118 protein-coding genes and 1 pseudogene (1 of these 119 cut by a window edge) are annotated in these 111,753 nt (G+C 71.6%); 49 read left to right on the top strand and 70 right to left on the bottom strand.

Annotated elements, in window-relative coordinates:
* A complete protein-coding gene (locus REH65_RS28480; RefSeq protein ID WP_281453469.1) occupies positions 1-873 on the top strand; it encodes a MurR/RpiR family transcriptional regulator in 873 nt (290 codons plus the stop codon).
* Here the strand turns inward: REH65_RS28480 and REH65_RS28475 are convergent, their stop codons facing one another.
* Both REH65_RS28475 and REH65_RS28470 read right to left on the bottom strand, forming a co-directional pair.
* The gene (locus tag REH65_RS28475) at positions 874-1,521 is read right to left on the bottom strand and encodes a maleylpyruvate isomerase N-terminal domain-containing protein (RefSeq protein WP_406689844.1); all 648 of its coding nucleotides are present in this window, start codon (positions 1,519-1,521) and stop codon (positions 874-876) included. It lies immediately after the preceding gene.
* Between the two features lie 25 nt (positions 1,522-1,546).
* The gene (locus REH65_RS28470) at positions 1,547-2,104 is read right to left on the bottom strand and encodes a TetR/AcrR family transcriptional regulator C-terminal domain-containing protein (RefSeq protein WP_281453471.1); all 558 of its coding nucleotides are present in this window, start codon (positions 2,102-2,104) and stop codon (positions 1,547-1,549) included.
* A 91-nt stretch (positions 2,105-2,195) separates the two neighbouring features.
* On the opposite strand from REH65_RS28470, the gene bioB reads away from it, so the two are divergent.
* The 4 genes from bioB to bioD are packed head-to-tail and all read left to right on the top strand — an operon-like array spanning position 2,196 to position 6,293.
* Positions 2,196-3,254, top strand: coding sequence for a biotin synthase BioB (gene bioB / locus REH65_RS28465; protein ID WP_406689843.1), 1,059 nt, complete (start codon positions 2,196-2,198; stop codon positions 3,252-3,254).
* Complete coding sequence (locus tag REH65_RS28460) at positions 3,254-4,513, top strand: adenosylmethionine--8-amino-7-oxononanoate transaminase (protein WP_406689842.1); 1,260 nt, start codon at positions 3,254-3,256, stop codon at positions 4,511-4,513. The genes bioB and REH65_RS28460 overlap by 1 nt, the downstream gene beginning before the upstream one ends.
* Positions 4,510-5,640, top strand: a complete 1,131-nt coding sequence (locus REH65_RS28455) for an 8-amino-7-oxononanoate synthase (protein WP_406689841.1) — start codon at positions 4,510-4,512, stop codon at positions 5,638-5,640. The genes REH65_RS28460 and REH65_RS28455 overlap by 4 nt, the downstream gene beginning before the upstream one ends.
* On the top strand, positions 5,637-6,293 hold the full coding sequence (bioD, locus tag REH65_RS28450) for a dethiobiotin synthase (protein ID WP_406689840.1): 657 nt from the start codon (positions 5,637-5,639) through the stop codon (positions 6,291-6,293). The genes REH65_RS28455 and bioD overlap by 4 nt, the downstream gene beginning before the upstream one ends.
* Positions 6,294-6,355: 62 nt before the next feature.
* Here bioD and REH65_RS28445 read toward each other — a convergent pair whose 3' ends face one another.
* Positions 6,356-7,003, bottom strand: coding sequence for a response regulator transcription factor (locus REH65_RS28445; protein ID WP_281453476.1), 648 nt, complete (start codon positions 7,001-7,003; stop codon positions 6,356-6,358).
* A gap of 16 nt (positions 7,004-7,019) precedes the next feature.
* Positions 7,020-8,195, bottom strand: a complete 1,176-nt coding sequence (locus REH65_RS28440) for a sensor histidine kinase (RefSeq protein WP_406689839.1) — start codon at positions 8,193-8,195, stop codon at positions 7,020-7,022.
* Positions 8,196-8,309: 114 nt separating this feature from the next.
* Between REH65_RS28440 and REH65_RS28435 the strand changes: the two genes are divergently transcribed.
* Positions 8,310-9,734 (top strand): cytochrome P450, encoded by a 1,425-nt coding sequence (locus tag REH65_RS28435; RefSeq protein WP_406689838.1) that lies wholly within the window; start codon positions 8,310-8,312, stop codon positions 9,732-9,734.
* A 94-nt stretch (positions 9,735-9,828) separates the two neighbouring features.
* Positions 9,829-9,996 (top strand): hypothetical protein, encoded by a 168-nt coding sequence (locus REH65_RS28430; protein ID WP_406689837.1) that lies wholly within the window; start codon positions 9,829-9,831, stop codon positions 9,994-9,996.
* An 85-nt stretch (positions 9,997-10,081) separates the two neighbouring features.
* Here REH65_RS28430 and REH65_RS28425 read toward each other — a convergent pair whose 3' ends face one another.
* The 6 genes from REH65_RS28425 to REH65_RS28400 all read right to left on the bottom strand — a co-directional run bounded on the left by REH65_RS28425 (position 10,082) and on the right by REH65_RS28400 (position 14,961).
* A complete protein-coding gene (locus REH65_RS28425) occupies positions 10,082-10,504 on the bottom strand; it encodes an acyl-CoA thioesterase (RefSeq protein ID WP_406689836.1) in 423 nt (140 codons plus the stop codon).
* 142 nt (positions 10,505-10,646) lie between these two features.
* On the bottom strand, positions 10,647-11,423 hold the full coding sequence (locus REH65_RS28420) for a putative hydro-lyase (protein WP_406689835.1): 777 nt from the start codon (positions 11,421-11,423) through the stop codon (positions 10,647-10,649).
* An 18-nt stretch (positions 11,424-11,441) separates the two neighbouring features.
* On the bottom strand, positions 11,442-12,293 hold the full coding sequence (locus tag REH65_RS28415; protein WP_406689834.1) for a biotin-dependent carboxyltransferase family protein: 852 nt from the start codon (positions 12,291-12,293) through the stop codon (positions 11,442-11,444).
* The gene (gene pxpB / locus REH65_RS28410) at positions 12,290-12,901 is read right to left on the bottom strand and encodes a 5-oxoprolinase subunit PxpB (RefSeq protein ID WP_281453483.1); all 612 of its coding nucleotides are present in this window, start codon (positions 12,899-12,901) and stop codon (positions 12,290-12,292) included. Before pxpB ends, REH65_RS28415 begins: the two co-directional genes overlap by 4 nt.
* Positions 12,901-13,677: a LamB/YcsF family protein gene (locus REH65_RS28405; protein ID WP_406693259.1), complete on the bottom strand. Its 777-nt coding sequence runs from the start codon at positions 13,675-13,677 to the stop codon at positions 12,901-12,903. The genes pxpB and REH65_RS28405 overlap by 1 nt, the downstream gene beginning before the upstream one ends.
* 63 nt (positions 13,678-13,740) lie before the next feature.
* Positions 13,741-14,961 carry an NRAMP family divalent metal transporter gene (locus REH65_RS28400; protein WP_406689833.1) on the bottom strand — a complete coding sequence of 407 codons (1,221 nt, stop codon included), beginning with the start codon at positions 14,959-14,961 and terminating at the stop codon, positions 13,741-13,743.
* 127 nt (positions 14,962-15,088) lie between these two features.
* Between REH65_RS28400 and REH65_RS28395 the strand changes: the two genes are divergently transcribed.
* Positions 15,089-15,781 (top strand): GntR family transcriptional regulator, encoded by a 693-nt coding sequence (locus tag REH65_RS28395; RefSeq protein ID WP_406689832.1) that lies wholly within the window; start codon positions 15,089-15,091, stop codon positions 15,779-15,781.
* A gap of 24 nt (positions 15,782-15,805) precedes the next feature.
* Here the strand turns inward: REH65_RS28395 and REH65_RS28390 are convergent, their stop codons facing one another.
* A complete protein-coding gene (locus REH65_RS28390; RefSeq protein WP_281453486.1) occupies positions 15,806-16,126 on the bottom strand; it encodes a branched-chain amino acid transporter permease in 321 nt (106 codons plus the stop codon).
* Positions 16,119-16,838 carry an AzlC family ABC transporter permease gene (locus REH65_RS28385; protein WP_406689831.1) on the bottom strand — a complete coding sequence of 240 codons (720 nt, stop codon included), beginning with the start codon at positions 16,836-16,838 and terminating at the stop codon, positions 16,119-16,121. Before REH65_RS28385 ends, REH65_RS28390 begins: the two co-directional genes overlap by 8 nt.
* 81 nt (positions 16,839-16,919) lie before the next feature.
* Here REH65_RS28385 and REH65_RS28380 point away from each other — a divergent pair, with 81 nt between their 5' ends.
* On the top strand, positions 16,920-17,360 hold the full coding sequence (locus REH65_RS28380; protein ID WP_281453488.1) for an Lrp/AsnC family transcriptional regulator: 441 nt from the start codon (positions 16,920-16,922) through the stop codon (positions 17,358-17,360).
* Positions 17,361-17,417: 57 nt separating this feature from the next.
* Here the strand turns inward: REH65_RS28380 and REH65_RS28375 are convergent, their stop codons facing one another.
* The 4 genes from REH65_RS28375 to REH65_RS28360 form a co-directional block, all read right to left on the bottom strand.
* The gene (locus tag REH65_RS28375) at positions 17,418-17,753 is read right to left on the bottom strand and encodes a hypothetical protein (protein ID WP_281453489.1); all 336 of its coding nucleotides are present in this window, start codon (positions 17,751-17,753) and stop codon (positions 17,418-17,420) included.
* Positions 17,754-17,853: 100 nt separating this feature from the next.
* A complete protein-coding gene (locus REH65_RS28370; protein WP_281453490.1) occupies positions 17,854-18,033 on the bottom strand; it encodes a CsbD family protein in 180 nt (59 codons plus the stop codon).
* 85 nt (positions 18,034-18,118) lie between these two features.
* Positions 18,119-18,322 carry a CDGSH iron-sulfur domain-containing protein gene (locus tag REH65_RS28365; protein WP_281453491.1) on the bottom strand — a complete coding sequence of 68 codons (204 nt, stop codon included), beginning with the start codon at positions 18,320-18,322 and terminating at the stop codon, positions 18,119-18,121.
* The gene (locus tag REH65_RS28360) at positions 18,303-18,956 is read right to left on the bottom strand and encodes a HemK2/MTQ2 family protein methyltransferase (protein ID WP_406689830.1); all 654 of its coding nucleotides are present in this window, start codon (positions 18,954-18,956) and stop codon (positions 18,303-18,305) included. The genes REH65_RS28365 and REH65_RS28360 overlap by 20 nt, the downstream gene beginning before the upstream one ends.
* Positions 18,957-19,076: 120 nt before the next feature.
* On the opposite strand from REH65_RS28360, the gene REH65_RS28355 reads away from it, so the two are divergent.
* Genes REH65_RS28355 through gndA form a run of 3 tightly spaced genes read left to right on the top strand, consistent with a single transcriptional unit; the run spans position 19,077 to position 22,700 of the window.
* Positions 19,077-20,213: a glutamate--cysteine ligase gene (locus REH65_RS28355; protein WP_406689829.1), complete on the top strand. Its 1,137-nt coding sequence runs from the start codon at positions 19,077-19,079 to the stop codon at positions 20,211-20,213.
* Positions 20,210-21,211: an iron-containing redox enzyme family protein gene (locus tag REH65_RS28350; protein ID WP_406689828.1), complete on the top strand. Its 1,002-nt coding sequence runs from the start codon at positions 20,210-20,212 to the stop codon at positions 21,209-21,211. Before REH65_RS28355 ends, REH65_RS28350 begins: the two co-directional genes overlap by 4 nt.
* A gap of 49 nt (positions 21,212-21,260) precedes the next feature.
* On the top strand, positions 21,261-22,700 hold the full coding sequence (gene gndA / locus REH65_RS28345) for an NADP-dependent phosphogluconate dehydrogenase (RefSeq protein WP_406689827.1): 1,440 nt from the start codon (positions 21,261-21,263) through the stop codon (positions 22,698-22,700).
* Here the strand turns inward: gndA and REH65_RS28340 are convergent, their stop codons facing one another.
* From REH65_RS28340 to REH65_RS28310, 7 genes are all read right to left on the bottom strand, one after another.
* Positions 22,701-23,888 carry an MFS transporter gene (locus tag REH65_RS28340; protein ID WP_406689826.1) on the bottom strand — a complete coding sequence of 396 codons (1,188 nt, stop codon included), beginning with the start codon at positions 23,886-23,888 and terminating at the stop codon, positions 22,701-22,703.
* Positions 23,889-24,080: 192 nt separating this feature from the next.
* Complete coding sequence (locus tag REH65_RS28335) at positions 24,081-24,455, bottom strand: hypothetical protein (protein ID WP_406689825.1); 375 nt, start codon at positions 24,453-24,455, stop codon at positions 24,081-24,083.
* 255 nt (positions 24,456-24,710) lie between these two features.
* A complete protein-coding gene (locus REH65_RS28330) occupies positions 24,711-25,019 on the bottom strand; it encodes a hypothetical protein (RefSeq protein ID WP_406689824.1) in 309 nt (102 codons plus the stop codon).
* A gap of 240 nt (positions 25,020-25,259) precedes the next feature.
* Positions 25,260-26,075: an MBL fold metallo-hydrolase gene (locus tag REH65_RS28325; protein WP_406689823.1), complete on the bottom strand. Its 816-nt coding sequence runs from the start codon at positions 26,073-26,075 to the stop codon at positions 25,260-25,262.
* An 18-nt stretch (positions 26,076-26,093) separates the two neighbouring features.
* On the bottom strand, positions 26,094-26,393 hold the full coding sequence (locus tag REH65_RS28320) for a MoaD/ThiS family protein (RefSeq protein WP_281453500.1): 300 nt from the start codon (positions 26,391-26,393) through the stop codon (positions 26,094-26,096).
* The gene (locus tag REH65_RS28315; protein ID WP_406689822.1) at positions 26,390-27,505 is read right to left on the bottom strand and encodes a WD40/YVTN/BNR-like repeat-containing protein; all 1,116 of its coding nucleotides are present in this window, start codon (positions 27,503-27,505) and stop codon (positions 26,390-26,392) included. Before REH65_RS28315 ends, REH65_RS28320 begins: the two co-directional genes overlap by 4 nt.
* A gap of 37 nt (positions 27,506-27,542) precedes the next feature.
* Positions 27,543-28,337, bottom strand: a complete 795-nt coding sequence (locus tag REH65_RS28310; RefSeq protein ID WP_406689821.1) for a helix-turn-helix transcriptional regulator — start codon at positions 28,335-28,337, stop codon at positions 27,543-27,545.
* 141 nt (positions 28,338-28,478) lie between these two features.
* On the opposite strand from REH65_RS28310, the gene REH65_RS28305 reads away from it, so the two are divergent.
* The 4 genes from REH65_RS28305 (at position 28,479) to REH65_RS28290 (ending at position 32,277) form a co-directional block, all read left to right on the top strand.
* Positions 28,479-29,633, top strand: coding sequence for a hypothetical protein (locus tag REH65_RS28305; RefSeq protein ID WP_406689820.1), 1,155 nt, complete (start codon positions 28,479-28,481; stop codon positions 29,631-29,633).
* Positions 29,634-29,737: 104 nt separating this feature from the next.
* Positions 29,738-31,039 (top strand): MFS transporter, encoded by a 1,302-nt coding sequence (locus REH65_RS28300; RefSeq protein WP_406689819.1) that lies wholly within the window; start codon positions 29,738-29,740, stop codon positions 31,037-31,039.
* Positions 31,036-31,584 carry a nuclear transport factor 2 family protein gene (locus REH65_RS28295; protein ID WP_406689818.1) on the top strand — a complete coding sequence of 183 codons (549 nt, stop codon included), beginning with the start codon at positions 31,036-31,038 and terminating at the stop codon, positions 31,582-31,584. Before REH65_RS28300 ends, REH65_RS28295 begins: the two co-directional genes overlap by 4 nt.
* Before the next feature lie 162 nt (positions 31,585-31,746).
* Positions 31,747-32,277, top strand: a complete 531-nt coding sequence (locus REH65_RS28290) for a response regulator transcription factor (protein WP_406689817.1) — start codon at positions 31,747-31,749, stop codon at positions 32,275-32,277.
* Between the two features lie 383 nt (positions 32,278-32,660).
* On the opposite strand, the gene REH65_RS28285 is transcribed toward REH65_RS28290, so the two are convergent.
* From REH65_RS28285 to REH65_RS28275, 3 genes are all read right to left on the bottom strand, one after another.
* The gene (locus tag REH65_RS28285; RefSeq protein WP_406689816.1) at positions 32,661-32,930 is read right to left on the bottom strand and encodes a hypothetical protein; all 270 of its coding nucleotides are present in this window, start codon (positions 32,928-32,930) and stop codon (positions 32,661-32,663) included.
* Positions 32,923-33,420, bottom strand: coding sequence for a flavin reductase (locus REH65_RS28280; RefSeq protein ID WP_281453507.1), 498 nt, complete (start codon positions 33,418-33,420; stop codon positions 32,923-32,925). Before REH65_RS28280 ends, REH65_RS28285 begins: the two co-directional genes overlap by 8 nt.
* A gap of 92 nt (positions 33,421-33,512) precedes the next feature.
* A complete protein-coding gene (locus REH65_RS28275; protein WP_406689815.1) occupies positions 33,513-35,003 on the bottom strand; it encodes an ATP-binding protein in 1,491 nt (496 codons plus the stop codon).
* 133 nt (positions 35,004-35,136) lie between these two features.
* Here REH65_RS28275 and REH65_RS28270 point away from each other — a divergent pair, with 133 nt between their 5' ends.
* From REH65_RS28270 to REH65_RS28245, 6 genes are all read left to right on the top strand, one after another.
* On the top strand, positions 35,137-36,270 hold the full coding sequence (locus tag REH65_RS28270; RefSeq protein WP_406689814.1) for an acyl-CoA dehydrogenase family protein: 1,134 nt from the start codon (positions 35,137-35,139) through the stop codon (positions 36,268-36,270).
* A 20-nt stretch (positions 36,271-36,290) separates the two neighbouring features.
* The gene (locus REH65_RS28265; RefSeq protein ID WP_406689813.1) at positions 36,291-36,656 is read left to right on the top strand and encodes a hypothetical protein; all 366 of its coding nucleotides are present in this window, start codon (positions 36,291-36,293) and stop codon (positions 36,654-36,656) included.
* A 9-nt stretch (positions 36,657-36,665) separates the two neighbouring features.
* Complete coding sequence (locus REH65_RS28260; RefSeq protein WP_406689812.1) at positions 36,666-37,952, top strand: Rieske 2Fe-2S domain-containing protein; 1,287 nt, start codon at positions 36,666-36,668, stop codon at positions 37,950-37,952.
* Positions 37,945-38,436 (top strand): aromatic-ring-hydroxylating dioxygenase subunit beta, encoded by a 492-nt coding sequence (locus REH65_RS28255; protein WP_406689811.1) that lies wholly within the window; start codon positions 37,945-37,947, stop codon positions 38,434-38,436. The genes REH65_RS28260 and REH65_RS28255 overlap by 8 nt, the downstream gene beginning before the upstream one ends.
* Complete coding sequence (locus tag REH65_RS28250; RefSeq protein WP_406693258.1) at positions 38,424-39,161, top strand: SDR family NAD(P)-dependent oxidoreductase; 738 nt, start codon at positions 38,424-38,426, stop codon at positions 39,159-39,161. Before REH65_RS28255 ends, REH65_RS28250 begins: the two co-directional genes overlap by 13 nt.
* Before the next feature lie 61 nt (positions 39,162-39,222).
* Positions 39,223-39,690, top strand: coding sequence for an SRPBCC family protein (locus tag REH65_RS28245; RefSeq protein ID WP_281453513.1), 468 nt, complete (start codon positions 39,223-39,225; stop codon positions 39,688-39,690).
* Between the two features lie 82 nt (positions 39,691-39,772).
* Here the strand turns inward: REH65_RS28245 and REH65_RS28240 are convergent, their stop codons facing one another.
* The 4 genes from REH65_RS28240 to REH65_RS28225 are packed head-to-tail and all read right to left on the bottom strand — an operon-like array spanning position 39,773 to position 43,802.
* Positions 39,773-40,480 (bottom strand): spermidine synthase, encoded by a 708-nt coding sequence (locus tag REH65_RS28240; protein WP_406689810.1) that lies wholly within the window; start codon positions 40,478-40,480, stop codon positions 39,773-39,775.
* 56 nt (positions 40,481-40,536) lie between these two features.
* The gene (locus REH65_RS28235) at positions 40,537-42,903 is read right to left on the bottom strand and encodes a tetratricopeptide repeat protein (protein WP_281453515.1); all 2,367 of its coding nucleotides are present in this window, start codon (positions 42,901-42,903) and stop codon (positions 40,537-40,539) included.
* Positions 42,904-42,928: 25 nt separating this feature from the next.
* On the bottom strand, positions 42,929-43,540 hold the full coding sequence (locus REH65_RS28230) for a DUF6879 family protein (protein WP_281453516.1): 612 nt from the start codon (positions 43,538-43,540) through the stop codon (positions 42,929-42,931).
* A complete protein-coding gene (locus REH65_RS28225; protein ID WP_406693257.1) occupies positions 43,533-43,802 on the bottom strand; it encodes a hypothetical protein in 270 nt (89 codons plus the stop codon). The genes REH65_RS28230 and REH65_RS28225 overlap by 8 nt, the downstream gene beginning before the upstream one ends.
* A 568-nt stretch (positions 43,803-44,370) precedes the next feature.
* Between REH65_RS28225 and REH65_RS28220 the strand changes: the two genes are divergently transcribed.
* The 7 genes from REH65_RS28220 to REH65_RS28190 all read left to right on the top strand — a co-directional run bounded on the left by REH65_RS28220 (position 44,371) and on the right by REH65_RS28190 (position 51,229).
* Positions 44,371-45,801: an amino acid permease gene (locus REH65_RS28220; protein ID WP_406689809.1), complete on the top strand. Its 1,431-nt coding sequence runs from the start codon at positions 44,371-44,373 to the stop codon at positions 45,799-45,801.
* A 133-nt stretch (positions 45,802-45,934) separates the two neighbouring features.
* Positions 45,935-46,261: a hypothetical protein gene (locus REH65_RS28215; RefSeq protein WP_406689808.1), complete on the top strand. Its 327-nt coding sequence runs from the start codon at positions 45,935-45,937 to the stop codon at positions 46,259-46,261.
* A gap of 11 nt (positions 46,262-46,272) precedes the next feature.
* Positions 46,273-47,472 (top strand): DUF4185 domain-containing protein, encoded by a 1,200-nt coding sequence (locus REH65_RS28210; RefSeq protein ID WP_406689807.1) that lies wholly within the window; start codon positions 46,273-46,275, stop codon positions 47,470-47,472.
* Between the two features lie 53 nt (positions 47,473-47,525).
* Positions 47,526-48,038, top strand: a complete 513-nt coding sequence (locus tag REH65_RS28205) for a hotdog fold domain-containing protein (protein WP_406689806.1) — start codon at positions 47,526-47,528, stop codon at positions 48,036-48,038.
* 74 nt (positions 48,039-48,112) lie between these two features.
* Positions 48,113-48,241, top strand: a complete 129-nt coding sequence (locus REH65_RS28200; protein WP_406689805.1) for a hypothetical protein — start codon at positions 48,113-48,115, stop codon at positions 48,239-48,241.
* Between the two features lie 19 nt (positions 48,242-48,260).
* Complete coding sequence (locus REH65_RS28195; RefSeq protein ID WP_406689804.1) at positions 48,261-48,473, top strand: hypothetical protein; 213 nt, start codon at positions 48,261-48,263, stop codon at positions 48,471-48,473.
* Positions 48,470-51,229, top strand: coding sequence for a hypothetical protein (locus REH65_RS28190; RefSeq protein WP_406689803.1), 2,760 nt, complete (start codon positions 48,470-48,472; stop codon positions 51,227-51,229). Before REH65_RS28195 ends, REH65_RS28190 begins: the two co-directional genes overlap by 4 nt.
* Positions 51,230-51,289: 60 nt before the next feature.
* Here REH65_RS28190 and katG read toward each other — a convergent pair whose 3' ends face one another.
* The gene (gene katG, locus REH65_RS28185) at positions 51,290-53,500 is read right to left on the bottom strand and encodes a catalase/peroxidase HPI (protein ID WP_406689802.1); all 2,211 of its coding nucleotides are present in this window, start codon (positions 53,498-53,500) and stop codon (positions 51,290-51,292) included.
* 17 nt (positions 53,501-53,517) lie between these two features.
* On the bottom strand, positions 53,518-53,958 hold the full coding sequence (locus REH65_RS28180; protein ID WP_281453525.1) for a Fur family transcriptional regulator: 441 nt from the start codon (positions 53,956-53,958) through the stop codon (positions 53,518-53,520).
* A 144-nt stretch (positions 53,959-54,102) separates the two neighbouring features.
* On the opposite strand from REH65_RS28180, the gene REH65_RS28175 reads away from it, so the two are divergent.
* Positions 54,103-54,747 carry a DUF6461 domain-containing protein gene (locus REH65_RS28175; protein ID WP_406689801.1) on the top strand — a complete coding sequence of 215 codons (645 nt, stop codon included), beginning with the start codon at positions 54,103-54,105 and terminating at the stop codon, positions 54,745-54,747.
* A gap of 133 nt (positions 54,748-54,880) precedes the next feature.
* Here the strand turns inward: REH65_RS28175 and REH65_RS28170 are convergent, their stop codons facing one another.
* The 18 genes and pseudogenes from REH65_RS28170 to REH65_RS28085 all read right to left on the bottom strand — a co-directional run bounded on the left by REH65_RS28170 (position 54,881) and on the right by REH65_RS28085 (position 75,632).
* Complete coding sequence (locus REH65_RS28170; protein ID WP_406689800.1) at positions 54,881-55,825, bottom strand: ABC transporter substrate-binding protein; 945 nt, start codon at positions 55,823-55,825, stop codon at positions 54,881-54,883.
* Positions 55,826-55,871: 46 nt separating this feature from the next.
* On the bottom strand, positions 55,872-57,323 hold the full coding sequence (locus tag REH65_RS28165) for a cytochrome P450 (RefSeq protein ID WP_281453528.1): 1,452 nt from the start codon (positions 57,321-57,323) through the stop codon (positions 55,872-55,874).
* Positions 57,324-57,754: 431 nt separating this feature from the next.
* Positions 57,755-58,285, bottom strand: a complete 531-nt coding sequence (locus REH65_RS28160) for a hypothetical protein (protein WP_406689799.1) — start codon at positions 58,283-58,285, stop codon at positions 57,755-57,757.
* Positions 58,282-58,782: a hypothetical protein gene (locus REH65_RS28155; protein WP_406689798.1), complete on the bottom strand. Its 501-nt coding sequence runs from the start codon at positions 58,780-58,782 to the stop codon at positions 58,282-58,284. The genes REH65_RS28160 and REH65_RS28155 overlap by 4 nt, the downstream gene beginning before the upstream one ends.
* On the bottom strand, positions 58,758-60,053 hold the full coding sequence (locus REH65_RS28150; protein ID WP_406689797.1) for an MCE family protein: 1,296 nt from the start codon (positions 60,051-60,053) through the stop codon (positions 58,758-58,760). The genes REH65_RS28155 and REH65_RS28150 overlap by 25 nt, the downstream gene beginning before the upstream one ends.
* Positions 60,053-61,210, bottom strand: coding sequence for an MCE family protein (locus REH65_RS28145; RefSeq protein ID WP_406689796.1), 1,158 nt, complete (start codon positions 61,208-61,210; stop codon positions 60,053-60,055). Before REH65_RS28145 ends, REH65_RS28150 begins: the two co-directional genes overlap by 1 nt.
* On the bottom strand, positions 61,210-62,325 hold the full coding sequence (locus REH65_RS28140; RefSeq protein WP_406689795.1) for an MCE family protein: 1,116 nt from the start codon (positions 62,323-62,325) through the stop codon (positions 61,210-61,212). Before REH65_RS28140 ends, REH65_RS28145 begins: the two co-directional genes overlap by 1 nt.
* Positions 62,322-63,302 carry an MCE family protein gene (locus tag REH65_RS28135; protein ID WP_406689794.1) on the bottom strand — a complete coding sequence of 327 codons (981 nt, stop codon included), beginning with the start codon at positions 63,300-63,302 and terminating at the stop codon, positions 62,322-62,324. The genes REH65_RS28140 and REH65_RS28135 overlap by 4 nt, the downstream gene beginning before the upstream one ends.
* A 1-nt stretch (position 63,303) precedes the next feature.
* Positions 63,304-64,326, bottom strand: coding sequence for an MCE family protein (locus REH65_RS28130; protein ID WP_406689793.1), 1,023 nt, complete (start codon positions 64,324-64,326; stop codon positions 63,304-63,306).
* Entirely contained in the window at positions 64,323-65,498 is a 1,176-nt protein-coding gene (locus REH65_RS28125) for an MCE family protein (RefSeq protein WP_406689792.1), read from the bottom strand. The genes REH65_RS28130 and REH65_RS28125 overlap by 4 nt, the downstream gene beginning before the upstream one ends.
* Positions 65,499-65,503: 5 nt before the next feature.
* Positions 65,504-66,287: pseudogene (locus tag REH65_RS28120) on the bottom strand (ABC transporter permease).
* Positions 66,288-66,346: 59 nt separating this feature from the next.
* A complete protein-coding gene (locus REH65_RS28115; RefSeq protein WP_281453537.1) occupies positions 66,347-67,111 on the bottom strand; it encodes an ABC transporter permease in 765 nt (254 codons plus the stop codon).
* A gap of 237 nt (positions 67,112-67,348) precedes the next feature.
* Positions 67,349-69,937: a LuxR C-terminal-related transcriptional regulator gene (locus tag REH65_RS28110; protein ID WP_406689791.1), complete on the bottom strand. Its 2,589-nt coding sequence runs from the start codon at positions 69,935-69,937 to the stop codon at positions 67,349-67,351.
* Between the two features lie 156 nt (positions 69,938-70,093).
* Positions 70,094-70,429, bottom strand: coding sequence for a plasmid stabilization protein (locus REH65_RS28105; protein WP_406689790.1), 336 nt, complete (start codon positions 70,427-70,429; stop codon positions 70,094-70,096).
* Between the two features lie 181 nt (positions 70,430-70,610).
* Positions 70,611-70,841: a formate dehydrogenase subunit delta gene (locus REH65_RS28100; protein ID WP_406689789.1), complete on the bottom strand. Its 231-nt coding sequence runs from the start codon at positions 70,839-70,841 to the stop codon at positions 70,611-70,613.
* The gene (fdhF, locus tag REH65_RS28095; RefSeq protein WP_406689788.1) at positions 70,838-73,645 is read right to left on the bottom strand and encodes a formate dehydrogenase subunit alpha; all 2,808 of its coding nucleotides are present in this window, start codon (positions 73,643-73,645) and stop codon (positions 70,838-70,840) included. The genes REH65_RS28100 and fdhF overlap by 4 nt, the downstream gene beginning before the upstream one ends.
* Positions 73,646-73,647: 2 nt before the next feature.
* The gene (locus REH65_RS28090) at positions 73,648-75,177 is read right to left on the bottom strand and encodes a formate dehydrogenase beta subunit (RefSeq protein WP_406689787.1); all 1,530 of its coding nucleotides are present in this window, start codon (positions 75,175-75,177) and stop codon (positions 73,648-73,650) included.
* Positions 75,174-75,632, bottom strand: a complete 459-nt coding sequence (locus REH65_RS28085; RefSeq protein WP_406689786.1) for an NAD(P)H-dependent oxidoreductase subunit E — start codon at positions 75,630-75,632, stop codon at positions 75,174-75,176. The genes REH65_RS28090 and REH65_RS28085 overlap by 4 nt, the downstream gene beginning before the upstream one ends.
* A 690-nt stretch (positions 75,633-76,322) precedes the next feature.
* Here REH65_RS28085 and REH65_RS28080 point away from each other — a divergent pair.
* Positions 76,323-76,652, top strand: a complete 330-nt coding sequence (locus REH65_RS28080) for a bifunctional 3-phenylpropionate/cinnamic acid dioxygenase ferredoxin subunit (protein ID WP_406689785.1) — start codon at positions 76,323-76,325, stop codon at positions 76,650-76,652.
* A gap of 152 nt (positions 76,653-76,804) precedes the next feature.
* Here the strand turns inward: REH65_RS28080 and pqqE are convergent, their stop codons facing one another.
* The 6 genes from pqqE to REH65_RS28050 form a co-directional block, all read right to left on the bottom strand.
* Positions 76,805-77,899, bottom strand: coding sequence for a pyrroloquinoline quinone biosynthesis protein PqqE (gene pqqE / locus REH65_RS28075; protein WP_406689784.1), 1,095 nt, complete (start codon positions 77,897-77,899; stop codon positions 76,805-76,807).
* A complete protein-coding gene (gene pqqD, locus REH65_RS28070; RefSeq protein ID WP_281453546.1) occupies positions 77,896-78,162 on the bottom strand; it encodes a pyrroloquinoline quinone biosynthesis peptide chaperone PqqD in 267 nt (88 codons plus the stop codon). Before pqqD ends, pqqE begins: the two co-directional genes overlap by 4 nt.
* Positions 78,162-78,857: a pyrroloquinoline-quinone synthase PqqC gene (gene pqqC / locus REH65_RS28065; RefSeq protein WP_281453547.1), complete on the bottom strand. Its 696-nt coding sequence runs from the start codon at positions 78,855-78,857 to the stop codon at positions 78,162-78,164. Before pqqC ends, pqqD begins: the two co-directional genes overlap by 1 nt.
* Complete coding sequence (pqqB, locus tag REH65_RS28060; protein ID WP_406689783.1) at positions 78,854-79,747, bottom strand: pyrroloquinoline quinone biosynthesis protein PqqB; 894 nt, start codon at positions 79,745-79,747, stop codon at positions 78,854-78,856. Before pqqB ends, pqqC begins: the two co-directional genes overlap by 4 nt.
* Positions 79,748-79,756: 9 nt before the next feature.
* Positions 79,757-79,831, bottom strand: coding sequence for a pyrroloquinoline quinone precursor peptide PqqA (gene pqqA / locus REH65_RS28055; RefSeq protein WP_406693256.1), 75 nt, complete (start codon positions 79,829-79,831; stop codon positions 79,757-79,759).
* 178 nt (positions 79,832-80,009) lie between these two features.
* The gene (locus REH65_RS28050) at positions 80,010-81,431 is read right to left on the bottom strand and encodes a LytTR family transcriptional regulator DNA-binding domain-containing protein (protein ID WP_406689782.1); all 1,422 of its coding nucleotides are present in this window, start codon (positions 81,429-81,431) and stop codon (positions 80,010-80,012) included.
* A gap of 289 nt (positions 81,432-81,720) precedes the next feature.
* On the opposite strand from REH65_RS28050, the gene REH65_RS28045 reads away from it, so the two are divergent.
* On the top strand, positions 81,721-82,632 hold the full coding sequence (locus REH65_RS28045; protein WP_406689781.1) for a LysR family transcriptional regulator: 912 nt from the start codon (positions 81,721-81,723) through the stop codon (positions 82,630-82,632).
* 401 nt (positions 82,633-83,033) lie between these two features.
* Here the strand turns inward: REH65_RS28045 and REH65_RS28040 are convergent, their stop codons facing one another.
* Together REH65_RS28040 and REH65_RS28035 are read right to left on the bottom strand one after the other, a co-directional pair.
* Positions 83,034-83,831: a PmoA family protein gene (locus REH65_RS28040; RefSeq protein ID WP_406689780.1), complete on the bottom strand. Its 798-nt coding sequence runs from the start codon at positions 83,829-83,831 to the stop codon at positions 83,034-83,036.
* A complete protein-coding gene (locus tag REH65_RS28035; protein WP_406689779.1) occupies positions 83,819-84,904 on the bottom strand; it encodes a Gfo/Idh/MocA family protein in 1,086 nt (361 codons plus the stop codon). The genes REH65_RS28040 and REH65_RS28035 overlap by 13 nt, the downstream gene beginning before the upstream one ends.
* Positions 84,905-85,067: 163 nt before the next feature.
* Between REH65_RS28035 and REH65_RS28030 the strand changes: the two genes are divergently transcribed.
* The 6 genes from REH65_RS28030 to REH65_RS28005 all read left to right on the top strand — a co-directional run bounded on the left by REH65_RS28030 (position 85,068) and on the right by REH65_RS28005 (position 91,770).
* Positions 85,068-86,444, top strand: a complete 1,377-nt coding sequence (locus tag REH65_RS28030; protein WP_406689778.1) for an MFS transporter — start codon at positions 85,068-85,070, stop codon at positions 86,442-86,444.
* A 53-nt stretch (positions 86,445-86,497) separates the two neighbouring features.
* On the top strand, positions 86,498-87,505 hold the full coding sequence (locus REH65_RS28025) for a LacI family DNA-binding transcriptional regulator (RefSeq protein WP_406689777.1): 1,008 nt from the start codon (positions 86,498-86,500) through the stop codon (positions 87,503-87,505).
* 71 nt (positions 87,506-87,576) lie between these two features.
* Entirely contained in the window at positions 87,577-88,725 is a 1,149-nt protein-coding gene (locus REH65_RS28020) for a Gfo/Idh/MocA family protein (RefSeq protein ID WP_406689776.1), read from the top strand.
* Entirely contained in the window at positions 88,722-89,876 is a 1,155-nt protein-coding gene (locus REH65_RS28015; RefSeq protein WP_406689775.1) for a dihydrodipicolinate synthase family protein, read from the top strand. Before REH65_RS28020 ends, REH65_RS28015 begins: the two co-directional genes overlap by 4 nt.
* A 5-nt stretch (positions 89,877-89,881) precedes the next feature.
* A complete protein-coding gene (locus REH65_RS28010) occupies positions 89,882-90,721 on the top strand; it encodes a sugar phosphate isomerase/epimerase family protein (RefSeq protein WP_406693255.1) in 840 nt (279 codons plus the stop codon).
* A 257-nt stretch (positions 90,722-90,978) separates the two neighbouring features.
* Positions 90,979-91,770, top strand: a complete 792-nt coding sequence (locus REH65_RS28005) for an SDR family oxidoreductase (RefSeq protein WP_281453558.1) — start codon at positions 90,979-90,981, stop codon at positions 91,768-91,770.
* 7 nt (positions 91,771-91,777) lie between these two features.
* On the opposite strand, the gene REH65_RS28000 is transcribed toward REH65_RS28005, so the two are convergent.
* The gene (locus REH65_RS28000) at positions 91,778-92,731 is read right to left on the bottom strand and encodes a thermonuclease family protein (protein WP_406689774.1); all 954 of its coding nucleotides are present in this window, start codon (positions 92,729-92,731) and stop codon (positions 91,778-91,780) included.
* Between the two features lie 214 nt (positions 92,732-92,945).
* Between REH65_RS28000 and REH65_RS27995 the strand changes: the two genes are divergently transcribed.
* Entirely contained in the window at positions 92,946-93,935 is a 990-nt protein-coding gene (locus REH65_RS27995; protein ID WP_406689773.1) for a LacI family DNA-binding transcriptional regulator, read from the top strand.
* 61 nt (positions 93,936-93,996) lie between these two features.
* Here REH65_RS27995 and REH65_RS27990 read toward each other — a convergent pair whose 3' ends face one another.
* From REH65_RS27990 to REH65_RS27965, 6 genes are all read right to left on the bottom strand, one after another.
* The gene (locus REH65_RS27990; RefSeq protein ID WP_406689772.1) at positions 93,997-94,638 is read right to left on the bottom strand and encodes a VC0807 family protein; all 642 of its coding nucleotides are present in this window, start codon (positions 94,636-94,638) and stop codon (positions 93,997-93,999) included.
* Positions 94,635-95,240 carry a TetR/AcrR family transcriptional regulator gene (locus REH65_RS27985; protein ID WP_406689771.1) on the bottom strand — a complete coding sequence of 202 codons (606 nt, stop codon included), beginning with the start codon at positions 95,238-95,240 and terminating at the stop codon, positions 94,635-94,637. Before REH65_RS27985 ends, REH65_RS27990 begins: the two co-directional genes overlap by 4 nt.
* A gap of 79 nt (positions 95,241-95,319) precedes the next feature.
* Entirely contained in the window at positions 95,320-96,045 is a 726-nt protein-coding gene (locus REH65_RS27980; RefSeq protein WP_406689770.1) for an HpcH/HpaI aldolase family protein, read from the bottom strand.
* On the bottom strand, positions 96,042-96,800 hold the full coding sequence (locus REH65_RS27975; protein WP_406689769.1) for an SDR family NAD(P)-dependent oxidoreductase: 759 nt from the start codon (positions 96,798-96,800) through the stop codon (positions 96,042-96,044). The genes REH65_RS27980 and REH65_RS27975 overlap by 4 nt, the downstream gene beginning before the upstream one ends.
* Positions 96,797-97,465: an alpha/beta fold hydrolase gene (locus REH65_RS27970; protein ID WP_406689768.1), complete on the bottom strand. Its 669-nt coding sequence runs from the start codon at positions 97,463-97,465 to the stop codon at positions 96,797-96,799. Before REH65_RS27970 ends, REH65_RS27975 begins: the two co-directional genes overlap by 4 nt.
* Entirely contained in the window at positions 97,462-98,598 is a 1,137-nt protein-coding gene (locus REH65_RS27965) for a cupin domain-containing protein (protein WP_406689767.1), read from the bottom strand. The genes REH65_RS27970 and REH65_RS27965 overlap by 4 nt, the downstream gene beginning before the upstream one ends.
* 101 nt (positions 98,599-98,699) lie before the next feature.
* Here REH65_RS27965 and REH65_RS27960 point away from each other — a divergent pair, with 101 nt between their 5' ends.
* The gene (locus tag REH65_RS27960; RefSeq protein WP_281453567.1) at positions 98,700-99,614 is read left to right on the top strand and encodes a LysR family transcriptional regulator; all 915 of its coding nucleotides are present in this window, start codon (positions 98,700-98,702) and stop codon (positions 99,612-99,614) included.
* Positions 99,615-99,619: 5 nt separating this feature from the next.
* On the opposite strand, the gene REH65_RS27955 is transcribed toward REH65_RS27960, so the two are convergent.
* Positions 99,620-100,903 carry an MFS transporter gene (locus REH65_RS27955; protein WP_406689766.1) on the bottom strand — a complete coding sequence of 428 codons (1,284 nt, stop codon included), beginning with the start codon at positions 100,901-100,903 and terminating at the stop codon, positions 99,620-99,622.
* 325 nt (positions 100,904-101,228) lie between these two features.
* On the opposite strand from REH65_RS27955, the gene hisD reads away from it, so the two are divergent.
* From hisD to REH65_RS27925, 6 genes are all read left to right on the top strand, one after another.
* Complete coding sequence (gene hisD / locus REH65_RS27950; RefSeq protein ID WP_406689765.1) at positions 101,229-102,557, top strand: histidinol dehydrogenase; 1,329 nt, start codon at positions 101,229-101,231, stop codon at positions 102,555-102,557.
* Positions 102,554-103,714, top strand: a complete 1,161-nt coding sequence (locus tag REH65_RS27945) for an ester cyclase (protein WP_406689764.1) — start codon at positions 102,554-102,556, stop codon at positions 103,712-103,714. The genes hisD and REH65_RS27945 overlap by 4 nt, the downstream gene beginning before the upstream one ends.
* 171 nt (positions 103,715-103,885) lie before the next feature.
* The gene (locus tag REH65_RS27940; RefSeq protein WP_406689763.1) at positions 103,886-104,281 is read left to right on the top strand and encodes a hypothetical protein; all 396 of its coding nucleotides are present in this window, start codon (positions 103,886-103,888) and stop codon (positions 104,279-104,281) included.
* 52 nt (positions 104,282-104,333) lie between these two features.
* Complete coding sequence (locus REH65_RS27935) at positions 104,334-105,722, top strand: glutamate decarboxylase (protein WP_406689762.1); 1,389 nt, start codon at positions 104,334-104,336, stop codon at positions 105,720-105,722.
* A 119-nt stretch (positions 105,723-105,841) separates the two neighbouring features.
* Positions 105,842-106,390 (top strand): sigma-70 family RNA polymerase sigma factor, encoded by a 549-nt coding sequence (locus REH65_RS27930; RefSeq protein ID WP_406689761.1) that lies wholly within the window; start codon positions 105,842-105,844, stop codon positions 106,388-106,390.
* 362 nt (positions 106,391-106,752) lie between these two features.
* Positions 106,753-107,439 (top strand): zf-HC2 domain-containing protein, encoded by a 687-nt coding sequence (locus REH65_RS27925; protein ID WP_406689760.1) that lies wholly within the window; start codon positions 106,753-106,755, stop codon positions 107,437-107,439.
* 67 nt (positions 107,440-107,506) lie between these two features.
* Here REH65_RS27925 and REH65_RS27920 read toward each other — a convergent pair whose 3' ends face one another.
* From REH65_RS27920 to REH65_RS27910, 3 genes are read right to left on the bottom strand one after another with little or no spacing between them, the layout of a single operon-like run.
* The gene (locus REH65_RS27920) at positions 107,507-108,349 is read right to left on the bottom strand and encodes an SAM-dependent methyltransferase (protein ID WP_406689759.1); all 843 of its coding nucleotides are present in this window, start codon (positions 108,347-108,349) and stop codon (positions 107,507-107,509) included.
* 14 nt (positions 108,350-108,363) lie between these two features.
* Positions 108,364-109,272: a helix-turn-helix transcriptional regulator gene (locus REH65_RS27915; protein WP_281453575.1), complete on the bottom strand. Its 909-nt coding sequence runs from the start codon at positions 109,270-109,272 to the stop codon at positions 108,364-108,366.
* Positions 109,273-109,323: 51 nt separating this feature from the next.
* Entirely contained in the window at positions 109,324-109,575 is a 252-nt protein-coding gene (locus REH65_RS27910; protein WP_281453576.1) for a DUF397 domain-containing protein, read from the bottom strand.
* Between the two features lie 284 nt (positions 109,576-109,859).
* On the opposite strand from REH65_RS27910, the gene REH65_RS27905 reads away from it, so the two are divergent.
* Positions 109,860-110,585, top strand: a complete 726-nt coding sequence (locus REH65_RS27905; RefSeq protein ID WP_406689758.1) for a GGDEF domain-containing protein — start codon at positions 109,860-109,862, stop codon at positions 110,583-110,585.
* On the opposite strand, the gene REH65_RS27900 is transcribed toward REH65_RS27905, so the two are convergent.
* Positions 110,576-110,797 carry a zinc finger protein gene (locus REH65_RS27900; RefSeq protein ID WP_281453578.1) on the bottom strand — a complete coding sequence of 74 codons (222 nt, stop codon included), beginning with the start codon at positions 110,795-110,797 and terminating at the stop codon, positions 110,576-110,578. The genes REH65_RS27905 and REH65_RS27900 overlap by 10 nt on opposite strands.
* Before the next feature lie 447 nt (positions 110,798-111,244).
* On the opposite strand from REH65_RS27900, the gene REH65_RS27895 reads away from it, so the two are divergent.
* Both REH65_RS27895 and REH65_RS27890 read left to right on the top strand, forming a co-directional pair.
* The gene (locus REH65_RS27895; protein ID WP_406689757.1) at positions 111,245-111,499 is read left to right on the top strand and encodes a DUF397 domain-containing protein; all 255 of its coding nucleotides are present in this window, start codon (positions 111,245-111,247) and stop codon (positions 111,497-111,499) included.
* Between the two features lie 168 nt (positions 111,500-111,667).
* Positions 111,668-111,753: the start of a helix-turn-helix transcriptional regulator gene (locus tag REH65_RS27890; protein ID WP_281453580.1), read on the top strand. It continues 775 nt past the right edge of the window; only the first 86 of its 861 coding nucleotides appear in the window; its start codon is at positions 111,668-111,670; the stop codon falls past the right edge of the window.

Here is a 111,753-nt window from a genome sequence, read left to right as displayed (position 1 = left end):
GTGACCGACGGCGAGCCCGACGGGTTCGAGGCGTGGCTGCGCGGGCGCGTGCCCGAGCGCGGGTTGCGCAGCAAGGGCTCGTCCGTGCTGCAGGTCCTGCTCACCCAGCCGCGACGGGTCTCGTACAGCTCCGCCGCCGAGGCCGCCGAGCTGGCCGGCGTCAACGTCGCCACGGTCAGCCGGACCGCGCAGGCGCTGGGCTTCACCGGCTGGTCCGACCTGCAGCAGGAGTTGCGGGCCCGCTACCTGTCCTCGCTGAGCGCACCGGACGTGGCCGCCGCGCAGCGGACCGAGGGCGAGCTAGGCGGGGCGTCGCTGCGCCGTGACCTGGAATCGCTGGCGGTGCTCAACCGCCGCCTCGACGAGCAGCTGCTGCGCACCGTCGCCGAGGCGATCGCGCAGGCGCGGCGCACCCTGATCGTGGCCAACGGCAGCTACGTCTCGGTCGGGACGGCGCTCGGGCACAACGTCCAGCTGGCGGGCTACGCCGCGACCGTCGTGCACGACGACGCCGAGCTGGCCAACGCGGTGTCGCGGATCGAACCGGGCGACGTGGTGATCGCGATCAGCTTCTGGCGGCTCTACCAGAGCACGGTGACCGCGGCCGAGGAGGCGCACGACCGGGGCGCGCGGGTCTTCGCGCTCACCGACGCGGCCAGCCCCGCCCTGGCCGCGGCGGCCGAGCAGGTGGTGCTGATCCCGGCCGAGGGCGTGGCGTTCTTCCCCTCGCTGGCACCGGGTTTGGCGGTGGCGCAGGCGATCGCGGCGCAGCTGTCCACGGTGGACCCGGACCGCACCCGCCGCTCCATCGAGGCCGCCGAGGCGCAGTGGTCGCGATTCCACCTGCTGCACCGCACGCCGCGGCGCGACTGATCACCCGAGCACGAGGGGCACACCGCCCGGCAGTCCGTCCAGTTCGGACTCGGACGGTGCGCGCCTGCCGGTGCCCACCAGCAGGGCGTCGGCGTCCGAGAACTCCGCGGGGAACGGGTTTCCGACGATCCGGTCGAGCATGTCCCGGGACGCGGCGAGGGTCTCGGCGGGCGGGCCCGGGACGTGCGGCAGGTGCGCGACCAGGTCGAGGTGGTGCAGCGTCCACTCCAGCACGTAGGCGTCGAGGTAGTCGGCGACGGTGAGGACCTCGCCCTTGGTGCTGATGCGACCCCGCGGGTCGGCGAGCCGCGCGGCCCGGCCCGCGGCCGAGCCGACGTCGTCGAGGTGGAACTTCAGCAGCCGCGGTTCGTGGTAGGCGGCGGCGAGCCGGACCGTCAGCGCGTCGAGCGGGTCATCACCGCCGGGCTGGGCGGGCGCTAGATCCCAGTAGGTGACGGCGTTGCGGGTCGGCTCGGAGTCCGCCGGGGTGGCCAGCGCGATCAGGACGTCCTGCGCGTCGATGATCAGGTGGCACACCAGGTCTCGCACCAGCCAGCCGCGGCACCCGGACGCCCGCAGCAGGTCGTCGTCGGCGAGGTCCGCGACGACCGCCCGCAGCGACGTCCAAGCCGTGGTGAACAGCTCCATCCCGCCACGGTAACCACTCCGGCTCTCAGGTGGCCGACACCCGGGCCCGCAACCCGTCGAGGAGCAGCTGCAGCCCCTGCTCGAAATCCGCCGCACCGCCCGGGTTCCGGTCGATCGCGCCGGCGCTGGCGGCCTGCATCGCGGTCTGCTCCTCGACGGTGTGGCCGAAGACCAGGTGCAGGATCGCGCGGGTGCCGATGTCGACCAGCTCGCCCGGCAGGCCGCCGTCGGCGAGCGCGGAGCGCAGCGCGGCGGCCGGCTCCCGAGCGCCGAGCCCGAAGGTGTGGGCGGTGACGACGACCTCGGCTCCGTCCCGGTAGGCGAGCATCGCGTCGCGCAGCTCGGCGCAGATCTCGATCACCCGCCGGTCCCAGCGCTCGGCGCTGCGCGGTCTGCTGCCCCGCTGCAGGATCTCGTCGGCCACGGCCGCGAGCAGCGATTGCTTGTTGGGGACGTGGTGGTAGAGCGCGCTGGGCTGGACGCCGAGCTCGGAGGCGAGCCGGCGCATGGTCAGCGATTCCAGCCCGTACTCGTCGAGCACCGCGACGGCTCGTTCCACGACGTCGCTGCGGTGGTAGCGCACTCGGAGACCTCCCGTTGACCGATCGACGCCCCCAGTCTAGCCTGAACGCCGTTCAGGTGAACACTGTTCAGGTCGACTTCGGGAGACACCCATGAGCTCCACCTTCGATCAGCTCGCCGACGCGGTCCTGGCCGGGCGACCGGTCTCGACCGAGGACGCGCTGACCGTGCTGCGCGCCGACGACTCCGAGCTGATGTCCGTCGTGGCGGCGGCGAGCAGGCTGCGCAGGGCGCACTTCGGCAACACCGTGAAGGTCAACTACCTGGTGAACCTGAAGTCCGGGTTGTGCCCGGAGAACTGCAACTACTGCTCCCAGGCGCTGGGCTCCAACGCGCCGATCCTGAAGTACTCGTGGCTGTCGAAGGACGAGACGCTGCAGCAGGCCGGCGCCGGGCTCAAGGGCGGCGCGAGCCGGGTGTGCCTGGTCTCCTCCGGGCGCGGACCGTCCCACCGCGACATCGACAAGGTCACCGAGATGGTCGGCGCGCTCAAGTCCGAGCACCCCGACGTCGAGGTGTGCGCGTGCCTCGGACTGCTCTCCGACGGACAGGCCGAGCGGCTCAAGGACGCCGGGGTGGACGCCTACAACCACAACATCAACACGGCCGAGAGCCACCACGACTCGATCGTCCAGACCCACACCTACGCCGACCGCGTCGACACCGTGGGCAAGGCCAGGACCGCGGGCCTGTCGCCCTGCTCGGGGCTCATCGCGGGACTCGGCGAGACCGACGAGCAGCTGGTCGAGGCGCTCTTCGCGCTGCGCGAGCTGGAGTCGGACTCGATCCCGGTGAACTTCCTGATGCCCTTCGACGGCACCCCGTTCGAGAACACCTGGGAGCTCTCCCCCGCCCGCTGCGTGAAGATCCTGGCGATGGCCAGGTTCGTCTGCCCGGACCGGGAGGTCCGCATCGCAGGGGGTCGCGAGATGCACCTGCGCTCGCTGCAGCCGGTGGCGCTGCAGGTCGCCAACTCGCTGTTCCTCGGCGACTACCTCACCTCCGAGGGCCAGGAGGCCGAGGCCGACCTGGCCATGATCCGCGACAGCGGTTTCGTCGTGCTGGGCTCGGAGGAGGAGATCGCGCAGCGGCCGGTCGATCCGGCGATCCGCCGTCGCGGCGCGGGCACCGACGTCCTGCCCAACGCCTGATGGAGGCCCCCGCGCTGCTGGCCTACGACCGCGAGCACCTGTGGCACCCCTACACCTCGATGCTCGACCCCGCCCCGACCCGGCTCGTCACCGGCGCGTCGGGCAGCCGGATCGAGATCGACGGCGTCGGTGAGGTCGTCGACGGGATGGCCTCGTGGTGGTCGGCGATCCACGGCTACCGGCACCCCGCGCTCGACGAGGCGCTGCGGTGCCAGGCCGAGCGGTTCTCGCACGTGATGTTCGGCGGTCTCACCCACGAACCGGCGGTCGAGCTGGCTCGGCGCCTGGTTGAGATCACCCCCGACGGGCTCGACCGGGTGTTCCTGGCCGACTCCGGTTCGGTGAGCGTCGAGGTCGCGATGAAGATGGCGCTGCAGCACCAGCGCGGAAGCGGACGCCCCGAGCGCACCCGGTTCCTCACCGTCCGCGGCGGCTACCACGGCGACACCTTCGACTGCATGAGCGTGTGCGACCCCGACGGCGGCATGCACTCGATGTGGTCGGCGCTGCTGCCCGAGCAGGTCTTCGGCGAGCGGCCACCGGCGGTCGGCGAGGACGTGACCGCGTGGGCCGAGGGCTTCCGGGCGCTGGCAGCCGAGCACGCGCACCGGCTGGCCGGGCTCGTCGTGGAACCGCTGCTGCAGGGCGCGGGCGGGATGCGCCCCTACCCCGCCGAGTGCCTGCGGGTGTTCCGCGAGGTCGCCGACGAGCACGGGCTGGTGCTGATCTTCGACGAGATCGCCACCGGGTTCGGCCGCACCGGCACGCTCTTCGCCGCCGAGGCCGGCGGGGTGAGCCCGGACGTGCTGTGCCTGGGCAAGGCTCTCACCGGCGGGTACCTGACGATGGCGGCGACGCTGTGCACCGGCGAGGTGGCGCGCGGGATCTCCGGCAGCGATTCGGGCGTGCTCATGCACGGTCCGACGTTCATGGGCAACCCGCTGGCCTGCGCGGTGGCCTCGGCGAGCCTGGACCTGCTGGCCACCGGCGGGTGGGAGCAGGACGTGCGGCGGATCAACACCGGCCTGCAGGCGCTGCACGACGTCGACGCCGCCGAGGTGCGGGTCATCGGCGCGGTCGGCGTCGTCCGCCTCGACCACCCGGTGGACGTCGCCCAGGCGACCGAGGCGGCGCTGGCCGAGGGCGCGTGGCTGCGCCCGTTCCGCGACCTGATCTACACGATGCCGCCGTACGTGTGCAGCGACGAGGACGTGGCGACGCTGTGCGCGGGCATCGCCGCCGCGGCGGAGGCGGGATGAGCTGGCAGCGGTGGCTGGCCGAGCAGCGGGAGGAGCGCGAGCGCGCGGGCCTGCGGCGCGCGCTGCGCCCGCGCGCGCTCGGCGAGGACGTCCTCGACCTGGCCGGCAACGACTACCTGGGCCTGAGCGCGCACCCCGAGGTGCGCGCGGCCGCGGCCGGGGCGGCCCGGACCTGGGGCGCGGGATCGGGAGCGTCGCGGCTGGTCACGGGCACGACGACGCTGCACGGCGAGCTGGAGGCCGAGCTCGCCGACTTCACCGGGCGACCCGCCGCGCTGGTGTGCTCCACCGGCTACCACGCCAACCTCTCGGCGGTCACGGCGCTGGCCGACCGCGACGCGCTGATCGTCTCGGACGCGCACGTGCACGCCTCGCTGATCGACGCGGCCCGGTTGTCGCGCGCGGCGGTCGAGGTGGTGCCGCACAACGACGTCGACGCGGTGCGGGCGGCGCTGGAGAAGGCCGACGGGAGGCGGGCGATGGTGCTGACCGAGTCGGTGTACTCGGTGCTCGGCGACGCCGCACCGCTGCCGGAGCTGGCCGCGCTCTGCGCCGAGCGAGGCGCGCTGCTGCTGGTCGACGAGGCGCACGGGCTCGGCGTCGTCGGTGACGGGGGCCGGGGCCTGGTGGCCGGTCTGGGCGAGGCGCCGCAGGTGGTCATGACGGCGACGCTGTCGAAGTCGCTGGGCGCGATGGGCGGGGCGGTGCTGGGGTCGCCGGAGCTGGTGGAGCACCTGGTCAACCGGGCTCGGCCGTTCATCTTCGACACCGCGCTGGCCCCGGCGCCCACCGCCGGAGCGCTGGCGGCGCTGCGCCTGCTGCGGGACCGCCCGGACCTGCCGGAGCGGATCCACGACCGGGCCGCGCGGCTCGCCGAGCGGCTCGGCGTCACCCGGTCCGCGGGCGCGGTGCTGTCGGTGCCGATGTCCTCGCCGCAGCGGGCGCTGGCTGCGCAGGACGCCGCGCGCCAGGCCGGTGTGCGGGTGGGGTGCTTCCGGCCGCCGTCGGTGCCCGACGGGGTCTCCCGGCTTCGGATCACCACCCAGGCCGGGATCGCCGAGGACGCGTGGGACCGCGCGGTCGAGGTGCTCGCGGGGGTCGTCGAGCGGCATCGGAGCGCAGCATGATCATCTTCGTCACCGGGACCGACACCGGCGTCGGCAAGACCGTGGCCACCGCCGCGCTCGCCGTCCACTTCGGACCGGACGTGGTGGTGGTCAAGCCGACCCAGACCGGCACCGACGAACCCGACGTCGAGGTCGTCCGCCGCCTGGCCGGATGCCGGGTCGCCCAGCTCGCGCACCTGCCCGACCCGCTCGCCCCGGACACCGCCGCCCGGCTGCGCGGCACCGCGGTCCCGGCGATCGGCGAGCACGCCGCGCACCTCCGCGCGCTCGCCCGCCGCCACCAGGTGGTGATCGTGGAAGGGGCGGGCGGAGCCCTGGTCCGCCTGGACACCGCCGGAGGCACGCTGCCCGACCTGGCCGCCGACCTCGCCCGCGATCACGAGGTGCGCCTGCACGTCGTCACCCGGGTCGGCCTGGGCACGCTCAACCACACGGAGCTGACCGTCGAGGCCCTGCGCGGGCGCGGTCTGGAGCCGGCGGGGCTCGTGCTCGGGTCGGTGCCCGAGCACCCCGACCTGGCCGAAGGGTGCAACACCACCGAGCTCCCCCGCGTCACCGGCCTCCCGGTGCTCGCCGCGCTCCCCGAGCGCGCGGGATCGCTCCCGCCCGAGGAGTTCCGCGGCCGGGTCGCCTCCTGGTTCCGCTCCCGGTGATGCCCGAGCCTGTACCGGTGCCCTCCAGGACCGCTGCGGCTGTTCGCCGCCCGCGCGCAGCGCTACCTCGGCGTGACGATGCGGTGGTCGAAGGCGTAGACGATGGCCGCGGCCCGGTCGCGCACGTCGAGCTTGACGAAGATGTGACCGACGTGGCTCTTCACGGTCACCTCGGAGATGCCGAGCTCCGCGGCGATCTCGGCGTTCGAGAGACCTCGGCCGAGGAGCACCAGCACGTCGTGCTCGCGGGAGGTGAGCTCCTCGACGGCGGTGGCCTCGGGTTCGGGCGCGCTGGTCCGGTAGGCGGTGAGCACGCGACCGGTGACGGCCGGGTCGAGGCAGGCCTCGCCCGCCGCCAGCGCACGCACGGCGCGGATGACGTCCTCGGCGGGCGAGTCCTTGAGCAGGAAGCCGCTGGCTCCGGCGCGCAGCGCGCCGGAGAGCAGCTGGTCGTCGTCGAAGGTCGTCAGCACCAGCACAGGCGGCGGGTCCTCCGCCGCCTGCAACCGGCGGGTGGCCTCGATGCCGTCGACGTGCTTCATGCGCAGGTCCATGACCACGACGTCGGGACGGTCGGCGGCCACGGCGTCGTCGACCTCGGCTCCGTCCGCGCACTCGCCGACGACGGCGAACCCGTCCTTGCGGCGCAGGATCCGCCGCAGTCCCGAGCGGACCAGTTCCTGGTCGTCGACGAGCAACACCTTGATCATCGGGCCTCCGCGGGGATCATCGGGCCTCCGGAGCGGGCGGGTCGTCGGGCGCGAAATCGGCGCGCACCACCCACCGGCCGTCCTCGGGACCGGCCGAGAGGTGCCCGCCCAGGAGCTCGGCGCGCTGGCGCATCCCGGCGATGCCGTTGCCGGTCACGACCTCGGGGAGCGCGCCCGCGAGGTCGTTGGACACCGTGAGCGCGGTGCCGGGACCGAGGACGAGGCGCACCTCGGTGCTGCCGCCGGGCGCGTGCTTGACGACGTTGGCCAGCGCCTCGCGGGCGATCCGGTAGAGCGCGAGACCCGTTGCGGCCGAGACCGTTCCGGGATCGCCGCGGACGTCGCAGGTCACCGGGACCCCGGCGCGCACGACGTCGGAGACGAGCTCGTCGATGTCATCGATCCCGGGTTCCGGGCGGACCTTCGACGGCTCGGAGTCCAGCAGCCCCACCGTGCGGCGGATGTCGGCGATGGCCTGGCGGCCGAGCCGCTCGGCGTCGGTGAGCGCGTCGACGGCCTCGTCGACGTCGCGGTCCTCCTGCAGCGCGCGGCGGGCGCCGGTGAGGTGCAGCAGCGTGATGCTCAGCGAGTGGGCGACGACGTCGTGCACCTCGCGGGCGATGCGGCGGCGCTCGTCGTCGGCGGCTTGCGCGGTCCGCTCGGCCTGCGACCGGCGCTCCTGCTCGAACAACCGCAGCTGGGTCCGGATGATGTAACCGGTCGCCCAGCCGAGCGCGATGGTCACCAGCGAGAACGCCAGCCCGTAGCCGAGGTGGCCGAGCGCGGCGGCGGTGATGGGGACCAGCGCGGCCACCGCGGCGGTCGTCAGGCTCACCCGCGCCGAGGTGACGGCGGCGCACTCGGCGAGCATCACCACCAGGATCAGCGGCGCGAGGTCGTTGGCGACCGGGTGCACCAGCAGGATCGAGGTGCCCAGCATCGCGCAGACGGCCACCCCGAGGGGCCGCCCGCCGTCCGGGATGGGCCTTCCCGCCAGCAGGTGCACCACCGGCACGATCGCGAGCAGACCGCCGACCAGCGTCCAGTCGACGATCCCGGCGGCCAGCCGCTGCACCACCGCGACGGCCGAGACCACCACCAGGCACGCGTGCCCCGGCAGCACGACGGCCGGCGGGTAGCCGAACGGCAGCGCCGCCGCCCTGCCGTGCACGTAGCGGATCACACCCCTCATCCCGGTCACCCTAGAACGCCGCGAGCAGCGGGTGGATCTCCTCCTCAGGTAGGAGGCGAAACCGGGCCCGCAGGACGATGTGCGCCCGGTCACCCGCCCGATAGCGTTGCGGGCATGACGACCTCGATCGCCCCGTCCGCAGCGCCGCACCGGGGACGTTGGTGGGAGGACGCGACGCCGTCCGGTTCCCGCGAGTGGGCGCCTTCGCCCGCCGGTCCGACCGACGATCCGGGCACGCCGCCACCGCTGCTCGGAACGGGACGGCTTCGCCAGACCCTGCGGTTCGCCCACGACCAGGGCGGGTTGCTGTTCGAGGGCGCCCGGCGGCACGGCGACATCTTCGGGGTCACCACGATGCTGGAGAAGCGGCCGCTGGCCATCACCGCGCACCCGGATCACGTGAAGTCGCTGTTCACCGCGGGACCGGCGCTGGCGCCGTCGACGGCGGGGCAGTCGATGCTGCGCCCGATCGTCGGCGATTCGGTGCTGACGGTGACCGGGGAACCGCACCGGCGCAAGCGCAAGCTGCTCATGCCGCCGTTCCACGGCAAGGCCATCGCCCGCTACCGCGAGCAGATCCAGGAGGCCACCGACCGGGAGATCGGCTCCTGGCGGGCCGGTTCGCGGATCCGGCTGGCCGACGCCGCTCAGAAGGTCACCCTCGACGTGATCATGTCCGGCGTGTTCGGCATCGACTACAGCTCCGGCGAGGCCGAGCAGCTGCTGCGCACGCGGCTGCGGCAGCTGCTGGGCCTGTCGGTCAGCCCGCTGGCCCGGGTCAGCGAGGCGCTGTCGATGCGCCGGTCCGAGCCCGTCGGCGTGCAGAAGTGGGGCCTGGCGCACCTCGACCGGGCGGTCATGGCGGTGATCGCCGAGCGCCGCGCCGCGCACGTGCCGGGCGAGCGGCACGACATCCTGTCGCTGCTGCTCGACACCCGCGACGACGAGGGCGAGCCGCTCAGCGACGGCGAGCTGCGCAACGAGCTGCTCACGCTGGTGCTCGCCGGGCACGAGACGACCGCGAACTCCATCGGCTGGGCCTTCGAGCGCCTGGTCCGCGCACCGGGCCCCTACGGCAGGCTGCGCGAAGCGGCGCGGGGCGAGGACGACGAGAACTACGTGGAGGCCACGATCCACGAGTCGATGCGGGTGCGGCCGGTGATCCCGATGCTGGGCAGGCGGGTCAAGGCCGACTGGCGCTTCGGCGACGCCGTGGTGCCTGCGGGCACGCGCGTGCTGATCGGGGTGCTGTCGCTGCACCACCGCGACGACCTCTACGCCGACCCGTTCACCTTCGACCCGGACCGGTTCGTCGGCGTGAAACCCGGCTCCAGCACGTGGATCCCGTTCGGCGGCGGCGACCGGCGGTGCCTGGGCGCGACGCTGGCGATGGAGGAGATGCGCATCCTCACCGCCGAGATCGCCCGCCGCACCGACCTGAAAGCCGTGTCGCAGGCGGCGGAACGCCCGGTGCACCGCAACGTCACGATGATCCCGGGACGGGGCGGCGCGGTCGAGATCACCTCGGTGCGACCGTGATCACTCCCGTGACCTGGCCTACTTCCGGCTAATTCCCGATCATCGCGATGCGATCACCCGCGTGGGGAGACACCTCGTTGACGGGAGCGGAGCGATGAGCACCGACACGAGAACGCGCATCATCCTGAGGAACCTGGCGCCGCTGCGGGAGCAGGCCGAGCCGTACGACGACTGGCGGCTGCTGGACCGCGAGGCCGCGGTCGCCGCCCACCGCATCCGGGACTTCGAGCTCCCCGGCCGGAGCAAGCGCGACGAGCGCTGACCGGCGCCCGGGCCCAGCGATCTCGGGCTTCAGCGGTCTCGGGCCCAGCGCTCTCAGGCCCAGGGGCCTCAGGCGCTCCGGAGGCTCAGGCTCCCGGAGCGAGGATCTCGGCGTCGAAGCCGACGGCTCGCAGGGTGCCGAGCGGGTCGGCGACGAGCTTGCGGGCGTCGAGGTCCATGATGCCCAGCACGCAGGTGATGTCGGCGGAGATGGTGCCGTCGGCCTTGATGATCACCGTGTCGAGGTGGAACGACTTGCCCGAGCCGAACTTGGCCTCGCAGGAGGCCTCGACGTGCTCGTTGGCGCGCAGCTCGCGCCGGAAGTTCACGGTGGTGCTCAGCAGCACGGGCGACAGCTTCTGCGCGACCAGCCCGTCCCAGTCGCACCCGGCCGCCTGGAACCCGGCGACCCGCGCCACCTCGCCGTACTGGTGGTACACGGCGTGGTTGACGTGGCCGAGCGCGTCGAGCTCGTAGCTGCGGACCTGAAGCGGAACACGAAAAGTCACGTCGCCACCGTAAGCAGCCGGTCCGGCACGCGCTCCGCAATCATGACCAGGATCGCAAGTGGCCCAGGCCTCATCAGGGCGCCTGGTGGTCCCCCGTCAGGGCACCTGGTAGTCCGCCGTCAGGGCACCTGGTAGTCCGCCGTCAGGGCACCTGGTAGTCGCTGTCGCGCGCGTCGGTGATGGCCATGTGGCCGGGTGCGTGGCCGATCGCGAACGACGGCTTGGACTGCATCACCGCCGCCTGCGGGGTGACGCCGCAGGCCCAGAACACCGGGATCTCACCGGGCCGGACCTCCACCGCATCGCCGAAGTCGGGCGCGCCGAGGTCGGCGATCCCCAGCTGCTCCGGGGAGCCGATGTGCACCGGGGCGCCGTGCACCGCCGGGTAGCGGGAGGTCACGCGCACGGCCGTGGCGACCAGCTCCGCCGGGACCGGACGCATCGAGACCACCAGCGGGCCCGACAGCGCCCCGGCGGGGCGGCACTGCCGCGACGTCCGGTACATCGGCACGTTGCTGCCGGCCTCGATGTGGCGGACCGGCACGCCGGCCTCCAGGAGCGCGGCCTCGAAGGTGAAGCTGCACCCGACCAGGAAGCTCACCAGGTCGTCCCGCCACAGGTCGGTGACCTCGGTGCGCTCCTCGACCAGCTCCCCGTCGCGGTAGACGGTGTAGGCGGGCAGGTCGGTGCGCAGGTCACCGGCGAACAGCGAGGCGCCGGTCTCCCCCGGCTCGGTCACGTCCAGCACCGGGCACGACTTCGGGTTGCGCTGCGCGAACAGCAGGAAGTCGTAGGCGTGCTCCCGGGGCAGCGAGATCAGGTTGGCCTGGGTCCACCCGGCGCTGAAACCGGAGGTCGGCACCCGCAGTCCGCCCCGGAACGCCGCCCGGGCCTGCTCGGGTGAGAAGTCCTTCGACATCGCGCGCTCCTGACGTGCTCAGAGGAATCGGAAGTGGACGTGCTGGCCCGGGCGCGCCTGCGCGGCCTTGGCCACGTCGGCGGCCACCACCACGCCGATCACCGGGTAGCCGCCGGTGACGGGGTGGTCGGCCAGGAAGAGGGTCGGCGTGCCCAGCGGCGGCACCTGCAGCGCGCCGGTGACCATGCCCTCGCTGGGGAGCTCGTCGGTGCGGCTGCGCTCCAGCACCGGTCCGTCGAGCCGCATGCCGACCCGGTTGCTCTCGGAGGTGACCTCGTAGGGCGCGCTGACCAGCGTCGTCAGCGCCTCGGAGGTGAACCAGTCGTCGCGCGGGCCGGGTCGCACCCGCAGCACGACGTGCTCCGGTGGATCGGCGACGGGCGCGAGGTCCACGACCGGGAACCGCTCCGGCGGCGCCCCGACCGGCAGCGCGGTGCCGGGGCTCAGCGGGTCGGGTCCGAGGCCGGAGAGCACGTCGGTGGACCGCGACCCCAGCACCGGGTCGACGTCGAGACCGCCGCGGACGGCGAGGTAGCTGCGCAGGCCGACGGCCGGAACGCCCAGCCGCAGCTCGGTTCCGCGCGGCACGCGCAGCACCGAGTTGGGCGCCGCACCACGACCGTCCACTGTGATCGGACAGGGCGCCCCGGTGAGCGCCACCGTCAGATCCCGGTGAGCGCGCAGGGCGAGTCCGCCGAAGGTGATCTCGATTCCGGCGGCGCCCTCGTCGTTGCCGACGAGCCGGTTGGCCAGCCGCAGCGAACCGGCGTCGGCGGCACCGGAGGTGCCCACGCCGATCCCGGCCAGTCCCGGCCTGCCGAGGTCTTGCACGGTGGCCAGCGGGCCGGTGGCCAGCACTTCCACACTCATCCGATCTCCCGGAACCGCACTCGCACGCCCGGTCGCAGCAGGGCCGGCGGGTCGCGGTCGATGTTCCAGATCTGCAGGTCGGTGCGGCCGATGAGCTGCCAGCCTCCGGGCGATTCGCGCGGGTAGATGCCGCTGAACGCCCCCGCCAGGCCGACGGCCCCGGCGGGCACAGCGGTGCGCGACTCCGTGCGCCGCGGCACCACCAGGTCCTCGGGCCCGCCGGTGAGGTAGCCGAAACCCGGTGCGAAGCCGCCGAAGGCGACCTTCCAGTCGGCTCCGGTGTGCCGGTCGACGACCTCGCGCTCGGTGAGCCCGGTCAGCCGCGCGACCTCGGCGAGGTCGGCCCCGTCGTAGACCACCGGCACTTCCAGCTCCTCGCCCTCGCCGCGCAGCCCGTGGCGGGGCTCGGCCGCGCGCACCGCCTCCTCGATGGCGCGCAGGTCGGCGCGGCGCGGATCCAGTTGCAGCAGCAGCGTTCTCGCCGCCGGGACGAGGTCGATGACGCCCTCGGGCGGTTCCTCGGACAGCGCCGCGTAGAGGGCGTGCACCTGCTGCAGGTCGGCCAGCTCGATCAGCAGCCCGGAGTCGGCGCAGGGCAGGAACCGCATCACGGGCTCCCCGCCGCGAAGGGGCCCGCCGCGAAGGGTCGCAGCACGACCCCGGCGTCGGTGAGCCGGTCGCGCACGGCCCGGGCGATGGCGACCGCGCCCGGGCTGTCGCCGTGCACGCAGATCGAGTCGGCCCGCACCCGGATCTCGCTGCCGTCGACGGCGCGGATCGGTTCGCCGGCGGCCAGCGCCAGGCAACGGGCGGCGATCTCGTCGGGATCGTGCAGCACGGCACCGGGTTCGCGCCGCGGCACCAGCGTCGCCTCGGGCGTGTAGGCGCGGTCGGCGAAGGCCTCGCGGTAGGTCGGCAGCCCCGCTCTCCCGGCCTGGTCGAGCCACTGGGACCCGGGCAGCCCCAGCACCGCCATCGCCGGGTCGTAGGCGCGGACCGCGTCGACGACGGCGGCGGCCTGCTCGGCGTGGTGCACGATGGCGTTGTAGAGCGCGCCGTGCGGTTTGACGTAGCGGACCTCGGTGCCCGCGACGCGGGCGAAGCCGGCCAGCGCGCCGATCTGGTAGATCACGTCGTCGGTCAGCTCGCGCCGCGGCACGTCGATGAACCGGCGGCCGAACCCGGCCAGGTCCCGGTAGCCGACCTGCGCGCCGACGGCCACCCCGCGCTCGGCGGCCAGCTCGACCGCCGAGCGGATCACCGTGGCGTCCCCGGCGTGGAATCCGCAGGCCACGTTGGCGCTGGTCACCACGCCCAGCAGCGCCTCGTCGTCGCCGAGTTCCCAGTGGCCGAACCCTTCGGCAAGATCCGCGTTGAGGTCCACCGTCGTCACTCCCCCTCGCTCCTCGTTCCCCGGCGTCGTTCCCACAGCATCATTCCCCCGGGGTCATTCCCACAGGGCCGCGATGCCGCTCAGCGAGCTGGCGCCCAGGTACACGGTCACCAGCCAGGCGACCGCCCCGAGCACCAGCAGCCAGCGCGGGTAGCGGTAGCCGCCGAGCAGGTCGCCGCGCCGGGCCGCCACGAACATCAGCACGCCGAAGCCCACCGGCAGGATCAGCCCGTTGAGCGCACCGGCCAGCACCAGCAGTGTGGTGGGCGCCTGCTCCAGCAGCACGAAGACCAGGGCCGAGACGGCCACGAACGCCACGACGAGCCAGTTGCGGGCCTTCTCCAGCGAGCGGGAGAAGGTGACCAGGAACGACACCGACGTGTAGGCGGCGCCGACGACCGAGGTGATGCTGGCCGCCCAGAGGATCATGCCGAACAGCCGCAGCCCGACCTCCCCGGCCGCGTGCTGGAACGCCTCCGCCGTGGGGTTGCCGGAGCCGAGCGTCGCGCCACCGGCGACCACGCCGAGCACCGCGAGGAACAGCACGAGCCGCATCACGCCGGTGACCAGCAGCGACACCACGGAGCTGCGGCTCACGTCGACGATCTGGTCGGGCCCGGTGACCCCGGCGTCGACGAGCCGGTGGGCGCCCGCGTAGGTGATGTAGCCGCCGACGGTGCCGCCGATGAGGGTGGTGATCGCGAGGAAGTCGACCTGCTCGGGCCACACGGCCTGCACCAGCGCCTGCCCGACGGGCGGCGCGGAGGAGAAGGCGACGAACGCGGTCAGCAGGATCATCACGACGCCGAGCACGACGACGATGCGGTCCATCGCCACGCCTGCGCGCCTGCTCAGGAAGATGCCGATGGCGATCACCGCGGACAGCGCGCCGCCGATCTTGGCGTCGAGGCCGAACAGCGCGTCCAGGCCGAGCGAGGTGCCCGCGATGTTGCCGACGTTGAACACGAGACCGCCGAAGACGACCAGCGCGGCCATCGCGTAGCCGAGACCGGGCAGGACCTTGTTGCCGAGGTCCTGGGCGCGCATGCCGGAGACGCCGATGACGCGCCAGACGTTCAGCTGCACGGCGATGTCGATCAGGATCGACACCAGGATCGCGAAGGCGAACGCGGCGCCGAGCTGGACGGTGAACTGGGTCGTCTGGGTGATGAAGCCGGGTCCGATGGCGCTGGTGGCCATGAGGAACACGGCGCCGAGCAGGGTGCTGCGTCTGCCCTTCGAACCGTTCTGCCGGGGTGTGCTCGTGTCGGTCATGGCACTCCGATCGCGGTTGCTGCGGTTCGGAACAAGATAGAGAATTGTTGAACAATCCCGCAATCCCTCAGGTGGAACTTTCCCGCTAAACTGTTGATCACCTGGACCGACTGCACTGGGAGCCGGAGTGACCGCGACCGACCCGTGGGCTGACCTGCTGGCGGCCGACCGGGCGCTGCTGGGCCGCACCAGCACCGCCGAGCGGGTCGCCGACGTGCTGCGCCAGCGGATCATCGACGGCGCCCTCTCCCCCGGCACCCGGTTGTCGGAGGAGAGCGCGGGCAAGGCCCTGGCCGTCTCCCGCAACACGCTGCGCGAGGCGTTCCGGCTGCTGGTGCACGAACGCCTGCTGGTGCACGAGTTCCACCGCGGCGTGTTCGTCCGGGTCCTGTCCGCCGAGGACGTCATCGACCTCTACCGGATCCGCCGCCTGCTGGAGACCAGCGCGGTGCGGCGCGGCGAGAACCCGGACCTGGTCGCCGCGGTCGACCGCGCGGTCGGTGACGGCGAGCGCGCGGCCGCCGAGGAGCGCTGGTGGGACGTGGGCACGGCCAACATGCGCTTCCACGAGGCGGTGGCGGCGCTGGCGGGCAGCCCCCGGGTCAACGAGACGATGCGCCAACTGCTCGCCGAGCTGCGCCTGGCCTTCCACGTGATGTCGCGACCCGAGGAGTTCCACCGCCCCTACCTCGGCTTCAACCGCGAGATCGCCGACCTGCTCACCGCGGGCGAGCGCGAGCGGGCGGCGGCCAAGCTCGACGCGTACTTCGACGCCGCCGAGGACCAGCTCGTCGCCGCCTACCGCGACCACCAGGGGTAGGGGCGACCACCAGGGGCAGGGCGACTACCAGGGGTAGAGCGCGGTCAGCAGGACGTGCGCAGCCGTTCCGCCGAAGATGCTCAGGACCGCGTTGCGCTTCCACAGGTGCAGGCCGACGGTGGCCGCCAGCGACAGCGCCGTCGGCACGTAGGCCGAGACCTCCGCGTCGCGCAGGGTGTAGACGGCGAGGATCACCATGACGCCCACCGGCATCCGCGCGCCGAGGAAGTGCACGGTGGCACTGCTGCGCAGCGGTGCCAGCGCGGCGAACGGCAGCGCCCGCAACGCCCAGGTGACCACGGCGGACACCGCCACCACGCAGCCGACGTAGATCGGGTCAGGCATCGGACGCCTTACCGCGCAACGCGATTCGGCCCACCAGCAGGCAGCCGGTGAACATCCCGAGGGCGGCGAGCAGCATCTGGTCGCCGAACAGCAGCATGGACACCAGCGCGCAGATCATCGCCAGCGCCGGTGCGGGAACGCTGCGCCGGGCGCGGTGGGCGTCGAGCGCGAGCACGACGAACAGGGCGGTGAGGGCGAAGTCCAGCCCGTCGAGCGGGAACGGCACCAGGGCCCCGAACAGCGCGCCGAGCGTCCCGCCGGCGACCCAGTAGCACTGCAGCAGCACCTGCAGCCACACGATGCGCCTGCCGCTCCAGCCCTGCGCGGCGGGCCCGGTGGTCAGCGCGTAGGCCTCGTCGGTGAGCGCGAAAGTGCTGTAGAGCTTGCCGATCCGGCCGCGCACCCGGTGCAGCGGGAACGACAGCGCGTAGAAGACGTGCCGGAAGTTGACCAGCAGCGCGGTCACCGCGACCTGAGCGAGCGGCGCGGCGGCCGCGACGAGCCCGATCAGCAGGAACTCCAGCGAGCCCGCGTAGACCAGCGCGGTGAACGCGCTCGCCCACCACCAGTCGAAACCGGCGTGCGCCACGAGCAGCCCGAAGGCGACGCCGAGCGGGATCATCGCCAGCCCCACGGAGCTCGAATCCCGTAATGCAGCGCGGAAGTCGCCGCGCGGGGGCGCAGCGGCCCCCTCGACCAGAACAGCAGGCATGACTGCAATTTTAAGTGGCGAACGGAGTAATATGGTTGCTCACCGTTCCCCGTTTTCGACCCGGAGAGCAATAATATGCCGATGGACGACCTCGACCGAGCAATATTGTCGCACCTGCATCAGGACGGCAGGTTGACCAACGTCGAGCTCGCCCAGCGGGTCGGTCTCACCCCCGCCCCGTGCCTGCGGCGGGTCAAACGCCTGGAGTCGGAGGGGATCATCGCGGGCTACCGCGCCCGCATCGACCCGGCCGCGGCCGGGCGGGGTTTCGAGGTGATGGTCTCGGTGGAGATCAGCATCAACGACCTGCAGACCGTCGAGGAGCTCGAAGCGGCGATCACCGCCTACGACGAGGTCGTCGAGGTCCACCGCCTCTTCGGCCGCCCCGACTACCTCATCCGGGTCGCCGTTGAGGACTCCGCCACCTTCGAAACGTTCCTCACCACCAAGCTCATGGCCTTGCGCGCCGTCGCCCGGGTCGACTCCCACATGATCATGAAGAAGCTCAAGACGAGCGACTGAGCGTGGGCGGCCCCAGCGCAGCACCCCCTCGCCAGGGACCTTCGCGCTGCGACGGGGCTACTCGCCCTTGGGTTCGCCCGGCGGTTCCTGGGTGCCGTGGCGCGGCGGGTGCGTCGGTTGCGGGGATCCGGCCGGTGTCACCGGCGATCCCTTCGCCGAGTCGCGCGCCTCGGCGGGCTGGGCCCGGTGCTCACCCGGCGCGGGTTCGGCACCGCGGTCGAGCTCCCCGAGCCGCTGGTTGATGAGCTCGACGACCTGCGGCCGGTCGTTGTGCCGCTGCTCGTAGTCGAGCACCTGGCCGAGCTCGTCGCGGCCGAGCGAGCGAATCATGTGCTGCAGCGAACCCGTCGACAGCTGGTCGTAGTCCGGCAGCGGAAAGTCCTGCTCCTGCATCGGAGCCTCCTGGTCCGGGCGCGGATCGGCGGGGGCACGTGCGGCCCCCGCCGACCTGTCACCGTTGAGTCACGCGAACTCCCGGGATCGGTGCTGGGAGTCACCCGTCCCGGCGAAAGGCGTCCTTCGCGTGTTCGCCGGCCTGCTTGAGGTTGCCCTTGGCCTGCTCGGTCTTGCCTTCGGCCTCGGTCCGGCGATCGCCCGTCGCGCTGCCGAGCTTCTCCTTGGCCTTGCCCAGCGTCTCCTCGACCTTGTGACGGGCCTTGTCCATCGCAGACATGTGCAACTCCCTCTCTTCGTCGGGAGACCAACGGCTACCCGGTGGGCCCGCTCCCGAAACGCGGCGGCCCCGGCCGGAGCGGGCCTCAGCTCTCGCGGACCCTGCGGCGGTGGCTGGTGTCGCAGAACGGGTAGGTGCGGCTGCGGCGGCAGGCGCAGACGGCCACGACGAACCGATCGGAGTCCACTGTGGTCCCGTCGCCCAGGTCCAACCGGACCGGTCCTTCCACCAGGATCGGCCCACCGGGCACCACGGTCACCCGCCTGCGGTCAGAGCGGCCGGTCGGCACGGATCACCACCAGTTCCTCCCAGCGCTGCCCGGGCGCGATCAGGCCGCGCTCCTCCAGCACCCCCGCGCGCTCCCGCAGAACCGGACCGAACACCTGCCGCTGCCGGTCCACCACCGCGGCCTTCAGCCCCTCGGAGCGCAGCCGCGCCACCGTGGCATCGGCGTCGGCCACGTCGGACTGCACCATGAGCAACGTGCCGCCGCGCTCCAGCAGTCCGGGAGCGCGACCGCACAGGCGGTCGATGACGGCCCGCCCGTCGTGTCCGGCGTCCCAGGCGCGCGCGAGCCCGCGCGGGTGCTCCGGCCGCGCGGCGGGCACGTAGGGCGGGTTGGCCAGCACGACGTCGAACGGTTCCGGGTAGTCGCGGGCCAGCGCATCACCCGGCACCACCCGCACCGGCAGGCCGCGCAGCCACGCGTTGACACCGGCCACCGCGACCGCGCTCAGCGACACGTCCACGGCCGTCACCTCCCGGGCACCGGCCCGACCGGCGGCCAGGGCCAGGGCACCCGTCCCGGTGCCCACGTCGAGAACACGACCGCCCGGCCCGACCCCGGCATCGCCCAAAGCCCGTGCCAGCAACCAGGTGTCGCCCTGCGGCCGGTACACGGCCGAAGTCCTGAGCAGTCTCATGTCCACACAGGTTTCCGGTCGTGCACCCGGGCAAACCGCTCGCCGGCAGGTTTGGCCCCGCTCGAACCCGGGAAAGCAATGCCGTGCCAGGCCGATCGCAGCCACGAGGAGGTGCGGCCGGTGAACACCCCCGCCGTCGAGGCCGCACCGGCCCGCGCTCCCGACCAGGTGTTGACCTTCGGCGTCGAGGAGGAGTTCCTCGTCGTCGATCCGCGCACCGGTGAGCCGTCCGACGGCGGTCCGGGCGTCCTGGCCGGTGTCTCCGCCCTCGACCCGCAGCAGGGAGTCCACCCCGAACTGCTGACCGCGCAGACCGAGGCCAGCACCGGCGTGTGCGGCGCGCTGACGCAGCTGCGCGGCGAGCTGCGCGCGGGGCGGGACCGGATGGCCCTCGCCGCGCGCGACGAGGGCCTGGCGCTGATCACCTCCGGCACGCCTCCCCTGCCGGGCGCGCCCAGCCCGGTCTCGCCGGGCGCGCGATTCGCGCGGATCGCCGAGACCTACCGGGCGGTGGTCGCCGACTACCAGGCCTGCGGCTGCCACGTGCACGTGGGCGTGCCCGACAGGGAAACGGCGGTGGCCGTGATCAACCACCTGCACCGGTGGTTGCCGTCGCTGCTGGCGATGTCGGCGAACTCCCCGTTCCACCTCGGCGACGACACCGGCTACGCGAGCTGGCGCATGGTGCAGCAGTCCCGGTTCCCCGGTTCGGGGATCCCGCCGCACTTCGCCTCCGCGGCCGATCACGACCGGCAGGTCGAGCGGCTGGTGGACTGCGGGGTGCTCGTCGACGGGGCCATGTCGTTCTGGCTCGCCCGCCCCTCCCCGCACCTGCCGACCGTGGAGCTGCGGGTCGCCGACGCCGCCACCACCGTCGGCGAAGCCGTGCTGCAGGCCGCGCTGAGCCGGGCGCTCGTGCGGACCGCGCTGCGCGAGCTGTCGGCGGGGCGCGAGGCGCCCCGCACCGACGAGCGGCTCACGCAGGCCGCGGTGTGGACCGCAGCCCGCCACGGGCTCGACGGGCCGGGGATCGACCTGGCCGAGCCCCGGCGCGCCCCGGCCGCCGAACTCGTCCACGCCATGGTCCGGTGGGCCTCTCCCGCGCTGGAGGAGACCCGCGACCTGGCCGTGGTGCGCAAGCTCCTCGCCGGGCTGCTGCACTGCGGCACCGGCGCCCGCAGGCAGCGCGCGGCGGCCGCCCGGGGAGCGCTGCTGCCCGCGCTGCAGATCCGACCCCGATGGGAGGGAACCCGATGACCGCGCTGCCGCACCCGAGAGGCCCGCTGTCGGAGGCCGTCACCACCGCGCTGATGGGCGCGGCCCCGGTGCCACCGCCCGCCGCGGCGCGCGGCCACGACCCGTTCGGCGACGACCTCGCGCTCGCCCTGCACACCTGCTACGAACTGCACTACCGCGGCTTCGACGACGTCTCGCCGGACTGGGAGTGGGAGCCGGAGCTGCTGGCCCTGCGGGCCGAGATGGAGCGCTCCTTCCTGGACGCGCTGCGCGAGCAGGTCCGCGTCTCCGACGACGTCACCGGAGCGCTCGACGGGCTGCTGGTGGAAACCGTTCCGGGCAGCGGGGTTTCGCACCACCTGCGCGATCGCGGCGAGTGGTGGCAGCTGCGGGAGCACTTCGCGCACCGCTCGATCTACCACCTCAAGGAGGCCGACCCGCACGCGTGGGTGATCCCCCGGCTGCAGGGCCGGGCGAAGGCCGCGCTGGTGGCGGTGGAGTTCGACGAGTTCGGCGGTGGCCGAGGCGACCGCGTCCACGCCCGCCTGTTCGCCGACCTGCTGGAAGGCGCGGGCCTGTCGCCGGAGTACCTGCACTACCTGGACGTGGTGCCCGCACCGCAGATCCGCATCGTCAACCTCATGTCGCTGCTGGGACTGCACCGGGGCTTGCGCGGCGCGCTGGTCGGGCACTTCGCCGACGCCGAGATCACCACCGCGCCCAGCGCGCAACGCCTGGCCACCGCGCTGCAACGGCTCGGCGCGGCACCCGAGTGCGTGCACTTCTACACCGAGCACGTCGAGGCCGACGCCGTCCACGAGCAGGTGCTACGCCGCGACGTCATCGGCGACCTGCTGGACCGCGAACCGCACCTGGCCGCCGACGTCGTCTTCGGGATCGAGGCCACCGAGTTCCTGGAAGCGAAGCTCTCCGAGCACCTGCTGGACGCGTGGGGTGCGGGCCGCACCTCCCTGCTCAGCCCGCTCGACGGGGCACCGCAGCTCGCTGCGAGCGGGTGACCGCCGGTCGAGAATCGGACCGTCACCGGAGTCGACTCGGGAGTCACCCATGAGCACAACGGCGCAGATCGGCGTCACCGGCCTGGCGGTCATGGGCCGCAACCTGGCCCGCAACTTCGCGCGCAACGGCTACGCGGTCGCGCTGCACAACCGCACGCCCGCGCGCACCCGCGACCTGGTCGAGGAGTTCGGGCAGGAGGGCACCTTCGTGCCCACCGAGTCCGCCGAGGACTTCGTGGCCGCGCTGGAACGGCCGCGACGGCTGGTCATCATGGTCAAGGCCGGTGACCCCACCGACGCTGTGATCCGCGAGTTCGCCCCGCTGCTCGACTCCGGCGACGTGATCATCGACGGCGGCAACGCGCACTTCGCCGACACCCGCCGCCGCGAGCAGGAGCTGCGCGAGCGCGGCATCCACTTCGTCGGCACCGGCATCTCCGGTGGTGAGGAGGGCGCGCTGCACGGGCCGAGCATCATGCCGGGCGGTTCGAAGGAGTCCTACGCCTCGCTCGGCCCGATGCTGGAGCGCATCGCCGCCCAGGCCGCTGACGGGGCGCCGTGCGTCACCCACGTCGGCGCGGACGGGGCCGGTCACTTCGTGAAGATGGTGCACAACGGCATCGAGTACGCGGACATGCAGCTCATCGGCGAGGCATACCAGCTGCTGCGCGACGTCGGCGGCTACTCGCCGGAGGAGATCGCCGGGATCTTCCGCGCGTGGAACACCGGCCGGCTGGACTCCTACCTGATCGAGATCACCGCCGAGGTCCTCTCCCACGTGGACGCCGCGACCGGGCGCCCGTTCGTCGACGTGGTGGCCGACCGGGCCGAGCAGAAGGGCACCGGCCGCTGGACCGTGCAGCTGGCCTTGGAACTGGGCGTGCCGGTGTCCGGGATCGCCGAGGCGGTCTTCGCGCGCTCGTTGTCCGGCCACACCGCTCTGCGCGAGGCTTCCGCGCAGCTCGCCGGACCGACGCCGCAGGCGTTGGGCCCGGCGGAGGCCGCGACGTTCGCCGACCGGGTCGAGCAGGCCCTCTACGCGTCGAAGATCGTGTCCTACACGCAGGGCTTCCACGAGATCGCCGCGGGCAGCGCGCAGTACGACTGGAGCCTCGATCTCGGTGCGATCGCGTCGATCTGGCGCGGCGGGTGCATCATCCGCGCGGCGTTCCTGGACCGCATCCGCGCCGCCTACGACAGCCGCCCGGACCTGCCGAGCCTGCTCGACGACGCCGAGTTCGCCGAGGAGATCGCCGAGGCGCAGGACGATTGGCGCGCGGTGCTCGTCTCCGCCACCGAGCAGGGCGTTCCCGCACCGGGTTTCGCCGCCGCGCTGTCCTACTACGACGCGCTGCGCGCCGACCGGCTCCCGGCCGCGCTCACCCAGGGACAGCGGGACTACTTCGGCGCCCACACCTACCAGCGCACCGACCGCGACGGCACCTTCCACACCTCGTGGGGAGGCGACCGCAGCGAGGTCGAGGTCTGATCAGCCCTCGCGGGGCGGTCTCGCCGCGGGGACCGCGAGCGCCGAGGGCACGAGCAGGACCGCGACCAGCAGCAGGGCGTGCAGGGTGCCGACGTGGTCGGCGAGGTAGCCCAGCAGCGGCGGTCCCGCGAGGAACGCGGTGTAGCCGATGGTCGACACGACGCTGACCCGGGCGGCGGCCCGGGCCGGGTCGTCGGCCGCGGCGCTCATGCCGACCGGGAATCCCAGCGAGGCGCCGAGACCCCAGATCGCGGCGCCCAGGAACACCAGCGGAAGCCAGGTCCCGTGCACCACCAGCAGGACGCCGACGGCGGCCGTGGCCATCGTCGTCCACAGGACCTTGACGCGACCGAAGCGGTCGAGCAGAACGGTGCCGCCGACGCGTCCTGCAGTCATGGCGCTGAGGAACGCGGCGAACCCGACGGCGCCGAGCCACGGCGGGATGTCGTGACCGTCGACCAGCGCCACCGCCAGCCAGTCGTTGGCCGTGCCCTCGGTGAGCGCCATCGCGAGCACCATGAGCCCGACCAGCAGCGTGCGGGGTTCGGCCCAGGCCCGCAGGATTCCGCCGCCGGACTTCGCGTCCGGATCGGGCTCGTCGTGCGCGGGCAGCAGCGACGGGACGGCCAGCGCCGGGCCGATCGCCGCCAGCAACGCGGCCGCGATCAGGTGCGCCACGACCGGCACGCCGAGCGCGGCGCAGGCCGCGCCGACACCGGCTCCGATCACCGTGCCGAAGCTGAACCCGGCGTGGAAGCGGGGCATGATCGTGCGGCCGATCGCGCGCTCGACCGCCGCGCCGTCGATGTTCATCGACACGTCCCACAGACCCGTGCCCAGCCCGAACGCGAACAACCCCGCCGCGGTGATCCACACGCTGCCGAACAGCCCGGCCCCCGTTCCGGACAGCACCAGCCCGGAAGCCGTGACCACGGCTCCGCCGCTGATCACCGCCCGCGCCCCGAACCGGTGCACCGCGGTCCCGGACAGCGGCAACGCGAGCAGCGATCCCGCCGAGATCGCCAGCAGCATCCGGCCCAGCTCCCCGGGCGTCACCGACAGCGCGTCGCGCACCTCCGGGATCCGCGACATCCAGCTGGCCATCGCGAACCCGTTGAGCGCGAACACCACCGCGACGGCGTTGCGCGCCCGCAGCACGCCCGGTTCGGCACGCGTTTCGACCGCCACAGAAATCCCCCAGGAACCGTTGGGCACAGCACCGCGATGCACGGCATCGATCCAGACCGCTCACGAGTCTGGGCCACAACCCTTAGACGGTCAAACCACTTTCCGCAAGAATGAGCCGGATCTCCGGAAGGGCCGTTCGAGCAGCACCGGCACCCGGTCCAAGTCAGCCGATGCTCCGCCGTCCGAGACCGACTAGTAGTTTCCCTGGCACTCCTGCAGTTCCTGCTCGGTTGCTTCCGGGCCGCTGTGGAACCGGCAGGAGCGCTCGATCTCGTCGCTGTCGGCGTGGCCGTCGTCGAGCGGCGAGTCACCCGGGCACTGCTGCGGGTCGTAGACCTCCGGGCTGCTGCAATCACGCGTCCCACCGGATTCGGACTCGCTCGGCGTGCTGGATCCCGACTCGGGTCCCGTTGCCGGCTGCTCGCTCTCCGGCCGGCTCTTCTCCGCTGACCGCCCGAAGCACTCGTCCCAGGTCATCCCGGCACACGGCCCGATGCGCGGGTCGTCATCGGCCACGTCGGTGTACCCGTTGCCCGTTCCGCTCAACTGGCACATCCAACCGATCACGTCGTCCCCCCAACGACAATGCTCGTACTTCACCGCTTCGCCGGTCTCCGATGGCGAATCCTGCTGCTGCGCGGAGGAAGGCGGTGGTGCCGGTGCAGGTGCAGGTGGCGGAGCGGGCACGGTGATCGTGACCGGGCGGTGCGGGTTGCGCCGGCAGCACCGAGCACCCGGCCAACCCGAGCGCGGAAGCCGCGAATGCGGCAGCGATGAACCGAACGGACATGAACGATCCCCCGAAGGAAGGGCAGGGCTCCACTACGCCCTGGCTTGGATGCGCAGCTCGCGAAGACGATCTTGATTGAAGTCGGCCAGCTCGATCGCGGCGTCCCGCGCCGCGGGAGTCGCGGCCACGTCGATCTGCTCGTGCCAGAACCGCACCGCTTGCTCGTGCGAGGTGATCGCCTCAGCGATCCGGCGCTGCTCGGCCCTGCGCTGCGCGAAGCGATACCGGGCCACCGCGACCACCACCGCGGCGATCACCCCGACGACCGAGAACACCGGCCAGAGCCTGGCCACGACCACGCACACCAACACCAACGCCAGGAACCCGGCACACCCGCGCATCGGAGCTCACTCCCCGACGGGGGCCGCCGGCCGCACCGACGGCGAGTGGAACTCGACCACGAACCGCATCGCCGCTGAGGTGCGTTTCGGCTCGACGTTGCGCTCTCCCATGACGATCCCCCGGGCACTGGTTGCCGGTGGGAAACCGGCCTTCGCCGGCTCCCGGCAGCGGGCGGCTACCCGCGAAGCAACCGTGCACCACCCTGGTGCAGTCACCCAGGGTCGAAGGACCCGGGAACGCTAGTCGCTTCCCGCGTGGCGGTCGAAGCCGGCGGGATCGTGCGCGGCGACGATGTCGATCTCCTCCGGCCGGGCCGCGAGTGCGCGGAGCCGGTCCTGGTTGCGCAGCCGAGCCCGGTTGTCGACCGCCGTGACGCGCTGGAACGCGCGCAGCGCGGGCGGGCAGTGCGGGGGCGTCGCGAGCTCGCCGTCGGCGAAGACGGCGTCGCCCGCGTGCAGCAGCCAGCCCGAGCCGGTGCTGACGGCGACGCCGACGTGGCCGGTGGTGTGGCCGCCGAGCGGGACCAGCAGGATCTCCTCGGGCAGCCCGTCGAGGTCGCGCACCGCCTCGAAGCCGAACCAGTCCTGCCCGGAAGCGGGCTCGTAGCAGGCCCAGTCGGGACCGTGCGCCCACTGGCTCGCCCGGTAGCGCATGTCGGAAGCCTCCGTGGCCGCGCGCAGCTCCGGGCCGTGCACGTGCACCTTGGCCTGCGGGAAGTCCCGCAGGCCCCCGGCGTGGTCGAGGTCGAGGTGGGTGAGCACCACGTGCCGCACGTCGGACGGGTCGTAGCCGAGTCGCGAGACCTGCGCGAGCGCCGTCGAACCGGGGTCGAGCAGCGGGTTCATCAGCATCCGGAACTGCTTCGGCAGCGAGGTCCGCGCAGGGTCGGAGTCGGCGCTGCCGAAACCGCTGTCCACCAGCACCAATCCGCTCTCGGTCTCGACGAGCAGGCAGTGGCAGACCATCCGCGCGCGGCGCAGCACCGACCCCGCACCGTCGATCAGCCGGCCGCCGAGGGGACGCATCGGACCGCAGTCCAGGTGGTGAACCCGCATGCGCCCCACCCTAGGCGATCATCCGCCCGCCATCGCCCCGATGATCATGTACGGCTCCTTGCCGGAGACGACCTCCTCCGGCAGCGGATCGTCGATGTCCTCGTTGGACAGGTCCAGTTCGCAGGCGAAGAACCTGATGAACGCGCGCCGCTTCCGGGTGTCGTGGTCGCGGACGGTGCCGCGCAGCGCCGGGTAGCGGGCTTCCAGCGCGTCGAGCACGAGCCGCTGCGTCGGAACCCCGTCGACCTCGACGAGGACCTCGTGCTCGGGGATCTTCGCCAACGTGCGCAGGTGCGCGGGAAGCAGGATGCGGATCATGGCAGCGTTTGCACCTCCACCGACAGGACCGAGGGCAGGTTGGTGACGATGGGGCGCCAGGTGTCGCCGGAGTCGGGCGAGACGTAGACGTCACCGCCGGTGGTGCCGAAGTAGACGCCGCAGTCGTCGAGCTCGTCCACGGCCATCGCGTCCCGCAGCACGTTGACGTAGCAGTGCTCCTGCGGCAGCCCCTTCGTCAGCGGCTCCCACTCGTCGCCGCCGACGCGGCTGCGGTAGACGCGCAGCTTGCCCTCCGGCGGGTAGTGCTGCTCGTCGCTGCGGATCGGCACCACGTAGACCGTGTCGGGCTCGTGGGCGTGCACGTCGATCGGGAACCCGAAGTCGGTGGGCAGGTCGCCGCTGATCTCGTACCAGGACTCGCCCGCGTCGTCGCTGCGCATCACGTCCCAGTGCTTCTGCATGAACAGCACGTCGGGCCGGTCGCGGTGCAGCGCCAGGCGGTGCACGCAGTGGCCGACGTCGGCGTCGGGGTCCGGGATCTGGCCGGAGTGCAGGCCGTGGTTGATGGGCTTCCAGGACTTGCCGCCGTCGTCGGTGCGGAACGCCCCGGCCGCCGAGATCGCGATGTAGAAGCGGTCCGGGTTGTTCGGCGCCTGGATGATCGTGTGCAGGCACATGCCGCCCGCACCGGGCTGCCAGTTCGGGGCGGACTCGTGCTCGCGCAGCGCGGGCAGCTCGTGCCAGCTGCGCCCGGCGTCGGTGCTGCGGAAGAACGCGGCGTCCTCGACCCCGGCGTAGATCGTGTCGGGGTCGGTCGCCGAGGGCTCCAGGTGCCAGACGCGGGTGAACTCCCACGGGCGCGGCGTCCCGTCGTACCAGAGGTGCGTGCCGGGAGTGCCGTCGTAGGAGAAGTGGTTGTCGACGGGGTTCCAGGTGCGCCCGCCGTCGTCGGAGCGCTGGATCTGCTGCCCGAACCAGCCCATCGACTGGGAGGCGAACAGGCGGTCGGGATCGACCTTCGAGGCTTTGAGGTGGTAGAGCTCCCAGCCGCCGAAGTGCGGGCCCTCCACCTCCCACGTTTCGCGGGTGCCGTCGGCGGTGAGGATGAACGCTCCCTTGCGGGTGCCGACGAGGACTCGGACACGGCTCATGAGTGGCTCCCTGCGCTGGTCACGACTGGTCTCCAGCTCAAGGTAGGCCCGCAGCGACCGGCTGTCTTCTCCGATCTTGCGCAATCGGCGAGGCCAGCGGCGGCAGCGCGACCAGCACCGGGGCCGACCAGGGCGGCACGACCCGCAGGGTGATCTCGCGGTCCTCCGGCGGCCGCCCGGGTCCGATGCGCACGGGGGCGGGTGAGCCGCCGACGACGTTCCAGCCCGGCACCAGCTGCTCGGTGTGCTCGGCGCGGGCGGAGAACGCCGTGGCCAGCAGCCAGTACGTGCCGGCCGCGATACCGGTGAGCGCGAAGCAGCCCAGTTCGTCGAGCAGCGCCCCGACGACCGGCACGCCGCGCGGGGCGCGCTGCGGGAACAGGCCGACGTAGATGGCGGCCTCCCCGCCGAGCGCGAGCAGGGCGTCCGGGGCGAGGTGGACCGCGCCGGTGACGGTGCCGCCCGCGCCGGTTTCACCGGTCATGACGGGCCGGGGCGGGGCGTCGCTGAGCAGGTCGGGCAGCCTGCGGAACTGCACCGGGGACAGGCCGATGTCGGCGGTGAACCGGCGGGTGAAGGTGCCGACGGAGCTGAAGCCGACCTCGCAGCAGATGTCGCTGACGCGCTCGTCGGTCTCCAGCAGCAGCCGTTTGGCGCGCTGGAACCGGTGCGCGGCCAGGAACTTGCCGGGTGGCTGCCCGTGGGCGCGCTCGAACGCGCGGGCCAGGTGGAAGGGGCTGTAGCCGACGTGATCGGCGACGTCGGACAGCGTGATCGGTTCCCGCGCGTGCCCGGCGATGAAGCGCGCGGCCTCGACTGCGACGTTCGACATCTGCGCCTTCCCCCGTTCGGCCCAGTCCCGGCGGCATGACGCGACGGTACCCCGCACATCCGACATTCCGGATTCGAAATCGGCCCGAGACCCGGCTGGGCTAGGCTGCACGGGTTTGATCTTGGGAGATCGGGAGTGTCGGTGCGGAAGCTGGTGCGGCGAGTCCGGTCCGGGTTCGATCGCGCGTGGTACGCGGCGGTGCGGGCGTGGCCGCTGTCGCTGGTGGCGCTGGGCGCTCTGCTGATCGCGGTCGCGCTGCTGCCGGTGGCGGTCGGGATCGCGCCGGCGGTGCTCCTGCTGGTGCTGGGCGGTTTCCTGCTGGCCGCGCACCTGCGCGGGGTGCGCGGCCGCTGGGCCGGTCACGACTTCTCCCCCGCCGCAGAACCGTTTCCGCACACCGAGATCGGAGTTCCGGCCGCCTACCCGGAGTCCTGGTTCGTGCCGCTGGCCGGTCGCGGGACGGCGCTGCTCAGCGACGACATCGACCACGCCGTGCGGGAGCGCCGCTTCGCGGTGCGCCTGGCCGAGCGGCCCTACCGGCCCGCGCCGCTGCTGCGCGCGACCGCACCGCACCTGCCGGCCCTGCGCTCGGCGGAGGAGCCGCTGTTCAACGGCCCGGTGGTGGGGTTGCGCACCGATCCGCTGCCGGGCCCCGGCGACGCCGAGGTGCGGCTGCACCGGGCTCGCTTCTTCGACTTCCAGTGCTCCAACGAGCTGTGCGGCCTGCGGATCGCCGAACGCGGGTCCGGCGAGGTGTTCGACGCCCGCCGCGCGCTGCTGACCGATGCGTCGGGCCGGTTGCGACCGCTCGACGCCGGTGAGCTCGCCGACGTGGTGGGCGTGTCGACGCTGGCGTTCACCACCGACGGGCTGCTGGTGATCGTCGGCGACGGCGACCCGTCCGGCAGCGGCTCGCTGGAGCCGCGGGACCTGGTCACCGCCGACGGTGCGCCGCGCCGGGAGCTGGCCGAGGTGCTGTGCACCGGCATGGAGCGCGAGCTGCGCGAGGAGACCGGGCTGGCGCGGGGTTCGGTCGCCGGAACCGAGCTCACCGGGTTCGCGCGGTGGATGGAGCGCGGCGGGAAACCGGAGTTCTTCGGCATCACCCGGCTGTCGGTGTCCAGCGCGAGCCTGCACGGCGACGACGTGTCGTTCCTGGAGGTCGACCTGGCGACGCTGCGCCGGGAGCTGCGCACCGGCGCGGGCCTGCTGGAGGCGCCGAGCCTCCCGCAGCCGGTCCGGGAGCACGGGACGCTGCCGCTGCTGCTGGCGATCCGCGCGGCGGCGCTGCGGTAGGGGAATCCTTCAGCTCCGCACCGGGAATCACCGATGGCGACCGGTCGCGGATCTTCCTAGCGTTGATCGGCACGAGGCGGTTCCTCGACCGAGAAGGACGCGCCATGCCTGTGCTCAGCGAGAACGGCGCGCGCACCGGTGCCGGGCGGATCGGCCTGGCCAGCGGGGTGGGTGCGACGCTGGAGTTCTACGACTTCGCGATCTACGGCACCGCCGCGGCCCTGGTGTTCGGGCAGATCTTCTTCCTCAGCGACGACGAGTGGTTCGGCGCCTTCCTGGGGCTGGCGACGTTCGCCGTCGGGTTCCTGTTCACACCGCTCGGGGCGCTGCTGTTCGGCTGGATCGGCGACCGGTTCGGGCGCCGGTTCTCGCTGCTGCTGACGTTCGCGGTGATGGGGTCGGCGACGCTGCTGATGGGCGTGCTGCCCTCGTACCTGGCGATCGGGATCACCGCGCCCCTGCTGCTGATCGTGCTGCGCGTGTTCCACGGGCTGGCGCGCGGCGGGGAGATCGGGGGCGCGGCGGTGCTGGCCGTCGAGCACGCGCCCGCCCACCGCCGGGGCCTGTACGGGTCGTTCGCCGCGCTGGGGTCGCCGCTCGGGCAGCTGCTGGCGAACCTGGCGTTCTCGCTGGTCCTGCTGATGCCGATGCGGGCCGTGATCGACTGGGGCTGGCGGGTGCCGTTCCTGGTCGGCGGGCTCGTGCTGGCGCTGGGCGTGTGGGCGCGGCGCGGTGTCGCCGAGACGCCGGAGTTCGCGGCGCTGCCGCGCGACCGGAAAACCCCTCTCGCAGCGGTGTTCCGGGAGGACTGGCGGCGGTTGCTGCTGGCGGCCGGGGTGAACCTGGGGCTCAACGCCAACATGTTCATCCTCGCGACGTTCATGCTCTCCTACGCCACCGCCGCCGCACCGCAGGGCCTCGCGCTGCCGAGGCAGCCGATCGTGCTGGGCAGCGTCGTCGGGTTGCTGTGCCACTCGGTCACGATCGTGCTGGCCTGCTGGTTGTCGGACCGGCTGGGCCGCAAGCCGGTGATGCTGTCGGGAGCGGTGACCGCGCTGGCGTACGCGCTGGTGATGTTCCGGATCGCCGACATCGGCACGCCGCTGGCCGTGGGGGTGGCGGTGATCATCGGGTTCACCCTCGGCGGGTTCCTGTTCGGGCCGCTGCTGACCTACTTCTCGGAGCTGTTCAGCGTCGAGCAGCGGCAGTCCGGGGTGGGGCTGGCGTTCCAGCTCGGCAGCGTGCTCGGCGGCGGGCTCGCGCCCGTCATCGCCAACCGGCTGATCGCGGTCACCGGCAGCTCGACCGCCGTCGGCTGCTACATCGCCGCCGGGTTGCTGGTGTCGCTGCTGTGCCTGCTCGCCCTGCCCGAAACCGCGCCCGCGCGCACGAGAGGAGCCGCATGACCGAGTCGACGATCGCCGCGCTGACCAGGCGGATCGAGGTGCTGGAGGCCGAGGCCGAGATCCGCCGGATCCAGGCCCGGTACCTGTTCCTGTGCGACACGCCGTGCCCGGAGTTCGGGGTGCGCGACGACGCCGAGCGCATCGACAGGATCATCGAGCTCTACGCCCCCGACGCGGTCTGGGAGGGCGTGGGCGAGCACTACGACGGCCAGTTCGGGCGCGCCGAGGGGCACGCGGCGATCCGGGCGCACTTCGAGCGGTTCTGGAGCCGGGATCCGGCGCTGGTGCTCAACGCGCACTACCTGACCTCGGAGCAGATCCGCGTGGACGGCGACGAGGCGACCGGGCTGTGGATCCACCTGCAGCCGTGGCTGTTCGCCGACGGCAGCGGGGTGCTGCGCTCCAGCAGGCTCAACAACGCCTTCCGCCGGGACCCCGACGGCTGGAAGATCACCCGCACGCGCACCGAGAACGTGCTCATCGCTCCCCTGCCCCCGCGGTTCGCCACCGATCACCCGACGGCGTCGGTGCTGCTGGATCCGTAACCAGATCGGACCTGTCCGGGAGCCGTTCCGGCTGCCTAGTCTTGTCCTGTCCCCTGGTTCGCCTGGAGGGATCTTGACGACGTCTTCCGCCCCGGTGGTGCACATCGTCGACGACGACGAGGCGCACCGGCAGTCCTTGGTGTTCCTGCTCAGACGGTCGGCGTGCAGGCGCTGACCTACCCGGACGCGACCGGGTTCCTCGACGAGTTCGACCCGGCCGAACCCGGTGTGGTGATCGTCGACGTGCGGATGCCCGGGTTGAGCGGGTTCCAGCTGCAGGAGGCGCTGTTCGAGCGGGAGTACCCGGCGCCGGTGATCTTCTGCTCGGCGCACGGCGACATCCCGATGTCGGTGCGCGCGATGCGCCTCGGCGCGGTGGACTTCCTGGAGAAGCCGTACGAACCGCAGCGCATGCTCGACGTCGTCCAGGACCAGCTGCGCGAGGCCGAGCAGTCCTTCACCGCCCACGCCGAACGCCTGCGCGTCCGGGAGCGGATCTCGACCCTCACCCCGCGCGAGCGCGAGGTCCTGCGCCTGGTCGTCGACGGCCTCTCCAGCCAGCTCATCGCCCGGAACCTCGGCACCAGCGTGAAAACCGTTGACGTGCACCGAGCCCGCATCAAGTCGAAGACGAACGCCGACAGCCTCGGCACCCTCGTCCGAGACCTCCTCCACCACTCAATCCCCCTCTGACCCCACGCAGTTTTCATGAAAACTGTCCCCCACCCGAAACGGAAAACGACGGAAGCGAGGTTGTGGGGGTGGGGAAGTTTTCATGAAAACTTCCCCACCCCCACAACACCCCACACCACCACCCCCGGAAAACAACCACGTCGAAAACCACTGTCTAAAAAGGCCTTTCACCAAGCACGAGGGAGTCCCCTCTCGCTGGGATAGGGAAGTTTTCATGAAAACTGTCACCTCGTTCGAGACGGATGACGATGTCGGTGTGGTGGTGGGGTGGGGGACGTTTTCATGAAAACTTCCCCCGATCATCGATACCCGACGGGTTCAGGGGTGGTGAGGTTTTCATGAGAACTTCGTTCTCCGGGGAGGACGATGGTTTTCAGGGTCCGTCAGTCGGGAGGGGTGGTCCAGGTGGCTTCGGCCGTCCAGTAGTGCATGCCGGAGGGGCTGATGCCGTGGTGCCACGGGGTGGTGCGGCGCAGGAGGGGTTCGACCCGGGCGGTGGCGGCGTCGGCGGCGTCCGGGCCGTCCGCGTCGACGAGCCAGTGGACCCATTCGAGCTCGCGGCCCGCGGGGTCGTGGACGAACAGGTCGACGTGCCGCCAGCCGTAGCCGTGGGTGTCCTCGTAGCAGGTCAGGGTCATCTTCCGGTCATCCACGACGCGCTCCCGCCAGGCTGTGGAACTCCCGCTGGAAGTACACCAGGCCGCCGCTGCCGGAACGCGTGATCACCCGCTCGACCTCGACGAACATCACCGAGTGCGAACCCTGCGCGCGCACCTGGCTCAAGCGCCCGATCAGCGAGGCGGCCGCGTCGCGCAGCACCGGCACCTCGGCGAAGTCGCAGACCTCGCCGGTGAACCGCTCGTGCATCGGCAGCGCCCCGGCGAAGCGCAGCGCCAGGTCCCGCTGACCGGATCCGAGGACGTTGACGCAGGCGCGCTCGTTGGCCGCGAGCACGTCGTGGGCGCGGCTGGCGCGATGCACGCACACCAGCATCGTCGGCGGCTCGTCGGTGACCGAGCAAGCCGCGCTGACGGTGATGCCGGCCCGTCCGCGCGGCCCGTCGGTGGTGACGATGTTGACCCCTGCCGACAGGTTCGCCATCGCCGCGCGGAACTCGCGCTGCGCGGCCGTCAGATCTGCCACACCGCCTCCTCCCACCGGCTTCCCCGCGAACCTACGACCGCCGGCCGCCCTCCCGGTATCGAGATTTCCCCGCCGCACCCTGAAGTTTTCCCCTACCCGGGCGGCAGCGAGAAGCCGAAGACGGAGCCTCCGCCGTCGCGGGGTTCGCACCAGATGGCGCCGTGCTGGCGGTTGATGATGCGGTGACTCAGCGCGAGTCCGATGCCGCTGCCGTGCTCCTTGCTGGTGAACGAGTCGGCGAACACGTCCTCGCGCACGCCGCGTCCCCGGTCGGCGACGGTGACCGTGCCGCCGTCCTCGCGGGTCTCGGTGACCCGCTCGACGCGCCGGTCCTCCGCGTCGGCCGCGACGATCTCGTCGATGGCGTTGAAGCACAGGTTGAGCACCACCTGCCCGGTCAGCACCCGTTCGCAGCGCACCGGGACCGGTTCCGGGCTCGCCCGCACCACGACGTCCACGCCCGCCGAATCGGCGCGCAACCGCACGAAGTAGAGGCATTCGTCGAGCACCTCGTTGAGGTCGACGACCTGCTCGACGTGTTCGAGGTGGCCGACGAACGAGCGCAACGCGCCGACGATCGCCGACACCCGGTCGATCTGCCGGTTCGCGCTGTCCAGCCCGTATTCGAGCGCGGCGGTGGTGCCGTCCGGGACCTGACCGGAGGTTTCGAGCGCGTGGGCGTGGGCGCGGACCCCGGCGACGAAGTTGGCCGCGGCGGCCAGCGGCTGCCCGAGCTCGTGGGCGATGGCCATCGCCATGTCGCCCATCGCGTTGTAGCGGGCCAGGTAGTTCTCGTGCCGGAGCTCCAGTTCGCGCCGCTGCTCGCCGCGCACCCGGGTGGAGACGTCGTGCAGGATCATCAGGAACGCGTCGACGTCGCGCAGCCGTTCCAGACCGCCCTCCAGCGTCACGGGTTCGGCGCCGGGGATCTCCAGCCGCACGGGCGCCACCGGGTCGGCCGCGGCGGACGCCTCCGCCCAGCTGGTCTCGGCTCCGTCGCGGCGCAGCCGGGCGTAGGACTCCAGCAGACGCCCGACGGGCGGGTCGGTGTCGCCGGACAGTCCGAGGTGGGCCAGGGCGGTGTCGGTGGCGAACCGGATCGCTCCGCCGGCGTCGAGCATGAACGCCACGGTCGCGGTGTGCCGGGCGAGGGCGTCGACGTAGGAGGTGGTCTGGCGCAGCTCGGCCTCCACCCGCTGCTCCCGCTCGACGTCCCGGAACTGCACCATCACCGCAGGTCCCTGGGCCAGTTCGACGCGCACCGCGACGGCGTCGGTGGGGATGACGCGGCCGGATCTGGACCGGTAGTGCCACTCGATGCGGCTCATGCCCTTCTCGACCGCGTCCTGCAGCCACGCCCGGCCGATCACGCGGTCGTACTGCTGGGCGGAGCTGCTCATGTGGTTGGCCTTGAGCGGCCGCAGCTCGCTGACGCTCCACTCCAGCAGCGCGCAGGCCGCCGGGTTGGCCCACAGGATGTTCTTGGTCGCCGCGTCGTGGATCAGCACGCACAGGTGGGAGGCGCGCATCATCGCGACGAAGTCGGAGTCCACCAGTTCGGGAGCCTGCGGGTCGACCACCACCGCCCCAGGTTAGATCCCCGCAGGGGCACCGTCGCTGAAGATTTCCCCTACCCGCCACCTGGGCAATCCCGATGTCCTCGCGCGCCGTCGCTGCCTAGCGTCGAAGCACACCCGGACGACGAGGAGCGTGCCCATGCCCCAGGGAACCGCCGGTGGCGCGGTGTGGGAGTCGGTGCTGGCCGAGCTCGCCGAGCGCCGCGAGGAATTCCACGCGCAGTCCTACGTCCCGCGCGACTTCGTCGGCAGGCTCAAGGAGCTGGGCCTGTTCCGCTCCTCCACCCCGGCCCGCTTCGGCGGCGCTCCGATGCCGCCGCCGGAGTTCCTGCGCGCGGTCGAGCGGATCTCGGCGGTGGACGGATCGACGGGCTGGGTGGCCGGTTTCGGCTCGGCGGGCACCTACCTGGCGTGCCTGCCGCTGGACACCCAGGCCGAGCTCTACGCCGACGGGCCGGACGTGGTCTACGGCGGCGCGATGTTCCCGGTCAACCCGGTCACCCGCACCGACGGCGGCTACCTGATCGAGGGCCGGTGGCGGTTCGCCAGCGGCTGCATGGGCGCCGACCTGCTCAGCGTCGGCATCCCCGGCGACGCCGACGGCGACAACCGGCCGCGCGCGGCGATGCTGCGGCCCGAGCAGGTCGAGATCGTGCGGGACTGGGACGTCACCGGCATGCGTGCTTCGGGCTCGTTCGACGTGGTCGTCGACGGCGTGGAGGTGCCGCGCGGGTGGACGTTCATCCGGGGCGGCGAGCCGTGCGTGGACGAGCCGCTGTACCGCTACCCCGCCATCGGCTACCAGGCCCAGGTGCACGCCGCGGTGGGCCTGGGGGTGGCGCGGGCGGCCCTGGATTTCGCCTCGCGGGCGGGGGCGCGCACCGGCGTCACCGGCGCGCCGCCGCTGGCCGACCGGGCCTACTACCGCACCGGGTACGCCCAAGCGGTGGCGGCGATGCGATCGGCGCGGGCGTTCTACTACGAGGTCGCAGAGGAGGTCTGGGGCGCGGTCGACGGCGGCGCGGACGTCTCCGACGAGCAGAACGCGCTGGTCAGGCTCTCGGCGACGCACGTGGCGGCGATCGCGGCGCAGGTGGTGCACGAGGTGTGCGGGTTCTCCGGGACCGCGACCATCGACAACGCCCACCCGCTGCAGCGGATGCGCCAGGACTCGCAGGTGCCTGCGCTGCACGCGTTCCTGATGCCCTCGATGTACGACGCCGCCGGGGCCGTGCTGCTCGGGCGTCCGCCGACGGTGCCGGGTTTCCGCTGATCTCGACCCAGGGAGCTGACATGACCGCTGCCCCGCTGCGGGTGCTGTTCTGCATCGGCATCAACCAGAACTTCTTCGACCTGCCCCGCGACGGCGTCACCGCCGGCGACGTGTGGACGGCGTTCGTCGCGATGATGGACGGCATCAAGGCGCTGCCCGGGGTGGACTTCATCGGCGACATCGACGACGACAGCCACCTGGTCGGCCCGTCGGACACGTGGCCGTGGACCTGCTACCTGCTGGCCGACGTCGACTCCCAGGAGACGGTCAAGGCCGCCTGCGACCTGTTCCGCACCGTCCACGTCGGACGGTCGGAGTGGAAGTTGTGGAAGTACGCCAAGATCGAAGCCCGGATTGGCCGGGCGCTCACGCCGCGCGAGTACTGAGGTGACCCGATGACCGCGAGCAACGCGCACGACCTGGCGCCGTCCGACCTCGTCGCGCCCGACCGGGTCGCCGGGCGGATCTACACCGACCCGGCGATCTTCGAGCTGGAGATGTCGCGGATCTTCGAGCGCAGCTGGGTGTGGGTCGCCCACGACACCGAGCTGCCCGAGCCGGGCACCTTCAAGTCCACCCACGTCGGCAGGCAGCCGGTGATCGTCACCCGCGACCGCCGCGGCGACGTGCGCACGGTGCTCAACCGCTGCCGCCACCGGGGCGCCAGCGTGTGTGAGCGGAAGTCCGGGCGCGCCAACGGTTTCACCTGCCCGTACCACGCGTGGTCCTACGGCCTGGACGGGTCGCTGCGCGGCGTTCCCTACCCGGACGGCTACACCGGGGTGCTGGACCGCAGCGGGATGGGGCTCCAGCGGCTGCGCACCGAGTCCTACGGCGGGATGATCTTCGCGACGTTCGCCGAGGACGCCGAACCGCTGGCCGAGTTCCTGGGCGACGCGCGGGGCTGGATCGACCGGTTCATGCGGCAGGGCGGCGGGTATCCGGTGAAAGTGCTGGGCACGCACCGGTTCCGGTTCAGCGGGAACTGGAAGATCCAGCTGGAGAACACCACCGACGGCTACCACTTCCCCATCGTGCACCGGTCCTGGATGGCGTCGGTGGACGCCGAGACGGCGAACATGATGAGCTTCATGACCGACCCGCGGGCCATCACGCACGCCCTCGGCAACGGGCACTCGGTGATGCAGATGGTGCCCGAGCACTCCGACCTCGACGCCGACGACGGGACGGAGAAGCTGCAGGACCGCTTCGCGGGTCTCATCGGGCGGCTGGAGTCGGAGGGCGTCGAAGCGGCCGAGATCCGGCGGCTGGTGCGCGCGATGCACGGCACCGGGTTCAACCTCAACCTGTTCCCGAACGTGTCGTGCTCGATCTCGTTCTTCCGGGTGCTGCGGCCGATCGGCGTCGGCGAGACGGAGATCGAGCACATCGCGATCGGCCCGGACGGGCCGCCGGAGATCACCGGGCCGGTCAACCGCGAGCGGCTGCGCGCCCACGAGCACTTCCAGGGGCCGTTCGGGTTCGGCACGCCCGACGACGCCGAGGGCTGGGACCGGGTGCAGCGGGGCGCGGCGGGCGCCCCGGATATGCCGATCATGGTCAACCGCGGTCTGGGCCGCGAGGAGCCGTCGCCGGAGGGCTGGCCGACCTCGCACGTCACCGACGAGACCGGCATGCGCGCCGCCTACGCGCAGTGGAAGGCGATGATGGCCGATGACTGAGGTGCGGAACCCGGTGGACGCGCGGGTGACCCGCGCGATCGCGCTGGTGTGGCGGGAGGCCGAGCTGCTCGACCGCAAGGACTACGCGGCCTGGCAGGAGCTCTACGCCGACGACGGGATCTACGTCGTCCCGATCGACCGCGACGCCGAGGAGTTCGACGACGTGCTCAACATGGTCTACGACGACCGGCGGATGCGCCGGCTGCGGGTGAACCGGATGACCGAGGGTTACGCGATCGCCGCCGTGGATTCGGCGGTCACGGTCCGCACGGTCTCCCGATTCACCACCACCAGCGTCTCGGACGCCGAGGTGTCGCTGCGCGCCGCGCAGGTGCTGGTGGCCTACAAGCGCGGCACCCACGACCTGTGGGCGGCGGACGTGGACTACACGGTCCGGTTGGGCCCCGAGGACACGTTGGCCCGCAAGGTGGTTCGGCTGGTCAACAGCGACGATGCCGTTCCGGCAGCGGGATTCCTGCTGTGACGGCCGTGGTCACCGGCGGCGCGAGCGGGCTGGGCGCGATCATCGCCCGGCGCTTGCACGCCGACGGGCACGCGGTGGCGATCGCCGACGTCGACGGCGAGGGCGCCCGGGACCTGGCCGCCGCGCTGGACCCCGCGACCGCGCGCGGCCACACCGCCGACGTCACCGACCGGGCGGCGCTGGTCGGCCTCCTGGAGTCGGTGCGCGCCGAGTTCGGGCCGGTCCAGGTGCTGGTGAACAACGCGGCGCGCACGCGGGCCACGCCGCTGTTCGAGATCGGCCCGGAGGAGCTGGAGGAGGTCATGGCGGTCAACTTCACCGGCACCTTCCACGCCTGCCAGATCTTCGGCCGGCACATGGCCGAGCAGGGATACGGCCGGATCGTGAACATGGCATCGCTGGCCGGGCAGAACGGCGGGACGGCCACCGGGGGCCACTACGCCTCGTCGAAGGGCGCGATCATGTCGGCCACGAAGGTCTTCGCCCGCGAGCTCGCCGCCCGGGGCGTGACGGTCAACGCCGTCTCCCCCGGCCCGCAGGACTCGCCGACGGTCCGCGCCATCGTCGGCGAGCGGAACCTGGAGGCGTTCCAGCGCGCGATCCCGGTCGGCAGGCTCGGCGACCCCGCCTTCGTCGCCGACGCGGTCGCCCTGCTGGCCTCCCCGGCGGCCCACTCGGTCACCGGCGCGTGCTGGGACATCAACGGAGGACTGCACATGCGGTGATCCTTGTAGGGGTCGGCCGGTGTCGCTTAGGGTGCGGCGAAGTCGACGCGAGGGATACGCCGTGGCCGAAGTGGATCGGGACATGCGCGCGGAGGTCGTCATCGAGGCCCCGCCGGAGCGCGTGTGGGAGCTGCTGACGCGCACCGGCACCCACGCCGAGGCGAGCCCGGAGCTGGTGGCGATGCTGCCGCTCAAGCCCGGCGGGTTCCGCGCGGGGCAGTGGTTCCTGGGCGTCAACCGGCGCAAGGCCGCGGTCTGGCCCACGCGCAACGTCGTGACGATCTTCGAACCGCACCGGCGGTTGGCGTGGGTGACCACCACCAGCGGCGCCCGCTGGCTCTTCGAGCTCGAAGCGACCGGCTCCGGCACCCGGCTGGTCCAGCGCCGCGAGCTCGTCCGAGCGCTCCCGAAGATCAGCACGCTCTTCGCCAACCTCGCCCTGGGCGGCGAGAACGGCCACGCCGACGAGCTGGAGACCGGCATGGCCGCCACCCTCCAGCACATCAAGCGGGCCGCCGAGACAGGCTGATCACCCCTCGCACGACGATCACGACACCCGTCGGGGACCGCTGCACTCGCGCCGGAAAACCGGGGTTTTCAGCACCGGGTGGTCAGCGGGTGACGGCGACGTAGACGGTGTTCGCGGAGGTGCCGCGCGTGTAGTGGTTGTCGAAGGTGACCACGTGGGCGGTGACGTCGTCGAAGACCTCGCCGAGGACGGCGACGAAGCCGTCCTCCGGCGGGTCGTCGGACCAGAGGGCGAAGACCCCGCCTGGCCGCAGGTGCGCGGCCATCCGCCGGAGGCCGTCGGGGGTGTAGAAGTCGGCGTGACCGCCGTCGAGGACGTTCTGCGGGGAGTGGTCGATGTCGAGGAGGATCGCGTCGAACGCGCGACCCCCGTCGAAACCCTCCGCAGAGGCCGCTAGTGCGAAGAAGTCGCCGTGCAGGAACCGGTTCCGCGCGTCCCCGGTGAGTTCGGGTGCCAGCGGGAGCAGGCCGCGCTCGTGCCACTCGATCACCTCGCCGAGCCCCTCGACCACCAGCAGCGACCGGACGCGCTGATCCTCCAGCGCCGCCCGCGCGGTGCAGCCGAGCCCGAGACCGCCGACCACGACGTCGAGCTCCGAACCCGGCACCGCGGCCAGCCCGAGCCGGGCGAGCTCCTCCTCGGCGACGGTGAACAGGCTCGACATCAGGTACTCGTCGTCGAGCTTCACCTCGAACACGTCCACGTCGAGCGCGGGATCCCGCCGACGCCGCAGGCTGATCGCCCCGATCGGCGTCTCCTGCCAATCCAACTCCTCGAACCGCGCACCCACGAAGTACCCACCTCTCCCGAAAACCCCGACCCTACCCGCCACCAGCGAGAACGGGGTCAGGAGATCGCGGCTCGCAGCCGGGCGAGCATCCGCCTCGCCGGAGGATCGGTGAAGCTTCCCAGCAGGCCGACGGCCTCGCTCCGGTGGGTGCGGGCTTCGGCGAGCGCACCGGTGGCGCTGAGCGCGTCGCCGAGGTGATCCAGCACGAGCGCGGTGCGCCACTCGTCCCCGAGCTCCCGGAACGCGGTCAGCGCCAGCTTGTAGAAGCTCATCGCCTCCTCCGAGCGCTCCAGCAACGCGTAGACCTCGCCGGTCGCGTCCAGCGCCTCCGCTTCCCGGGCGCGGTCGCCGAGGCGCCGCTGCTTCGACGCCGCCCGCTGGTAGGACTCCAGCGCCTCCGACAGCGAGCCGAGCCCGACCTGCGCCCTGCCCAGCTCCAGCAGCCAGAACGCCTCCCACGCCTGGTTCTCGCAGCGGTGGGCGATCGCCACCGCCGCCTCGGCGTGCTCGCGGGCCGCACCCGGCCTGCCCGCGCCGCGGTGCGCGCAGCTCAACCCGCGCAACGCGTCGCCCTCACCGCCGTGATCGCCTCGGCGCCGGTAGATCTCCAGGGCTTCCCGGAGGAGCTCACCGGCCTCCTCGAAGTTCTCCAGTCCGAGGTGGACGTTGCCGATGTTGTTGGTGGAGATGGCGATCCAGTGCTCGTCGTCGAGTTCCCGCGCGATCTCCCGCGCCCGCTCGAACCCGGTCGCCGCGCGGTCGAGATCCCGCCCCCGGAAGTGGGCCATCGCGATGGCGTTGGTGGAGTTGAGCTCGCCGCGCCGGTCCCCCAGCTCGCGCCGGATCTCCAGGGCGGCGGTCTGGTAGCGGATGCCCTCGGCGAACTGCGCGGACTGGGTGTGGGCCTTTCCCAGGCTCTCCAGCATCCCGGCCTCGGCGTGGCGGTCCTGCAGCTGGCGGGCGGCACCGAGTCCGATCCGGCTGGTCTCGAACCAGTCGTCGAACCGGTTGCGCAGCGCGAACACCGCGCGGAGCAGTTCCGCGAGCCGCCACGCGAGCTCGGGCATCGCGGCCTCGTCGGCCACCCGCGTCGCGTCGACCAGGTTGTCGCGCTCGCGTTCGAACCAGTCGATCGCCTCGGCGTGCGTGTCGAACACCGGCAGTTCCGACTCGCCCTCGTCGGGCAGCTCCGGCCGCCGGAACACCGGTGCCACCACCGCCACCGCCCGGTCGGCGGCCCGCAGGTACCAGACGAGGGTTCGGCGCAGCGCTGCCCGCGCCGTCTCGGCGGTCTCCTCGGCCCGAGCCTGATCGGTGGCGTAGGCGCGCAGCAGGTCGTGGAAGCGGTACCGGTCGGGGTCCGGGTGTTCGAGCAGGTGCGCGCCGACCAGGTCGTCCAGCAGCCTGCGCGTCCGGTTCAACGGCAGGTCCGCCAGCGCCGCCGCCGCGCCCGCCCCGAAGACCCGTCCCGGGTGCAGGCCCAGCAGCCGGAAGAGCCTGCCGGTCTCGGGCGACAGGGCGCGGTAGGACCAGGCGAACACGGTGCGCACGGCATCGGACTCGTCGTCGTCACCAGCGGTCAAGGCGTCCCAGAGGGCCGATTCGTCGCGCAGCTCGGCGATGAGGTCGCGCAACGGCATCGACGGTCTGCTGACCGCGCGTTCGGCGGCGATGCGCAGCGCCAGCGGCAACCGCGCGCACAGCCGGGCCAGCTCCACGAGCTCGCCCGAGTCGTCCTGCAGCCGATGGCCGTCGGCCAGCACCCGAAGCAAATCCACGGCCTCATCTTGGGGCAACACGTCGAGCGCCACACGGTAGGCCCCGTCCCGGGCGACCAGACCGGACAGCCTGCTCCGGCTCGTGACCAGCACCAAGCAGGCTCCGGTGCCCGGCAGCAGCGGCCTGACCTGGCTCACGGTCGCCGCGTTGTCCAGCACGATCAGCATCCGGCGCCCGGCCAGCAACGAGCGGTAGAGCGCCGACCGGGACTCCACGTCCGAGGGGATGCTCTCGGGCGCCGCCCCCAGCGTCCGCAGGAATCGGCCCAGCACCTCGGACGGGGTGACCGGCGGCCCCGGGTCGTACCCGTGCAGGTTGACGTAGAGCTGCCCGTCCGGGAAGCGGTGGGCCACCCGGTGCGCCCAGTGCACGGCCAGCGAGGTCTTGCCGACGCCAGCGGTGCCGACCAGAACGCACGGCGCGTGGCTGCCGGACGCGTTCTCGATGATGACGTCGAGCCGCCGGAGCTCGTCCCGCCGGTTGACGAAACCGCGCGCGTCAGCGGGCAATTGGCGGGGCACGCCCTCCTCGGCGGGACCCCAGCCGTGGAAGTGGATGCCGCCGCTGACGTTCCCGGCCTGCACGACCTCGTTGGCCGCTCCGGAGAGATCGTTGCGGGGGTTGTCGCCGTCCTGCTCGCGCATCGCCCACCCCGAGACGTTCAGCCGGTCATCCGGTTCCCGGCGGCCTGATCCCGGCGACCTCCCGGTCGAAGAACTCCGAGAGCGCTTCACCCCGGTCGTAGGTGGATCGGATGAAGCGAATCGCCTTCTTCGCCTCCGCGGCGTCGACGGACCTGATCGCCCCCACCGCGATGCCCTCGTCGTCGTAGACGACCTCGTACACGGTGTCCGGGCCGATGACGAACAGCTCCGGGAGCGGGCCGTTCTCCTCCAGGGCGGTGAGCCGGTCGGCGTCGATCACCCGGATCCAGTCGCCGAACTCCTCGCGGAGGCGCAGCGAGTTCAACTCCCAGATCAGGTAGGGGCTGAGCGGGCGTTCGACGACGCGGAGCCTGCGAACCTCGAAGCCGTGCTCGGCGATCCGCCGGTAGTACTCGCGCATCTCCGGCCGCCGCTCCTCGATGAGCCGCAGCGCGCGGTCCCAGTCGCCCTGGTCGAACGCGGTCCAGCTGGCGCTCTCCGGCTGCCGGAAGGTCTGCCTGCGTTCGAGCTTCCACCCGCCGGTGTTGGCGGTGCTCCAGAACCTCTCGTTGAAATCCCGGATGTACTCGTCGAGAGTGAGCTCCTCACCCGAGATCTGCGCGATCGCCTCACTCATCGGGAATATCCACCTTCGCGGATCGCATCATGCGTCCGGGAATGACGACGAGCCGCTCGTCCTCGCCCACGTCGACGCCCTCGGGCAATCGCCCTTCGTAGGAATCGGTGAGATCCCGTCCGATCACCGCGACATCGCCGTTGTCGAGCTCCCAGACATCGGGGCACGTCGGATCGTTCTCCGTGGCGCCGAGTTCCAGCGCCGATTTGCCCAGCCGTCTCTTGAACGACGCCGCCGGGTCGGCTTCCCACAAGCGAGGCATGGGATCCCCCTCCGCGAACACCCGCTTCGGCACGAAGTTTTCGCGACCATACTAGGGGTCCGCGCGAGCCGACGAGAGCATTCTCGCATGACGACCCCATCGTCGGTGCCCGCTTCGCAGTCGCAGTACGGCGGGTGAATCATCCGGGGCATACCGTTGCTCTGCATTACAACACTCCGCTGCCGCCATTCGGCATTCCGAGCTCAACTCATCCTTTCGGGCTAAGCACTCGTTCGCTTTTGCGGAATTTTCCGAACCTCGGCCGAAAGCGGAATCGCGGCACGCCACCTGCTCACCGGGAAAGCATCGACCACCGGTGAATCTCAGGAACATTTGGCGTGCGCGCGGTGCGCCCGATGTCGTTCTTCCGACGAGCGACGATCCGGATGAAAGGGATTCCGGGAGAGGTGTTCCCGGATCGCGTGCAACGTTCGAACGCGGGGGCGGTTCGCTCCGCAACGAATGCGGCTTCTGAAGTACGCGCTCGGCTCGCTAACGTGTCGCGCCAGCGAAGTGCGGCAGAGCACATCCGGACGGGGCGCCGAGGGCGTCCACAGTGGAGGATTTCGTGGTGGAGGACGCTCTCGCGCCGTCGCGGGGATCGGGGAACGGCCTGCGAGCGCAGCTGCTGCGGCGCAAGCCCGTCGCCGATCTCGTCGCTGACAGCGGGCGGGGTCAGGGCGGGGAGCTGCGGCGCTCGCTGGGGTTGTGGCAGCTGACGATGCTCAGCGTCGGCGCCACGCTGGGCACCGGCATCTTCGTGGTGCTGGGCGAAGCCGTGCCGCTGGCCGGACCCGGTGTGGCGCTGGCGTTCGTCATCGCCGGCATCACCGCACTGCTCTCGGCGCTGTCCTACGCCGAGCTGGCGGGCATGATCCCGGTCGCGGGCTCCTCGTACTCCTACGCCTACGCGACGATGGGCGAGCTGGCGGCCTGGGTGTGCGGCTGGTGCCTGATGCTGGAGTACGGCGTGTCGGTCGCGGCCGTGGCGGTCGGCTGGGGCCAGTACGTCAACGAGCTCCTCCAGCTGCTGGTCGGCGTGTCGCTGCCGGAGTCGCTGAGCGCGCCGCCGGGCGACGGCGGAATCCTCAACGTGCCGGCGGCCGCGGTGGTGGCGCTGGCGATGGTCGCGCTGCTGGGCGGTGCGCGGGAGAGCGCGCGGGTGAACACCGCGATGGTGCTGATCAAGACGGCGACGCTGGTGCTGTTCTGCGTCCTGGCGTTCGCCGCCGTGCAGGACGGCAACTTCTCGCCGCTGCTGCCGCTGGGCATGGGCGGGGTGAGCGCGGCGGCGGGCAAGCTGTTCTTCTCCTACATCGGTTTCGACGCCGCCTCCACCGCCGGGTCCGAGGCCCGCGACCCGCAGCGCGACCTGCCGCGCGCGATCATGCTGTCGCTGGTGCTGGTCACGGTGCTGTACTGCCTCGTGGCGCTGGCCGCGGTCGGCGCCATGCACTGGACGGAGTTCGAGGGCACCGAGGCGGCGCTGAGCAAGGTGCTGGGCGGCACGACGGGTTCGGTCCTGCTGTCGGCGGGCGCGATCGTCGCGGTGGCCAGCGTGGTGCTCACGGTCCTGTACGGGCAGACCCGGATCCTGTTCTCGATGTCGCGGGACGGCCTGGTGCCGCCGATGTTCTCGCGGATCCACCCGCGCACCGGCGTGCCGCGGGCGAACACGCTGCTGGTGTCGGGCTTCATCGCGGTGCTCGCCGCGGTGGTCCCGCTCGGCGAGCTCGCCGACGCCACCAGCATCGGCACCCTGTTCGCGTTCGCCCTGGTCAACCTCGCGGTGGTGGTGCTGCGGCGCCGCAGCCCGGAGCTGCACCGCTCGTTCCGAGCCCCGCTGGTGCCGCTCGTCCCGGCGCTCGGCGTGCTGTCCTGCTGCTACCTGATGTTCAGCCTCGGCGCACCGACCTGGCTCGCCTTCGGCGCGTGGATGCTCCTCGGCCTCGGCGTCTACTTCGCCTACGGCAAGCGCCATTCCGGTCTGGCGGGCTGATCCCCACCACGGGGGCCGGTTCGGGGTGGCGCTCAGGGATGTTCCCGATGCCGCCCGGCGGCCCGCGGCGCAGTGTTGATCGACGTGGATCGCATCGCGGTGCACGAAATCGGTTGACATCGGAGGAGATTCTTTGACCGACACACCGAAGAGCGACGTCACGCCACCGCGCGGTGCGCGTGCCGTCGTCCAGGTGACGCCCAATCCCGTGACCGAACCGAACCAGGAGGTCACCATCACCGGGCACTGCGGCGGCGGTACCGGGCTGCGGGCCGTCTTCGCCGGGCTCACCGACAACCAGGTGCTCGACGACATCACGATCGTCGAGGCCGGCCCCGAGGAGTTCGAGGCGAGGGGCAGGTTGCGCCACGGCATCGGCCACGGCGCGGGCCCGGTCGTCGTCGACTGCGGCGGCGAGCTCGGAGCGACCATCCTGGTCACCAGGGTCAAGCACGAGTGATCCCAGCACGCGTGGCCGGTGAGGTGGGGTCGACCGGCGCCCCACCTCACCGCAGCGCCCGTCGCGTCGCGGCACGTACGGTCGGGAGGGAGGACGAACCCGACGAGAAGGGCGGCGCGTTGCGCAAGGTCAAGGACCTCACCGGACCGGGAATCACCGACCACCTGGGCATCGGCGGCACCGACCTGGGGGTCACCGCGGTCGCACCGGACGGCAGACTGGTGGCGGTGTTCGGCGACACCTTCGACCGGGCCGGTGTCGGCGGGCCGGGCTGGCGCTCGCCGGTGGTGGTCTTCGGCGACGCCGGCAGCGCGCGCAGCGGCATCCGGTGGACGGGTTCGCTCGGCCCGCGCAGCGACTACGCCGACCAGGCACTGCCGTACCAGCACGATTCGGTGATCCACGGTCGTCCGGTCTCGACCGTGCTGCCGACGGACCTGATCACCATCGGCCGCGAGATGTTCCTGCACGTCATGGTGTGCCAGGGGCTGGGCAACGTGCACTGGACGGAGATCCACCGCTCGGTCGACAACGGCGAGACCTGGCAGCACACCGGCGCCACCTGGCCCGGCGACGCGCACGGCGGGCTGTTCCAGATGCTGACCTGGGAGCTCGGCGATGACGGCTTCGTCTACGCCTTCTCCACCGGGTTCCAGCGCGACAAGGGCCTGATCCTGCAGCGGGTGCCCGCCGACCGGATCACCGATCCCGCCGCGTGGCAGGGCTGGGGCTTCCGCGACGGCCGGTGGGCGTGGGGCAACCCGCCGACGGTCGCGCTCACCGGGGCCTACGGCGAGCTGTGCCTGCGCCGGGTCGAGGACCGCTGGCTGCTGGCGCTGTTCAACGCGGGCGACTACCGGATGGACGTCCTCAACCTGGACGGCCCGACCGCGAACCTCTACGAGGCGGTCCGGGGCACGGTCCTGCACGGCTGCGCGTGGGGTTGCGAGGACCACGAGGCCGGTCACGTCGCGCAGCTCTACGGCGGCTACATCGTCCCCGGCTCGACGCTGGACGACCTGCACCTGGTGGTGAGCCAGTGGAACACCGAGCGGAACTGGCCCTACCGCGCGATGCAGTTCGCGGGCACCGCTCCCCGCCCGGGCGACCGGCCGCTGGCACCTCCGCCGCCCCCGGGTGAGGGCGGCGGTCCGCTCAAGGACGCCCTGCTCAAGGGCGCGGGGAAGCTCGCGAAGCGCTTCCTGCCGTGACTTCCAGCACCGGCGGACGTAGGTTACTGGCGGGTAATATAGCCTCTGGGGCCATGAGCTCCCAGACTCCGACGCGCGCCCAGACTCCGACGCGCGCCCAGACTCCAACGCACGCGCTGTGGACCAAGCTGTCCGGCGTCCCCGGCGGCCGCGCCCTGTTCTCGCTGAGCGTGAGCCTCAAGGCCCCGTACTTCCGGACCGTGCTGCCCTCGATCCAGGAGATGGAGCCGGGCCGCTGCGTGGTCACCTCGCCCAAGTGGTGGGGCGTGCACAACCACATCGGCACCTACCACGCGATCGCCGCGTGCAACCTCGCCGAGGTCGCGATGGGGATGGTCGCCGAGGCCACCGTGCCCACCTCGCACCGCTGGCTGCCGAAGAAGATGCAGGTCGACTACGTCGCCAAGGCCGAGACGAGCATGCGGGCAGTGGCCGAGCTGGAGTCGATCCCGGAGTTCGGCGACGAGGGCCAGGAGGTCGACGTCCCGGTCAACGTCCACGACAAGCACGGCAAGGTCGTCGTCCGCGCCGTCATCACCATCTGGGTCACCCGCAAGAAGAGATGAATCGTCCCGTTCCCGCCTGAACTCCCCCGCCGCCCGGGTACCGTGCGTCGAGGTGTTCCGGCAGGGAGGCGGCCGTGGCGGTGCGCAGCGGGAAGAGGCGGTGGCCGTGGGCGGCGGCCGCGACGGGTTCGGTGCTGGTTCTCGGGCTCGCCGGGTGGTGGTTGACCGGCCAGGTCGCCGATTTCGCCCGCAGGCCGCTGTGATCAGGACAGCCTGGCCAGCGTGACCAGCATGGTCATCGGGGCGGCGGCGCTGCTGGTGGCGCTGGCCTCGCTGGTGGTGGCCGTCCTCCAGCTGCGCGCGGACCGGAAGCCGGAATCCTCGGGCGGCTCGGTGCAGATCGGCACCGCGGAGGACCGCGGCAGGCTGTTCATGGTCTCCGGCGGTGACGTGCACGTCCACGAAGCCGACGAGCACCGGCAGGACCCGTCGTGACCGACGAGCACCGGCCGGTGCACCAGGAAGTCCGCGTCGAGGGCGGTTTCGGCTACGGCGTGATCGGCGCCGACCTGCACGTGTTCGCCGACCGCGGACCGGTCTACGTGCTGGAGGAGTTCCGGCCGCCGACCGAGCCCGACCCGGCCTGGCTGGTGGAGATGCCCAGCCGGATGCTCAACGCGCGCCACGAGATCGTCGAGTTCACCGGCCGCCAGGACGAGCTCGACCAGCTCCGGCGGTGGCGCGGGACCGGCCCTCGGCTGGCCGCGCGGTGGCTGCACGCCCCGGGCGGGCAGGGCAAGACGAGGCTGGCGGCGCGCTTCGCGGAGGACTCGATCGAGGCCGGCTGGAAGGTCGTCACGGCGACGCACGGGCCGGGAACCGTGCTCCCGCCACCCGGAAGCCAGGACCTGCGCACCGACGGCGCGAACGGGCTGCTGCTGATCGTCGACTACGCCGATCGCTGGCCGCTGACCCACCTGACCTGGCTGCTCAGCAACGCCCTCCTGCACCGCAGCGGCGTTCCCGCGAGGGTTCTGCTGCTGGCCCGCAGCGCCGACGTCTGGCCCGCCGTCCGGGCCGCGCTGGCCAACCACCAGGCGGGCACCTCGGCGCAGCGCCTGCCGGAACTCCCCGACGACACCGGCCTGCGCGGCGAGATGTTCGACGCGGCCCGCGAGAGCTTCGCCCGGCGCTACGGCATCGAGGACTCGGGGGCGATCGAACCGCCCGGGCCGCTGGGCGCACCCGACTTCGGGCTGACGCTGGCCGTGCACGTGGCCGCGCTCGTCGCGGTCGACGCCCGCCGCACCGGCCGCAGGCCGCCCGCCGACATGGCGAACCTGACCATCTACCTGCTCGATCGCGAGCACCTGCACTGGACGAACCTCTTCGAGGAGCGGGGCCTGCGCACTCCTCCGGCGGTGATGAACCGGACGGTGTTCACCGCCGCGCTCACCGGTCCGGGCCCTCGGGCCCCGGCGACGGCCGTGCTGGAGTCGCTGGATCTCGCGCAGCCCGCCGAGCAGGTCCTCGACGATCACGCGCTGTGCTACCCGCCCGCCGGGCCCGCGACCTCCGCGCTGGAGCCGCTCTACCCGGACCGGCTCGCCGAGGACTTCCTCGCCCTGACCCTGCCCGGCCACGACGCCGACTACCCGGCCCAGGACTGGGCCGCTCCCACCACCGCCACCCTGCTCGACGGCCCCCAACACCCCGACGCCACCGGCCATCTCGCGGACCCCGGCCATCTCGCGCGCGGCATGACGTTCCTCGCCGCAGCGGCGCAGCGCTGGCCGCACGTCGGGCCGCGGCACCTCTACCCGCTGCTGCGGGAGTCACCCCGCTCGGCGGTCGCGGCCGGGAGCGCGGTGCTCAGCGCGCTGGCGGACCTCGACGACGTCGAGCCGGACCTCCTCGAAGCGATCGCGGCGCACTTCCCGCGCGGACGGCGGGCCGACCTCGACGTGGGGATGGCCGCGGTCGTCGTTCGGCTCGCCCCGCACCGGCTGCGCACCGCCGACCTGCCCGCGGAGTACGACGTGCACGCCGAGGTCGGCGCGCGGCTGGGCAACGCGGGCCGCCACCAGCAGGAACTCCCGGCGCGGCAGCAGGCCGTGGCCGCGGCGCGACGGCTGGTCGACGGCTCGACGACCCGGCGTCAGCGGCTCCTGGCCGATCGCGCGCTGACCACGTCGCTGCGGGATCTGAGCCGGTGCCTGCACCACCTGCAGCGCGACGGCGAAGCCCTCGACGCGGCGGCCGAAGCCGTCGCCACCGCGCGCCGGGTCGCCCGCGCCGCGCCGGGCGCGCACGACGCCGAGCTCGGCCACGCCATCTACGCCCACGCCAAGGCGCTGTCGAACCTCGGGCGGCGCCGGGAAGCGCTGGCGGAGCTGCAGGAGGCGGTGGCGCTCTTCCGGGATCTGGCGGCGCGGGATCGCCGCTACGAGAAGGACCTGGCGGTCCACCTGACCGCGCTGGGCGCGACCCTCACCGATGCCGCGCGACCGGCGGAAGCGGTCGAGGTCAGCGCGGAAGCGGTCGGCGTGCTGCGGAGGCTGGCCGAGACCGACCCCGCCGCCCACGAGGTCGAGCTCGCGGAACTGCTGCTGCACCTGGGGAATCGGCTGAGCCAGGCGGGTCGGCCCGAGGCCGCCGACGTCGCGACCGAAGCCGTGGAGGCGTACCGCGGGCTGGCCCGGCTCAACCCGGCCGCCCACGAACCGATGCTCGCCCGAGCGCTCCAGTCGCAGGGACCGTGCCTGGCCAGGGCCGGGCGGCTGCCCGAGGCGCTGGCCGCGCTGGAGGAATCGGTGGCGGTGCTGAGCCGGCTCGCCCGCGCCGTCCCCGCCTCCTACGAGCCGCGGCTGATCGAATCCTCGCTCGTGCTGGCCGGTTTCCTGTTCTTCGACGGGCAGCAGGAGCGAGCGCTGGGCATCCAGCACGAGCAGCTCGCCGCGTACCGGCGGCTCGTGCGCGGCGATCCCGACGCCCACGAGCACCGGTTCACGGTGCTGCTGCTGAGCTTCGCCGGGCAGTGCGCCGGGATGCCGGACGGGGCCGACCGGGCGCTGGCGGCCGTGCGGGAGGCGCTCGCGCTGTGCGAGCGGCGACCGGCCGACGTGCCGGTGGTCTTCCACGGCATGTTCACCGAGGCGGGGCGCGGCGTCCGGGAACGCCTCGAACAGCAGGGCCGGCACGCCGAATCGGCCGAGCTGCGCGCGAGAATCGCTGCGCTGACCGGCCTTTGAGAACGCGGACGAGCCCCCGCCCGGAGCGGACGGGGGCTCGTCGGTGCTACGGGGTCCGGATCAGACCAGGTCGTAGCGGTCGAGGTTCATGACCTTGACCCAGGCCTTGACGAAGTCGTCGAGGAACTTCTGCTTGCTGTCGGCCGAGGCGTAGACCTCGGCGATGACGCGCAGCTCGGAGTTCGAACCGAAGACCAGGTCGGCGCGGGTACCGGTCCAGACGACCTCACCGGAGGCGTCGGTGGCCTCGTAGGTGGACTTGTCGTCCGAAGTGGACCGCCAGGTGTAGGCCATGTCCAGCAGGTTCACGAAGAAGTCGTTGGTCAGCACGCCCGGCTTGTCCGTGAACACGCCGTCCTTCGACCCGTCGTAGTTGGCGCCCAGCACGCGCAGGCCACCGACCAGCACGGTCATCTCCGGAGCGCTCAGGGTGAGCAGGTTGGCCCGGTCGATGAGGTTGTACTCGGCGGGCAGCTCCGCGGCCTTGCTCGCGTAGTTGCGGAAGCCGTCGGCGATGGGCTCCAGCGCGTCGAAGGAGTCCGCGTCGGTGTGCTGCTCACCGGCGTCGACGCGACCCTGGGTGAAGGGCACCTCGATGCTGGAACCGGCGTCGGCGGCGGCCTTCTCGATCGCGGCGGAACCGCCGAGCACGATCAGGTCGGCAAGCGAGACCTTCTTGCCGAACGACTGCTGCACGCCCTCCAGCGCGGAGAGCACGGTGGCCAGCTGGTCCGGGTTGTTGACCTCCCAGTTGCGCTGCGGCTCCAGGCGGATGCGGGCACCGTTGGCGCCGCCCCGCTTGTCGCTGCCGCGGAAGGTGGAGGCCGACGCCCACGCCGTGGACACCAGCTGCGACACGGTCAGGCCGGTTTCGAGGATCTTGGCCTTGAGGGCCTTGACGTCCTCGTCGGTCAGCGCGTCGTTGTCGTTGGCCGGCAGCGGGTCCTGCCAGATCAGGTCTTCCTCGGGCACCTCCGGGCCGAGGTAGAGCGACTTCGGGCCCATGTCGCGGTGGGTCAGCTTGAACCAGGCGCGGGCGAAGGCGTCCGCGAACTGGTCCGGGTTCTCCATGAACCGGCGCGCGATCGGCTCGTAGATCGGGTCGTAGCGCAGCGCCAGGTCCGTGGTCAGCATGTTCGGCGCGATCCGCTTGGACGGGTCGTGGGCGTCGGGCACCGTGCCCTCACCCGCGCCGCCCTTCGGACGCCACTGCCAGGCGCCGCCCGGCCCCTGGTAGACCTCCCACTCGAAGCTGAAGAGGTTCCACAGGAAGTTCTGGGTCCACTTGGTGGGCGTCGTGGTCCAGGTGACCTCGATGCCGCTGGTGATCGTGTCGCCGCCCTTGCCGGTGCCGAAGTTGTTCTTCCAGCCCAGGCCCTGCTGCTCCAGGCCCGCGCCCTCCGGCTCGGCCTCGAGGTTGGAGTCGGGAGCCGCACCGTGGGTCTTGCCGAAGGTGTGACCACCGGCGATGAGCGCGACGGTCTCCTCGTCGTTCATCGCCATCCGGCCGAAGGTCTCGCGGATGTCGCGCGCGGCGGCCACCGGGTCGGGCTGACCCTCCGGGCCCTCCGGGTTGACGTAGATCAGACCCATGTGGGTGGCGCCCAGCGGGCGCTCCAGCTCGCGCTCACCGGCCTCGGTGGAGATGCGCTTGTCGCTGCCCAGCCAGGTGGTCTCGGCACCCCAGTAGACGTCGTCCTCGGGCTCCCAGTCGTCGACGCGGCCACCGCCGAAGCCGAAGGTCTTGAAGCCCATCGACTCCAGCGCGACGTTGCCGGTCAGGATCATCAGGTCGGCCCAGGACAGCTTGCGGCCGTACTTCTGCTTGACGGGCCACAGCAGGCGGCGGGCCTTGTCCAGGCTGACGTTGTCCGGCCAGGAGTTCAGCGGGGCGAAGCGCTGCTGACCGCCGCCGGCGCCGCCGCGGCCGTCGCTGATGCGGTAGGTACCGGCCGAGTGCCAGGCCATGCGGATCATCAGCGGGCCGTAGTGCCCGAAGTCCGCCGGCCACCAGTCCTGCGAGGTCGTCAGGACTTCCTGGATGTCCTTCTTGACCGCGTCCAGGTCCAGCGTCTTGAACTCGGCGGCGTAGTCGAAGTCCTCGCCCAGCGGGTTCTTGTTCGGGTGCTGCTTGGCGAGGATCTTCAGGTTGAGCCGCTTCGGCCACCAGTCGCGGTTGGCGTCACCCTGGGTGGGGTGAGTGAGGCCCCCGTGCGCGACCGGGCAGCCGCCGGTCTCGTTCGTCTCTTGGGTGTCAGGGCTGTCAGACACGGGAATCCTTCCGAATTTCAGTGCGGTTCTTCAGCGGATTCGGGGGCACACGATGCGCAGAACCCCCAGTAGATGACCTCGGCCTCGTCTATGACGAAGCCGTGGGTATCCGACGCCGTCAGGCACGGCGCCTCGCCCACGGAGCAGTCGACGTCGTGGATCTGGCCGCAGGACCGGCACACGACGTGGTGGTGGTTGTCCCCGACCCGCGCTTCGTAGCGGGCCACGGAGCCCATCGGCTGGATGCGGCGCACCAGTCCAGCGATGGTGAGCGCGCGCAGGACGTCGTAGACGGCCTGGTGCGACACCTTGGGCAGGTCCTGGCGAACCCGTCCGATGATCGAATCGGTGTCGGCGTGCGCGTTCTCGTGGACCGCGGACAGCACTGCCACCCGAGGCCGCGTCACGCGCAGAGCCGCCTCGCGCAACAGTCGCTCGTAGTCCGCGGTCGTCGTCACGAGATCCACCCTGCCGCATTTTCTTGAACTAATCAAGTCAAGGATCCGGCGTGTCCCCGTCCGGGTGATCCGGATGGGGCTCGCGGGACGTGTGAGGGGCGCGGGGACTCCCCGCGCCGCACGCGAACAGGAAGCGAGAACCCCGTGCCCGAACCAGGTTTTGCACCCGGCGCGCTGGACACCGACGGCGATCCGAAGTGGATCACGGAGCTGGCCTGCGCCGATCCCAACCACGTCCTGCACGTCGTCCGCGGCCTGGACCCGAAGGCCGCGCTGGAGGTCATCGGCGCCAAGCCGCACCTGATCCAACGCTGCGAGCTGCCCGCGAGCAAGCCCGACGACTGGACCTCGCTGCCCGGCCTGGCGCTCGGGATCGACCCCGGTACGTCGGCCGCCCTGCTCGCGGGGAGCGTCGGCGGGTGGACGTTCGTCTACGACGACTCCGGCCACACCGACGCCGAAGCCGCCGAGGCGCTGTCGGCGTCCGGCCGCACCGCCGCGACCAGCGTGTTCACCATCAACGCCGACGCGAGCATGACCTGCTTCGCCGACGGTGAGGAGCTCGCCTGGATCAACGTCGACGACCTCACCGAGGAGGACGTCGCCGACTTCCCCGATGAGCTCCGGGCCGCCTTCGAGACGGCGGGCGTGGTGGAGCAGGACTACCTGGAGCCCGGCGACTTCGACTACGCCGTCACCATGCGCGCCACCTGCGCCCTCGCCGGACTCACGGCCCTCACGATCGAGGACCTCCGCGCCCTCCGCCTCCTCGGAGCCGCCTTCGGGTGATCTTCGCGCGGCAGGGGACGGTTTTTCCTCGAATTAACCGGGCAAAACGGACTTCGATCACGGGTGATTCGGGGAAAAACCGTCCCCTGCCCGGGAAATCCCACCGCGAGACCACCGCGGGACGCAGAACGGGTCACGTCGCGGCGGCGGCTTCCAGGGACGGGAGGAACCGGTCGAGGGCGTACGGGAGGGACAGCGGTGACGGGGTGTTGAGACCGGCGATCGTCGGGTAGGCGAGCACCTCGACCGTGCCCGGGAGCTGGGCGAAGCCCGGGATGCCCGCGAGGGCCGAGCGATCTCCTCCGGTCACGAGGAAGGCGACGAGGTCCGCGCGCAGCAGGTCCACGCGTTCCGGGCTGACCCTGATCCGCGCCTGGTGGGTGGCGGTTCCCGCCTCGACCACCGGCGGGTGGATGCGCATCCCGAGCGAGCGGAAGAGCTGCGTGGCGCCGTCGTCCTCGTCGGCGACGAGGTAGATCGCGTCGCCCACCACGTACCGCCCCATCGCGAACGTCTTGCCGCGCAGCCCCGGCAGGCGCCGCGCGGTCTCGGCGATGCGGCCCTCCACCGAGGACACCACCCGCTCGGCCTCGGCGGGCCGGTCGAGGAACCGGCCCGCCGTGCGGACCAGGTCCTGCCAGGCCGGCACCGAGTCGGCCTGGGACGACGCGGCGATCGTGGGCGCGACGCGGGACAGCAGCCGGTAGGTCGCCGGATCGGTGATCGCGTAGGACGACACGATCAGATCCGGCTGCAGCGCCAGGATCCGCTCGACCGGCACGCCGCCCGCGACGTCGATGCCGACGGCGTCCGGACCGAGCCGCTCCCACGGGACCTGACCCGCCGGCATCATCCGGTCCACGCCGTAGCCGACGGGCTGCACCCCGAGCGAGAGCAGCACGTCGGTCCACTGCCGGTCGAGGCTCACCACGCGCTTCGGCACGTGGTCGATCGTGGTGGTCCCGAAGCGGTGCTCGACGGTGACCGGCGAGGCGAGACCCCCGCCCCCGGAGTCGTGCCCGGCGGGCGCGCAGGCGGTGACGCCGAGCAGGACTAGGAACAGTGCGACCAGCCTCATGACCGGTGAGGCTAGCCCCGCCCCGATCTCCCGGGAACCCGGAAGATCACCTGCGTCGCAATTCCACCGGAAGTCCGTCCACGGGCACCGGCAGCGAGACGTAGTCCCACTTCACCTCGTAGCCGCGCGGCACCGTCCAGGTGTAGCCGCGCAGCATCTCGTGCAGCAGCGCCTTGACCTCCAGCGTTCCGAAGTGCAGCCCGATGCACTTGTGCGCGCCGCCGCCGAAGGGCACCCACGCGAACCGGTGCGACTTGTCCTCCCGGCGCCCCTCGGCGAAGCGCTCGGGGTCGAAGTCGAACGGGTTGCTCCAGTGGTCGGCGGAGAAGTGGTTCAGGAACGGCGAGACGCCCACCATCGCCCCGGCCGGCAGGTGGTGGCCGAGGACCTCCGTGTCGCGGACGGTCGTGCGCACCATCGACGGCACCGGTGCCACCAGCCGCAGCGACTCCTTGATCACCAGGTCGAGGGTCTCCAGCTTCTCCAGCGCCTCGATGTCGGGGACTTCGTCGCCCAGCGCGAGGGATTCGGCGCGGGCGCGCTCCTGCCACTCGGGGTGCTTGGCCAGGAAGTAGGCGACCGCGGTGCTGGTGATCGTGGAGGTGTCGTGGGCGGCCATCATCAGGAAGATCATGTGGTTGATGACGTCGTCGTCGCCGAACTGCTCGCCGTCCTCGCTGCGCGCGTGGCACAGCGCCGAGAACAGGTCGTCGCCCTCGGAGCGGCGGGCGCGGCCGATGTTGTCGGCGAAGTAGCGCTCCAGCAGCTTGCGCCCGTTCACGCCCGCGGCCCAGCGGGTTCCCGGGACGGGGTAGCGCACGATGGCCGTGGCCGCGCGGACCGAGTCGACGAAGGCGCGGTTGATGCGGTCGGCGTCCCGGCCGCTGCGCTGGTCCATGAACACGCGCGTGGCCACGTCGAGGGTGAGCTGCTTGAGCAGCCAGTACAGCCGCGGCCGGTCCTGGCTCCCCCAGGCCCCGACGCCCTCGCGCAGCGTCGGACCCATCTGGTCGACGTAGCCGGTGAGGCGCTGCCGGGTGAAGGCCTGCTGCATGATCCGCCGGTGCGACATGTGCTCTTCGAAGTCCAGCAGCATCAGGCCGCGGTGGAAGAACGTGTCGATGAGCGCGCGCCAGCCGCCCTGGGAGAACGCCTTGTCCTTGTTGATCAGGGCGATCGAGGTGGCTTCGGGCCCGCCGAGGGTGACCATCGGGCGCCCGAGCGAGTGCGCCCAGGAGATCGGGCCGTAGAGCTGGAACCGGCGCAGCGCGAACGTCGGCCCGTAGCGCATGAAGTCCAGGGAGTGGCCGATGAGCGGCGGTCCGGCGTCGCCGAGGATGGGTTTGAGCCCGCTCCCGGGCGGTGGCGGGGCGAGTTCGGTGACGGGCCACCGCTTTTCGAGGATGCGTTGGTCCACCGACCGCGGCAGCGGTAGCGACGTCAGCGGCGGGACTCGTCGTCGGATCGCTTCGTTGACCTTCTCCAGCTGGAAAACCACTGCTGCTCCTCACCCTTGAAGAACGGCCCCGTTCGGGGAACGGGTGGGTCCTGCCGAGTTTCAACCGATCGTCGAGCAACACCCCCGGCAACGGCTTGAGCGGGAAGAGACCTCAGCACGCAAGAGGAAGATCAGCTCTGGAACTCAGCGGAACGGGCTCTGACACGGCTCGTCGTGGGCAACGTCGTCCGTCCGATAGTCGCACCGCAACACCCCGCGGTCAATGTCACACCAGAACTGGCACGTGCCCACCCGCACCACCCGTTCGCACCCCGAACCCCCAGCTCACACCCCCGCGCGCCACGCCCCTGAGTCTCGCCCTACGAGCGGGGAGGGGGAGGCAGGGGACGGTTTTTCCTGAATTGTCCGGGCATAACGGACATTGATCATGGTCAATTCGAGGAAAAACCGTCCTCTGGTGAGGGACGCGATCAGAGGGTGTCCATTGTGGAGATTCGCCAGGTGTTCTCGGGAGTTCTGGTGAGGGTCACCCGGATCCTGGCGCCTTCGATCAGGGGCGTGGGGTGGCGGGAGCTCGTGGTGAGCTGGTTGATGAAGGCGAGCAGGACCACCTCGTCGTCGGTGGCCGTGACCACGCCCAGGGCGGAGAGGGTGGTGCGGGTGGTGATGCGGTCCCGGGTGGCGGCGGGGCGGATCGCGGTGCGCTGGAGTTCGAGGTAGTCGCGGGCGAAGGGGCCGGTGACGGCGCGGGCTGCGGTGGCGAGGTCCCGGTCGAGCGTGTCGTGGCTGTAGCCGAGGACCTCGGGGATGTGCTCGGCGGCGGCGCGGGTGGCCTCGGCGCGGGCCTCGTCGAGGCGGGTGGCGGCGGCCTGGCGCTGGTGGAGCACCGCGACACCGGCGGTGGCGGCCAGCAGGATCGCCACGACCAGCAGCGGGACGAGCGGGCGGCGCTTCGGCTTCGCGGGCGTGCCGGTGTCGTCGACGACGTCGGTGGCGGTCATGGCACGAACTCCAGGTTGGCGACGAGCCAGGTCTGCGCGGTCTTCTCCACGGTGATCCGCAGCCGGTACTGGCGCTGCTCGCCCTCCGGCGCGGCGGCGTTGCCGACGGTGGCCCGCACCGCGGCCAGCGCGACCGCCGTGCGTCCGTCGGAGCGCTCCAGCGCGGCCTCGACGACCTCGCCCCGCGAAGTCACCTGCGAGCCGGTGACGATGTCGCGGAACGCCGTGGCCTGCGAGGCGAACTGGTCCTTGAACGCGCCCGTCGCCATCCCAGCCAACCGCCGGGCGTCCTGGTCGATGGTCCGCGCGCTGAGGTTGGTCAGCCCCAGCGCGGCCTGCCGGGCCGCGGCCACGGCCTGCCGGTCGGACTCCTCCTCCTCGGCCTCGGCCTGCGCCGTCTGGTGGAACCGGGTGCCCAGCACGGCGAGCCCGATCAGCAGCAGCGCCGCCGACACCAGGCCGACCGCGCGCCTCACTTCAGCAGCAGATCGCGCCACGTCCCCTCCTCCGCTCTCGGGTGTTCCCGCACGTCGCCCAGCAGCACCAGGTGACCGTCCGGCAGCATCGCGTTGCCGGTGTCCGGGTCGTAGGTCGCCACGACCTCGGCGGGCGCCGCGCCGCAGGAGGCCGCGGTGGGCCCGCGACGGCGAGGGTCGTTGGCGCACGGGTAGTTCCGGGCGCCGCGGATCGAGCGCGGGTCGTCCGGCGCGACCTGGCAGTGCTGGTCCCGCGGGACCGCGGCCGGCGACTCGTCGTCGAAGGAGCGCTGCTGCGACATCGGCGCGTAGCCGGAGTAGCACGGCGGCGGGTTGTTGACCGAGATCCGGATCCCCAGGTGCGCGCTGCCGGGCGCGGCACCGGGCTGCTGCACGACGCGCTGCAGCGCCGCCGTCACCGCCGGGTAGAGCACCAGGGTCTGCGCCACGCCCGGCAGCTGGGTGCGGATCACCTGACCGGTCGCACCGAGGTCGGTGAGCAGCTGCGGCAGCGCGGGCGTCAGCCGCTGTTCCAGGCCGATGAGCTGCTCGGCGGCGGGCGGGGTGCGGGCGAGCAGTCCGCGCAGGTCCTGATCGCTGCGCCGCAGCTGCTCGGTGAACGAGGCCAGATCCCGCAGCGCGGAACGGGATTCGGGCGCGATCTGCTGCTGGGTGCGCAGGAACGGGCCGAGCTGGTGGATGAGGTCGACGGTGGGTTCGAGGTGCAGCCCGGCCTGGTGCAGCACGGTCCGGGTGTTCTCCAGCAACGTCGTCACCTGCGGTTCCTCGCCGCTGAGCCCGGTGGTGAGCTCGTCGAGGACGATCGCGAGCTTTTCCTGCGGGATCGACGCGGCCAGGTCGTCGAGGCTGGTGATGAGCTCGTCGGCCCGCGGTAGCGTCGTGGTGGCCGTGATCCGGTCGCCGGGGCGCAACCAGGGCGGCCCGTCCCCGTCGGGGGTGAGGTTCACCGACTGCTCCCCGATCGCGGACTTGCCGCGGATCGCGGCGCTCACCCGGGCCGGGACGCGCACGTCGTCGTCGATGCCGAGGGTGGCCACGGCGGTGCCGTCACCGAGGTCGACCGAGCGGACCTTGCCGATCTCGACGTCCCGGTAGCCCACCATCGCCCCCGGGTAGAGCCCGGTGGCGTCGGGGAACACGGCGATCACCTCGTACTGCCCGAAGCCGAGCAGCTGGCGCAGGTCGAGGTAGTTGACCAGCACCGTGCCCACGCCGAAGACGGTGAGCGCGGTGAACACCGCGAGCTGGATCCGAACCCGCCTGGTCAGCATCAGTTCCCTCCCAGCAGGTCGCCGAGCAGCGGGATCGCCGGGTCCGGTGGCGGGTTCTCCGGCGGTGGTGAGGGCGGCGGTGGCTCGATCGGCGAGCCGACGCCCAGCGGCCCGCGGATCGGGTCGGTGGCCTGCAGCGCGGTGCGCGCGGCGTCGAGGACGGGTTCGGCGGGAGTGCCTGCCAGCAGCCCGGATTCGAGGCTGGGCACCGAGAGGTCCAGCGTCACGGCCAGGTTCAGGAAGTCACCGCGGATGACCTTCCGGTAGGTGCTCAGCGGGAACAGCAGGGTTCCCAGCGTGTCGAGGGATTTCGGCACGTCGTCGCCCGCCGCGACGAGCTGCTGCAGCGACGGGCGCAGGTCGTCGACGACGGCCAGCAGGTCGTCGCGGGAGCGGTCGAGGACGTCCGTGCCGACCGCGCCGAGCCTGCTGGAGGCGTCCAGCGCGGAGCGGAGCGAGTCGCGCTGCTCGTTGAGCACCCGGATGCCCGGCCCCAGCTCGTCGACGGCGCGTCCGAGGCGCTGGGAGTTCGCGCGCAGCCGCGCCGCGAGGCCGTCGACGGCCTCGATCGAGCGCACGATCTGGGCCTTCTGCTCGTCGGCGGAGCGGGCGAGGGCGCCGAGCTGGTGGATGAGGTCGCGGGTCTGCTGCTCGTTGCCGCCCAGCGCCCGGTTGAGCTCGTCGGTGATCACCCGGACCTGCCGGAGCCCGCCGCCGTTGAGCCACAGCGACAGCGCCGCCAGCAGTTCCTCGGTGCCCGGGTAGCGGTTGGTGCGCTCGGCGGGGATGACGGCGCCGTCGGCGAGCCTGCCGACCGGATCGGGCGGGGCGGCGAGCTCGACGTACTGGGCGCCGAGCAGGCTCTTCTGCCCGACGGCGGCCACGGCGTTGGCTGGCAGCACCACGCCCGGGTCCAGGCCGATCTCGACCTCGGCCTGCCAGCCGTGCAGACCGATGCGGCGGACCGCGCCGACGGTGACGTCGTCGACCTTGACCTCCGAGCGGGGCACGAGGTTGGCGACGTCGGCGAAGCGCACCACGACCCGCCGCGCGTCGCCGCCGCTGCCGGGGCCTCCGGGCAGCGGCACCAGCTGGGCGCTGTCCACCGAGCACCCGGCCAGCAGGCAGCTGATCAGCAGCAGGGCGAGTCCGCGCATCACGGGCCTCCCGGTGCGGGCTGCTGGTGGGGCGTTCCGGTGCGGTGCAGCGGGTCGAGGCCGATCGGCGGGTAGGGCAGGTCGAGGGGCTTCAGCAGCGGGTCGAGCGCGGCGCGGCAGTCGTCGATGGTGCCTCCGGCGGAGAACACCATCTGGCAGGTCAGGCTGGACGCGCTCGCGGTGTAGGGCATCTGGACGCGGGTGCTGGCCGAGCCGGTGCCGGGTTCGTAGACGTTGTAGAGGTTGGCCAGCGTTTGCGGCGCGACGTGCAGCACGTCGGCGAGGTCCCCGCGACCGGCGGCGAGGGTGGCGCCGACGTCGCGGAGTTCGCCGACGGTGTCCCCGAGCTGCTGCTGGTGCGTGCGGGTGAACTCGGTGATCGTCACCAGCGCCCGGTCGGAGGCCGCCAGGGCCCGGCCGAGTTCGGCGCGGTTGTCCTCGGCGAGCGCGCTCAACGAGGACAGCTGCGTCGAGAAGGCCTTGAGCTGCTCCTGGCTGTCGTTGAGCCCGGCGGTGAACTCGTCGAGCCGGCGCAGGCTGGTGAACAGGTCCTCGCTGCCCGCGGCGACCGTGCCGGAGGTGCCGGCGAGCTGGTCGAGGGTGCGGCGGAACTCGGCGCCGTTGCCGCCCAGGTTGTGCGCCCCGGCCTCGATCGCCCGCGACACCGCGCCCTGGCGGTTCGCCCCGCCGGGGCCCAGGGCCCGCGCGAGTTCGGTGAGTTCGGCGTTGGTCTGGTCCCACTCGGCGGGCACGGCGGTGCGCTCCACCGGGATCTCGGCCTCGTCGGCCAGCACCGGCCCGCCCCGGTAGACCGGCGCGAGCTGCAGGTACCGGCCGCTGACCAGGCTGGGCGCCACCAGCGCCACGGAGGTGTCGGCCGGGACCTTCCGGTCGGCGTCGTAGCCGAAGCGGACCCGCACGTGGTCGCCCTCGGGCACGATCTCGTCGATCTCGCCGACCCGCACGCCCAGCACCCGCACCTCGTCGTCGACGTGGATGCCGCTCGCGCTCGGGAGGTGGGCCGTGGCGTGCTTCTGCCGCTCGGCGGTCAGCAGGTGGATCGCACCGCCCACCAGCAGCGCGCCGATCAGCAGCGCCAGCGCTCGCCGGATCATCGGGTCCCCCTCCCCAGCAGGTCCTGCAGCCCCGGAACGGCGTTGGTGGGCGGGATGTTCGCGAAGTAGGCGTCCAGCGCGGGCATCGTGGACAGCACCTCCCCGAGGGTGCGCAGCATCGGCACGGCCTCGTGCAGGGCGGCGGTGAGGTGGTCGCGGTTGTCCCGCAGGATCGCCACCGCCGAGCGGAGTTCGGTCAGCGCGGGCCGCAGCTGGGCGTCGTTCTCGCGCGCGAGCGCGTCGAGCTGGTCGGCGGTCGTGGTGAGGTCGGCCAGCAGCCGCTCGATGGCGGCCTGGCGCTGGTTGAGCGCGGTCAGCAGCGCGGTGCCCTGGTCGAAGATCGTCCGCAGGTCCTGCTGGTGCTGCGCCAGCACCTCGGTGGTGGCGCGCGAGTGCTCCAGCAGGGAGCGCAGTTCCGCGTCGCGGGCGTTGACGCTCTCGGCGAGCCGCCGCAACCCGCTCAGCGCCCCGGGCACGCTGCGCGCGGTGCCGTCGAGGGTGTCGGCGACGGCGGTCAGCGCGGTGGTGAGCCGGTCGGTGTCGAGCCGCGAGGTGGTGTCGGTGAGGCTTTGCAGGGCTTGGGTGACGTCGTAGGGCGCGACCGTGCGCGACAGCGGGATCTGGGCGTCGTCCGGCATCTCCCCGGGCCCGGCCGGGCCGAGGCTGAGCGCCTTCTCGCCGAGCGCGCTCTGCGCCTTGATCGCCGCGGTGCTCTCCTCCCCCACCCGCAGGTCGGGTTCGTCGACGGTGAACGACACCAGCACGTCGGTGTCGCGCAGCTCGACGTCCTCGACGCGGCCGACGGTCATGCCCGAGACCACCACCGGATCGCCCGCCACCAGACCCCCGGCCTCGGAGAACACGGCGTGCAGGCCGCGTCCGGCCAGCAGCGGCGAGATCGCGTCCCCGCTGAGCGAGAGCAGCACGACGGCGGCGAGCACCACCGAGCCGATGACGCCGAGCCGGGAGTCGTTCACGTCAGTTCCCGCCTTCCTCGGCGCAGCGCCGCACGTCGCTGTCGATCCACGGGGTGTAGAGGTAGCCGCCGGTGGGGGTGCTGGTGCGCACCCGGACGCTGCACAGGTAGGCGTTGAAGAAGTTGCCGTTGACGCCGATCCGGCCGATCCGCCGGTAGGCCTCGGGCAGCTCGCGCAGCGCGGAGCGCACGTCCTCGTCGTGGGCGTTGAGGGTGCCCGCGATGGTGCGCAGGTCGCTGATCTCGGCGCGCAGGTCGGGCCGCAGCCGGGGCAGCAGGTCGGCGGTGGTGGCGGTGAGGCCGTGCAGGTGGTCGACGGCGCCGGTGATCGAGCCGCGGTCGGCGGCCAGCCCGTCGACGAGCTGCCGGGTCTGCCCGATGACCTCGGAGACCTGCCGGTCGTGGGCGTCGAAGGTGGCCAGGGCGGCGTCGAGGTTGCTGATGACGTCGCCGATGAGCCGGTCCCGGTCGGCGAGGGTGTGGGTGACCGAGGCCAGCGAGGTCAGGAACGAGTCCAGCGCCCCGGCCTCACCTTGCAGCACCTGGATCAGCGAGCCGGAGAGCTGGTTGACCTGCTCCGGCGAGAGGGCTTGGAACAGCGGCTGGAAGCCGCCGACGAGCACGTCGAGGTCGAGCGCGGGCGCGGTGCGCTGCAGCGGGATCACCGCCTCGCCCAGCGGCGCGCCGCCGTCGCCCTCGGCGAGCTCCAGGTAGCGGTTGCCGACCAGGTCGCGGTACTTCACCGCGGCGCGGGTGCCGGTGGTCAGCGGGGGCGCGCCGGAGACCGTCATGGTCACCAGCACGGTCGCGTCGGGCCGCATCCGCAGGTCCTCGACCTGCCCCACGCGCACGCCCGCGACCCGCACCGGGTCGCCGGGTTCGAGGTAGGACACGTCGGAGAACTCGGCCCGCACCTCGGTTTCGGTTCCGGCCCTGCGGGTTTCGCCGAGCAGCAGCGCGATGTAGCCGGCGGCGAGCGCGGCGATGGTGAAGAACACCCCGAGCTTGACGACCTCTCCCCTCACCGGCCACCTCCCAACGGCGTGAGCGGGCCGAACAGGTAGACCGCGAGCAGCTCCGGGTTGACCCGCGCGGTCTCGTCGGTGCCGGGGTACGGGTTCGCGCCGGTGTCGTAGTCGACGTAGGGCGGGATGCCCCGCACCTCGGGCAGGCCGTGGCAGTCGGGCCCGGTGTCCACACCGGTCTTGGGCAGGTCCTGCGGGTGCTGGTAGGCGGGGATGCCGGGCAGCATGCTGACGGTGACGTGCGTGTTGGGGTGCGTCCCGCCGAACTCGGGCCCGCCGGTGACGGCCCGGATGATGTCGCCGTTGTGCACCACGCCGCCGAAGAAGCACGGCACGACCGGCGAATACCGCTGCAGCAGACCGGTTGTCGGCTCCAGATCGTCCAGCGCGGACACCAGCGGGTCGCCGTTGGCGTCCAGGAACTCGCCGGTGCCGTTGCCGAGCTCGGTCAGCGACAGCAGGAACCCGGCGAAGGCCCGCTCCTGCTCGACGAGCGTGCCGCCGGTGCCGCCGAGGTTGCTCGCGGTGGCGGTGAGGTCGTCGGTCACGTCGCGGTAGTGCTCGGCGACGGCGGTGACCTGCGGGAACCGGGATTCGAGCTCGGGCAGGTTCGGGTTGAAGGCGCGCAGGTAGCCGTCGGTGTCGGCGATGAGCGCGCGGATCCGCTCGCCGTTGCCCTGCAGCGACCCGGACACCGAGGTCAGGGCCGCGTTGAGCTTGCTCGGCGGCACGCCGCGCAGGGTGTCCATGACGTGGTCGAAGGTGTGGTCCAGCTCGACGTTGACGCGCGTGCGGTCCAGCACCGCGCCCGCGGCGATGTGCTCGCCGGTGTCGCGACCGGGCCGCAGCTCCACGTACTTGGCGCCGAACACCGTGGAGGGCACCAGGTTCGCGGTCACCTCGGCGGGGATCCGCTCGGCCTGCTCGGGATCGAGCTCGACGGCGACGCGGGCGCCGGTGCCGTCGCTGGTGACCTCGCCGACCGAGCCGACCTCGACCCCGCGCAGCTTCACCGGCGAGCCCGGTTCCATCAGCAGCCCGGAGCGGTCGGCCAGCACGGTGATCGGCACGACGCGGTCGAAGGCCCGCTGGTACTGCGCTACCGACAGCACCGCCAGCAGCGCGACGAAGACCGCGAACCCGGCACCGATGAGGACGTACCGCGAATTCACCGGCCTCACCCCGAGATGTGGACCGAGGAGGCGGAACCGTAGATGGCCAGGTCGAGCAGCAGGTCGACCAGCATCACGCCGATCAGCGAGCCGCGCACCGCCTTGCCCACCGCCTGCCCGACTCCCGCAGGTCCGCCGCGGGCGGCGAAGCCGTGGTAGCAGTGCACCGACATCACCACGACCGACATGGTCAGCGCCTTGACGAACGACCACAGCAGGTCGGAGGGCACCAGGAAGGCGCTGAAGTAGTGGTCGTAGGTGCCGCCGGACTGGCCGTAGGCGACGGTGACGACGAGCCGCGTGGCGGCGAACGACCCGAGCACGGCCAGCGAGTACAGCGGGATGATGGCCACGAACCCGGCGATGATCCGGGTGGTCACCAGGTACGGGACCGACCGGATCGCCATCACTTCGAGGGCGTCGATCTCCTCGCTGATGCGCATCGCCCCGAGCTGCGCGGTGAACCCGGCGCCCACGGTCGCGGTCAGCGCCACCCCGGCGATGACCGGCGCGGCCTCCCGCGTGTTGGCGTAGGAGGAGACGAACCCGGCCAGCGCCTCGACGCCGATGTTGGCCAGCGAGGAGTAGCCCTGCAGCCCGACCTCGACGCCGATGGCGGCGGTCATGAACACCACGATCACCACGGTCCCGCCGATCACGGCCAGTCCCCCGGTGCCGAGGCTGACCTCGGCGATGAGCCGCACGACCTCGCGCTTGTAGCGCAGCAGCGCCGTGGGCCGAGGCGTAGACGCGGCCGTGGAAGACGACCTGCCGCCCGGTGTCCTCCAGCTTGCGCAGCGGCACCCGGATCACCTGGGAGCGCCTGGATTCCCCGATCGCCACCGGGCTCACCCCCTCGCCTGCAGGAAGACCGCGGTGATCAGGGAGTTGGCGGCGAAGAGCAGGATGAAGCTGAACACGACGGTCTGGTTCACCGCATCTCCGACGCCCTTCGGCCCGCCCCTGGCGTTGAGCCCGAGGTGGCAGGCGACGAGTCCGGAGAGCAATCCGAACACGGCCGCCTTCAACTCGCTGACGAGGAGATCATCGATTCCGGTGAGCAGCGTCAGGTTCGCGAGGAAGAGCCCGGCGCTCGCGTTCTGCACGAGCACCGAGAACAGGAAGCTGCCCGCCAACCCGACGAAGGTGACCAATCCGTTGAGCGCCAGCGCCACGACCGTCGAGGCCAGCACCCGGGGAACCACCAGGCGCTGCACGGGATTGAGACCCATCACGCTGAGCGCCTCGATCTCGTCGCGGATCTTGCGCGCCCCCAGGTCGGCGCAGATCGCCGTCGCCCCTGCTCCGGCGACCACCAGAACGCTGACCATGGGCCCGATCTCGCGCACCACCGCCAGCCCGGCGCCCGCCCCGGCCAGGTCGGTCGCGCCGATCTCGGTGAGCAGCTGGTTGAGCTGGAAGACGACGATGACGCAGAACGGGACGGCCACCAGCAGCGTCGGCACCACCGACACGCTCACGATCATCCAGGACTGCTGCAGGAACTCCCGGAGCTGGAAGGGACGCCGGAATCCCTGCCGGAACACCTCGGCGGACAAGCGGTAGAAGGAGCCGACGGCGACGCCGATCCCGGACAGCGCTGAACTCGCCATCGACCGACCTCCCCCCGCGCAGGCGGCGATTCACCACGTCGAAGATTCGTCTTCTTCACGAACGTCGAAGGAACGAGACCGAGAAGTGCACGTGCACGAGCGAAAACGGCGACGGCTGGTCCGGCAGTGCGGACGATGGTCGCATCACGCACCCCTACCGTCAACAACCGCTCTTCGAAACACCGCCCAGCGGAACGGAACCCGAATCGACGGCTGCTCCATCGAGGTGAAAATGCCTCAGCGGGACTGGAGAACTCGTCCGTCGTCGTCGTTGTCGTTCACTCTGGAGAGTTCCGCCGGGAGTTCGGTGCGCTTGCGGACGTTGAGCTTGCGGTAGACGCGGGTGAGGTGCTGCTCGACGGTGCTGACGGTGATGTAGAGGCGGCGGCCGATCTCGCGGTTGGTCTGACCGCGCGCAGCGAGCTCGGCGACCTTGCGCTCGGCCTCGCTGAGCAGCGGGGCGCCGGCCCGGGGCGGAGCGGGTTCCGGGCGGGGGTCGAGGTGATCGCGGAGGCGGTGCGGCAGGACCTCGGCCTGGCAGGACTTGGCCATCTGATCGGCCTTGCGCAGCACCAGGCGGGCGTTGCTGAGCTGACCGAGCTCGCTGTGGGCCTGGCTGAGATCGGCCAGCGCGCGGGCCAGCTCCAGCCGGTCGTCGACCCGCTCCAGCAGTCCGATGGCCTCGCGGAGCACCGCCACGCGCTGGCGCGGTTCGCTGCAGGCGGCCAGCACCCGCAAGGCGATCGCGCGGATGCGCACGCCCCCGGTGTCGTGGCCGAGCTGCTCGGCGACCAGGTCGCGGGCCTCCCTGCGGCGGCCCAGCAGCAGGTAGGTCTGGGCGAGGTCGCTGCGCCACGGGATCGCGGTCGGCACCGCCGGGTCGCCGCGGCGCATCCGGGCGGCGACGCGCTCGAAGGCGTCGAGGGCGGCCAGCGTGCGGCCGGTGGCCAGCGCGTGCCTGCCGGTGGCGTGCAGGTGGCGGACGCCGAAGGTGGTGCCGGCCATCTCCTCCGGCACCGGTCTGGCCAGCAGTTCGGCGGCCACGTCGTGGCGCCCGAGCGCCGAGTTGACCAGGATCAGCGTCGAGTGAGGCAACCCGACCAGCACGCCCCAGCTCTGCGAGTGCAGCAGCCGCAGCGCCTCCTGGGCCTGGGTCTCGGCCGCGATGAGGTCGCCGCGCCGCCACGACATGTCCGCCCGCACGGCGGTGATCAGCGCGCGGGCGGTGGTGGCGCCCTGCCTGCGGGACTGAGCGGCCACGGTCTCGCACCAGTGCTGGGCGCGCTCGGTGTGCCCGGCGTGGTCCAGGGCGAGCACGGCGGCGGCCGCGGCCTCGGGCAGCACGTCCCCGGCGCAGCTCTGCAGGACGTGCTCGGCGGCGCGCAGCACCTCGCCCGGTGCGTCCCGGGTCCAGGCCCCCATCAGGTGCGCGGTGTGCTGCCAGCGGATCTCGCCGACCTCCAGCGCCGCCGGTTCGGGCAGCGCGCCGTGGATCCACTCGGCGGCGATGCGCAGCTCGGCGGCGGCGCGCGGGTGCGGCTCACCCGCGTGCGCGCGGGTGGCGCGCAGCAGGTCGCAGGGCTGCTCGCCCTGCCACAGCCGCAGTCGGGCGACCGGCACCGCGTCGCGCCAGGACAGGTCCCGCCGGTCGGCGAGCGGGCCGAGGTGGCGCACGGCCAGCGACGGGTTGATCCGCCACGCCGCGCGCACCAGGGCGCCGCGCAGCTCGACGCGTTCGCCCTCGTCCTCGGTGGCGGTCAGCGCGAGCTGCAGGCAGCCGACGGCCAGCTCGGCGTCGTCGACCAGGGACTGCTCGGCGGCGTAGCGCAGCGGGCGCAACGCCCACCGGCCGGGGACCTCGCCGGCAGCGGTGAGGTGGCGGGCGACCTCGACGGCCGGGGCGCCGCGCCGGTGCAGCAGCTCGGCGGCGCGCGCGTGCAGCCGCACGGCCGCGGCGGCGCCGAGGCTCTCCAGCACGACATCCGGATTGCGCAACCGGTGCTCGCGCAGCAGGCCGGCGGCGTCGAGGGCGTCCAGGACCGGGCCGACGGCGCGGGCGCTGCGCTCCAGCAGCTCGGCGACCAGCTCCCGCGACGACTCCTCGCCGAGGATCGCCACCGCCTCGGCGACCGGCAGGAAGTCCGGGTCCCATCGGGTCAGGCAGTCCAGCACGGCGCGGCGGAAGCGGGGCCCGACCGCCAACCCGTCCTCGACGAGCGCGCGCAGCAGGAACGGGTTGCCACCGGTGAGCGCAAGCGCGGAGGCGGCGCGGTCGGCGTCGCCGATCAGCTCGGCGACCCCGGACTCCGACAGCGGGACCAGGTCGATCCGGTGGTCCGGTTGGCGGACCAGCTCGGCGTGCAGCGACTCGCGGGTCAGGTTCGGCCGCTCCCGCTCGGTGAGCACCAGCAGCACGCGCGACGAGGCGATCCGCCTGCGCAGGTAGAGCAGCACCTGCTGGGACTCGGGGTCGGCGAGGTGCACGTCGTCCACGGCCAGCACCAGCGGGTCGCTCCTGGTCAGCAGCGCACCGATCTCCTCCAGCGCGCGGGCATCGAGCGGCGAGGCGGCGCGCTCGCGCACGTCCTGCCCGGTGTCGGCCAGCAGCTGGGTGATCACTCCCAGCGGCAGGTCCCGCTCGGCCCGGGAACCGACGGCCCGCAGCACGGTCGCGCGCTCGCCCGCGAGGTCACCGAGGGCGTCCAGCAGCGCGGTCTTGCCGGTGGCCATGCCACCGCCGATGACCACGACGCGGCCGCGGCCGCGCTCGCAGTCGGCCAGCGATTCGGATAATCGGGCTAACTCGCTGGTTCGTTCGGTCAACATCGGTGAACTCCACATTTCCGCTCGCGCAACGGTTCTCGGCTCGTGACCGGTGCCGATGCGCTGAGTCGCCGCTTACACACCGCTCCGACGTGGCCGGTCGCGACGCGGTTCCGCGACGAATGCGAAGTCCTCCATCCGTTTCCGAAAGGAAACGCCTCAGCGGCGGGCCAAGGCGCGTTCGAGCTCCTCCTTGCTCATCTTCGAGCGGCCTTCGATGCCTTCGCGCTTGGCGTCCTCGTAGAGCTGCCGCTTGGTCCGCCCGCCCGGGCCCTCGCGGTTGCCGGAGCGCTTGCCGCCGCGGCGCTGCGGCGGGATGTCCTCGGTGGAGACCTTGCTCCGCTGCCGGGCGGTCCCCTTCTGCGCCCGGTTCTTGTTCACGGTCCGCGCGGCGATCTCCTCCGCTCTGCCCTCACCGGACCCGTGCTCCTTCGCACCCTGCTTGACGTGCTCGTACTGCCGCTCTTCCTTGGCGGACCACGCTCTCTGCGGCATGAGTTCCCTCCGTTCCGAACGCGTCATCACCTGCCCGAGGCCTACCCCCGCACCCCGCGTCGAAAACCCCGGCATTCGTCGCGCGAAAACCGCAGTTTTCGACGCGCGAAAACCGCGGTTTTCGACCCGAGGGGTCCGCCGGGAGGTGGCGGGCCCCTCGGGGTGTGGTGGGAGCGGGGTTCTACGGGTTGACGTGGGCGTTGCGGAGGAGGCGGGCCGCTTCGAGGGCCAGCGGGTCGAGGTCCTGGGGAGGCGTGTCGGCGAGGTGGTCGAGTTCGGTCCGCATCCGCGGGTCCCAGAACATCGTGATGTGGTGGGCGACCTCGCGGGCGGCCTGGCGGGGTGGCAGGTGGGCGAACTGGATGGCGATGTCGTTGGCCATCCGGACCTGCGGGGAGACGTCGTCGCTCACTCGCTCATCACCGCCTCGCGCTCCTCGGCCGCCGCCTGCTGCCGGCTCGCCTCGCGGGCGACCTGGACCGCGGTGACCTTGTACTCCGGGCAGTTGGTGGCCCAGTCGGAGTTCTCCGTGGTCACCACGTTCGCGCCGGTCACCGGGTGGTGGAAGGTCGTGTACACCACGCCCACCGGCATCCGGTCGGAGACCTTCGCGCGCAGCGACGTCGTGCCCACCCGGCTCGACAGGTTCACCACGTCGCCCGTGGAGATGCCGCGGTCCTCGGCGTCGTGCGGGTGGATCTCCAGCACGTCCTCCGGGTGCCAGGCCACGTTGGCGGTGCGCCGGGTCTGCGCGCCGACGTTGTACTGCGACAGGATCCGGCCCGTGGTCAGCACCAGCGGGTAGCGGCGGGTGCTGCGCTCGCGGGTCGCCACGAACGGCGTGAGCACGAACTTCCCCTTGCCGCGCACGAACTCGTCTGCGTGCATGATCGGCGTGCCCTCGGGCGCCTTGTCGTTGCACGGCCACTGGACGCTGCCGAGCTCGTCCAGCTTGCCGAACGACACGCCCGCGAAAGTCGGTGTCACGGCGGCGATCTCGTCCATGATCTCGCGCGGGTGGTCGTAGTGCATCGGGTAGCCCATCGCCTGGGCGATCTCGCAGGCCACCTGCCACTCGTCCTTGCCGGACTTCGGCACCATCACCGGCCGGACCCGGTTGATCCGCCGCTCGGCGTTGGTGAACGTGCCGTCCTTCTCCAGGAACGAGGTGCCCGGCAGGAACACGTGCGCGAACTTGGCGGTCTCGTTGAGGAACAGGTCCTGCACGACCACCAGCTCCAGCGCCGACAGCGCCGCCTGCACGTGCTGGGTGTTGGGGTCGGACTGGGCGATGTCCTCGCCCTGCACGAACAACCCGTGGAAGCTGCCGTCCACGGCGGCGTCGAACATGTTCGGGATCCGCAACCCCGGTTCGGCGAGGATGGGCCGCTCCCAGAGCTTCTCGAACACCTCGCGGACCGCGTCGTCGGCCACGTGCCGGTAACCGGCGAGCTCGTGCGGGAACGAGCCCATGTCGCACGAGCCCTGCACGTTGTTCTGCCCGCGCAACGGGTTCACGCCCACGCCGTCGCGGCCGATGTTGCCGGTGACCATCGCGAGGTTGGCCATGCCCATCACCATCGTCGAGCCCTGGCTGTGCTCGGTGACGCCCAGGCCGTAGTAGATCGCGCCGTTGCCTCCGGTGGCGTAGAGCCTTGCGGCCTCGCGGACCTGCTCGGCCGGCACGCCGGTGATCGACTCCACGGACTCGGGGCTGTTCTCCGGCCGCGCGATGAACTCCGCCCACTCGTCGAAGCCCTCGCAGCGCGAGGCCACGAACGAGGAATCGGTCAGCCCCTCGGTGACCACCACGTGCGCCATCGCGTTGACCATCGCCACGTTCGTTCCCGGCGAGAGCTGGAGGTGGTGGGATGCCTCGATGTGCGGGCTGCGCACCAGGTCGATGCGCCGCGGGTCGATCACGACGAGCTTGGCGCCCTCCCGCAACCGGCGCTTCATCCGCGAGGCGAACACCGGGTGCCCGTCGGTCGGGTTCGCGCCGATCACCACGATCACGTCGGAGGAGGCGACCGACCGGAAGTCCTGGGTCCCGGCGGAGGTCCCGAAGGTCTGCTTGAGCCCGTAGCCGGTCGGCGAGTGGCACACCCGCGCGCAGGTGTCGACGTTGTTGTTGCCGAACGCCGCCCGCACCATCTTCTGCACCACGTAGACCTCCTCGTTGGTGCAGCGCGAGGAGGTGATGCCGCCGATCGCATCGGTGCCGTGCCGGGCCTGGATGGCGCGGAACTTCTCAGCGACGTAGGAGATCGCCGTGTCCCAGTCGGTTTCGCGCCACGCGTCGGTGATGCTCTCCCGGATCATCGGGTTGAGCTGCCGGTCCGGGTGGGTGGCGTAGCCGAACGCGAAGCGGCCCTTGACGCAGGAGTGGCCCTCGTTGGCTCCGCCGTCCTTGTACGGCACCATCCGCACCAGCTCGTCGCCGCGCAGCTCGGCCTTGAACGAGCAGCCCACGCCGCAGTAGGCGCAGGTCGTCAGCACCGACCGGGTCGGCATGCCGAGGTCGACCACCGACTTCTCCTGCAGCGTGGCCGTCGGGCAGGCCTGCACGCAGGCGCCGCAGGACACGCAGTCGGATTCCAGGAACGGATCGCCCTGGCCGGCCGCGACCTTGGAGTCGAAGCCGCGGCCCTCGATGGTCAGCGCGAACGTGCCCTGCACCTCGTCGCAGGCGCGCACGCAGCGCGAGCACACGATGCACTTGGAGGCGTCGAAGTCGAAGTAGGGGTTGGAGGTGTCCTTGGGCGCGTCGAGGTGGTTCTCGCCCTCGTAGCCGTAGCGGACCTGCCGCAGGCCGACCACGCCGGACATGTCCTGCAGCTCGCAGTCGCCGTTGGCCGCGCAGGTCAGGCAGTCCAGCGGGTGATCGGAGATGTAGAGCTCCATGACGCCCTGGCGCAGCTTCTCCAACCGCGGGGTCTGGGTGCTGACCTTCATGCCCTCGGTGACCGGCGTGGTGCACGAGGCCGGGGTGCCCTTGCGGCCGTCGATCTCCACCAGGCACAGCCGGCACGAGCCGAACGCTTCCAGGCTGTCGGTGGCGCACAGCTTGGGGATGTCGGTGCCGGACTCGGCGGCGGCGCGCATCACCGACGTGCCCTCGGGCACGGTGACCGGCACGCCGTCGATCTCGACGGTGACGGTGGCCTCCCCCGTCCGGGCCGGGGTGCCGAAGTCGGGCTCCTTCAACAGGCCCATCGCTACTTCGCCTCCTTCTGGAAGTCCTCGGGGAAGTGCTCCAGCGCGCTGCGCACCGGGTTCGGGGTGAGCCCGCCCATCGCGCACAGCGATCCGTCGGTCATCAGCTCGCAGAGGTCGTTGAGGACGGCGAGGTTGCCGTCGCGGTCCTGGCCGCCGACGATCCGGTCGACGGTCTCCACGCCCCGCACCGCGCCGACCCGGCACGGCGTGCACTTGCCGCAGGACTCCTCGGCGCAGAACTCGAACGCGAAGCGCGCCATCGCCGCCATGTCCGCGGTGTCGTCGAAGACCGTGATGCCGCCGTGGCCCAACATCGCCTGCGCCTCGCCCAGCGCCTCGTAGTCCATCGGCAGGCCGAACCGCTCGGGCGGCACGTAGGAGCCCAGCGGTCCGCCGATCTGCACCGCGCGCACCGGCCGCCCCGACCGGGTGCCGCCGCCGTAGCCGTTGACCAGCTCGTCGATCGTGATGCCGAAGGCGGACTCGAACACGCCGCCGCGCTTGACGTTGCCCGCCAGCTGGAAGACCTGGGTGCCGCGCGAGCGCTCCACGCCCAGCTCGGCGTAGGCCTCGCCGCCGTCGGCGAGGATCGCCGGGACGCTGGCGAGGGTGAGCACGTTGTTGACCACGGTGGGTTTGCCGAACAGACCGGTGATCGCCGGGATCGGCGGTTTGGCGCGCACCATGCCGCGCTTGCCCTCCAGGCTCTCCAGCATGGAGGTCTCCTCGCCGCAGATGTAGGCACCCGCGCCGACCCGCACGAACAGGTCGAACCGCAGGTCCGAGCCGAGGATCCCCTCGCCGAGCCAGCCGACGGCGTAGGCGGCGTCGATGGCGCGGCGCAGGGTGCGCACGGCGTCGGGGTACTCGGAGCGGACGTAGAGGTAGCCCTCGGTGGCGCCGACGGCGTGGGCGGCGATGGTCATGCCCTCGATGAGGCAGAACGGGTCGCCCTCCATGAGCATCCGGTCGGCGAAGGTGCCCGAGTCGCCCTCGTCGGCGTTGCAGCAGATGAACTTGTCGGGTCCCTCGGCCTGCAGCACGGTGTTCCACTTGATCCCGGCGGGGAACCCGGCGCCGCCGCGCCCGCGCAGGCCGGAGGCGGTGACCTCCTCGACGACCTGGGCGGGTCGCTCGGCGAGCGCCGCGCGGAGCCCGCGCAGCCCGCCGTGCGCCTCGTAGTCCGATGTGGACAGCGGGTCGGTGATGCCGACGCGGGCGAAGCACAGCCGCTGCTGGTCGCGCATCCACGGCAGCTCGTCGACCACGCCCTGGCGCAGCTCGTGCTCGGCGCCGCGCAGCATCCCGGCGGCGATGAGCTCCTCCACGCGGCCCGGGGTGACCGGGCCGTAGCCGACGCGTCCTCGGCTCGTCTCGACCTCGACCAGCGGTTCGAGCCAGAGCATGCCGCGAGAGCCGTTGCGCACCAGCCGGATCGGTTCGTCGGCCGCGCGCTGGATCGCCGCGGCGACCTCGTTCGCGCCGACCGAGACCGCGGCGGAGTCCTGGGGGACGTGGACGGTGATCATGCGCTGCCCTCCGCGAGGATCTCCACCAGGCGGCTGCGGTCGACGCGGCCGTGCAATCGTCCGTTGACCTGCGCGGACGGCCCCAGCGCGCAGTTGCCCAGGCAGAACACCTGGTCGAGGGTGACCGACCGGTCCGGGGTCGTCTGGCCGATCTTGACGCCGAAGACCTGCTCGGCGTCGGACACGAGCTGCTCGGCGCCCACAGACTGGCAGGCCTCGGCACGGCAGATCTTCACGGTGGTGGTGCCCGCGGGCTCGGAGCGGAAGTCGCCGTAGAACGAGATGACCCCGTGGACATCGGCTCGCGAGAGGTTGAGCTCCTCGGCCAGGATCGGAACCGCCTGCGGATCGATCCAGCCGAACTCCTCCTGGAGGTGGTGCAGGATGGGCAGCAGCGCCCCGCGTTCGCCCCGGTGCGCTTCGACCACGCCGCGCACCCGTTCCGCTCTCGTCATCTGCGTCTCCACTCCGTTGTAGATTGGGTCCACCGTCGCGCCGCCGGACGCAGAGTTCAACGCACGCTCGTTTATGCAGCGATAAGCGCGGAGTATCGCCGTGCACCGACCGTCACCGAATTCGTGACATCTTCGCTGGACAGGGGCATTTCTCGCGCTTTTCCCGGTCGGCCCCGGCGAAATCCGCGGACGCTGCGAGACCGGTCGCGACCAGCGTTTTCACCCGTCTGCGTCAATCCTTGATCATTTCTCCGGCGCGCCGCTGGTTGGTCCTCCCGCGCCGTTCGTCCGGGGTTGCCGCGCACTCGTCCCGTTCGCCTTGCCCGGCGTTTCCGAGGGCGCCTAACTTCGAATCCGACGGCGAATCGGGGAATTGCTGTCGAACCCCGATTCCCGCCGCCGGAAAACGAACTCCGGCGGACCGCGAAACCCGAGGAGATGCGATGACCTGGGAAACCCCCGCCTACACCGTGGTCGACGTCTGCGCTGAGGTCACCGGTTACTTCTACCGGTCCGAGGACTGATCGACCTCTCCCACCACGTGGCTAGATCCGGTGCCGCAAGGCCCGACCTGCCGGTGGTCGAAAACCCCGGTTTTCGCGCGACGAAAACCGGGGTTTTCGCCCCGCGCGGTTCGGGAGGGCCTTGCGGCACCGTCATCCCCGGAGTCCGGTGAAAGGGAGAGCGTCGATGCCCCGGGCCACGCATCGAGTCCGAGTGTGCGGGATCCACGAGCTGCCGCCCGGCACCGTGCGACGCCTGCGCACCATGCCCCCGGTCGCGGTGTTCAACGTCGCCGGCCGCCTCTACGCCATCGACGACGTCTGCTCGCACGCCTACGCGATCCTCAGCGAAGGCCACTTCGACGGCACGTCGCTGGAATGCCCGATGCACATGTCCCGCTTCGACGTCCGCAACGGCGAACCGCTCTGCCCGCCGGCGACCGAGCCCCTGCGCACCCACCAGGTGGAGGTCACCGGCAACGAGATCGTCGTCCACGTCGACATCAGCAACGCCTGAGGGACGGTTCCAGCCGGAATCGCCCGGGATTCGCACCCCTGAATCCCGGGCGATTCCGGCTGGAACCGTCCCATGCCGCGCACCGCCCGCAGCACCAACGACCTCGACACCCCGGACGCCGCGGAGGGCGCCGGGGTGTTGTCGTGCGGGGCTCAGCGCGTCGAGGTCGTGACCCTGCGGTAGACCGGCTCCGGCGTCGTGGGTCGGGGTGCGTTGGCCTTGTCCACCGCGTCCTGGATGAGGTGGTGGTCCGACGAGTAGGTGCAGACCGGGTCCGTCCGGGAGGCGTCGCCGGTCAGCGCGAACGCCTGGCAGCGGCAGCCGCCGAAGTCGATCTCCTTGCGGGAGCACGACCGGCACGGGTCCGGCATCCAGTCGGTGCCCCGGAACGCCTCGAACGCCGGGGACTTCGCCCAGATCCAGTCCAGCGGGTGCTCCATCGCCGACGGGAACTCCAGCGTGTCGATGTCCGCGGCCACCGGGCACGGGTACACCCCGCCGTCGGGCGCGACGGTGAGCGCCGTGGCGGCCCACCCGCCCATGCAGGGCTTCGGGAACGGCTCGTAGTAGTCCGGCAGGATCCACAGCAGTTCCATCGTCCCGGCCAGCTCGGCCTTGCGACGCCGGTAGACCTGCTCGGCCGCGGCCAGCTGCTCGCGGCTCGGCAGCAGCACGTCCCGGTTGAGCAGGCCCCAGCCGTAGTACTGGGTGTTGGCCAGCTCCAGCCGCTCGGCGCCCCACTCGCGGCAGACGTCGATGATCGAGTCCAGCCGGTCGAGGTTGAGCCGGTGCAGCACGACGTTCATGTTCAGCGGCAGCCCGGCGTCGGCGATGATCCGCGCCGCCTCCTGCTTCTTGTCGAACCGCTTGGTGGCCGCCACCAGCTCGCTGGCCTCGGCGTTCTCACCCTGGACGCTGAGCTGCACGCTGTTGAGCCCGGCCTCTACGAGCGACTTCGCCCGCTGCTCGGTGAAACCGAGGCCGCTGGTGATCAGGTTCGTGTAGAGCTCGCAGCCGCGCGCCTCGGTGATGAGCTCGGCGAGGTCGGGGCGCAGCAGCGGCTCGCCGCCGGAGAAGTGCACCTGCACGACGCCGAGGTCCGCGGCTTCGCGGATCACCCGCAGCCAGTCCTCGGTGCCCATCTCCCTCTCGCGCGCCTGCAGCTCCAGCGGGTTGGAGCAGTACAGGCAGTGCAGCGGGCACCGGTGGGTGAGCTCGGCGAGGAGCCCGTAGGGCGCGGAGGTCATGCGACCACCACCCATCCCTGGTCGCGGGCGTCGCGCAGGAACGCCAGCACGTCGTCGGTGAGCCCGGTGGCGCCGAACTGCTCCTCCAGCACCTCGACGATCTCGCGCACCGTCCGGTCGCCGTCGCAGAGCCGCAGGATCGCCGAACCCGACGCGTTGAGCTCGACGACCCGTTCCGGGAGCAGCAGCAGGTCGGCGTCGCGGACCTTGTCGTGCTTGAGCATCGCCTTGGTCACCAGGCGAGGTCTGCTCTCGGGTTCCATCACTGGTCCTTGCCGTAGGCGAGCTGCACCGAGTCGAGAAGGGTCCACAGCACGTCGCACTTGAACTCCAGCGAGCGCAGGCACGCCTCCTGCTTCTCGCGGGTGTCGGCGTGGGTGAGCACCAGGCCGAGCAGGTGCTCGATGTCGGCGGGCTGCTGCGTCAGCCGGGTCCGGAAGTACTCCAGCCCGCGCGAGTCCAGCCACGGGTAGTGCTTCTCCACGTCGACGATGCGGCGGCTGAGCAGGTCCGGCGCGAAGAGCTCCGTCATCGCCGAGGCCACGGCCTCCAGCCACGGCTTGTGCCTGCAGAAGTCGACGTAGGCGTCGACGGCGAAGCGCACCCCGGGCAGCACGGTGCGGACGTCGTGCAGCTCCTCGCGGGACAGCCCGACCGCGGCGCCGAGCCGCACCCAGCGCTCGATGCCGCCCTCGGTGTCGGCGGTGCCGTCGTGGTCGGTGATGCGCTTGATCCACCGCCGCCGCTCGGCCCCGTTCGGGAGCTTGGTGAGGATGAACGCGTCCTTGATCGGCAGGTTGATCTGGTAGTAGAACCGGTTGCGCACCCAGCCGCGGAACTCCTCCTCGGTGAGGTCACCGGCGTGCATCCGCTGGTTGAACGGGTGCAGGTGGTGGTAGCGCGCCTCGCCCACCGCCCGCAGCTCGGCCTCGAACTCCTCCGACGACCAGGGCCTCATAGCTCGACCTCCAGACCCGCACGTCCCACCTCGATGCCCTGCGCCGCGAGTTCGGCTCGTTCGGCGGAGCTCTCGTCGAGGATGGGGTTGGTGTTGTTGACGTGGACGTAGATCTTGCGGCGGGCGGGCAGCGCGGCCAGCTGCCGCGCCGATCCGTCCGGACCGCTGATGGGCATGTGGCCCATGGACCTCCCGGGGCGGTCCCCGGTGCCCTGCCGGGCCATCTCGTCGTCGGTCCAGAACGTCCCGTCGACGAACACGCAATCGGCGTCGGCGACCTGCTCGGCGAAGTGCTCGTCCCACCGCGGCACGCCCGGCGCGTACACGGCGGTGCCGCCGCTGACCGGGTCGTGCAGCACGTACCCGGTCTCCCACTCGCCGGGCCCGGCGTGGTGCCCGACGTAGCGCGGCGGTTTGCTCCCGGTCGCGAACGCCGTCACCTGGAGGCGTTCGTCCAGGTCCACGGGCTTGCCGACGTGCACCGTCCGCCACCGGAAGTCGGCGTAGTCGGCGACCAGGTCGCGCACCGGGAAGTGGTCGGTGAGCGCCGCCAGCACGGGCGCCGTGCCGTGCACTTCGAGGGCCGAGCCCTCGCGGAGCACCAGCAGTCCGATCGTGTGGTCGAACTCGGCGTCGGTGAGCAGCACCCCGGCCACCGGTGTGTCCCGCGCCCCGGGTCCGGGGTGCAGGCGCGGATCGGCGGCGATCTGGTGGTGCACGTCGGGAGTGGCGTTGAGCAGGTACCAGCGGTCACCCGTGCCGGACACCGCCAGACCCGCGTGCGCCGAAGCGCGCTCCGGTGTTGTGCGGGCCTTGCGGCATCCGGCGCAGGCGCAGTTCCACTGCGGGTACCCGCCACCTGCCGCGACTCCCAGGCAGTGGATGAGCACGATCGACCGTCAGCCCTGGTGGTAGTAGCCGGTGACTTCGGCGCAGACGTCGATCACGGTGTAGGTAGGGGTCTCCCAGGTCATGAATGCCTCCTCGCGGTTCGGTGTTCAGGCAGTTCACAGCCTCAGTGATCGGTCATCGCGGTGACAACCGATCGCCGACCGGCGGCGTGGAACTGCCAACGAGCGGCACCGCCGGGACTACGAGCGGTGCGGTTCGAGCGTGCGCGTGATCGCCCGCTCCGGCAGCGCGTGCGGCTCGTCAAACACCCAAGAGGCGACGGATTTCCGGCGCGTGACGCCGGGAGACGGGCACGGTTTCCGGCACCCGCGGGTCGGTGACGAGGAACAGCTCGCCCTTGGTGCCGCGCTCGACCTCGGCGACCCGGCGGAGGTTGACCAGGAAGCGGCGGTGGACCCGGCGGAACCCGTGGCGGGTCAGCGCCTGGTCGACGTGGTCCAGCCCCCGGGTGGCGGCCAGTATCCGGCCGCGGTCGGTGCTGAGCCACACGGTGTTGCGGTCGGCCTCGGCGTAGCGGATCTCCGACGGGGCCAGCAGCACGAGGCGGTCGTTGCGTATCCCGATGACCCGGGGCGGCATGGGCACGGCGGCGCCCTCACCGGCGCGACCGTACGGTTCGCCCTCCTGCAACCCGAACGCGCAGAGCATCCCGACGACGCGGTTGGCCTCGGTGATGGGCCGCATCGTGGCGGGCATGGTGCCCTCGGAGGCCACCCCCAGCTGGGCGTACCCGCTCCACTGTGGATTCTGCGCGGCGCGGCCGGCGGCCCAGCGGACCACGTCGTCGAGCTCGGGGATGTCCGGGCGGGAGCGCTCGCCGGGCTCCAGCGCCCCGCGCGAGGCCGGGGCGTCGCCCGGCAGGCGCAGCATGGCCAGGGCGGCGGCGTTGGCGGCGATGATCTTGCCGCCCCGGTCGAGGGCGACCAGCGGGCCGCTCGAATCGGTGCGCTCCTGCTTGAAGGCGGCGACGGCGCGCTTGGCCTCGCCGACGGCCCTGCGGTGGATCTCCTGCTCGATCCCGGCCGCGGCGTTCTGCAGCCAGGTCGGGACCTGCCCGGAGAGCGTCGCGTCCCAGCGCGAGATGTTGATCGAGGCGATGGCCGTCCCGGTCACCACGTCGCGGATGGCGATGCCCGCGCAGTCCCACTGGTGCAGCCCTTCGCACCAGTGCTCGGCGCCGGTGACCGTGACCGGGCCCGGGACCTCGAAGGACGTGCCCATCCCGTTGGTGCCGGTGGCCTTCTCCGACCACGACGACCAGGGCGCCATGTTCGACACCTCGGCTCGTCGCCGGGCCGACGGGTCGCCCCAGGTGCCCAGGATGCGCCCGGTCCCGTCGGTGACGGCCACGACGCCGCCGTCGAGCTCGACGTCGCGGCCCGCCAGCGCACCCAGCCCGCCGAGCTGGGTGAAGATGACGTCGTTGTCCGGTCCGTGGTCGTGATGCCCGGGTGCGGGTGGCGCCGCGTCCAGGCTCGGATCCACTTCGTACTGATCTCGGCACCGGTACCAGGACGCGAGGATCTCGGGACGCACCGACGCGGTGACGTCGTCTCCGGTGGCGAAGGCCTCCCAGGCCTTGGCGACGGCGGAGGTGGAGGTCAGCGCATCTCCGCCACGGGTGCTCGATGCGATTTCCAACGGCGTGACCAAGCCGGCCATCACGACCTCCTCGTCGTCATTCGGACATGCGCCATCGCCCCACTGGGCGTGACCCCAATCACGCTAAGGGGTTGTCATGTGTGGAAGCAACAACGGCCATCCACTTGGGGCAGTGACCGCACGTGCAATTGATCTCGTTGCTCCCCAGGGAAAACCGTCCGTTCGGGTAGTTGCGGAAGACGAATCGAGGGATCCGGCATCCGCTTCGGCCGACCACGCCGCGCGACTTCGCCGACCGCGCTCACCAGCGGGCGCCAACCGCGTTCGTGCGCGGGACTAGCATGCCCGCATGCTGCTGCGGCAACTGGAATACCTGACCACCCTCGCGCGCGAGAAGCACTTCGCCCGCGCCGCGGAGGCCTGCTTCATCTCGCAGCCCGCGATGTCGGCGGCCATCCGCAAGCTGGAGGCCGAGCTGCACGTCCAGATCATCCAGCGCGGCAACCGCTTCATCGGGTTCACCCCCGAAGGCGAGCGGATCCTGAAGTGGGCCTACCGCATCCTGGCCGAGCGCGACGCGCTGATCGAGGACGTCGGGGCGATGCGGGAGGGGCTCAGCGGCCGGTTGCGGGTGGGCTGCATCCCCACGGCGCTGTGCGTGGTGCCGATCCTGACCTCGCTGCTGTGCCAGGACCAGCCGCGGGTGCGGGTGCAGGTGAGCTCGATGACCTCCATCGAGATCCAGCGGGGGCTGTCGCAGTACGGGCTCGACGTCGGCGTCACCTACATCGACAACGAGCCGCTGACCGGGGTCCGCACGGTCCCGCTCTACCACGAGCGCTACCTGCTGCTGGCTTCCGAGGACGAGCTCGACGACCGCGAGAGCGCGACCTGGGCGGAGGCCGCCGAGCTCCCGCTGTGCCTGCTCTCGGAGGACATGCAGAACCGCCGCATCCTCAACTCGGTCTTCGAGCAGGCCCAGGCCCGCCCGCAACCCGCGGTCGAGACCAACTCGATCAGCGCCCTCTACGCCCACGTCCGCGAGGGCCCGTGGGCCACGGTCCTCCCCCACTCCTGGCTGCTCCGCTTCGGCGTCCCCGAAGGCATGCGAGCAGTCCCCCTGAAGGACCCCGAGATCACCAAAACCATCGGCCTCGTCCTCCACGACAGGGACCCGGAACCCATCCTCGCCAAGGCCTTCGTCGACACAGCCCGCACAGTCAACCTCGACGAACTCCTCGAAGCCACCACCCCGGCCTGACCCGGTGTCAAAAACCCCGGTTTTCACGCGACGAAAACCGGGGTTTTCGACACGCGAATGCTGCGGTTTTCGACATCGGGTCAGGGACCGACGATCTCGAACGCGAGAGTCGTTCGGGAGACGGCAATGCCACGACCACCGCTGCTCGGCTGGATCGCCGTGCCCAGCACGACGCACGACTGCTGCTCCCCGGGGGCCCGAACCCAGGACGAACGTCGGATTACGGCCGTAATCCGGCACCTGAACGCGGCCGTGATCCGGGTCAGGGGACAGGATCTGATCCCTTTTCGGGTTTCGCGGCGGGATCGATCGCGTCGAGGGTCTCGCTCCAGGGCAGGTCCTGCTCATCCGACCTGCGCGGCTCGTGGAGCCTGGCAACAGATCGAGGTCGTCCTCGCCGGTCAGGAGTTCTTCCAGGCGTTGATCTGCGACTGGTTGAGCGTGCCGTCGGCGATGAGGACGTGCAGGTCGCGGGTCAGCGAGACACCGGGATCGAGCAGGATCGGGTCGGTCGCTGCGAGCTGCAGGCCGATGCCGGGGTAGTCGTCGACCCGCGCGAACCACGGGTCCGCTGCGTTGGCGAACACGAGCGTGAAACCGCGATCGGTCCAGGCCAGCCACGGTGCCGAGGAGCCGTGGACCGCTTCCTCGCCCGCAGCCGTCTCGGTGAACACCTCAGGTTCCACTGCCGGCGGGAGCCTCCAGAAGAAGCCTCCGTAGCCGGCGCCTGCGCGGCCGTTGGTGGCCGGGCTGCCCAGGGACAAGGTTCGCGCGGTGGCGTTGGTGAGGGTGGTCGTGACGTGCAGCTGCCAGCCCGGGCCCGTCCGACTCGCCCGAGTATTGCGGGTTTCGCGCAGGAGCGGTTCGTGCGGGGTCCACCAGGTGAGGGACTCGTCGAAGCCCTCGTTCGCGCAGGTCAGGGAGCCGGTTTCGATGCGGCCGTGGTCCTCCCGGGCGACGTAGCCCTGGTCCCGGACGTAGGTGTTGCCGCCCCAGAAGTTCCAGCCGTCGACGTCCTGCAGGGCGAACGAGAACCCGAGGTGCCACGGGTGGTCGTCCGGGCAGGTGTCGGTGACCACGCGGCCGCCGAGGGTGCGGATCGGGTGCAGGTGCGGGCGCGGGGACAGGTGCGCGGGCAGCTCGGCGCCGGAGCGGCGCTCGGCGACCGAAACCCCGCCGACGCGGATCACTTCAACCACGGGACATCCATTTCGGACAACAACTGCAACGAATCAGCAGCGCGGACAACGTCTTCCGACACACCCGGAACGACGTGGCGGTCGCCGTCGCGCTCCGACGGGATCTCCACCGGGTCGGGAGCAAGCCGAACCGCCTCCAGCACCCGCATGAACGGGCGCGTCGCCGCGGGCGGGACCAGCAGCGGCGTCCCCGAGCGGGTGTGCGCGATGAGGTTCTCCAGCAGATCGGTGGCGCCGTGCTCGGTCGTCTCCACCCGCTCCGGCGTCTCCACCCGGACCCGGTCGGAGCGGTAGTCCAACAACATCCGGCCCCGCGAACCGCGCAGCACCACGTACGGGTCCACCTCGCGGTCCGCGCACAACGTCACCGCCACCACGATCGGCACGCCCCGGGCCGTCACCAGCCGCAGGCACGAGGTGTCGTCGGCCTCGATCGGGTTCGCCCGGTACAGCTCCACGGACAGCTCGCGCAGCTCCTCGTCGTCCGAAACGCCTTCCAGCGCAAGAGCGTTCGCGATGGCGTGCGCGAACGGGTTGGTCAGGGCACCGTCGACCACCGGGACACCGTCGAGCGAGCGGCGACCCGCCCAGCGAGCGCGGGCGTAGTAGTCGGCGCCGCGCCGCCACGCGCCCGCCGCACCGATCCCCCGCAACTCCCCGATCGCACCCCGCTCCAGCAGCGCCCGCGCGTGCCGCAGCGCGTGCGAACCCAGGCTCTGGAACCCGATCTGGCACGCCCGTCCGGTGCTCGCCAGCGACGCCGCCAGCTCGTCGAACTCCGCCAGCGTGGGCGTCGGCGGCTTCTCCAGCAGCACGTGCGAGCCGGCGCGCGCGGCCAGCAGCGCCAGCTCGGAGTGGGTGTGGATCGGCGTGCACACGATCGTCACGTCCGGGCGCGTCTTCTCCAGCAGCACGGCCAGATCCGGCTCCACCGGCACGCCCGGGTCGACCTCCGGCGGCCGAGGATCGCAGATCCCGACCAGCCGCACGTCCGGCATCCGCTCGACGTTCCGCAGGTGCCAGCGGCCGTGCCCGTGCACGCCCACCAGCACGACGGTGGTCGGATCGCTCATCGCCCCTCGCAACTCCTCGGCTGCACCGCATCGTAACCATCCGGAAAGCGCATTCCAACCTGTCGCGGAGAGGTTGACACGCGGCGCCGGGACGCTGTTCGATGGAAAGCGCTTACCCGCCCGGCGGGTCGATCGGGACAACGAAGTGCCGAGGGAGACACTAGTGACCACACCCACGACCGAGAGCACGAGCGACTCCAAGAGCAAGTCGCGCAAAGCGGCCGCCAGCGGCTGGATCGGAAGCGCGCTGGAGTACTACGACTGGTTCGTCTACGCCCAGGCCGCAGCGCTGGTCTTCCCGAGCATCTTCTTCCCGGGAGGCAACCCCACGGTCGCGCTGGTCTCCTCGCTGGGGACCTACGCCGTCGGCTACGTCGCGCGCCCCATCGGCGCGATCCTGTTCGGGCACTACGGCGACCGGCACGGCCGCAAGAAGGTGCTCGTGCTGGCGATGCTGCTGATGGGCTTCTCGACCTTCGCCGTCGCACTGCTGCCCACCTACCACCAGGCCGGGCTGCTGGCCCCGGTCCTGCTGGTGCTGCTGCGGTTCGTGCAGGGCTTCGCCGTAGCCGGGGAGCTCAGCGGCGCCAGCGCGATGATCACCGAGCACGCGCCGTTCGGCAGGCGCGGCTACTACACCAGCTTCAGCCTGCACGGCACGCAGGCCGGGCAGATCATCGCCGCGGCCGTGTTCCTGCCGCTGTCGGCGATCCTGTCGGAGCAGGCGTTCGACTCCTGGGGCTGGCGGGTCCCGTTCCTGCTCAGCGCCGTGGTGGTCTTCGCCGGCTACGTGATCCGCCGCCGGGTCGAGGAGCCCGAGGTCTTCACCCGGGGCGAGGGCAAGCCGCAGCAGGCTCCGTTCCTGCAGGTCATCCGGGAGAGCGGCACCGACGTGCTGCGGGCGATCTGCATGACCCTGGTCAACGTGATCGGCGTGGTGGTGTCGGTGTTCGGCGCGGCCTACGCGACGCAGTCCGGCTACGGCATCGAGATGAGCAAGTCGGTCTACCTCTGGATCCCGGTGGTGGCCAACCTGGTCGCGCTGCCGTTCATCCCGTGGTTCGCGAGCCTGTCGGACCGCTTCGGCCGCCGACCGCTGATGATCGTCGGCGCGCTGGGCTCGGGCCTGCTGTCCTTCGCCTACCTGTGGTCGGTGAGCCGGGGCGACGTCGTGCTCACGATCGTGCTGGCGATCCTGACGTGGGGGATCTTCTACCAGATCTGCAACGCCACCTTCGCCGCCTACTACCAGGAGCTGTTCCCGGCCCGCACCCGCGTGACCGGCTTCGCCATCGCGCAGAACGTCGGTCTGACGATCGTCGCGTTCCTGCCGAGCCTGTTCACCCTCGCCGCTCCCCCGGGTTCGGCGAACGTCCCGCTGGTCGTCGGCGGGCTGTGCCTGGGCATCAACGTGATCGCGGCGATCGCGGCCTTCACCGCCCGGGAGACGCACCGGGTGCCGCTGGAGCAGCTCGGCGAGAAGCACGCGGTGCCGATGCCGCGCGAGGAGTTCGACCGGCTGCGCTCCGCCGTGCGCTGATCTCCGAGCGCTATCCTGGGGGAATACGCATTCCCCACCAGGCAAGGAGCGTCGTGGCGGCACGAGCAGCGACCCTCACCGACGTCGCCAAGGAGGCGGGCGTCTCGCTCGCCACGGCGTCGCGGGCCCTCAACGGCAGCGACCGGGTGGTCCGCGCCGAACTGCACGACCGCGTGCTGGCGGCGGCCACCCGGCTCGGCTACTCCCCCAACGCTCAGGCGCAGTCGATGGCCCGCGGCTCCACCGACCTGGTGGGGCTGCTGGTCAACGACATCGCCGACCCCTACTTCTCGACCATCGCCGCCGGCCTGGCCAACGCGGCCGAGGAGCAGGGGCTGCTGGTGATGCTGTGCAGCACCGCCGGGCGCCCGGAGCGCGAGCTGGAGCTGCTGGGGGCGCTGCGGCGGCAGCGCGGGCGCGCGATCGTCATCGCCGGAAGCCGCACCTCCGACCGCTCCCACCTGCGCGAGCTGTCCGCGCAGATCGATCCGTTCGTCTCCTCCGGCGGCCGCGTGGTGGCCATCAGCGAGCCGAAGCTGCAGGTCGACACGCTGGTGGTGGACAACCGCGGGGGCGCGCGGGAGCTGGCCGCCGAGATCGCGGCCCTCGGCTACCGGAAACCGGCGATCCTGGCCGGTCCGGAGCAGCTGCTGGTCTCGCAGGACCGCAAGGCCGGGTTCGCCGAGGGCTGGCCGTCGGCCGAGCCGGTCGTGGTGGCCGACGAGTTCAGCCGCGACGGCGGTTTCCGCGCGATGCACCGGCTGCTGGACTCCGGCGCCGAGGTGGACTGCGTGTTCGCGATCAACGATCTGATGGCGCTGGGCGCGATGGCGGCCTGCCGCGAGCGCGGCGTCGACGTGCCTGGAGACCTGGCGGTGTCCGGGTTCGACGACATCTCCACGCTCCGCGACGTCACCCCGGAGCTGACCACGGTCCGGTTGCCGCTGACCGAGATGGGCCACATGGCGCTGGACCTGGTGCTGGGCGACCGGACGGTGAAGCCGCGTCGCCGCAAGGTCCAGGGCGAGGTCGTCCTGCGCGAGAGCACTCCGGCTCGCTGAACTCCCCTTGCATCGGGCGTGGGGTTCGGCCTACCGTCTTGGTAAGCGCTTTCCAAACGAGGAGGTTCGGCATGGCCGAGCGACGCCTGGGCGTCATCATGAACGGCGTCACCGGACGCATGGGATACCGGCAGCACCTGGTCCGGTCGGTTCTGGCCATCCGGGAGCAGGGTGGTGTCGAGCTCTCCGACGGCACGAAGGTGGTGCCGGACCCGGTCCTGGTGGGGCGGAACGAGGAGAAGCTCCGCGAGATCGCCAAGAACCACGGGATCGACCGCTGGAGCACCGATCTCGACGAGGTGCTGGGCGGGCCGGACGAGCTGTACTTCGACTCGCAGCTGACCTCGGTGCGCGAACCCGCCATCACCCGCGCGCTGGCCGCGGGCAAGCACGTCTACACCGAGAAGCCGGTGGCCGACGACGTCGAGGGCGCCCTGCGGCTGGCCCGGCTGGCGCGCGAGGCGGGCGTGAAAACCGGTGTGGTGCACGACAAGCTGTACCTCCCGGGCCTGCTCAAGCTGCGCAGGCTGGTGGAATCCGGGTTCTTCGGGCGGATCCTGTCGGTGCGCGGCGAGTTCGGCTACTGGGTCTTCGAGGGCGACGACCAGCCCGCGCAGCGACCGAGCTGGAACTACCGCGCCGAGGACGGCGGCGGCATCGTCTCGGACATGTTCCCGCACTGGAACTACGTGCTGGAGAACCTCTTCGGCCGGGTCGAGGCGGTGACGGCCAAGGTCGTCACGCACGTCCCGGAGCGCTGGGACGAGCGCGGTCGCTCCTACGCGGCCACCGCCGACGACGCGGCGTACGGCATCTTCGAGCTCTCCGGCGGCGTGATCGCGCAGATCAACTCGTCGTGGACCACGCGGGTGCACCGCGACGAGCTGGTGGAGTTCCACGTCGACGGCACGCACGGCAGCGCGGTGGCCGGGCTGCACCGCTGCGTCGCGCAGCACCGGGCGCACACGCCCAAGCCGGTGTGGAACCCGGACCTGGTGGAGACCACGCCGTTCCGGCAGCAGTGGTCGGCGGTGCCCGACAACCAGGAGTTCGACAACGGTTTCAAGGCGCAGTGGGAGCAGTTCCTGCGCCACCTCTGCGACGACGGCGACCACCCGTACGACTTCCTCGCGGGCGCGCGCGGCGTGCGGCTGGCCGAGGCGGGGCTGGAGTCCTCCAGCGAGGGACGCCGGGTCGAGCTGGGCGAGGTGACGTCGTGAGCCTGCTCCTCCCCCGGGCCGACGGGCGGGTGGTCGCCCACACCACCGGCGCGCCGCGCGAGTGGCCGCGACCGGCCGGGCCGCTGCGGTCCCGTACCGCGTTCGCCGCAGCTCACGTGGTTCCGCGCGTGCTGGGCGAGAACGTGCCGGGCGCCCCGGCCGACATCGACTGGGACGCGACGCTGGCCTACCGGCACCGGATCTGGTCCTACGGGCTCGGCGTCGCCGAGGCGATGGACACCGCGCAGCGCGGGATGGGCGTGGGCTGGCCGGAGGCCGCCGAGCTGGTGCGCCGCTCGGCGGCCGAGGCCCGCTCGGTCGGCGGGACGATCGCGGCCGGCGCGGGCACCGACCACCTCACCGGGACGCCGTCGTTGGCGCAGGTCCTCGACGGCTACCGGGAGCAGGTCGCGGTCGTGGCCGGTGCGGGCGCGCGGGTGATCCTGATGGCCTCGCGCGCGCTGGCGGCGGTGGCCCGCTCGGCCGACGACTACGCGTCCGTCTACGGCGCCCTGCTGGACGAGGCCGACGAGCCGGTGATCCTGCACTGGCTGGGCCCGATGTTCGACCCGGCGCTGAGCGGCTACTGGGGCAACGACGACGTCGCGACGGCGACGAAGACGTTCCTGGAGATCATCCGCGCCCGCCCGGAGAAGGTCGACGGCGTGAAGGTCTCGTTGCTCGACGCCGAGCACGAGACCGCGCTGCGCCGCGAGCTCCCCGAAGGCGTGCGGCTCTACACCGGCGACGACTTCAACTACCCGGATCTCATCGTCGGCGAGGGCGGGGAGCACTCGGACGCGCTGCTGGGGATCTTCGCCGCGATCTACCCCGCGGCATCGGCGGCGATCCAGGCACTGGACGCCGACGACCCGGCGACGGCTCGGTCCATCCTGGACAGCACGAAGCCGTTGGGGCGTCACATCTTCGAGCAACCGACGTTCCACTACAAGACGGGGATCGCGTTCCTGTCCTGGCTCAACGGGCACCAGCCGGGGTTCTCGATGGCGGGCGGGCTGCACGCGGGCCGGTCGGTGCCGCACCTCGCGGAGGTGTTCCGGCTGGCCGACGAGGCGGGCCTGCTGGTCGACCCGACCGCGGCCGAAGAGCGGATGCGGGGGTTCCTGGCGGTGAACGGGGTGGGACGGTGACCGATCTGGACCGGTTGTCGCTGAACATCGCGACGACGAAGAAGTGGACGCTGCGCCAGGCCGTGGAGGGCGCGGCGCGCGCCGGGCTCCCGGCGGTGGGCCTGTGGCGGGACCGGGTCGCCGAGGAGGGGCTGGCCTCGTCGGCGAAGCTGGTCCGCGACGCGGGCCTGCGGGTGTCGAGCCTGTGCCGGGGCGGTTTCCTCACCGCATCGGACGAGGCGGGGGTGCGCGCGGCGCTGGAGGACAACCGCGCGGCGATCGTCGAGGCGGAGGCGCTGGGCACGGAGGCGCTGATCCTGGTCGTCGGCGGGCTTCCCGAGGGCGATCGGGACCTGGCCGGGGCCCGCGCGCGGGTGGCCGATCGGCTCGCCGATCTCGCCCCGTTCGCCCGCGACCACGGCGTCCGGCTCGTCCTGGAGCCGCTGCACCCGATGTACTGCGCGGACCGCGCGGTCGTCTCGACGCTGGAGCAGGCGCTGGACCTGGCGGCCCCGCACCCGGCGGAGGAGGTGGCGGTCGTGGTCGACACCTTCCACGTCTTCTGGGACCCGGCGCTGGCGGGCGGCATCGCCCGCGCGGGCCGGGAGAACCGCATCGCCTCGTACCAGGTCTGCGACTTCAACCTGCCGATCGCCCGGGACGCGCTGCTGTCTCGGGGCATGATGGGCGACGGCGTCGTCGACTTCGCCGCCGTCACGCGCATGGTCGCCGCCACCGGCTACTCCGGCGACGTCGAGGTGGAGATCTTCAACGCCGAGATCTGGGACTCCCCCGGCGACCAGGTCGTCGCCACCATGAGCGACCGCTACCGGGAACTGGTGCTGCCCCACCTGCACTCGGCCTGATCGCCTTCGGTCGGACGTTCGCACCTGTTGGCCCAAAGCCGACGGGTGCGAACGCGCATCCGACCGGTTCCTGCTGCTCGACGCCCTCACCCGCGAACTCGACGCGGACCGACCCTGGCCAACCCGCCGACCGACCCGATAGCCTACCAAGCACTTGCTTGTCCCGGCTTCGGGCTGAGGTCGAGGACCCGATTTCAATGGAAGTCGGGATCCCGATTTCCGTTGAGATCGGGGTTCTACGAGGTGAGGAGGCGGGTTTGGCGACGTTGCCGATGTTCCGGCTGGACGGCCGGGTGGCGTTGGTGTCCGGGGCCGGGCGCGGGATCGGGGCCGCGACCGCGTTGGGCCTGGCGGAGGCCGGGGCCGACGTGGCGGTGCTGTCCCGCACGCCCGAGCAGATCGAGTCCGTGGCGAAGCAGGCCCGCGAGCTGGGGCGACGCGCCGTGGCGATCCCGACGGACGCCGGGGACCCGGAGGCCGTCTCGGCGGCCGTGACCCGGGCCGCCGAGGAGCTCGGACGGCTCGACGTCGTGGTGAGCGTGACCGGCGGCTCGATGCCGCGGCCGTTCACCGACACCCACGACGAGGCGCTGCGGAAGTCCTTCGAGAACAACGTGGTGCACGGCGTCCGGCTGGTGCGCGAGGCCGTGCCGCACCTGACCAGGTCGGACTCGGCGAGCGTGGTGATGGTCTCCAGCAGCACCGGCCACCTCGTCGGGCGCGGCTACCTCGCCTACGGCGCCGCCAAGGCGTCGCTGGACCACGCGGTCCGCATGATGGCCGCCGACCTCAACCCGAACATCCGCGTCAACGCGGTCGCCCCGGGCGCCATCCTCACCGAAGCCCTCGAAGTCGTAGCAGCGGACCCGACGATGAAGGCCACCCTCGAAGAGCACACCCCGCTCCGCCGCATCGGCACCCCCGAGGACGTCGCAGCGGCCATCCTCTACCTCGCCTCCCCGGCCTCGTCCTACGTCACGGGCCAGGTCCTGGCGGTGGACGGGGGTCTCGTCACCCCCAACATGCCCCTCCCCATCCCCGACGTGTGAGGTCCGGTCACTCGCAGGCGACTCCGTCGCCGTCTCCGTCCAGTTTGGACGTGTAGCCGGTGTCGCCGCGGTGCAGCGGAGCGGCGCCGGCGGCGCGGGCCTGCGCGCAGTCGGCGTAGTAGGCGGGGAGCACGACCTCGCTGGAGCCGGGTGCCGGAGCGGGCGCGGGCACCGGGGCGGCCTGCACCGGCGGGTGGCATCCCTCGCCCCACAGCCCGCGGCCCGCGGTCTTCGCGGTCGCCTCCGCCTGGACGAGTTCGGCGGTCAGGCCCTCGGCCAGGAACGACTGCGGGTAGAACTCCGCCGCGCCCTGCTGCAGCGCGAGCGAGGAGTACTCGGCGCCGTCGGGCAGGATCAGCGAGACCTCCGGGTCGGGACTGCGCCCGCTGCTCCAGCCGACGCCGAAGGCGGCGCGCACCGTCACCCCGCGCAGCGTCCGCTCGGCGAAGGACCGGGCCTCGGCACCCCAGCACTCCCCCGCCGGTGGCGTCTGCAGCCCGGCGAGGCGCACGACCTGCGGGTCGCGACCGGGAACCCGGATCAGCACCCGGTCGTCGTCGAGGACGTCGAGCACCAGCGCCTGGTCCTGCGGCGGCCCGGGCGCGACGACGGGTGAGGGCGTGGCCACCGACGGCGGCGGCGAGCTCGGCTCCCGCAGGACCTGCGGCCCGGCCGGTTGCGCCCGCTCGTCGTGCTCGGCCAGCCCGCCGATCGCCAGCAGCGCGATCACGGCAGCGAGCGCGGACGTCCCCGCGATCAGCGGTGCCCGCTTCGAGCCGCCCCGCCGGTACCAGTGGGCGCCGACGGCCGGCCAGAGCGTCAGCGGCCAGAACACCGCGGCGACCACCCCGGCCATCACCCACGGCCACGCGCGACCCTGCCGGGCCCGCTGCCGCCAGAGCAGCACGCTCATGACCACCGTCGCCACCATGCCGACCAGGTAGACGATCCCGAAGACCATCGGACTCCTCACTGCGCTCGGGTTCGGAGAACGATGATCCCTCACCCGATCGAGTGGCCGTGGTCAGATCACCCGGAACACCACCCCACCGGAGCAACGGCGTCCGGTCGGAACGGGCCGCTCCATACGTATTCATCCGGAGTTGATCGCTCCGGTACCACGGCGATCACGCTGGAGTAGTATTCGTATGCAGATCTGCCGAGGAGGGAAAGCCTTGATCACCAGTCGCGACGTGGCTCGTCTGGCGGGAGTGTCGCAGCCGACGGTGTCGCGGGCGCTGCGCGGCGATCAGCGCGTTTCCGAGGCTACTAGGGAGCGGGTCCAGCGCGCGGCCGATGCGCTCAACTACGTGCCGAGCGAGACCGGCCGCAGCCTGTCCACGCGGATGACCAAGCGCATCGGCGTCGTGGTCACCGACCTGACCAACCCGTTCTACCCGCACCTGATCGGGCCGCTGCACGACGAGCTGGAGCAGCACGGCTACCGGATGATGCTGTTCACCGAGCGCTCCGAGACCGCGGTGGCCAGCCAGCGGCTGCTGGACCGCTCGATCGACGGCGTCGTGCTGGCGACCGCGACCGTCGGCTCCCGGCTGCCCGACGACCTGCAGCGGCGCGAGCTGCCGTTCGTCTTCCTCAACCGCGAGGCCGGTGGTCAGCCCGCCGACGCCGCCGTGGTGGACAACGAGCTGGGCGGCAGGCTCGTCGCCCGCGAGCTGGCGCGGCTGGGGCACCGGAACATCGCCCACATCGGCGGCCCGGCCGACACCACCACCGGCCGCGACCGCGAGATGGGCTTCCGCCTCGGGCTGTCCGAGGCGGGCATCGGGCTGCCCGAGGACGCCGTGCGGCGCGGCCCCTTCGACTTCGACACCGGGTACCGGGCGCTGGCCGAGGTCCTGGACGGCCCGCAGCCGCCGAGCGCGGTGTTCTGCGGCAACGACGTGATCGCGATCGGCGCGTTCAACGCCGCCAAGGCGCGCGGCGTGCGCATCCCGGAGGACCTGACGCTGGTCGGCTTCGACGACATCCCGATGGCGGCGTGGGAGGCCTTCGACCTCACCACCGTGCACTACGACCTGGCCGAACTCGCCCAGGAGGCGGCTCGTCTCGTGGTGCAGCGCATCGAATCCCGCGACGACGAACCCCGCCGCACGCTGTTCACCCCGGAACTCGTCCTGCGCGGCACCCACGCCGCCCGCTAGGGGCCGCACGTGCGTGGTGGCGCTCAGGTCCCGCCACCCGCACCGCCACGCGGAGCAACTCTCACACCGCCGAGATCGTCGTTCCGCTCAGCCGCAGTCCGGCGTTGCGGAGCATGCGGCGGCCGACGATCCGCTGGAACGCCAGCAGCAGGACGACCACGACGACCAGCAGCACGTCGTCGAGCAGCGGCACCACATCGACCGGCAGCGTCAGCGCCATCACGACGCGCCCGGCCGCGTCCAGCAGGAACATCGCACCCCAGAACGCGGTGCACGACCACAGCACGCGGCGGAAGGCCGGGTAGCGCTCCCAGTTGGCGGCCCACTCGGCTCCGCGCTGGTCGTCGAAGATCGCCGCCGCCGCGCTGTAGAGCAGCGGCCTGCGGGCGAACAGCGTTGCCAGCAGCAGGATTCCGAGCGCGGCGGTGCCCCACGCGGCACGCACCAGCAGCAGTCGCGGGTCACCGGTCACCAGCGACATGACGGCGCTGAGCGCCACCGCGCCGAGCACGAACAGCGTCACCCCGCCGACCCGCCGGTCGGTGACGTAGGAGCGCGCGGCGCGGATCACCGGCACGGCCGCGGCCAGCAGCAGGGACGCGGTCGGGGCGAGCCCGGCGATGCGGGCGAGGTAGTAGACCGCGACGGGTCCGAGCAGGTCGGGGCCGATCCGGCGCAGCAGCGGCCGCAGGTCGTCCTTCACGCCGGAGCTCCCGCGCGGACCGCGAGGTCGATGGCCGTGACGACTTCGCGCTGGTAGAGCTCCAGATCGACGTCGGATCCGTCGCGGACGCGCTGCGCGGCGGCGTCGACGCTCGCGCGGATCAGCACCGCCATCGAGCGGGTGTCGAAGTCCCGGAACTCCCCGCTGCGCTGGCCCTCGGCGAGGATCTCGGCCAGCCCGGCGACGCTGTGGTCCTGGCTGCCGACGCTGGTGTAGCCCTCGCCGTCGGCGGTGCGCAGGTGCGGGCCGATCTCGGTGAGCGCGGTGATCTCGGCCGGGTGCTCGCGCAGGAATCGCAGGTTGGACTCCAGGTAGGCGCGCAGCTTGCCGGTCATCGTCGGTTCGGCGTCGATGCGCGGCGTCATCTCCTCGGAGGCAGCGCCGAAGACCTCCAGGACGATCTGGCGGAGCAGGTCGTCCTTGTCGGCGAAGTGGTAGGAGATGAGACGCGGGCTGCTCAGCCCGGCCCTCTCGGTGATCCGCGCGAAACTCGCCTTGGCGTAACCGACTTCGGCGATGGTCTCGATCGCGGCGCGCACGATCTGAGTCCGCCGGGCCTCGGTGGTGAACGTCCGTGCCACGACCGGTCCCTCCCCAGTTTTTATCCGACTGGATAAACACTACATCAGTCGGATAAAATGCTGGGAAGGGGCCACCCGCTCAGCGAGCCAGTGCGCGCAGCTGCTGCATGAGGATGTGGGTGAGGTTGTAGAGGACCAGCCCCGGCGGGGCCTCCTCGCCCTGCTCGGCCGAGCCCACGATCGTCATCAGCGGCTCACCCCCGGCGGCCGAGACCACCTGCGACAACCGGGCCTGGACCTCCGGATCGGACGGGCCTACGCGGCCCATCGCCACCGACAGGTCCGCCGGACCCACCAGGATCGTGTCCACGCCGTCCACCGCGAGGATCGCGGCGGTGTTGTCGCAGGCCAGCGGCGTTTCCAGCATCGGGATCACCATCGTGGTCCGCTCCGCGGCGGCCAGGTGCTCGGCGATCGAGTTGGTGCCGAAGCGGCCCGCACGGCTGTAGGTGGCGAAGCCGCGCTCGCCCAGCGGTGGGTAGTGCGCGGCGGCGACCACCTGGCGCGCCTGCTCGGGGGTGTCGACGTGCGGGACGATCACGCCCTGCGCGCCCAGGTCGAGCACCCGCAGGATCAGCGCCGGCTCGTCCTCGCCGACCCTGACCAGCACCGGAAGCCCGTGGGCGTCGGCGATCTGCAGGTGCTGCTGCAGGTTGAGCAGGTCGGAGGGACCGTGCTCGCAGTCGATGACCGCGTAGTCCAGGCCCGCCACCGCGGCCATCTCCAGCAGGTTCTCCGACGGCAGCCGGAGCAGCCCGCCGTGCAGCCGCTCCCCCGCCCGAACCCGTTGCTTCACACTCGTCATCGGCCCACCATTCCCGCCGACAGGTCGATGTCGGCTCCGCACATCCCGCGCATCTGCAGCATCGCCACCAGCGCCTGTCCGACTTCGTCCTCGGTCACCATCCGCCGCAGCAGCGCGCGGGAGACGAACTCCTGCTCCGCGGCTTCCTCGGTGATGCCGCTGCGCTCGGCTTCGAGGCGGAAGTTGCGCGTCATGCGCGGTCCTTCCACCGGCCCGGGCGACAGCGAGTTCACCGTCACCCCGCGCGGGCCGACCTCCCCGGCCAGCGTCGTGGTCAGGCCGATCACGGCCGTCTTCGACGCGCAGTAGGGGGTCCGGTTCAGCAGCGGCCGCTTGCCCGACACGGAGGCGACGTTGACGACGTCACCCGTGCCGCGCTCGACCATCGGCGGCAGGAACGCCCGGCACATCAGGTACACGCCGCGCACGTTGATGTCGAAGACCTCGTCCCACTCGTCGGGTTCGATCTCCAGCAGCGGTTTGACGGGTCCGGCGATCCCGGCGTTGTTGACGAGGATCGAGATCTCCTCGCCCGCCAGCTCCTCGGCCAGCTCCGACACCGAATCGGGGTCGGAGACGTCGCAGGTCGCGGCCCGCCCGTCGAGGCCGTCGAGGGTCTCCTCCAGCACCTCGCGCCTGCGGCCCACGGCCACGACCCGGGCCCCCGCGGCCGACAGCGCCCGGGACATCGCACGCCCCAGGCCGTTGCCGCCGCCGGTGACCAGGGCGGTGCGCCCGGTGAGCGGTGTGGTCATCGTTCTCCTCGTTCCAGTAGTCGCCCGATGAGCGCGCCCACCACGGCCGGTCGTTCCAGCGGCAGCAGGTGGCCCGCTCCGGAGAGCACGTGCAGCCGCCCGCGCTGCGCGTGCCCGACGATGTCCTCGTGAAAACCGGTCGGGCACAACGCGTCCCGATCACCGCAGAGCACCCGGACCGGGCCGGGGTAGCCCGCGACCGCGTCGTACGCCTCGACCCGGGTGGCCTGCGCGGCCAGCTGGGCGCGGAAGACCTCCGGACCGACGCGCCCGGCCATGCCCAGGAACCGCTCCCGCAGCGGACTGCTGGGCTCGGCGAACATCGCGGGCTGGATCTCGGCCACGACCTCGTCGAAGTCGCTCGCGGCCTGGCGCTCCCAGGCCGCTCGCTGCTCCGGACGGGGTGCTCCGGCGTTGGTCGACAGGGCGCCGAACGCGCGCACCCGATCCGGAGCACGCCGCAGCACCTCGAACCCGACGATCGCACCGAGACTCAGCCCCACCAGCGAGAACTCACCGTCCACGGAGGACAGGACCTGCTCGGCCATGCCCCCGATGGTCGGCTCGGTGATCTCGGCGTGCACCACCTCGCCCGGCAGCTCCGGCAGGTCCGACCACAGGTCGGCGTCGCAGAGCATGCCGGGCACCAGGACCGTCGGCGTCACTTGCCCACCGGTCGCGGGATGAGGTGGAACGGGGCCAGGTAGCCGTTGTGGTCGACGCCGACCCCGGCGTCCGCGGCGGCCTTGACGACCTCGTCGTCCCACTCCAGGAGGACCCGGCCGTCACCGCTGTTGATGACCAGCATGCTCGCGGTGCCGTCGGAGGCGTTGCGGATCTTGCGCCACGCACCGGCCGGCACCGAGAGCATGTCCCACGGCCCCAGCGTCACGCTGATCTCCTCCTCGCGGTTGAGCGTCACCTCCCACTCGCCGTCGAAGACCATGAGCACCTGGGTCTCGGGGTGGCGGTGGGTGAGCACGCCCTCCCCCGGGGCCGCGCGCAGCCAGGAGATGTTGTGGCCGTGCGGGTTGTAGATGACCGGTTCCTGCAACCGGTCCTCGGTCATGCCGAAGCCGATGACCTGCGCCAGCTCCGCCCCGCCGCCCGGCAGCGCCGCGCCCAGCACCGCGTGGGCCGACCACTTCAGGTCGTCGGCGGTGGCGACGCGCTTGCGCATCTTCTCCACCGGGTAGGCGGTCAGAGCGGCGATGTCCTCATCGCTCATCGGCCGCTTGAGCTCGGACTCGTCGGGCTTCTCGTCCCCCGCCACGGTGTCGATGAGCCGGTTGTCCTCGGTGAGGAACAGCCCGTGCCCCTCGGCCTCGCGCAGCACGCTGGGACCCCAGATGATGCCGCCGGTGTCGTCGTGCCCGAGGCAGGTGAACAACCACCCGTCGTCGGGGCCGATGTTGGTGAAGCCGCGGTAGATCCAGGTCGGGATCGAGGCGATGTCGCCCTCCCGCAGCACCAGCTCGCCCTCCTGCCCGTCGGCGCCCCAGCGCAGCAGGAACTCACCCCGGAAGCAGATGAAGACCTCGGCGGTGAAGTGCAGGTGCAGGTTGTTCACGATGCCGTGGGGCATCGCGGCGGCACCGATGTTGTAGCCGTGGGCCTCGCGCAGGTTGACCACCTGGTTCGCGCTCTGGGTCACCCCCGGTCCGATCATCGAGTAGTTCTCCTTGCGGTCGGAACCCGGTGTGCGGCAGTCGATGAACGCCTGGTTGCACGAGACGAAGTCCGATCGCCGGATCGTCCGCCGCTCCAGCTCCTGCCGGGTCACCTCGACCTGAGACATCAGCACCTCCGTGTGAATACGTATGTATCGATAAAACGCGTCGTGAACGGCGCTGTCAAGAGCGCCCGGGAAACCGTCTACCGGTGTCGTAGGGTTCGCTCGTGACCCTCAACCAGCTGCGCGCTTTCCTGCTCGCGCACCGGCTCGGCACGTTCACGGCGGTGGCGAGCGAGCTCGACATGGCCCAGCCGTCGGTGTCCGAGCTCGTCCGCCGCCTCGAGGAGGAGCTGGGCACCGCGCTGTTCGTGCGCGGCAGCCGCAAGCTCACCCTGTCCGAGGCCGGGCGCGAGCTGCTGCCCTTCGCCGAGCAGGCCCTGGCCGCCGTCGACCACGGCGGCGCGGCGGTGCGCGCGCTGAACTCGCTCAGCGGCGGCACCGCGACGTTCGGGCTGCTGCGCAACGCCGACTACTACCTGCTGTCGGACCTGGTGCGCCAGTTCCTCGACCGCTACCCGGACGTGAAAGTCCGCCTGGTGGGCCAGAACTCGGCGGAGACGGCCGCAGCCGTGCGCGACGGCGACCTGGAGGCCGGGCTGGTCGTGCTGCCCATCGACGACGAGGCCCTGTCGGTCACACCGCTGGCCCGCGACGAGGTCCTCTACGTCAGCCCGGATCCCGAGCGCGTCGAGCGCCCGGTGACGATGGAGGACCTGACCAGCGCGCCGCTGATCCTCTACGACGCGCGCTACGGCTGGAACGACCCGACCCGGCGCCAGCTCGCCGAACGGGCCCAGCTGGCCGGGGTCGCGCTGGACGCCGGGATCGAGGTCGAGCACGTGGAGTCCGCGCTGCGGCTGGCCGCCCAGGGCATCGGCGACACCATCGCCTCCCGCGCGGTGGTCGACAGCCGCCGCTTCCCGGCCGAGCTGCACACCGCGTCGTTCGCCGAACCGCTCTACGACACCATCGCCCTGATCCACCGCCGCAACCGCACGCTGTCCCCGGCGACCCGGGAACTCGCGCGACTCGCCCAGGAGACCCTGCTCAGCAGCGGGACCTCCTGGGCGAGCACGTGATTCGACTACTGCTGCACCATCGGCTTGCCCGTGGTGAGGTCGAGGCGGTAGCTCTCCTCCATCCACTTGATGACCACGACCAGGGAGATCACCGCGGCGATCGCGAGGTAGCCCCAGACGGCGTAGATCGTGCCGAAGGTGCTCACCAGCAGGGCCGAGACGAACGGCGTGATGCCGGAGAACAGCGCGAACGAGGAGTTGTAGGCGACACCGCCCGCGCTGAAGCGGGTCTTGGTCGCGAACATCTCGGCCACGCAGACCGTGACGATGCCGGTCAGGAAGAACTCCGGGATCACGTAGATCAGCTGCGCGATCACCGCCGCGGTGAAGGTGCCCATCTGAGCCACCCAGAACGCCACCGGGACCAGCACCAGCGCCGCGAGGTAGCCGGTGATGAGCATCGGACGGCGTCCGATGCGGTCCGAGAGCGCACCCGCCAGCGGCAGCAGCGGGATGATCACCGCGACCGAGATGGCGTTGGACCCCAGCGCTTCCGCCCGCGAGAGCCCGACGTTGGACGACAGGAACTCCGGCAGGTAGGTGACCCAGGTGTAGGACACGATCGCCAGCGTGATCGACGCGCCGCAGAACACCAGCATCTCGCGCCACTGCGACCTGAACGCCTCGGTCAGCGGGGCCTTGACGACGTCGGCGCCGTCGGCGGTGGCCTTGACGAACTCCGGCGTCTCGCCGACGCGGTTGCGGACCCACAGCCCGATCAGGCTCAGCGGCAGCGCCAGCAGGAACGGGATGCGCCAGCCGTAGCTCTGCAGCGCGGCGTCGTCGAAGACCACCGCGGTGAGCGCGGAAGTCCCGGCACCGCCGAGGATTCCGACGAACACGCTGATGGAGACGAACGAGGTGTAGTAGGCCCGCCGCTTGGGCTGGGCCCATTCGACGACGAACGCGATGGCGCCGACGTACTCACCACCGGAGATCAGCGCCTGGATCATGCGCATCAGCAGCAGGAGCAGCGGCGCCAGCATCCCGACCTGCTCGTAGGTGGGCAGCACACCGATGAGCGCGGTGCACAGACCCATCAGCGCGATGGTCCACAGCAGGACCGATCGGCGGCCGAAGCGGTCTCCCCAGCGGCCGAGGATCATGCCGCCCAGCGGGCGGATGATCGTGCCGATGGCGAGGATCGCGTAGGTGCTCAGGACCCCGACGACGGGGTTCTGCGAGGGGAAGAACACCGGTGCCATGACCGGCGCGAGATAGCCGTAGATGCCGAAATCGAACTGCTCGACGAAGTTGCCGATGGTGCCGGCCGTGACGGCCCTGCGCATCGGTTCTGAGGACTGCGCCTGTTTTTCGGGCACGGGAGTTGAGGTCGACAATCGCTGCTCCGAGATCCGGGCGGGCTTCCGCAGCCCGCGCATGCCTGCTGCTCGATCGGACGAGTCGGCGGGATTCGCAAGAGAGTCGCAGCGCCCGATTCGTGTGTCAAGACCCACATGCATACGGATGTCTCCCGGTTGACCGAGAGCTTCGAGCGGCCACCACGCGATGTGCATACGGATTAGCGCATCGTGATCGCATAGGGTGAACCTATGCCCTCTACAAGAAACTCCACTCTTGTCCAGTGGTACAGACCCGCTTAGCGTTCGCCCCATGCGATTCAGCCCACGGCTGCTCGGCACCCTCGCCGGGCGGTTCGACCACCTCAAAGCGCCCTCGGAAACCCCTGCCGCGCAGCAGGACCCCGCGGTCGCGCAGCGCGTCTCGGAGATGCTCGGCGAGATCGAGCGCGACGGCCACGACGCCGTGCTGCGCTACGCCCGCGAGCTCGACGGCTGGGACGCGCCCGACGTCGAGCTCTCCCGCGAGGCCGTGCGGGCCTCCGGTGACGCCCTCACGCCCGAGCACCGCGCGGCCCTGGAGCTGGGAGCGGAGCGCACCCGTCGCTTCGCCGAACTGCAGCGCGCCGGGCTCTCCGACGCCGAGGTCGAGCTCGCCCCGGGCCTGACCACCGGGTACCGCTACGTGCCGGTCGGCAGCGTCGGCGCCTACCTGCCCGCAGGCCGCTTCCCGCTCACCGCGGGCGCGTTCATGACCGTCGGCGTGGCCAAGGCCGCCGGCGTGCCGACCGTGATCGCGTGCCTGCCTCCGGGCAAGGACGGCCGGGCCGACCCGGCGGTCGTCTACTCGGCGCACCTGTCGGGCGTGGACCGGGTGTTCGTGCTCGGCGGCGTGCAGGCGCTGGCCGCGATGTCCTTCGGGCTGCTCGGCGAGGAGCCGGTGGACATGATCGTCGGCGCGGGCAACGCCTTCGTCGCCGAGGCCAAGCGGCAGCTGTTCGGTCGCGTCGCCATCGACCTGCTGGCCGGACCGTCGGAGGTCGCGGTGATCGCCGACGAGACCGCCGACCCGGAGCTGGTGGCCGCCGACCTCCTCGGCCAGGCCGAGCACGGCGTCAACTCCCCCGCCGCGCTGGTCACCACCTCCCGCGAGCTGGGCGAGAAGGTCGTCGAGGAGGCCGACAAGCAGCTCGCGTCGCTGTCGACCGCCGAGATCGCGAGCCCGGCCTGGCGCGACTACGGTTCGGTGACCTGGGCGCAGGACCGCGAGACGGCCGTGGCGCTGATGGACGACCTGGCTCCCGAGCACCTGGAGATCCAGACCGCCGACGACGACTACTACCACGACGCGCTGCGCAACTACGGCTCGATCTTCCTGGGCACCTGGAGCACCGTCGCCTACTCCGACAAGGGCATGGCGGGCACCAACCACGTGCTGCCCACGGCGGGCGGCGCCCGGCACAGCGCGGGCCTGTCGGTCTCGCGGTTCCTGAAACCGCTGACCTACCAGCGCGTTTCGCGCGAGGCCACGCCGCTGCTGGCCGAGGCCGTGGAGACGATATCCGACTACGAGGGCATGGCGGCGCACAAGGCCACCGCGACGCTGCGGCTGGAGCGCCTCCGGGAAGGCGACGCACGATGACCGAGATCTCCGAGCAGCCCACCGGCTCCCCCGGCGGCACCATGACGTCCGGCAAGCGCACGATGCCGAGCGACTTCAGCATCGCCGTGCGCCCCGGGGCGGGCGTGACGCTGGGCGGGGTGAACTACGGCGGCGAGCGGCGCCAGTCGATGGAGGGCTTCGAGGACGCCTACACCGACATCGTCGACTACATCGTCCGGATCACCCACCGCATCTGGGAAGACCAGGACATCGGCTACATCTACGACACCTACGCCCAGGGCTGCCGGCTCTACGACGACAGCGGCGTGAAGTACGGGGTCGAGCGGCTCATCGACGGCACGACGCAGAGCATCAACGCGTTCCCGGACTGCCGCCACTACGCCGACGACGTGATCTGGGCCGGCAGCGACACCGAGGGCTTCGTGACCTCGCACCGGGCCATCAACATCGGCCACCACACCGGCCCCTGGCGCTGGGGCCCGCCCACCGGCCGCAAGCTGGAGACCTGGGTGATGGCCAACTGCGTGGTGTGGCAGAACGAGATCTACGAGGAGTGGGTCCTCTACAACACCGCGGCCAAGCTCCAGCAGCTCGGCATCGACGTGGCCGAGGCCGCGCGCACCTACGCCCGCGAGGGCGGGCTCACCCCGGTCTCCGAGCGCCCGTCGTCGGAGGCGCTGCGCCTGGTCGGCGGGCGCAAGCCGGTCCTGCTGCCGGAGCCGGACAACAGGTCCGGTTTCGACGTGGAGGGCTCGGTCCGGGCGTTGTGGCACAACGTGTTCAACCGGCGCGACCTGAGCGCGATCGACCGCTTCTACGCGGAGAACGTGCGCTGGCACGGCACCACCAACCGCACCGGCTGGGGCCGCTCGGACGTGCGGGCGATGGCCCGCAGCCTGCTGGCCACCTTCCCCGACCTGGGCGTGCAGGTCGACGAGGTGTACTGGATGGGCAACGACGACGACGGCTACAGCATCTCCGTGCGCTGGTCGGGCGCCGGAACGCACCGCGGCGTCGGTCTGTACGGCAAGCCCACCGGCAAGCGGGCGCACCTCTGGGGCATGTCGCAGCTCTACGTGATGCACGGTCGCATCGTCGAGGAGTGGTCGCTGTTCAACGAGTTCGACGTGATCGCGCAGCTCGTCGCCGAGGACGGCGGACCGGAACTGGTCTGACCGCTCAACACCCGCCACCTGGGGCTCTCGCGGAGCTCCGGGTGGCGGTTTCGGCCGATGCGGGCCGAAATCGGAATAATCGTCCCCAGCGGCGGCCCGGATGTGCTAGACATTACCAACGGGTAGTGGCACATCCGACGTTGCACGCACGGCCGCGAGGGGGCGGTGCACGTGAGTTCCGAGGTCGACGCTCAGCTCGACGAGATGCGGAAGAACGGCTGGGAGTCCTACGTGTTCGGGCCGCGCGACGACCCGAACGCCGTCGGCCTGGCCTACCGCTGGAAGACCTGCGCAGACGTCCTCGTGCTGCACGCCGAGGACGACGCGACGGCCTACCGGATGCCGCTGGGCCAGGACGCCGACCTGTTCGCGCCGCGCATCGTGTCCTGGCACTACCACGCCCCGGCCGAGTGGACGATCCGCGCACTCCTCTCACTCCCCCGGCCCGGCGCGCCCGACGCGCCGCTGGCGATGCTGACCCCGCCGCCGGACTGCGCCGTTCCCGCGCAGTTGCGCCGCACGATGACGATCCGGCCGAACCCGCGCCGCGCCCACGTCTCCACCTGATCGGGTGAGCTCCGGCGCTGCCGGGTGCTAGCTCGGCGGGCAACCTGGGCTCGTGCCGCTGACGCATCCGGACAACACGCCCCGCCCGCACCGCGACGAGCTCGCGGTGAACCCGATCTTCACGCGCGAACCCGTGCACGTGCCGGCCTACGAGTTCCCCGCCGACGGGACCGATCCCGAGGTCGCCTACCAGATCGTGCACGACGAGCTGATGCTCGACGGCAACGCGCGGCTGAACCTCGCGACGTTCGTGTCGACGTGGATGGAACCGCAGGCCACGCGGCTGATGTCGGAGTGCTTCGACAAGAACATGATCGACAAGGACGAGTACCCGCGCACCGCGGCCCTGGAGGACCGGTGCGTGCGGATGCTCGCCGGGCTGTGGCACGCGCCCGACCCGCAGCACGTCGTCGGCTGCTCCACGACGGGGTCGTCGGAGGCGTGCATGCTCGCCGGCCTGGCCCTCAAGCGGCGCTGGAAGGGCTCCGGAACGCCGAACATCGTGATGGGCTCCAACGTGCAGATCTGCTGGGAGAAGTTCGCGAACTTCTTCGAGGTCGAGCCGCGCTACGTGCCGATGGAGGGCGACCGGTTCACGCTCTCGGCCGAGGAGGCGCTGAAGCGGGTCGACGAGAACACCATCGGTGTCGTGGCGATCCTGGGCTCGACGTTCGACGGCTCCTACGAGCCGGTCGCCGAGATCTGCCGCGCCCTCGACGACCTGGCGGCGCGCGGCGGGCCGGACGTGCCGGTGCACGTCGACGGCGCGTCCGGGGCGATGATCGCGCCGTTCCTGGACCCGGAGCTGGTGTGGGACTTCCGGCTGCCGCGGGTGGCCTCGATCAACACCTCCGGGCACAAGTACGGCCTGGTCTACCCGGGTGTGGGCTGGGTCGTGTGGCGCACGGCGGAGGCGCTGCCGGAGGAGCTGGTGTTCCGGGTGAACTACCTCGGTGGCGAGATGCCGACCTTCGCGCTGAACTTCTCCCGGCCCGGTGCGCAGGTCGCCGCGCAGTACTTCTCGTTCCTGCGGCTGGGTTTCGACGGGTACCGCCGGGTGCAGCAGGAGTGCCGCGACGTGGCGATGCGGCTGGCCCGCGAGTTCGCCGAGCTCGGGCCGTTCGAACCGCTCACCGACGGCGGGCACATCCCGGCGTTCGCGGTCAAGCTCCGCGACGACGTGACCGATTATTCCGTTTTCGACGTCTCCGCTGCTCTGCGGGCCAGCGGCTGGCTGGTCCCGGCCTACGCGTTCCCGGCGAACCGCACGGATCTGGAGGTGCTGCGGATCGTGGTGCGCAACGGCTTCAGCCACGACCTGGCGGATCTGCTGCTCGACGACCTGCGGCGCGCGCTGCCGACGCTGCGGGCGCAGACCGCTCCGGCGCGCGGCCGGGACTCGGCCGGTTTCGCCCACGGCGCCGGTTCATCCCGCGACTGAGCCGAGGCCGGGAAAAACTCCCGGAGAACGGGAAAGCCCTGCACGGAGCCGGTGCGTCGGGTCACGCTAAGTCGATCAGCTGATCAGGTCCCGCTCGCGGCCGACTAGCCTGCCCGGTTATGAGTCGTTCCGAGGACGCGAACGCGCGGCTGACCGAGCTCGCGCTGCAGGCGCGCCGCGGTGACCCGCACGCGATGGAGGCGTTCGTGCGGGAGAGCCAGCACGACGTCTGGCGCTTCGTCGCGCACCTGGCGGGCCCGCACCTCGCCGACGACCTGGCGCAGGAGACGTTCCTGCGCGCCTTCCGCAGCATCCGCCGGTTCAGCGCCCGCTCCTCGGCCCGCACGTGGCTGCTCAGCATCGCCCGCCGCGTGGTCGTCGACCAGATCCGCTACGAGCGCTCGCGCCCCCGCACCACCCGCACCAGCCCGGACACCGAGCCGCACTCCCCGGACTCGGGCTTCGAGAACGTCGTCGCGCTCAACCTCCTCCTGGCCGACCTCGACCCCCGCCGGGAAGCCCTCGTCCTCACGCAGGTCCTCGGCCTCCCCTACGCCGAAGCCGCCCACATCACCGGCTGCCCCGTCGGCACCATCCGCTCCCGAGTCGCCAGAGCCCGGGGCCAGCTCCTCGCCACCCGCTCCCACCCCGACGAAGAAACCGGCTGACCTCGGGTTCGCGGGGGAAGTTCTCATGAAAACTGTCACCCCCTCAAGGTCACGACAGTTTTCATGAAAACTGCACCACCCCTGAGGGGATCGGCGCCGGTGAGGACGCTCTGTCACTCGTGGGTGGTGGGGGGAAGTTTTCATGAAAACTTCCCCCCACCACCCACGAGTGTCGGAGCCTCGATCTGGGTAAGGGCCTGGTGCTCGTGGTCCGTCACCAGGTGACGGTTTTAGTGAGAACTGTCCGGACAAAACGGACGTTGATCATGGGTGATTCGAGGAAAAACCGTCCCCGGCCGACGAACGAACCCGACTGAACCCCCGGTGGGAACTTTTTCGGGTGCTCGGGCGACAGTAGGGGTGTGGAGTGTTCTGTGTGCCGGGAGGCGCTGTCGGCGCGGCTGGACGGTGAGGAGCCGCCGGTGGCCGCGGCCGAGGTGGAGCGACATCTCGCCGGGTGCGAGGGGTGCCGGGACTGGGAGTCCCGTGCCGCGGCTTTGAGCAGGTCGTTGCGGGTGCGGGCGGTGCCCAGCACGCCCGACCTGACCGCGTCGGTGATGCGGTCGCTGCCCGCGCCCGCGGTGCGGCGCTGGCCGCGGGTGCTGCTCGGTGCCGTCGCCGTCGTCCAGCTCGCCCTCGGAGCGCTGCAGCTGGTGGGCGCCGGCGGGCACGAGGCGATGGCCGGGCACGTGTTCCACGAGAGCACCGCGTGGAACCTGGCGCTGGGAGCCGGGTTCGGCTGGGCGGCCTGGCGGGTCCGGGCCGGTGCTGGGATGCTGCCGGTGCTCGGCGCGTTCCTGGCCGTGCTCACCATCGTCAGCGTCCAGGACCTGATCAGCGGCGTCGTCACGGCCGGACGTCTGGTCTCGCACCTGCCGCTGCTGGTGGCGCTGGCGCTGCTGCTGATCATCCGCCGCGATCACCGCGACCTGCATCCCGGACCGGGCCACGGCGCGCGACCCGGCGAGCACACCGCCACCACCGAGGACCCCGGCGAACCCGCGCCCCCGCGCGAACTCGGCCCGACCGCTTACCGCGAGGCGAGTTAGGACCGTTCCACGCGGCGGAGCCGCCTTCGGGGGTTCCCACCGCGCAGAACGACCCCGACGGCGGCTCTCAGCGCTTGCGCCCCATCGCCGCCCAGTAGTAAGCGCTGTGCGGGTCGACCTGGTGATCCGGGTGGAGCTTGGTGACGCCGGCCGGTTCGGGGTCCGGGCGCCACGCCAGGACCGGGGCCACGCCGGGTTCGACCAGGTCCATGCCGTCGAAGAGCTCGGCCACCTCGGACTCGCTCCGCGGCTGGAACGGGATCCCCGACCGCTCCGCGGAGGCCACGACACCGGCCATCGCCTCGGGGTCGAAGTCGGCGGTGGGGTGGGTGATCGTCAGGTAGCTGCCGGACGGCACCGCGTCCATCAGCTTGCCGAGGACCTGCTGCACCTCGTCGTTCTCGCGGAAGTACATCAGCACCGCCACCAGCATCACCGCGGTCGGCTGCGTCAGGTCGAGCGTCCCGGTCAGCGCCGGGTCGGACAGGATCGAGTCCGGGTCGTGCAGGTCGGCGAAGAGGAACTTCGTCGCGCCCTCGTCGGTGCTGGTCATCAGCGCCCGAGCGTGAGCCAGGACGATCGGGTCGTTGTCGACGTAGACGACGCGGCAGCGCGGTTCGGCGCGCTGGGCGACCTCGTGGACGTTGCCGCTGGTGGGAATCCCGGTGCCGACGTCGAGGAACTGCCGGATCCCGCACTCCTGCACCAGGTGGCGCACGGCGCGACCGACGAACGCCCGGTTCGCGCGCGCCATCGTCTTGATCGTCGGGATGTGCTCGGCGATCGCGTCGCCCAGCGCGCGGTCGGCCTCGAAGTTGTCCTTGCCGCCCAGCCAGTAGTCGTAGACCCGGGCCTCGTGCGCGACGGTGGTGTCGATCTCGACCGGGAGCCGGCCGCTCTGCTGGTTCATCCGCGTCCCCTGGATCAGTACGTGTCCCTTAACTCCCGCAGCAGCTGCGGCGTGTCCTCCGGAGTGGCCGCCTGCACGCTGAGCATGTTCATCACCGCCTGGTACTGGTCCAGGTCGTTGCGCTTGTCGAGGTACAGCGCGCTGGTGAGCTGCTCCAGGTACACCACGTCGGGCAGGTCCGACTCCGGGAAGCGCACGATGGTGAACGGGCCACCGGCCGCGGCGTGCCCGCCGACGCTGTAGGGCAGCAGCTGGATCGTGACGTTGGGCAGCTCGGCGACGCGGATCAGGTGGTCGATCTGCCCCTGCATGATCCGCTCCCCGCCGATCGGACGGCGCAGCGCGGCCTCGTCGATGACCGCCCACAGCGTCGGCGGTTCCGGGCGGGTGAGGATGTCCTGGCGGCGCATCCGCAGCGCGACCCGGCGGTCGACCTCGGCGGTGGGCTCCTGCCCGTGCCCCAGCATGATCACCGCGCGCGCGTAGTCGGGCGTCTGCAGCAGGCCCGGCACGAACTGCGCCTCGTAGGTGCGGATGATCTCGGCGGCCTGCTCCAGGCCGAGGTAGGTCTCGAACCACGACGGCAGCAGGTCGCCGTACTGGTGCCACCAGCCGGGTTCGTTGGCCTGCCGCGCCAGCGACAGGAAGGCCGCGCGCTCGCTGTCGTCCCGCACGCCGTACAGGGTGAGCAGGTCGTTGAGGTCGCGCTCGCGGAAGCTGACCCGGCCCAGCTCCAGCCTGCTGATCTTGGCGTGCGAGCCGCGGATCGCCTCGCCCGCGGCCTCGCGGCTGATCCCGCGATCCTCCCGCAGGCGACGGAGCTGCCCGCCGAGCGCGATGCGCAGCACCGTCGGCCCCACCGCAGGACCGCTCTGCTTGGCGCTGGACCTGCTGCCCTGTCTCTCCGGCTCGATGCCCATCATGTCGATACCCCCATCGGGAGCAATGCGGCGTCCGATCGCCGCCAAAGCCAGTCAGCAGATTAGATCATCAAAGTCGCCTTCTTTAACCCCTTCGAGAAAAGCGGCGATTTCTTCGCGGGTGTAGACGAGCACCGGGCCTTCGGCGAACCGGGAGTTGCGCACCGCGATGCGGCCGCGCTCCAGCTCGGCGACCTCGACGCAGTTCCCGCTCGGATTGCTGCGCGCGCTCTTCCGCCACCGCAGGTCAGACCGTCGGCTGAGGTCTGCCCATCGGGGGGCGTCCGACACCACGGTCTCCGGCATGAGTGCCTCCAACATTCGGGCGAAATCGCGTCCGTACGTGCACGTGTTCTTGCAAACGTTCTTGCATCTGCAAGGTCAGTCCGGGACAGTAGCAGCAGCAGGTCGAGTGCCGATCTTGATCCGTCAGCGGGAAACCGGCGTCCGGCGAACGGCCCCGGTGCACGTGGGAGGAGGCCGAGGGGCATGTTCCGCTTGTCGCGGCGTGAGAACCCCTGCCGCGAGCGTCCGATTCGCCCGGCTCCACCTCAGGATCGAGCAGCCCCACCCCGGGATCGGGTCTTCTGATGAGCGGGCTGGTGACGGTCGGAGCGTTATTCCTCTGCCTCGTGTTGGCGCTGCAGCTGCTCTCCGCGCGCCGCGCGCGCCGCGCCCTGGAGAGACGGCTCGAGGTCGCCGATCGCGCCGCGCACACCGATCCGCTGACCGGCCTGGCCAACCGCGCGGGCCTACACCGCGCGCTCGACCGGCAGCGCGCCACCTCCCGCCCCGGCGATCACGTCGCGATGATCCTGATGGACCTGGACGGGCTCAAGGAGACCAACGACCTCTACGGCCACGACTTCGGCGACAGCGTTCTGGTCGCGGCGGCCAAGCAGATCCAGGAGACCGTCACCCGGCGCACGCACGACGAAGCCGGGCTCGCGGCGTGCGCGGCCCGGCTCGGCGGAGATGAGTTCGTGGTGCTGCTGGGTGCCGACGTCAACAGCGGTGTCGCCACCGAGGACGCCGAAGCGCTGGCCGACGAGCTGTGCGCGGGCATCGCTTCCGCCGAGGTCATGGCGGAGATGCCGATCCGCTGCACCGCCAGCGCGGGTGTCGCGGTGCTGCCGGCGCACCGGATGCACCAGCTGATCACCGCTGCGGACAAGGCCATGTACCGGGCCAAGTCCACGCGTTCCGGAACTTCCCGCTACCAGCCGCTCAACGACGTGTCGGAGCGGATCCCCCGGCACCGAACGGCTCTGGTGGCGCTGGAAGGCGGGGCCTTCCAGAAGGAAGCTCAGGCGTAAGCGGTCTGCCGGACGCCGCCGACCATGCGGTGGGCCTCGGCGTTGCAGGCCGGGCACGTCGTCCAGAGCCAGGCCATCTCGCCGACTTCGGCGCTCATCTGGCGGTCGCAGAGTGTCGTGATGGTGCTTCCGGCCGGGTAACCCCCGGAAGGCCGGGGATCGGTGCTCGCGTGACGCTCCCCTAGGGCCGGAACCCAATGGAACGGATGCATCCGCACTCTCCTTCGCTGCCGTTTCCCGACGCAGTACTGTATGTCTCGTCTTGCCTGATTCGAACCGGATCGCCCGGCATCACCGCCGAAGACAACCCAATCCGGGTAATCCGTCACTCAGATGGATTCAAGTCCCACGATCCCCGCGGTCGCAGCCAGGCACCGACCGCACGGCAAGGCCCCGTCCGAGGGAATATTCTCGATCGTCTCATGATCGAGCAGGAGCCCGCACGCCGTGCGTGTCACCCGCCCGTACCAATCCACCGCTGAAATCGCGTGCGCCTGGCGCAAAGTCACCTGATCAGCGGTATGCGAGACCCAGAGGCATCCCACCTGCGAGTGTTGTGACCTCTCCCCCCGGGTGCTCCCGGCCGTCCTCAGTGGCATGATCCCTCCCCGGATCGAATACGATTAATCGTAAGCACATCTGAGCGACGGAGTCGAGAGATGCGGAAGGGATGCACCACGATGCTTCACCCGGAACGGACGGAAAGCCCGATCTTCGGCACCACCGGCTGGGGTTCGGCGTCCGCCTGCGGACCGAACGGCGGGAACTGCGTCGAGGTGAACTTAACCGTGCCCGGGCACGTCGGCGTCCGCGACAGCAAGCAGCTCACCGGGGACGTCACGCTGGACTTCGACACGGCCAGCTGGAGCCGCTTCCTGCGCCGCGCGCGAGCCGGCACCTTCGACCTCGGCTAGATCGTCGCAGCTCAGAGGCGGTTCGGGATTAATCACCCTCGGCGCCCGACGCGGACGGTGACCCGTTTGCCGCACAACCACGTCCGAGTGCATTAGAGTGTTGTTCTTGACAGGCGCGTTTGCGCTTGTCAGACGTGGTGACGGCGAAAGCATACGAGCGGAGATCTGGTGCCGAGCACGGTAACTTCGCGACGCAGGCAGCTCGGGAACGAGATCCGCCGCGCGCGGCAGGCCGCGAGCATGACCCAGCAAGA

Origin of the sequence: Saccharopolyspora sp. ID03-671, from assembly GCF_045278815.1 — a bacterium.
GTDB classification, from domain to species: Bacteria; Actinomycetota; Actinomycetes; order Mycobacteriales; family Pseudonocardiaceae; genus Saccharopolyspora; species Saccharopolyspora ipomoeae.
The sequence above is the reverse complement of the archived record's forward strand: the minus strand, read 5'-3'. Positions and strand labels throughout refer to the sequence as shown.

Excerpts from the sequence above, each read along its gene's own strand:
- REH65_RS28475 (WP_406689844.1), bottom strand. The coding sequence starts at position 1,521 with ATGGAGCTGTTCACCACGGCTTGGACGTCGCTGCGGGCGGTCGTCGCG.
- bioB (WP_406689843.1), top strand. The coding sequence starts at position 2,196 with ATGAGCTCCACCTTCGATCAGCTCGCCGACGCGGTCCTGGCCGGGCGA.
- REH65_RS28460 (WP_406689842.1), top strand. The coding sequence starts at position 3,254 with ATGGAGGCCCCCGCGCTGCTGGCCTACGACCGCGAGCACCTGTGGCAC.
- REH65_RS28455 (WP_406689841.1), top strand. The coding sequence starts at position 4,510 with ATGAGCTGGCAGCGGTGGCTGGCCGAGCAGCGGGAGGAGCGCGAGCGC.
- bioD (WP_406689840.1), top strand. The coding sequence starts at position 5,637 with ATGATCATCTTCGTCACCGGGACCGACACCGGCGTCGGCAAGACCGTG.
- REH65_RS28445 (WP_281453476.1), bottom strand. The coding sequence starts at position 7,003 with ATGATCAAGGTGTTGCTCGTCGACGACCAGGAACTGGTCCGCTCGGGA.
- REH65_RS28440 (WP_406689839.1), bottom strand. The coding sequence starts at position 8,195 with ATGAGGGGTGTGATCCGCTACGTGCACGGCAGGGCGGCGGCGCTGCCG.
- REH65_RS28435 (WP_406689838.1), top strand. The coding sequence starts at position 8,310 with ATGACGACCTCGATCGCCCCGTCCGCAGCGCCGCACCGGGGACGTTGG.
- REH65_RS28430 (WP_406689837.1), top strand. The coding sequence starts at position 9,829 with ATGAGCACCGACACGAGAACGCGCATCATCCTGAGGAACCTGGCGCCG.
- REH65_RS28420 (WP_406689835.1), bottom strand. The coding sequence starts at position 11,423 with ATGTCGAAGGACTTCTCACCCGAGCAGGCCCGGGCGGCGTTCCGGGGC.
- REH65_RS28415 (WP_406689834.1), bottom strand. The coding sequence starts at position 12,293 with ATGAGTGTGGAAGTGCTGGCCACCGGCCCGCTGGCCACCGTGCAAGAC.
- pxpB (WP_281453483.1), bottom strand. The coding sequence starts at position 12,901 with ATGCGGTTCCTGCCCTGCGCCGACTCCGGGCTGCTGATCGAGCTGGCC.
- REH65_RS28400 (WP_406689833.1), bottom strand. The coding sequence starts at position 14,961 with ATGACCGACACGAGCACACCCCGGCAGAACGGTTCGAAGGGCAGACGC.
- REH65_RS28390 (WP_281453486.1), bottom strand. The coding sequence starts at position 16,126 with ATGCCTGACCCGATCTACGTCGGCTGCGTGGTGGCGGTGTCCGCCGTG.
- REH65_RS28385 (WP_406689831.1), bottom strand. The coding sequence starts at position 16,838 with ATGCCTGCTGTTCTGGTCGAGGGGGCCGCTGCGCCCCCGCGCGGCGAC.
- REH65_RS28380 (WP_281453488.1), top strand. The coding sequence starts at position 16,920 with ATGGACGACCTCGACCGAGCAATATTGTCGCACCTGCATCAGGACGGC.
- REH65_RS28375 (WP_281453489.1), bottom strand. The coding sequence starts at position 17,753 with ATGCAGGAGCAGGACTTTCCGCTGCCGGACTACGACCAGCTGTCGACG.
- REH65_RS28370 (WP_281453490.1), bottom strand. The coding sequence starts at position 18,033 with ATGTCTGCGATGGACAAGGCCCGTCACAAGGTCGAGGAGACGCTGGGC.
- REH65_RS28360 (WP_406689830.1), bottom strand. The coding sequence starts at position 18,956 with ATGAGACTGCTCAGGACTTCGGCCGTGTACCGGCCGCAGGGCGACACC.
- REH65_RS28350 (WP_406689828.1), top strand. The coding sequence starts at position 20,210 with ATGACCGCGCTGCCGCACCCGAGAGGCCCGCTGTCGGAGGCCGTCACC.
- gndA (WP_406689827.1), top strand. The coding sequence starts at position 21,261 with ATGAGCACAACGGCGCAGATCGGCGTCACCGGCCTGGCGGTCATGGGC.
- REH65_RS28330 (WP_406689824.1), bottom strand. The coding sequence starts at position 25,019 with ATGCGCGGGTGTGCCGGGTTCCTGGCGTTGGTGTTGGTGTGCGTGGTC.
- REH65_RS28325 (WP_406689823.1), bottom strand. The coding sequence starts at position 26,075 with ATGCGGGTTCACCACCTGGACTGCGGTCCGATGCGTCCCCTCGGCGGC.
- REH65_RS28320 (WP_281453500.1), bottom strand. The coding sequence starts at position 26,393 with ATGATCCGCATCCTGCTTCCCGCGCACCTGCGCACGTTGGCGAAGATC.
- REH65_RS28315 (WP_406689822.1), bottom strand. The coding sequence starts at position 27,505 with ATGAGCCGTGTCCGAGTCCTCGTCGGCACCCGCAAGGGAGCGTTCATC.
- REH65_RS28310 (WP_406689821.1), bottom strand. The coding sequence starts at position 28,337 with ATGTCGAACGTCGCAGTCGAGGCCGCGCGCTTCATCGCCGGGCACGCG.
- REH65_RS28300 (WP_406689819.1), top strand. The coding sequence starts at position 29,738 with ATGCCTGTGCTCAGCGAGAACGGCGCGCGCACCGGTGCCGGGCGGATC.
- REH65_RS28295 (WP_406689818.1), top strand. The coding sequence starts at position 31,036 with ATGACCGAGTCGACGATCGCCGCGCTGACCAGGCGGATCGAGGTGCTG.
- REH65_RS28270 (WP_406689814.1), top strand. The coding sequence starts at position 35,137 with ATGCCCCAGGGAACCGCCGGTGGCGCGGTGTGGGAGTCGGTGCTGGCC.
- REH65_RS28265 (WP_406689813.1), top strand. The coding sequence starts at position 36,291 with ATGACCGCTGCCCCGCTGCGGGTGCTGTTCTGCATCGGCATCAACCAG.
- REH65_RS28260 (WP_406689812.1), top strand. The coding sequence starts at position 36,666 with ATGACCGCGAGCAACGCGCACGACCTGGCGCCGTCCGACCTCGTCGCG.
- REH65_RS28255 (WP_406689811.1), top strand. The coding sequence starts at position 37,945 with ATGACTGAGGTGCGGAACCCGGTGGACGCGCGGGTGACCCGCGCGATC.
- REH65_RS28235 (WP_281453515.1), bottom strand. The coding sequence starts at position 42,903 with ATGCGCGAGCAGGACGGCGACAACCCCCGCAACGATCTCTCCGGAGCG.
- REH65_RS28230 (WP_281453516.1), bottom strand. The coding sequence starts at position 43,540 with ATGAGTGAGGCGATCGCGCAGATCTCGGGTGAGGAGCTCACTCTCGAC.
- REH65_RS28225 (WP_406693257.1), bottom strand. The coding sequence starts at position 43,802 with ATGCCTCGCTTGTGGGAAGCCGACCCGGCGGCGTCGTTCAAGAGACGG.
- REH65_RS28205 (WP_406689806.1), top strand. The coding sequence starts at position 47,526 with ATGAGCTCCCAGACTCCGACGCGCGCCCAGACTCCGACGCGCGCCCAG.
- REH65_RS28170 (WP_406689800.1), bottom strand. The coding sequence starts at position 55,825 with ATGAGGCTGGTCGCACTGTTCCTAGTCCTGCTCGGCGTCACCGCCTGC.
- REH65_RS28160 (WP_406689799.1), bottom strand. The coding sequence starts at position 58,285 with ATGACCGCCACCGACGTCGTCGACGACACCGGCACGCCCGCGAAGCCG.
- REH65_RS28150 (WP_406689797.1), bottom strand. The coding sequence starts at position 60,053 with ATGCTGACCAGGCGGGTTCGGATCCAGCTCGCGGTGTTCACCGCGCTC.
- REH65_RS28145 (WP_406689796.1), bottom strand. The coding sequence starts at position 61,210 with ATGCGCGGACTCGCCCTGCTGCTGATCAGCTGCCTGCTGGCCGGGTGC.
- REH65_RS28140 (WP_406689795.1), bottom strand. The coding sequence starts at position 62,325 with ATGATCCGGCGAGCGCTGGCGCTGCTGATCGGCGCGCTGCTGGTGGGC.
- REH65_RS28115 (WP_281453537.1), bottom strand. The coding sequence starts at position 67,111 with ATGGCGAGTTCAGCGCTGTCCGGGATCGGCGTCGCCGTCGGCTCCTTC.
- REH65_RS28110 (WP_406689791.1), bottom strand. The coding sequence starts at position 69,937 with ATGTTGACCGAACGAACCAGCGAGTTAGCCCGATTATCCGAATCGCTG.
- REH65_RS28105 (WP_406689790.1), bottom strand. The coding sequence starts at position 70,429 with ATGCCGCAGAGAGCGTGGTCCGCCAAGGAAGAGCGGCAGTACGAGCAC.
- fdhF (WP_406689788.1), bottom strand. The coding sequence starts at position 73,645 with ATGGGCCTGTTGAAGGAGCCCGACTTCGGCACCCCGGCCCGGACGGGG.
- REH65_RS28090 (WP_406689787.1), bottom strand. The coding sequence starts at position 75,177 with ATGATCACCGTCCACGTCCCCCAGGACTCCGCCGCGGTCTCGGTCGGC.
- REH65_RS28085 (WP_406689786.1), bottom strand. The coding sequence starts at position 75,632 with ATGACGAGAGCGGAACGGGTGCGCGGCGTGGTCGAAGCGCACCGGGGC.
- REH65_RS28080 (WP_406689785.1), top strand. The coding sequence starts at position 76,323 with ATGCCCCGGGCCACGCATCGAGTCCGAGTGTGCGGGATCCACGAGCTG.
- pqqE (WP_406689784.1), bottom strand. The coding sequence starts at position 77,899 with ATGACCTCCGCGCCCTACGGGCTCCTCGCCGAGCTCACCCACCGGTGC.
- pqqD (WP_281453546.1), bottom strand. The coding sequence starts at position 78,162 with ATGGAACCCGAGAGCAGACCTCGCCTGGTGACCAAGGCGATGCTCAAG.
- pqqC (WP_281453547.1), bottom strand. The coding sequence starts at position 78,857 with ATGAGGCCCTGGTCGTCGGAGGAGTTCGAGGCCGAGCTGCGGGCGGTG.
- REH65_RS28050 (WP_406689782.1), bottom strand. The coding sequence starts at position 81,431 with ATGGCCGGCTTGGTCACGCCGTTGGAAATCGCATCGAGCACCCGTGGC.
- REH65_RS28045 (WP_406689781.1), top strand. The coding sequence starts at position 81,721 with ATGCTGCTGCGGCAACTGGAATACCTGACCACCCTCGCGCGCGAGAAG.
- REH65_RS28035 (WP_406689779.1), bottom strand. The coding sequence starts at position 84,904 with ATGAGCGATCCGACCACCGTCGTGCTGGTGGGCGTGCACGGGCACGGC.
- REH65_RS28020 (WP_406689776.1), top strand. The coding sequence starts at position 87,577 with ATGGCCGAGCGACGCCTGGGCGTCATCATGAACGGCGTCACCGGACGC.
- REH65_RS28000 (WP_406689774.1), bottom strand. The coding sequence starts at position 92,731 with ATGGTCTTCGGGATCGTCTACCTGGTCGGCATGGTGGCGACGGTGGTC.
- REH65_RS27980 (WP_406689770.1), bottom strand. The coding sequence starts at position 96,045 with ATGACGAGTGTGAAGCAACGGGTTCGGGCGGGGGAGCGGCTGCACGGC.
- REH65_RS27975 (WP_406689769.1), bottom strand. The coding sequence starts at position 96,800 with ATGACCACACCGCTCACCGGGCGCACCGCCCTGGTCACCGGCGGCGGC.
- REH65_RS27965 (WP_406689767.1), bottom strand. The coding sequence starts at position 98,598 with ATGTCTCAGGTCGAGGTGACCCGGCAGGAGCTGGAGCGGCGGACGATC.
- REH65_RS27955 (WP_406689766.1), bottom strand. The coding sequence starts at position 100,903 with ATGCGCAGGGCCGTCACGGCCGGCACCATCGGCAACTTCGTCGAGCAG.
- hisD (WP_406689765.1), top strand. The coding sequence starts at position 101,229 with ATGCGATTCAGCCCACGGCTGCTCGGCACCCTCGCCGGGCGGTTCGAC.
- REH65_RS27945 (WP_406689764.1), top strand. The coding sequence starts at position 102,554 with ATGACCGAGATCTCCGAGCAGCCCACCGGCTCCCCCGGCGGCACCATG.
- REH65_RS27930 (WP_406689761.1), top strand. The coding sequence starts at position 105,842 with ATGAGTCGTTCCGAGGACGCGAACGCGCGGCTGACCGAGCTCGCGCTG.
- REH65_RS27920 (WP_406689759.1), bottom strand. The coding sequence starts at position 108,349 with ATGAACCAGCAGAGCGGCCGGCTCCCGGTCGAGATCGACACCACCGTC.
- REH65_RS27915 (WP_281453575.1), bottom strand. The coding sequence starts at position 109,272 with ATGATGGGCATCGAGCCGGAGAGACAGGGCAGCAGGTCCAGCGCCAAG.
- REH65_RS27910 (WP_281453576.1), bottom strand. The coding sequence starts at position 109,575 with ATGCCGGAGACCGTGGTGTCGGACGCCCCCCGATGGGCAGACCTCAGC.
- REH65_RS27905 (WP_406689758.1), top strand. The coding sequence starts at position 109,860 with ATGAGCGGGCTGGTGACGGTCGGAGCGTTATTCCTCTGCCTCGTGTTG.
- REH65_RS27900 (WP_281453578.1), bottom strand. The coding sequence starts at position 110,797 with ATGCATCCGTTCCATTGGGTTCCGGCCCTAGGGGAGCGTCACGCGAGC.
- REH65_RS27895 (WP_406689757.1), top strand. The coding sequence starts at position 111,245 with ATGCGGAAGGGATGCACCACGATGCTTCACCCGGAACGGACGGAAAGC.